The organism is Microbacterium proteolyticum (assembly GCF_029639405.1).
GTDB lineage: Bacteria > Actinomycetota > Actinomycetes > Actinomycetales > Microbacteriaceae > Microbacterium.
The window spans coordinates 2,450,349-2,563,191 of record NZ_CP121274.1 but is presented as its reverse complement, the minus strand read 5'-3'; the positions used below and the strand labels follow the sequence as shown (position 1 = coordinate 2,563,191).

Annotated in this window: 108 protein-coding genes, 1 tRNA gene and 3 rRNA genes (2 of these 112 only partly in view); 47 read left to right on the top strand and 65 right to left on the bottom strand. The window is 69.9% G+C overall.

What is annotated here, in order from left to right; all coding sequences use genetic code 11:
- From P8R59_RS12860 to P8R59_RS12850, 3 genes are all read right to left on the bottom strand, one after another.
- Positions 1-1,196, bottom strand: partial view of an ArnT family glycosyltransferase gene (locus P8R59_RS12860; protein ID WP_278101391.1) — the 5' portion only. It extends 874 nt beyond the left edge of the window; only the first 1,196 of its 2,070 coding nucleotides appear in the window; its start codon is at positions 1,194-1,196; its stop codon lies off the left edge, out of view.
- 80 nt (positions 1,197-1,276) lie between these two features.
- Complete coding sequence (locus tag P8R59_RS12855; RefSeq protein ID WP_278101390.1) at positions 1,277-2,989, bottom strand: cellulase family glycosylhydrolase; 1,713 nt, start codon at positions 2,987-2,989, stop codon at positions 1,277-1,279.
- Between the two features lie 51 nt (positions 2,990-3,040).
- Positions 3,041-4,696, bottom strand: coding sequence for a helix-turn-helix domain-containing protein (locus P8R59_RS12850; RefSeq protein ID WP_278101389.1), 1,656 nt, complete (start codon positions 4,694-4,696; stop codon positions 3,041-3,043).
- 98 nt (positions 4,697-4,794) lie between these two features.
- On the opposite strand from P8R59_RS12850, the gene P8R59_RS12845 reads away from it, so the two are divergent.
- Genes P8R59_RS12845 through P8R59_RS12835 form a run of 3 tightly spaced genes read left to right on the top strand, consistent with a single transcriptional unit; the run spans position 4,795 to position 9,091 of the window.
- Positions 4,795-6,282, top strand: a complete 1,488-nt coding sequence (locus P8R59_RS12845; protein ID WP_278101388.1) for a CoA-acylating methylmalonate-semialdehyde dehydrogenase — start codon at positions 4,795-4,797, stop codon at positions 6,280-6,282.
- A gap of 26 nt (positions 6,283-6,308) precedes the next feature.
- A complete protein-coding gene (locus tag P8R59_RS12840) occupies positions 6,309-7,670 on the top strand; it encodes an aspartate aminotransferase family protein (RefSeq protein ID WP_278101387.1) in 1,362 nt (453 codons plus the stop codon).
- Positions 7,671-7,675: 5 nt separating this feature from the next.
- Positions 7,676-9,091: an aminobutyraldehyde dehydrogenase gene (locus P8R59_RS12835; protein ID WP_431606895.1), complete on the top strand. Its 1,416-nt coding sequence runs from the start codon at positions 7,676-7,678 to the stop codon at positions 9,089-9,091.
- 6 nt (positions 9,092-9,097) lie between these two features.
- On the opposite strand, the gene P8R59_RS12830 is transcribed toward P8R59_RS12835, so the two are convergent.
- The gene (locus P8R59_RS12830; protein WP_278101385.1) at positions 9,098-9,820 is read right to left on the bottom strand and encodes a HEAT repeat domain-containing protein; all 723 of its coding nucleotides are present in this window, start codon (positions 9,818-9,820) and stop codon (positions 9,098-9,100) included.
- 167 nt (positions 9,821-9,987) lie between these two features.
- Here P8R59_RS12830 and P8R59_RS12825 point away from each other — a divergent pair, with 167 nt between their 5' ends.
- From P8R59_RS12825 to P8R59_RS12810, 4 genes are all read left to right on the top strand, one after another.
- A complete protein-coding gene (locus P8R59_RS12825; protein WP_022878024.1) occupies positions 9,988-10,458 on the top strand; it encodes an Lrp/AsnC family transcriptional regulator in 471 nt (156 codons plus the stop codon).
- Positions 10,455-11,849 (top strand): aspartate aminotransferase family protein, encoded by a 1,395-nt coding sequence (locus tag P8R59_RS12820; protein ID WP_077052544.1) that lies wholly within the window; start codon positions 10,455-10,457, stop codon positions 11,847-11,849. The genes P8R59_RS12825 and P8R59_RS12820 overlap by 4 nt, the downstream gene beginning before the upstream one ends.
- 217 nt (positions 11,850-12,066) lie before the next feature.
- Positions 12,067-13,422, top strand: coding sequence for an APC family permease (locus tag P8R59_RS12815; protein ID WP_278103827.1), 1,356 nt, complete (start codon positions 12,067-12,069; stop codon positions 13,420-13,422).
- An 80-nt stretch (positions 13,423-13,502) separates the two neighbouring features.
- The gene (locus tag P8R59_RS12810) at positions 13,503-14,027 is read left to right on the top strand and encodes a hypothetical protein (protein ID WP_278101384.1); all 525 of its coding nucleotides are present in this window, start codon (positions 13,503-13,505) and stop codon (positions 14,025-14,027) included.
- On the opposite strand, the gene P8R59_RS12805 is transcribed toward P8R59_RS12810, so the two are convergent.
- From P8R59_RS12805 to P8R59_RS12785, 5 genes are all read right to left on the bottom strand, one after another.
- Positions 14,008-14,601 (bottom strand): helix-turn-helix domain-containing protein, encoded by a 594-nt coding sequence (locus P8R59_RS12805; protein WP_077052547.1) that lies wholly within the window; start codon positions 14,599-14,601, stop codon positions 14,008-14,010. The two genes, P8R59_RS12810 and P8R59_RS12805, sit on opposite strands and share 20 nt — an antisense overlap.
- 133 nt (positions 14,602-14,734) lie before the next feature.
- Positions 14,735-16,369, bottom strand: coding sequence for a dipeptide ABC transporter ATP-binding protein (locus P8R59_RS12800; protein WP_278101383.1), 1,635 nt, complete (start codon positions 16,367-16,369; stop codon positions 14,735-14,737).
- Positions 16,366-17,337 carry an ABC transporter permease gene (locus P8R59_RS12795; RefSeq protein WP_278101382.1) on the bottom strand — a complete coding sequence of 324 codons (972 nt, stop codon included), beginning with the start codon at positions 17,335-17,337 and terminating at the stop codon, positions 16,366-16,368. The genes P8R59_RS12800 and P8R59_RS12795 overlap by 4 nt, the downstream gene beginning before the upstream one ends.
- Positions 17,334-18,299 carry an ABC transporter permease gene (locus tag P8R59_RS12790; protein ID WP_278101381.1) on the bottom strand — a complete coding sequence of 322 codons (966 nt, stop codon included), beginning with the start codon at positions 18,297-18,299 and terminating at the stop codon, positions 17,334-17,336. The genes P8R59_RS12795 and P8R59_RS12790 overlap by 4 nt, the downstream gene beginning before the upstream one ends.
- Before the next feature lie 106 nt (positions 18,300-18,405).
- A complete protein-coding gene (locus P8R59_RS12785; protein ID WP_278101380.1) occupies positions 18,406-19,935 on the bottom strand; it encodes an ABC transporter substrate-binding protein in 1,530 nt (509 codons plus the stop codon).
- A gap of 160 nt (positions 19,936-20,095) precedes the next feature.
- On the opposite strand from P8R59_RS12785, the gene P8R59_RS12780 reads away from it, so the two are divergent.
- Positions 20,096-20,752 (top strand): DUF1028 domain-containing protein, encoded by a 657-nt coding sequence (locus P8R59_RS12780; RefSeq protein WP_278101379.1) that lies wholly within the window; start codon positions 20,096-20,098, stop codon positions 20,750-20,752.
- Here P8R59_RS12780 and P8R59_RS12775 read toward each other — a convergent pair.
- The gene (locus tag P8R59_RS12775; protein WP_278101378.1) at positions 20,724-21,380 is read right to left on the bottom strand and encodes a hypothetical protein; all 657 of its coding nucleotides are present in this window, start codon (positions 21,378-21,380) and stop codon (positions 20,724-20,726) included. The genes P8R59_RS12780 and P8R59_RS12775 overlap by 29 nt on opposite strands.
- Before the next feature lie 139 nt (positions 21,381-21,519).
- Here P8R59_RS12775 and P8R59_RS12770 point away from each other — a divergent pair, with 139 nt between their 5' ends.
- Positions 21,520-23,082, top strand: coding sequence for a helix-turn-helix domain-containing protein (locus P8R59_RS12770; RefSeq protein WP_278101377.1), 1,563 nt, complete (start codon positions 21,520-21,522; stop codon positions 23,080-23,082).
- Here P8R59_RS12770 and P8R59_RS12765 read toward each other — a convergent pair.
- Entirely contained in the window at positions 23,067-23,618 is a 552-nt protein-coding gene (locus tag P8R59_RS12765) for a hypothetical protein (protein ID WP_278101376.1), read from the bottom strand. The two genes, P8R59_RS12770 and P8R59_RS12765, sit on opposite strands and share 16 nt — an antisense overlap.
- A gap of 180 nt (positions 23,619-23,798) precedes the next feature.
- Between P8R59_RS12765 and P8R59_RS12760 the strand changes: the two genes are divergently transcribed.
- The 3 genes from P8R59_RS12760 to P8R59_RS12750 are packed head-to-tail and all read left to right on the top strand — an operon-like array spanning position 23,799 to position 29,345.
- Complete coding sequence (locus tag P8R59_RS12760) at positions 23,799-25,274, top strand: DUF3375 domain-containing protein (RefSeq protein ID WP_278101375.1); 1,476 nt, start codon at positions 23,799-23,801, stop codon at positions 25,272-25,274.
- Complete coding sequence (locus P8R59_RS12755; RefSeq protein WP_278101374.1) at positions 25,267-26,001, top strand: DUF4194 domain-containing protein; 735 nt, start codon at positions 25,267-25,269, stop codon at positions 25,999-26,001. The genes P8R59_RS12760 and P8R59_RS12755 overlap by 8 nt, the downstream gene beginning before the upstream one ends.
- Entirely contained in the window at positions 25,998-29,345 is a 3,348-nt protein-coding gene (locus tag P8R59_RS12750) for an ATP-binding protein (RefSeq protein ID WP_278101373.1), read from the top strand. Before P8R59_RS12755 ends, P8R59_RS12750 begins: the two co-directional genes overlap by 4 nt.
- 130 nt (positions 29,346-29,475) lie before the next feature.
- Here P8R59_RS12750 and P8R59_RS12745 read toward each other — a convergent pair whose 3' ends face one another.
- Together P8R59_RS12745 and P8R59_RS12740 are read right to left on the bottom strand one after the other, a co-directional pair.
- Entirely contained in the window at positions 29,476-29,790 is a 315-nt protein-coding gene (locus tag P8R59_RS12745) for a hypothetical protein (protein ID WP_278101372.1), read from the bottom strand.
- A 79-nt stretch (positions 29,791-29,869) separates the two neighbouring features.
- Positions 29,870-30,541 (bottom strand): TetR/AcrR family transcriptional regulator, encoded by a 672-nt coding sequence (locus P8R59_RS12740; RefSeq protein ID WP_278101371.1) that lies wholly within the window; start codon positions 30,539-30,541, stop codon positions 29,870-29,872.
- A gap of 58 nt (positions 30,542-30,599) precedes the next feature.
- Between P8R59_RS12740 and P8R59_RS12735 the strand changes: the two genes are divergently transcribed.
- Entirely contained in the window at positions 30,600-31,391 is a 792-nt protein-coding gene (locus tag P8R59_RS12735) for an SDR family NAD(P)-dependent oxidoreductase (RefSeq protein WP_278101370.1), read from the top strand.
- A 96-nt stretch (positions 31,392-31,487) separates the two neighbouring features.
- Here the strand turns inward: P8R59_RS12735 and P8R59_RS12730 are convergent, their stop codons facing one another.
- Complete coding sequence (locus tag P8R59_RS12730; RefSeq protein WP_278101369.1) at positions 31,488-31,937, bottom strand: hypothetical protein; 450 nt, start codon at positions 31,935-31,937, stop codon at positions 31,488-31,490.
- Positions 31,938-32,345: 408 nt separating this feature from the next.
- On the opposite strand from P8R59_RS12730, the gene P8R59_RS12725 reads away from it, so the two are divergent.
- On the top strand, positions 32,346-34,097 hold the full coding sequence (locus tag P8R59_RS12725) for a Na+/H+ antiporter (RefSeq protein ID WP_278101368.1): 1,752 nt from the start codon (positions 32,346-32,348) through the stop codon (positions 34,095-34,097).
- 28 nt (positions 34,098-34,125) lie between these two features.
- Positions 34,126-34,353, top strand: a complete 228-nt coding sequence (locus P8R59_RS12720) for a hypothetical protein (protein ID WP_278101367.1) — start codon at positions 34,126-34,128, stop codon at positions 34,351-34,353.
- Positions 34,354-34,378: 25 nt separating this feature from the next.
- On the opposite strand, the gene P8R59_RS12715 is transcribed toward P8R59_RS12720, so the two are convergent.
- Positions 34,379-34,825, bottom strand: a complete 447-nt coding sequence (locus P8R59_RS12715) for a MarR family winged helix-turn-helix transcriptional regulator (RefSeq protein ID WP_077052559.1) — start codon at positions 34,823-34,825, stop codon at positions 34,379-34,381.
- A 115-nt stretch (positions 34,826-34,940) separates the two neighbouring features.
- Between P8R59_RS12715 and P8R59_RS12710 the strand changes: the two genes are divergently transcribed.
- Positions 34,941-36,143: an MFS transporter gene (locus P8R59_RS12710; RefSeq protein WP_278101366.1), complete on the top strand. Its 1,203-nt coding sequence runs from the start codon at positions 34,941-34,943 to the stop codon at positions 36,141-36,143.
- A 33-nt stretch (positions 36,144-36,176) separates the two neighbouring features.
- On the opposite strand, the gene P8R59_RS12705 is transcribed toward P8R59_RS12710, so the two are convergent.
- On the bottom strand, positions 36,177-36,842 hold the full coding sequence (locus tag P8R59_RS12705; RefSeq protein WP_278101365.1) for a response regulator transcription factor: 666 nt from the start codon (positions 36,840-36,842) through the stop codon (positions 36,177-36,179).
- Positions 36,839-38,047, bottom strand: coding sequence for a sensor histidine kinase (locus tag P8R59_RS12700; protein WP_278101364.1), 1,209 nt, complete (start codon positions 38,045-38,047; stop codon positions 36,839-36,841). Before P8R59_RS12700 ends, P8R59_RS12705 begins: the two co-directional genes overlap by 4 nt.
- 131 nt (positions 38,048-38,178) lie before the next feature.
- Between P8R59_RS12700 and P8R59_RS12695 the strand changes: the two genes are divergently transcribed.
- Both P8R59_RS12695 and P8R59_RS12690 read left to right on the top strand, forming a co-directional pair.
- On the top strand, positions 38,179-38,886 hold the full coding sequence (locus P8R59_RS12695) for an ABC transporter ATP-binding protein (RefSeq protein WP_278101363.1): 708 nt from the start codon (positions 38,179-38,181) through the stop codon (positions 38,884-38,886).
- Positions 38,883-40,187, top strand: a complete 1,305-nt coding sequence (locus P8R59_RS12690; protein WP_278101362.1) for an ABC transporter permease — start codon at positions 38,883-38,885, stop codon at positions 40,185-40,187. Before P8R59_RS12695 ends, P8R59_RS12690 begins: the two co-directional genes overlap by 4 nt.
- A 49-nt stretch (positions 40,188-40,236) precedes the next feature.
- Here P8R59_RS12690 and P8R59_RS12685 read toward each other — a convergent pair whose 3' ends face one another.
- Both P8R59_RS12685 and P8R59_RS12680 read right to left on the bottom strand, forming a co-directional pair.
- Positions 40,237-41,049: a shikimate 5-dehydrogenase gene (locus tag P8R59_RS12685; protein ID WP_278101361.1), complete on the bottom strand. Its 813-nt coding sequence runs from the start codon at positions 41,047-41,049 to the stop codon at positions 40,237-40,239.
- 66 nt (positions 41,050-41,115) lie between these two features.
- Complete coding sequence (locus P8R59_RS12680; protein WP_278101360.1) at positions 41,116-41,892, bottom strand: helix-turn-helix transcriptional regulator; 777 nt, start codon at positions 41,890-41,892, stop codon at positions 41,116-41,118.
- 48 nt (positions 41,893-41,940) lie between these two features.
- Between P8R59_RS12680 and P8R59_RS12675 the strand changes: the two genes are divergently transcribed.
- The 8 genes from P8R59_RS12675 to P8R59_RS12640 all read left to right on the top strand — a co-directional run bounded on the left by P8R59_RS12675 (position 41,941) and on the right by P8R59_RS12640 (position 47,573).
- Positions 41,941-42,381: a DUF2000 family protein gene (locus tag P8R59_RS12675; RefSeq protein ID WP_278101359.1), complete on the top strand. Its 441-nt coding sequence runs from the start codon at positions 41,941-41,943 to the stop codon at positions 42,379-42,381.
- Positions 42,382-42,409: 28 nt separating this feature from the next.
- Positions 42,410-42,889: a hypothetical protein gene (locus P8R59_RS12670; RefSeq protein ID WP_278101358.1), complete on the top strand. Its 480-nt coding sequence runs from the start codon at positions 42,410-42,412 to the stop codon at positions 42,887-42,889.
- Between the two features lie 173 nt (positions 42,890-43,062).
- Positions 43,063-43,434 carry a DUF1622 domain-containing protein gene (locus P8R59_RS12665; protein ID WP_278103826.1) on the top strand — a complete coding sequence of 124 codons (372 nt, stop codon included), beginning with the start codon at positions 43,063-43,065 and terminating at the stop codon, positions 43,432-43,434.
- Positions 43,435-43,526: 92 nt separating this feature from the next.
- Positions 43,527-44,516, top strand: coding sequence for a zinc-binding metallopeptidase family protein (locus tag P8R59_RS12660; protein WP_278101357.1), 990 nt, complete (start codon positions 43,527-43,529; stop codon positions 44,514-44,516).
- 44 nt (positions 44,517-44,560) lie between these two features.
- Positions 44,561-45,019, top strand: a complete 459-nt coding sequence (locus P8R59_RS12655; protein ID WP_077052572.1) for an acyl-CoA thioesterase — start codon at positions 44,561-44,563, stop codon at positions 45,017-45,019.
- 47 nt (positions 45,020-45,066) lie between these two features.
- Entirely contained in the window at positions 45,067-45,855 is a 789-nt protein-coding gene (locus tag P8R59_RS12650; protein WP_278101356.1) for a dienelactone hydrolase family protein, read from the top strand.
- 163 nt (positions 45,856-46,018) lie between these two features.
- Positions 46,019-46,366 carry an aldehyde dehydrogenase gene (locus tag P8R59_RS12645; protein ID WP_278101355.1) on the top strand — a complete coding sequence of 116 codons (348 nt, stop codon included), beginning with the start codon at positions 46,019-46,021 and terminating at the stop codon, positions 46,364-46,366.
- Between the two features lie 172 nt (positions 46,367-46,538).
- Positions 46,539-47,573 carry a helix-turn-helix domain-containing protein gene (locus P8R59_RS12640; RefSeq protein ID WP_278101354.1) on the top strand — a complete coding sequence of 345 codons (1,035 nt, stop codon included), beginning with the start codon at positions 46,539-46,541 and terminating at the stop codon, positions 47,571-47,573.
- A gap of 106 nt (positions 47,574-47,679) precedes the next feature.
- Here the strand turns inward: P8R59_RS12640 and P8R59_RS12635 are convergent, their stop codons facing one another.
- From P8R59_RS12635 to P8R59_RS12625, 3 genes are all read right to left on the bottom strand, one after another.
- Positions 47,680-49,242 carry a GMC family oxidoreductase gene (locus P8R59_RS12635; RefSeq protein WP_278101353.1) on the bottom strand — a complete coding sequence of 521 codons (1,563 nt, stop codon included), beginning with the start codon at positions 49,240-49,242 and terminating at the stop codon, positions 47,680-47,682.
- Between the two features lie 129 nt (positions 49,243-49,371).
- On the bottom strand, positions 49,372-49,800 hold the full coding sequence (locus P8R59_RS12630) for a PaaI family thioesterase (RefSeq protein ID WP_278101352.1): 429 nt from the start codon (positions 49,798-49,800) through the stop codon (positions 49,372-49,374).
- Positions 49,797-50,420: a TetR/AcrR family transcriptional regulator gene (locus P8R59_RS12625; RefSeq protein WP_077052577.1), complete on the bottom strand. Its 624-nt coding sequence runs from the start codon at positions 50,418-50,420 to the stop codon at positions 49,797-49,799. The genes P8R59_RS12630 and P8R59_RS12625 overlap by 4 nt, the downstream gene beginning before the upstream one ends.
- Positions 50,421-50,615: 195 nt before the next feature.
- On the opposite strand from P8R59_RS12625, the gene P8R59_RS12620 reads away from it, so the two are divergent.
- From P8R59_RS12620 to paaI, 5 genes are read left to right on the top strand one after another with little or no spacing between them, the layout of a single operon-like run.
- The gene (locus P8R59_RS12620; RefSeq protein WP_278101351.1) at positions 50,616-51,818 is read left to right on the top strand and encodes a thiolase family protein; all 1,203 of its coding nucleotides are present in this window, start codon (positions 50,616-50,618) and stop codon (positions 51,816-51,818) included.
- A complete protein-coding gene (locus P8R59_RS12615) occupies positions 51,811-52,563 on the top strand; it encodes an enoyl-CoA hydratase/isomerase family protein (RefSeq protein WP_278101350.1) in 753 nt (250 codons plus the stop codon). Before P8R59_RS12620 ends, P8R59_RS12615 begins: the two co-directional genes overlap by 8 nt.
- A complete protein-coding gene (locus P8R59_RS12610; RefSeq protein ID WP_278101349.1) occupies positions 52,560-53,441 on the top strand; it encodes a 3-hydroxyacyl-CoA dehydrogenase family protein in 882 nt (293 codons plus the stop codon). Before P8R59_RS12615 ends, P8R59_RS12610 begins: the two co-directional genes overlap by 4 nt.
- On the top strand, positions 53,441-55,531 hold the full coding sequence (paaZ, locus tag P8R59_RS12605; protein ID WP_278101348.1) for a phenylacetic acid degradation bifunctional protein PaaZ: 2,091 nt from the start codon (positions 53,441-53,443) through the stop codon (positions 55,529-55,531). Before P8R59_RS12610 ends, paaZ begins: the two co-directional genes overlap by 1 nt.
- The gene (gene paaI, locus P8R59_RS12600) at positions 55,528-55,929 is read left to right on the top strand and encodes a hydroxyphenylacetyl-CoA thioesterase PaaI (protein WP_341210598.1); all 402 of its coding nucleotides are present in this window, start codon (positions 55,528-55,530) and stop codon (positions 55,927-55,929) included. The genes paaZ and paaI overlap by 4 nt, the downstream gene beginning before the upstream one ends.
- A 72-nt stretch (positions 55,930-56,001) precedes the next feature.
- Here paaI and P8R59_RS12595 read toward each other — a convergent pair whose 3' ends face one another.
- A complete protein-coding gene (locus tag P8R59_RS12595; RefSeq protein WP_278101347.1) occupies positions 56,002-57,411 on the bottom strand; it encodes an aldehyde dehydrogenase family protein in 1,410 nt (469 codons plus the stop codon).
- Between the two features lie 181 nt (positions 57,412-57,592).
- Between P8R59_RS12595 and paaK the strand changes: the two genes are divergently transcribed.
- From paaK to P8R59_RS12560, 7 genes are read left to right on the top strand one after another with little or no spacing between them, the layout of a single operon-like run.
- On the top strand, positions 57,593-58,885 hold the full coding sequence (gene paaK / locus P8R59_RS12590) for a phenylacetate--CoA ligase PaaK (RefSeq protein WP_278101346.1): 1,293 nt from the start codon (positions 57,593-57,595) through the stop codon (positions 58,883-58,885).
- A gap of 53 nt (positions 58,886-58,938) precedes the next feature.
- Positions 58,939-59,895, top strand: coding sequence for a 1,2-phenylacetyl-CoA epoxidase subunit PaaA (gene paaA / locus P8R59_RS12585; RefSeq protein WP_341210597.1), 957 nt, complete (start codon positions 58,939-58,941; stop codon positions 59,893-59,895).
- Positions 59,895-60,200: a 1,2-phenylacetyl-CoA epoxidase subunit PaaB gene (gene paaB, locus P8R59_RS12580; RefSeq protein WP_077052584.1), complete on the top strand. Its 306-nt coding sequence runs from the start codon at positions 59,895-59,897 to the stop codon at positions 60,198-60,200. Before paaA ends, paaB begins: the two co-directional genes overlap by 1 nt.
- Positions 60,197-61,039 (top strand): 1,2-phenylacetyl-CoA epoxidase subunit PaaC, encoded by an 843-nt coding sequence (gene paaC, locus P8R59_RS12575; RefSeq protein WP_278101344.1) that lies wholly within the window; start codon positions 60,197-60,199, stop codon positions 61,037-61,039. The genes paaB and paaC overlap by 4 nt, the downstream gene beginning before the upstream one ends.
- A complete protein-coding gene (gene paaD, locus P8R59_RS12570; protein WP_278101343.1) occupies positions 61,036-61,524 on the top strand; it encodes a 1,2-phenylacetyl-CoA epoxidase subunit PaaD in 489 nt (162 codons plus the stop codon). The genes paaC and paaD overlap by 4 nt, the downstream gene beginning before the upstream one ends.
- Positions 61,525-61,532: 8 nt before the next feature.
- Positions 61,533-62,642 carry a 1,2-phenylacetyl-CoA epoxidase subunit PaaE gene (gene paaE / locus P8R59_RS12565; protein ID WP_278103824.1) on the top strand — a complete coding sequence of 370 codons (1,110 nt, stop codon included), beginning with the start codon at positions 61,533-61,535 and terminating at the stop codon, positions 62,640-62,642.
- Positions 62,643-62,649: 7 nt separating this feature from the next.
- The gene (locus P8R59_RS12560; protein WP_278101342.1) at positions 62,650-63,435 is read left to right on the top strand and encodes an enoyl-CoA hydratase/isomerase family protein; all 786 of its coding nucleotides are present in this window, start codon (positions 62,650-62,652) and stop codon (positions 63,433-63,435) included.
- Positions 63,436-63,460: 25 nt separating this feature from the next.
- On the opposite strand, the gene P8R59_RS12555 is transcribed toward P8R59_RS12560, so the two are convergent.
- Entirely contained in the window at positions 63,461-63,718 is a 258-nt protein-coding gene (locus tag P8R59_RS12555) for a nuclease (protein ID WP_278101341.1), read from the bottom strand.
- Positions 63,719-63,833: 115 nt separating this feature from the next.
- Positions 63,834-64,295: a MarR family winged helix-turn-helix transcriptional regulator gene (locus P8R59_RS12550; protein ID WP_278101340.1), complete on the bottom strand. Its 462-nt coding sequence runs from the start codon at positions 64,293-64,295 to the stop codon at positions 63,834-63,836.
- A gap of 46 nt (positions 64,296-64,341) precedes the next feature.
- Between P8R59_RS12550 and P8R59_RS12545 the strand changes: the two genes are divergently transcribed.
- Positions 64,342-65,595 (top strand): multidrug effflux MFS transporter, encoded by a 1,254-nt coding sequence (locus P8R59_RS12545; protein ID WP_278101339.1) that lies wholly within the window; start codon positions 64,342-64,344, stop codon positions 65,593-65,595.
- An 18-nt stretch (positions 65,596-65,613) separates the two neighbouring features.
- On the opposite strand, the gene P8R59_RS12540 is transcribed toward P8R59_RS12545, so the two are convergent.
- Positions 65,614-66,447, bottom strand: coding sequence for a VOC family protein (locus P8R59_RS12540; RefSeq protein ID WP_278101338.1), 834 nt, complete (start codon positions 66,445-66,447; stop codon positions 65,614-65,616).
- A gap of 181 nt (positions 66,448-66,628) precedes the next feature.
- On the opposite strand from P8R59_RS12540, the gene P8R59_RS12535 reads away from it, so the two are divergent.
- Positions 66,629-67,093 (top strand): MarR family winged helix-turn-helix transcriptional regulator, encoded by a 465-nt coding sequence (locus P8R59_RS12535; RefSeq protein WP_278101337.1) that lies wholly within the window; start codon positions 66,629-66,631, stop codon positions 67,091-67,093.
- A gap of 12 nt (positions 67,094-67,105) precedes the next feature.
- Here the strand turns inward: P8R59_RS12535 and P8R59_RS12530 are convergent, their stop codons facing one another.
- The gene (locus P8R59_RS12530; protein WP_278101336.1) at positions 67,106-67,495 is read right to left on the bottom strand and encodes a DUF6855 family protein; all 390 of its coding nucleotides are present in this window, start codon (positions 67,493-67,495) and stop codon (positions 67,106-67,108) included.
- A gap of 105 nt (positions 67,496-67,600) precedes the next feature.
- Here P8R59_RS12530 and P8R59_RS12525 point away from each other — a divergent pair, with 105 nt between their 5' ends.
- On the top strand, positions 67,601-68,149 hold the full coding sequence (locus P8R59_RS12525) for an AAA family ATPase (RefSeq protein ID WP_278101335.1): 549 nt from the start codon (positions 67,601-67,603) through the stop codon (positions 68,147-68,149).
- A 124-nt stretch (positions 68,150-68,273) separates the two neighbouring features.
- On the opposite strand, the gene P8R59_RS12520 is transcribed toward P8R59_RS12525, so the two are convergent.
- The 11 genes from P8R59_RS12520 to P8R59_RS12470 all read right to left on the bottom strand — a co-directional run bounded on the left by P8R59_RS12520 (position 68,274) and on the right by P8R59_RS12470 (position 78,270).
- Positions 68,274-69,719, bottom strand: a complete 1,446-nt coding sequence (locus P8R59_RS12520; RefSeq protein WP_278101334.1) for an AMP-binding protein — start codon at positions 69,717-69,719, stop codon at positions 68,274-68,276.
- A complete protein-coding gene (locus P8R59_RS12515) occupies positions 69,719-70,825 on the bottom strand; it encodes an MSMEG_0565 family glycosyltransferase (RefSeq protein ID WP_278101333.1) in 1,107 nt (368 codons plus the stop codon). The genes P8R59_RS12520 and P8R59_RS12515 overlap by 1 nt, the downstream gene beginning before the upstream one ends.
- 28 nt (positions 70,826-70,853) lie before the next feature.
- Positions 70,854-71,711 (bottom strand): carbon-nitrogen hydrolase family protein, encoded by an 858-nt coding sequence (locus P8R59_RS12510; protein WP_278101332.1) that lies wholly within the window; start codon positions 71,709-71,711, stop codon positions 70,854-70,856.
- 24 nt (positions 71,712-71,735) lie between these two features.
- Positions 71,736-72,992: an MSMEG_0569 family flavin-dependent oxidoreductase gene (locus P8R59_RS12505; protein WP_278101331.1), complete on the bottom strand. Its 1,257-nt coding sequence runs from the start codon at positions 72,990-72,992 to the stop codon at positions 71,736-71,738.
- Positions 72,989-73,279 (bottom strand): MSMEG_0570 family nitrogen starvation response protein, encoded by a 291-nt coding sequence (locus P8R59_RS12500; RefSeq protein WP_278103823.1) that lies wholly within the window; start codon positions 73,277-73,279, stop codon positions 72,989-72,991. Before P8R59_RS12500 ends, P8R59_RS12505 begins: the two co-directional genes overlap by 4 nt.
- A gap of 1 nt (position 73,280) precedes the next feature.
- Complete coding sequence (locus P8R59_RS12495) at positions 73,281-74,183, bottom strand: carbon-nitrogen hydrolase family protein (protein ID WP_278101330.1); 903 nt, start codon at positions 74,181-74,183, stop codon at positions 73,281-73,283.
- Positions 74,184-74,191: 8 nt separating this feature from the next.
- Positions 74,192-74,719 (bottom strand): MSMEG_0572/Sll0783 family nitrogen starvation response protein, encoded by a 528-nt coding sequence (locus P8R59_RS12490; protein ID WP_077052596.1) that lies wholly within the window; start codon positions 74,717-74,719, stop codon positions 74,192-74,194.
- A gap of 101 nt (positions 74,720-74,820) precedes the next feature.
- Positions 74,821-76,242, bottom strand: a complete 1,422-nt coding sequence (locus tag P8R59_RS12485; RefSeq protein WP_278101329.1) for an MSMEG_0567/sll0787 family protein — start codon at positions 76,240-76,242, stop codon at positions 74,821-74,823.
- Complete coding sequence (locus P8R59_RS12480) at positions 76,212-77,306, bottom strand: MSMEG_0568 family radical SAM protein (RefSeq protein WP_278101328.1); 1,095 nt, start codon at positions 77,304-77,306, stop codon at positions 76,212-76,214. The genes P8R59_RS12485 and P8R59_RS12480 overlap by 31 nt, the downstream gene beginning before the upstream one ends.
- 278 nt (positions 77,307-77,584) lie before the next feature.
- A complete protein-coding gene (locus tag P8R59_RS12475) occupies positions 77,585-77,851 on the bottom strand; it encodes a hypothetical protein (RefSeq protein WP_278101327.1) in 267 nt (88 codons plus the stop codon).
- Positions 77,851-78,270: an RHS repeat-associated core domain-containing protein gene (locus P8R59_RS12470; protein ID WP_278101326.1), complete on the bottom strand. Its 420-nt coding sequence runs from the start codon at positions 78,268-78,270 to the stop codon at positions 77,851-77,853. The genes P8R59_RS12475 and P8R59_RS12470 overlap by 1 nt, the downstream gene beginning before the upstream one ends.
- Positions 78,271-78,480: 210 nt before the next feature.
- On the opposite strand from P8R59_RS12470, the gene P8R59_RS12465 reads away from it, so the two are divergent.
- Complete coding sequence (locus P8R59_RS12465; RefSeq protein WP_278101325.1) at positions 78,481-79,128, top strand: hypothetical protein; 648 nt, start codon at positions 78,481-78,483, stop codon at positions 79,126-79,128.
- Positions 79,129-79,529: 401 nt separating this feature from the next.
- Positions 79,530-79,778: a helix-turn-helix domain-containing protein gene (locus P8R59_RS12460; RefSeq protein WP_278101324.1), complete on the top strand. Its 249-nt coding sequence runs from the start codon at positions 79,530-79,532 to the stop codon at positions 79,776-79,778.
- A gap of 160 nt (positions 79,779-79,938) precedes the next feature.
- Here the strand turns inward: P8R59_RS12460 and P8R59_RS12455 are convergent, their stop codons facing one another.
- The gene (locus P8R59_RS12455; protein ID WP_278101323.1) at positions 79,939-81,423 is read right to left on the bottom strand and encodes a DUF5677 domain-containing protein; all 1,485 of its coding nucleotides are present in this window, start codon (positions 81,421-81,423) and stop codon (positions 79,939-79,941) included.
- Between the two features lie 618 nt (positions 81,424-82,041).
- Positions 82,042-84,606, bottom strand: coding sequence for a DEAD/DEAH box helicase (locus P8R59_RS12450; protein WP_278101322.1), 2,565 nt, complete (start codon positions 84,604-84,606; stop codon positions 82,042-82,044).
- Positions 84,607-85,079: 473 nt separating this feature from the next.
- Between P8R59_RS12450 and P8R59_RS12445 the strand changes: the two genes are divergently transcribed.
- Entirely contained in the window at positions 85,080-85,961 is an 882-nt protein-coding gene (locus tag P8R59_RS12445; protein ID WP_278101321.1) for a DUF6615 family protein, read from the top strand.
- A 131-nt stretch (positions 85,962-86,092) separates the two neighbouring features.
- Here P8R59_RS12445 and P8R59_RS12440 read toward each other — a convergent pair whose 3' ends face one another.
- Positions 86,093-86,863 (bottom strand): hypothetical protein, encoded by a 771-nt coding sequence (locus P8R59_RS12440; RefSeq protein WP_278101320.1) that lies wholly within the window; start codon positions 86,861-86,863, stop codon positions 86,093-86,095.
- Positions 86,864-86,996: 133 nt separating this feature from the next.
- Positions 86,997-87,998 (bottom strand): hypothetical protein, encoded by a 1,002-nt coding sequence (locus P8R59_RS12435; protein ID WP_278101319.1) that lies wholly within the window; start codon positions 87,996-87,998, stop codon positions 86,997-86,999.
- A 136-nt stretch (positions 87,999-88,134) separates the two neighbouring features.
- On the opposite strand from P8R59_RS12435, the gene P8R59_RS12430 reads away from it, so the two are divergent.
- A complete protein-coding gene (locus P8R59_RS12430; protein ID WP_063256884.1) occupies positions 88,135-88,368 on the top strand; it encodes a DUF2188 domain-containing protein in 234 nt (77 codons plus the stop codon).
- Positions 88,369-88,494: 126 nt separating this feature from the next.
- Here the strand turns inward: P8R59_RS12430 and P8R59_RS12425 are convergent, their stop codons facing one another.
- Positions 88,495-89,316, bottom strand: coding sequence for a hypothetical protein (locus P8R59_RS12425; protein WP_278101318.1), 822 nt, complete (start codon positions 89,314-89,316; stop codon positions 88,495-88,497).
- A 118-nt stretch (positions 89,317-89,434) separates the two neighbouring features.
- Positions 89,435-89,511 (bottom strand) — tRNA-Pro (locus tag P8R59_RS12420).
- Positions 89,512-89,655: 144 nt separating this feature from the next.
- Here P8R59_RS12420 and P8R59_RS12415 point away from each other — a divergent pair.
- Both P8R59_RS12415 and P8R59_RS12410 read left to right on the top strand, forming a co-directional pair.
- Complete coding sequence (locus P8R59_RS12415) at positions 89,656-90,234, top strand: GNAT family N-acetyltransferase (RefSeq protein ID WP_278101317.1); 579 nt, start codon at positions 89,656-89,658, stop codon at positions 90,232-90,234.
- 39 nt (positions 90,235-90,273) lie between these two features.
- Positions 90,274-90,657 (top strand): RNA-binding S4 domain-containing protein, encoded by a 384-nt coding sequence (locus P8R59_RS12410; protein WP_278101316.1) that lies wholly within the window; start codon positions 90,274-90,276, stop codon positions 90,655-90,657.
- Positions 90,658-90,856: 199 nt separating this feature from the next.
- Here P8R59_RS12410 and P8R59_RS12405 read toward each other — a convergent pair whose 3' ends face one another.
- The 21 genes from P8R59_RS12405 to P8R59_RS12305 all read right to left on the bottom strand — a co-directional run.
- A complete protein-coding gene (locus tag P8R59_RS12405) occupies positions 90,857-91,759 on the bottom strand; it encodes an NUDIX hydrolase (protein WP_278101315.1) in 903 nt (300 codons plus the stop codon).
- A 203-nt stretch (positions 91,760-91,962) separates the two neighbouring features.
- Positions 91,963-92,406 carry a DUF805 domain-containing protein gene (locus tag P8R59_RS12400; RefSeq protein ID WP_278101314.1) on the bottom strand — a complete coding sequence of 148 codons (444 nt, stop codon included), beginning with the start codon at positions 92,404-92,406 and terminating at the stop codon, positions 91,963-91,965.
- Between the two features lie 312 nt (positions 92,407-92,718).
- Positions 92,719-94,242, bottom strand: coding sequence for a ribosome biogenesis GTPase Der (der, locus tag P8R59_RS12395; RefSeq protein ID WP_077052605.1), 1,524 nt, complete (start codon positions 94,240-94,242; stop codon positions 92,719-92,721).
- Positions 94,232-94,972, bottom strand: coding sequence for a (d)CMP kinase (gene cmk, locus P8R59_RS12390; protein WP_278101313.1), 741 nt, complete (start codon positions 94,970-94,972; stop codon positions 94,232-94,234). Before cmk ends, der begins: the two co-directional genes overlap by 11 nt.
- Entirely contained in the window at positions 94,965-96,098 is a 1,134-nt protein-coding gene (locus P8R59_RS12385) for a prephenate dehydrogenase (protein ID WP_278101312.1), read from the bottom strand. The genes cmk and P8R59_RS12385 overlap by 8 nt, the downstream gene beginning before the upstream one ends.
- Positions 96,099-96,150: 52 nt before the next feature.
- Positions 96,151-96,912: a pseudouridine synthase gene (locus P8R59_RS12380; RefSeq protein ID WP_278101311.1), complete on the bottom strand. Its 762-nt coding sequence runs from the start codon at positions 96,910-96,912 to the stop codon at positions 96,151-96,153.
- Entirely contained in the window at positions 96,909-97,508 is a 600-nt protein-coding gene (scpB, locus tag P8R59_RS12375) for an SMC-Scp complex subunit ScpB (protein ID WP_278101310.1), read from the bottom strand. The genes P8R59_RS12380 and scpB overlap by 4 nt, the downstream gene beginning before the upstream one ends.
- Positions 97,498-98,334, bottom strand: a complete 837-nt coding sequence (locus P8R59_RS12370) for a segregation and condensation protein A (protein ID WP_278101309.1) — start codon at positions 98,332-98,334, stop codon at positions 97,498-97,500. The genes scpB and P8R59_RS12370 overlap by 11 nt, the downstream gene beginning before the upstream one ends.
- Positions 98,318-99,220: a ParA family protein gene (locus P8R59_RS12365; RefSeq protein ID WP_278101308.1), complete on the bottom strand. Its 903-nt coding sequence runs from the start codon at positions 99,218-99,220 to the stop codon at positions 98,318-98,320. The genes P8R59_RS12370 and P8R59_RS12365 overlap by 17 nt, the downstream gene beginning before the upstream one ends.
- Positions 99,221-99,519: 299 nt before the next feature.
- Positions 99,520-100,449, bottom strand: a complete 930-nt coding sequence (xerD, locus tag P8R59_RS12360; RefSeq protein WP_278101307.1) for a site-specific tyrosine recombinase XerD — start codon at positions 100,447-100,449, stop codon at positions 99,520-99,522.
- 1 nt (position 100,450) lies between these two features.
- Positions 100,451-101,029, bottom strand: a complete 579-nt coding sequence (locus P8R59_RS12355) for an NUDIX domain-containing protein (protein WP_077052611.1) — start codon at positions 101,027-101,029, stop codon at positions 100,451-100,453.
- Position 101,030: 1 nt separating this feature from the next.
- Positions 101,031-102,740 (bottom strand): CTP synthase, encoded by a 1,710-nt coding sequence (locus P8R59_RS12350; protein ID WP_278103822.1) that lies wholly within the window; start codon positions 102,738-102,740, stop codon positions 101,031-101,033.
- A gap of 132 nt (positions 102,741-102,872) precedes the next feature.
- Positions 102,873-104,573, bottom strand: coding sequence for a DNA repair protein RecN (recN, locus tag P8R59_RS12345; RefSeq protein ID WP_278101306.1), 1,701 nt, complete (start codon positions 104,571-104,573; stop codon positions 102,873-102,875).
- The gene (locus P8R59_RS12340; RefSeq protein WP_278101305.1) at positions 104,570-105,490 is read right to left on the bottom strand and encodes an NAD kinase; all 921 of its coding nucleotides are present in this window, start codon (positions 105,488-105,490) and stop codon (positions 104,570-104,572) included. The genes recN and P8R59_RS12340 overlap by 4 nt, the downstream gene beginning before the upstream one ends.
- Entirely contained in the window at positions 105,487-106,287 is an 801-nt protein-coding gene (locus P8R59_RS12335; RefSeq protein WP_278101304.1) for a TlyA family RNA methyltransferase, read from the bottom strand. The genes P8R59_RS12340 and P8R59_RS12335 overlap by 4 nt, the downstream gene beginning before the upstream one ends.
- Positions 106,284-106,445, bottom strand: coding sequence for a hypothetical protein (locus P8R59_RS12330; protein WP_278101303.1), 162 nt, complete (start codon positions 106,443-106,445; stop codon positions 106,284-106,286). Before P8R59_RS12330 ends, P8R59_RS12335 begins: the two co-directional genes overlap by 4 nt.
- 19 nt (positions 106,446-106,464) lie before the next feature.
- Positions 106,465-107,502 (bottom strand): HAD-IIA family hydrolase, encoded by a 1,038-nt coding sequence (locus P8R59_RS12325; RefSeq protein WP_278101302.1) that lies wholly within the window; start codon positions 107,500-107,502, stop codon positions 106,465-106,467.
- The gene (locus P8R59_RS12320; protein ID WP_278101301.1) at positions 107,499-108,146 is read right to left on the bottom strand and encodes a hypothetical protein; all 648 of its coding nucleotides are present in this window, start codon (positions 108,144-108,146) and stop codon (positions 107,499-107,501) included. The genes P8R59_RS12325 and P8R59_RS12320 overlap by 4 nt, the downstream gene beginning before the upstream one ends.
- Before the next feature lie 901 nt (positions 108,147-109,047).
- A 5S ribosomal RNA gene (gene rrf, locus P8R59_RS12315) occupies positions 109,048-109,164 on the bottom strand.
- Between the two features lie 101 nt (positions 109,165-109,265).
- Positions 109,266-112,377, bottom strand: a 23S ribosomal RNA gene (locus P8R59_RS12310).
- A gap of 414 nt (positions 112,378-112,791) precedes the next feature.
- Positions 112,792-112,843, bottom strand: a 16S ribosomal RNA gene (locus P8R59_RS12305) (it continues 1,470 nt past the right edge of the window).
- Together the 16S, 23S and 5S rRNA genes form the textbook arrangement of a ribosomal RNA operon.

Here is a 112,843-nt window from a genome sequence, read left to right as displayed (position 1 = left end):
ATGCCCACCGCAGTGACCGCCGCGGACGCGAGAATCGCCACCGCGGGCCAGGCTTTTCCTGCGCGGGCGCTCCACGCGAGCGCGGTCGCCACCGCGAGAGCGAGGGGGACGGCGAGGGCGGACGTATAGAACTGGTGCATGCCCGCGACGACGGAGAACATCGCGCCGAACGTGGCGAGCCACACCGTGAGAAGGAGGGCGAGCGGACGGGGGAAGCGGAGGAGCCACAGCACCACCAGCGCCACGATCGCCGCGGGGATCAGCCACGCGATCTGACCGGCCAGCTGCGCGTTGAACAGGCGGAACACCCCGGGATCCCCCGAGAACGGCGGGGTGAACGACTCGTAGGCGGAACTGTCGCTCGTGGCGCCGAAACGCCCCAGCCCGTTGTATCCGAAGACCATCTCCCACGGGTCGTCGCCGAGCGTGCTGCCGATGTACGGGCGGCTGCCCGCGGGGATCAGCGCCACGATCGCCACCCACCACAGCGACGCGACCACGCTGACGGCGCCCGCGACGAGGAGGTGCCCGATGCGACGCGCCCACGACTGCGCGGTGGCGAGGTAGGCGGCGGCCAGCGCCGGCCACACCGCCCACGCCTCCAGCATGTAGAACTGGAACGACAGACCGATCGCCGCGCCGGCCACGACGAGCCAGCCGAAACTGCGCTGCTGGATCGCGCGGATGGCCGCCCATGCCGTGATCGACAGTCCCAGGACGAAGAACGACTCGGGCTGGTTCGACCGCGAGACCGCCACGAAGATCGGGGTGACCGCCACGATCGCCCCCGCCAGCAGCCCCGCGCGCACCCCGGCCAGACGTCGGGCCGCGACGGCGGTGATCAGCGCCGCGCCGACGGCGGCGAGGGCATTGGGGAGGATCACCGCCCACGTCGAGTACCCGAAGACCCGGACGAAGAGCGCCGGCACCCAGAACGAGCCCGGGATCTTGTCGAGCGTGACCGTGCCGGAGGGGTCCATGGCGCCGAAGAAGAAGTTCGACCACGACTGGCTCATCGACAGGGCGATCGAGGCGTAGTACGCGGACGGCGCGCCGTCCCACACCTGCCACGCGGTGAGGACCAGCGCCACGAGGCCGACCGCCGCGAGCCCCCACGGCCACGCGCGGCCACGCGGACGAGACGTCGCGGCGGGCCGAGCGAGCGGGGTCTGCGGAATGCTCAGGGTGGCGGTCACCGCCGCATCGTAGGCACCGCACTCCTAACGGCCGCCCTGGGCGACCTATGGGCGAGATATGGATGCCGCCCGCGCGGCGATCAGTTCGCGGAGACGCTCAGCGGCGGAGCGGCCGGAGCCGCGGTCGCGGCCATCTGCAGCCCCACCCGGACCGTCTGCCCCGACGCGAGGGATCCCGCCCATCCCTCGCCCCGACACGTGACCGTCGAGGAGCGGAGGAGGCACGTCATGCCCCACGTGTTCGTCACGGCGGTGGCGCCGGGAGACTCCCACGACACCGTCCACCCGGCCACGGGCGTCGCCGCGGTCACCGTCAGTTCGCTGACGTACCCCTCGCCCCACGCGCTCTGGGGGATCCAGGTCGCCGTGACCGCGGCCGACGCGGTGCTCGCGGTCGGCTTCGGCGTCGCGGTGGGTTTCGGCGTCGCGGTGGCCGTCGGTTTCGGCGTCGCGGTCGCCGTGGGTTTGGGCGTCGCGGTGGCCGTCGGTTTCGGCGTCGCGGGCGCCGTGGGCTTCGGCGTCGCGGTCGCCGTGGGTTTGGGCGTCGCGGTGGCCGTCGGTTTCGGCGTCGCGGTCGCGGTGGGTTTCGGCGTCGCCGTGGCCGACGGTTTCGGCGTCGCGGTCGGAGTCGGCTGCGGCACGGGCGTGAGGATGGGCCTCAGCGCGGCGAGCTTCGCGGTCTGCGGGGTACGCCAGTCGTCGGCGACCAGGCCGCCGGTGTCGCCGCTGTTGGGGTTGAACGACCAGTATGCGTAGCTGATCTTCCGCTGCGCGAGGTAGTCGACGAGCGCGGTCAGCCACGCCTTGTCGCTCGCGGTCTCGAGCTTGGTGCCGAACTCGCCGAGAAGGACGGGCGCGATGTTCTCCTTCGCGAGGTACCCCCAGTTGGCATCCCACAGCGCCGGCAGGTTCGCGGGGTACCCGGGGGCGGTGAACCACTTCTGCGCGTACACCGAGGCCGGGTAGTCGTGGGGCGAGTAGACGACGCGGTTCTTCACCGACAGCGTGACCGGGGCGGAGCGGACATCCTTCAGACCGCCGCCCCACCAGGTGCTGGTGCCATCGTTCTGCCGCTCCACGCCCTCGACGATGATGAGCAGCCGGGGGTTCACCGCGAGCACGGCGTTGCCCGCGCGCGTCGCCGCGGCTCGCCAGTCGCGGGCGGGATCACCGCAGTTCCAGCACGCGGGGCCGTGGGGCTCGTTGTGCAGATCGACGCCGATGACGGTGGAGTCGCCCTTGTACCGCGCGGCGAGCATCGTCCAGTCGTCGATCCACCGCTTCTCCGAGTACTGCGCGGTGTACCAGAGCTCGCTCTGCGCCCCCGAGTCCGGGCGGTGACGGTCGAGGATCACCGAGAGCCCGTGGGCCTTGGCTCGGGCGATCACGGTGTCCAGGAGTCGCAGCGGCGTGAGACCGGCGAGCCCGGGGTTGGCGTTGGCGTTGATGGAGTTGGTCTGCTTCGCCGCGAGGCACTCGTTCGAGAACGGCAGGCGCAGGGTGGTGAACCCCATCGCGGCGATGCTCGTCAGCCCCTCGTCGAGCGAGATCGACCACAGACCGTGCGGCGCGCAGTTCGAGGTCTCCATGCCGAACCAGGCGACGGCCTTGATCGTGTACGGGGCGCCGGTCGAGGTGACGATCGTCGACCCGCTGGTCGACAGCCACCCCGGCAGCGTCGCCGCCGATGCGGCGGGCGCCGTGATCGCCCCCGCGATCAGAAGTCCCGCGGCCGCGGCGAACGCGGCCACCCGCATCCGCGCACGACGCAGACGCGTCGACCACTCCCTCATTCCCACTCCCCCGCCCGTTCCGGTCATCGTAGCGGGCGACTCGGGCGGCCGTCAGCGCGTTGCGGGGCCGTCCGGCGAGCGATGTGCGCGATGCACCACGAGAGCGAGGTGCAGCGCTGCCAGCACCTCGCCGTCGTCCAGATCCACGCCCAGCACGCGCTCGGCGAGATCGAGCCGCTGGTAGAACACCGACCTCGACACGTGCGCCGCGGCGGCCGCCGCCGTGCGGTTGCCCGGGTGGGCGACGATCGCCCCCAGCGCCGCGAGCAGATCGCGTCGACGGGCGGGTGGGGCGGCGAGGACGGGTGCCAGCAGGTCCTCGCTGTGTTCGAGGAGCCGGTGGTCGCCCCGCAGCGACGACACGAAGCGGAGGAGCGGATGCCGCACGACCCAGTGCACCGCCCCCTCGGGCAGGTCGCCCACGTCGGCGAGATCGAGCGCCTGCTCGAGCGAGTCCAGCAGCCGGGGCACCGCGGCAGCGCCCGCGCCGCCGTCGACGCGCGGACCGACGGCGAGGCGGGGATCCCGCTCCTCACCGCGCAGGCGCGCCCGGAAGCGTTCGGCCGCCCCGCCCGCGAAGGTCGTGGGAGCGGGCACGGCGAGGAGGACCGGCATCCATCCCTCCGCGCGCTCGCCCGCCCCGCGCGGGGTGCCGCACAGGGCGCGTCCGCCGAGCTCGATCGCCGCCGCCTCCACGTCGGCGGCGGTCGCGCCGTCGGCCGCGAGACCGAAGAGCGCCGCCCCGGGCAGATCGAGGCGCGCCGCACCGAGGAGCGCCGTCACCTCGTCGGCCGAGCCGTACCGGCCGCCCAGCAGCGCATCCATGAGCCGGCGACGGCCAAGGCGCGCCCAGTCCTCTCCTTCGGGGTCGGCCAGGCGCCCGAGGGCGAGGGCCGTGGCTCCCTGTTCGAGCACCGCCCGTCGTCCGGCGGGATGCCCGGGACCGGCGAGCGCCACCAGCGTCGCCCAGCGGATACCGCGCGCCTCCACCGGCACGACGGACCGGCCGTCGTCGCCGTCGTCGCCGAACCGACGCGACCGCTCCTGCCAGTCGTGGAGCACAGCGGGGTCGGCATCCGCGAGTTCGGCCACGATCACTTCGTGCGCGAGCGACTCCAGCACGACGGGAGCGCGGAGCGTGTGGGCGAGGCGTTCCACGACGTAGTCGGCGGGCGCGCCGCGCAGTGCGAGCGAGGTGAAGAGCGTCCGCACCTCGTCGCGCGCCCGCAGCGCCGCCGTCTGGTCGTCGATGATCCGCCGGTGCACCTCTTCGGTGACGCTGACGAACTTGATCTCGCGGTGCAGCGCGATCAGCGGGAGTCCCGCGCCGGCGGCCGCCTCGACCACCACGGCGGGGAGGTAGCGGTAGTGGGCGCCCAGCTCGATGACGATCCCGACGAGCCCCGCGCGCACGAACTCGTACACGAGGGCGCGGAGGTCCACGGGTTCCGAGGGCCAGGCGGACGCGGTCGTCAGCAGCAGTTCCCCGCCCTCCAGCAGGCGCGCGACTCCGGGACTGTCGGACACGTGCACCCACCGCACGGGCACCGACAGGGCGGCTCCGCCGACCAGCACCTCGGGGGCTCCGACGGCGAGCGCGGGCGAGTCGAGAACCTCGGCGAGTGTGGGGAGCCCCCGGTCGACGGTCACCTCGACGGCATCCGGACGATCTGTCCGGGAGCGCTCGTCTTCGCGACGATCAGCCATGGGCGCATTCCCCTCTTCGTGGCGCAGAATCGGCAGTGAACACCCTACGGCGCTCCCGGTCGATCTGTCCGGATGGCCGATGACACAGGAGGATCCGCATGACCGTCATCCACCACCACATCAACGGCGAAGCCCGCGGTGCCGCGGAGCGGACGGGCGACGTGTTCGACCCCGCCACCGGTCGCGTCCAGGCGCAGGTCGCGTTCGCCTCCACGGCCGAGGTCGACGAGGCGATCGCCGTCGCCAAGGCCGCCCTCCCCGCGTGGCGGGCGACGAGCCTCATCAAGCGCGCCGACGTGTTCTTCCGCCTGCGCCACCTGCTCGTCGAGCGCACCGACGAGCTCGCCGCCATCATCACGGCCGAGCACGGCAAGGTGCTCTCGGATGCCAAGGGCGAGATCAGCCGCGGCATCGAGAACGTCGAGTTCGCCGCCGGCCTCGTGCACCTCCTCAAGGGTGAGCACGCCGAACAGGTCAGCCGCGGCGTCGACGTGCACTCCGTCAAGCAGCCGGTCGGCGTGGTCGCGGCGATCACGCCGTTCAACTTCCCCGTCATGGTGCCGCTGTGGATGACCGCCTCGGCGATCGCGTGCGGCAACACCGTCGTGCTGAAGCCGAGCGAGAAGGACCCGTCGGCGTCGCTCTTCCTCGCGAAGCTGTTCGAGGAGGCCGGGCTCCCCGCCGGTGTGCTGAACGTCGTGCACGGTGACAAGGTCGCGGTCGACGCCCTGCTCGACTCCCCCGACGTCCGCGCGGTGAGCTTCGTCGGCTCGACGCCGATCGCGAAGTCCATCTACTCGCGTGCCGCCGAGAACGGCAAGCGCGTGCAGGCCCTCGGCGGCGCCAAGAACCACATGGTGGTCCTGCCCGACGCCGACCTCGACTCCGCCGCCGACGCCGCCGTCTCGGCCGCGTACGGCTCCGCCGGCGAGCGCTGCATGGCCGTGTCGGTGCTGGTGGCGGTGGGCGACGACGTCGCCGACGCGCTGGTAGAGAAGGTGGCATCCCGCATCGAGGGCCTGAAGATCGGCCCGGGCACGGATGCCGCGAGCGAGATGGGTCCGCTCATCACGCGCGAGCACCGCGACAAGGTCGCCTCCTACGTCACGGGAGCCGCAGCCGAAGGTGCCGAGGTCGTCGTCGACGGCACGACGCAGCAGTTCGAGGGCGACGGCTTCTTCGTCGGCGTCTCGCTCGTGGACCGCGTCGCCCCCGGCATGAAGGTGTACGACGACGAGATCTTCGGACCCGTGCTCTCGGTCGTCCGCGTGAAGACGTACGACGAGGCCGTGGAGCTGATCAACTCCAGCCCCTTCGCCAACGGCACGGCGGTGTTCACGCGCGACGGCGGCACCGCCCGCCAGTTCGAGTTCGACATCGAGGTCGGCATGGTCGGCGTGAACGTCCCGATCCCGGTCCCGGTCGGCGCGTTCTCGTTCGGCGGATGGCGCAACTCGCTCTTCGGCGACTCGCACATCTACGGCCCCGAATCGATCCACTTCTACACGCGCAGCAAGGTCGTCACGACCCGCTGGCCCGACCCGAGCGAGAGCCAGATCAGCCTCGGCTTCCCCAGCAACCACTGACCCGCGGCATCCGGAAAGGAACGATCATGACCCTCACCTCCCCCGACCTCGCCGCCGACGCGCAGGTCCGCGCGAACGACCGCGCCCACGTCTTCCACTCGTGGAGCGCCCAGGCGCTCATCGACCCGCTGCCGGTCGCCGGTGGCGAGGGCGCGACGTTCTGGGACTACGCCGGAAACAGCTACCTCGACTTCTCGTCGCAGCTGGTGAACCTGAACCTCGGGCACCAGCACCCCGACCTCGTCGAGGCCATCCAGCGCCAGGCCGGCGATCTCGCCACGATCCAGCCCGCGATGGCCAACGGCACGCGCGGCGAGCTCGCGCGGCTCATCGCCGAGGTCGCCCCCGAGGGCTTCTCGAAGGTGTTCTTCACCAACGGCGGAGCGGATGCCAACGAGAACGCGGTCCGCATGGCGCGCCTGGTCACGGGCAAGCGCAAGGTGCTCGCGATGTACCGCAGCTACCACGGCAACACCTCCACGGCCATCACGCTGACCGGCGACCCGCGGCGCTGGGCGAACGAGCCCGCCGACGCGTCGGTCGTGCACTTCTTCGGCCCGTACGCGTACCGCTCCGCGTTCCACTCGGCATCCGAGGAGGAGGAGACCGCCCGCGCGCTCGAGCACCTCGAGCAGACGATCATCCTGGAGGGCGCCTCGACCATCGGCGCCATCATCCTCGAGACGGTCGTCGGGACGAACGGCGTGCTCGTGCCGCCGCCGGGGTACCTCCCCGGTGTCCGTGCGCTGTGCGACAAGTACGGCATCGTCTACATCGCCGACGAGGTCATGGTCGGCTTCGGCCGCATCGGCGAGTGGTTCGCCGTCGACGCGTTCGACGTCACGCCCGACCTCATCACCTTCGCCAAGGGCGTGAACTCGGGCTACGTGCCGCTGGGCGGAGTGGTGATCTCGGATGCCATCGCGAGCCACTTCGACACCGTGACCTTCCCCGGCGGACTGACGTATTCGGGCCACCCGCTCGCGTGCGCCCCCGGCATCGCGACGTTCGAGGTGTTCCGCCGGGACGGGATCCTCGAGCGGGTGCGCGACCTCGGCGAACGCGTCGTCGAACCGCGCCTGCGCGAGATGGCCGAGAAGCACCCGTCGATCGGCGAGATCCGCGGTCGCGGCCTGTTCTGGGCAATCGAGCTCGTCCGTGACCGCGAGACCCGCGAACCGCTGGTGCCGTTCAACGCCGCGGGTCCTGCCGCCGCTCCGATGGCGGCCTTCGCCGCGGCGTGCAAGAAGGCCGGCCTGTGGCCGTTCACGCACTTCAACCGCGTGCACGTCGCCCCGCCGCTGGTGATCTCGGAGGAGGACCTCGTCCGCGGCCTCGACATCATCGACGCGGCCCTCTCCGTCGCCGACGAGGCGGCCGCGGCGTGAAGACGTTGACGAACCTGGTCGACGGCGTCTCCTCGCCGTCGACCGGGCGGCTCCTCGACCTCGTGAGTCCCGTCACCGGCGAGGTGTACGCCCAGGCCCCGTGCTCGACCGAGGAGGAGGTGGATGCCGCTTTCCAGGCGGCATCCCGAGCCTTCGCGTCGTGGCGGCTGACGACCCCGGCCGCGCGCCAGCTCGCGCTCTTCCGGCTCGCCGACGCCCTCGCCGACCACGCCGAGGAGTTCGCCGACCTGGAGTCCGAGGACACCGGGAAGCCTCGAGCGACTCTCGTGGCGGACGAGATCGATCAGTCGGTCGACCAGCTGCGCTTCTTCGCCGGCGCCGCGCGCGACCTCGACGGCCGCGCGGCCGCGGAGTACGCCGAGGGGTTCACGTCCTACGTGCGCCGCGAGCCCATCGGTGTCGTGGCGCAGGTGACGCCGTGGAACTACCCGCTGAACATGGCGATCTGGAAGATCGCCCCGGCGATCGCGGCGGGGAACACCGTCGTGCTGAAGCCCAGCGAGACGACGCCGCAGACCACCGTGCGGTTGGCCGAGCTCGCCGCGGAGATCCTCCCGGCGGGCGTGCTCAACGTCGTCCTCGGCGACCGCGAGACCGGGCGGGCGCTCGTGGAGCACCCCACCCCGCAGCTCGTCGCGATCACCGGGTCGGTCCGCGCGGGCATGCAGGTCGCCGAGTCGGCGGCGCGGCAGGTCAAGCGCGTGCACCTCGAGCTCGGTGGCAAGGCCCCCGCGATCGTCTTCCCGGACGCCGACCTGGATGCCGCGACGGCGGGGATCGCGCAGGCGGCGTTCTTCAACGCCGGGCAGGACTGCACGGCCGCGACCCGCGTGCTCGTGCACGCGTCGGTGCACGACGAGCTCGTCGCGCGCCTGGTCGCCTACGTCGGGGAGAGCGTGAAGGTCGGCGCACCGGACGACCCCGACGCGTTCTTCGGCCCCGTGAACAACCCCGATCAGCTGACGCGCGTGCAGGGATTCGTCGACCGTCTCCCGGCGCACGCGCGTGTGGCGACCGGCGGACACCGCGTGGGCGACACCGGCTTCTTCTTCGCTCCCACGATCGTGACGGGTCTCCGGCAGGACGACGAGCTCGTCCAGCAGGAGGTCTTCGGTCCGATCCTCGCGGTGCAGGCGTTCGATGAGGACGCCGAAGCGCTGCACATGGCCAACGACGTCCCCTACGCGCTCGCGGCATCCGTCTGGACCCGCGAACACGGCCGCGCGCTGCGCTTCAGCCGCGACCTGGACTTCGGGTGCGTGTGGATCAACGCCCACATCCCGTTCGTCTCAGACATGCCCCATGGCGGGTTCAAGCACTCGGGCTACGGCAAGGATCTCTCGGTCTACGGCTTCGAGGACTACACGCGCCTCAAGCACGTGATGTCGAGCCTCGCCTGACGCGGCTCAGGCGTCGGGTGTCCCCGCCTCGGGGGCGTCCGGCGCCGGCTGCTCCGCGTCCGGGTCGGCGGCCGGTCCCGCCGGCGCGTGGCGCTGGGCGTTGACGCGCCGCGCGTGGTCGACGGCGCCCTCGAACCCGGCATCCGGGTCGTCCATCAGGGCGCGCGTCGCGAGGGCGTGGACGCGCACGGCCTCGTCGTCCGCCTCCGTCGCGGCGTCGACCGCGGGCCCGGACTCCTCGCCGATCATCACGAACGCGCGGCTCAGGCTGCGGCGCGTCTCGATGTCGCCCCGGCCGAGGTGCCGCGCCAGCGCGGCGGCGAGTGCCGCCCGCTCGGTGTCCGGGACGAGTCCGGCCGCGGCCCGCCACGCCGCCCGGGCGACGCTCGATTCCTCGTCGTCCAGGAGCGCGGGGGTGATGGCGTTCCACGTGCGGGGGTCGCCGATCTTCGACAGCGTGTGCAGCCCCTGACTGCGCGCCTGGGGGAAGGGCGAGCCGAGCTCGGGCAGGATCGCGTCGACGACGAGCGACGCGTCGTGACGGGTGAGCGCCCAGGTGAGCATGTCGCGGACGAAGAAGTCGGGCTCGACGGCGCAGCGATCGACCAGCACGGCGATGAACGCGTCGTTCGGTCGGGTGCCGGCATCCATGGCCGCGCGCAGACGCAGCGACGCGTCGTCGCGCTCCAGGGCGGCCCGAAGCCCCGCCGTGATGTCGCCCTCCGCCATGCTCGGCCTCCCGTTCGTCGCCCCGCCCAGCTTGACACGCGTCGGGACGAGGAGACCCGTTCTGCACCGGCAGTCCTCGAAACGACGGTTTCCGCGTTGTTACGGCGCAATAAGTCTCGATTTCACCATTGAGCAATGTGTGTGAGCGCTGATACCGTCGCCCCATCATGAGCATCTCAGCGGAGCGACGCCCGGTCCTCGACAGCGTGTCGAAGGCCATCGTCGAACAGCTGCAGGAGGACGGCCGCCGCTCGTACGCCGAGATCGGCAAGGCCGTCGGCCTCAGCGAGACCGCCACACGGCAACGGGTGCAGAAACTGCAGGACGCCGGAGTCCTGCAGATCGTCGCCGTCACCGACCCGCTCCAGCTCGGTTTCGCCCGCCAGGCGATGATCGGGGTGCGCGTGTCGGGAGACACCCGGGTGATCGCGGCCGAGATGGCCGAGCTCCCGGGCGTCATCTACGTCGTCTCCACGGCGGGATCCTTCGACCTCCTCGTCGAGGTCGTCTGCGAGAGCGACGACGACCTCATCGACCTGCTCAACGACCGCATCCGGTCGCTGCCCGATGTCGTGGCGACCGAGACGTTCGTGTACTTGAAACTCCACCGACAGCTCTACAACTGGGGAACGCGATGACGCTTCACGAAATCGACCTGCAGACCGACCTCCAGGCGAAAGCCCGCGACCACCTCTGGATGCACTTCGCCCGCCAGTCCGTGATGACCGAAGGACCCGGCGTCCCGATCATCGTCAAGGGCGAGGGGCACCACATCTGGGATGCCGCGGGCAAGCGCTACATCGACGGCCTCTCAGGCCTCTTCGTCGTCAACGCCGGCCACGGACGCCGCCGCATCGCGCAGGCCGCCGCGAAGCAGGCCGAGGAGCTGGCGTTCTTCCCGCTGTGGTCCTACGCCCACCCGGCCGCGATCGAGCTCGCCGACCGCATCGCCCACCTCGCCCCCGGCGACCTCAATCACGTCTTCTTCTCCACCGGCGGCGGCGAGGCGGTCGAGACGGCGTTCAAGCTCGCCAAGCAGTACTGGAAGACCCAGGGGAAGCCCACCAAGCACAAGGTGATCTCGCGCGCGATCGCCTACCACGGCACCACGCAGGGCGCCCTCGCCATCACCGGTCTCCCCGTGATGAAGCACATGTTCGAGCCGGTCACCCCGGGCGGCTTCCGGGTGCCCAACACGAACTACTACCGCGCGGCGGAGTCCGGCTTCGGCGGCGGGACGCCCGAGGAGTTCGGCCTGTGGGCGGCGGACCGCATCGAGCAGATGATCCAGTTCGAGGGTCCCGAGACCGTCGCCGCGGTGTTCCTCGAGCCCGTGCAGAACGCCGGCGGCTGCTTCCCGGCTCCTGCCGGGTACTTCCAGCGCGTGCGCGAGATCTGCGACAAGTACGACGTGCTGCTCGTCAGCGACGAGGTCATCTGCGCGTTCGGCCGGCTCGGCTACTACTTCGGCGCCGAGGCCTATGACTACCAGCCCGACATGATCACGTTCGCCAAGGCTGTGACGAGCGGCTACTCGCCGCTGGGCGGCACGATCGTCAGCGATCGCGTGTACGAGCCGTTCGCGCACGGCGACGCGTCGTTCCCGCACGGCTACACCTTCGGCGGCCACCCCGTGTCCTCCGCCGTCGCGATGGAGAACCTCGACGTGTTCGAGGAGGAGGGGCTGCTGGAGAACGTCCGCGCCAACTCCCCCGTCTTCCGCTCGACGCTGGAGAAGCTGCTCGATCTGCCCATCGTCGGCGACGTCCGCGGCGACGGCTACTTCTTCGGCATCGAGCTGGTCAAGGACAAGACCACCAAGGAGACCTTCGACGACGACGAATCCGAGCGCCTGCTGCGCGGCTTCCTGTCGAAGGCGCTGTACGACGCAGGTCTCTACTGCCGCGCGGACGACCGGGGCGACCCCGTCATCCAGCTCGCTCCGCCGCTCACGATCGGCCCGTCCGAGTTCGACGAGATCGAGCAGATCCTGCGCTCGACGCTCACCGAGGCCTGGACCCGCCTCTGACCCGCGAAGCGGATGCCGCCCCACCCCGGCGGCATCCGCTTCTTCCTCCTCCGCCCCCACCCGGAGCGGTGCACCCGAAGCTCCACCCGACATCATCCGCTCGGTCGGATCCGCCCGATCCCGACCCGCCCCTCTAGGAGAAGCCACGAACGAGAAGATCGGCGCCACGCAGGCGCCCGCGTCCAGCTCGGGAGCCAAGCTCGCCCGCACCCTCGGCCTGTGGTCGATCGTGGGCCTCGGCTTGGGCTACATGACCCCGACCGTCGTTTTCGACACCTTCGGCCTCGTCGCCGAGGAGACCAACAACGTCGTCCCCGCGGCTTACGCCGTGGCGCTCGTCGTGCTGGTGTTCACCGCCATCAGCTACGGCAAGATGGTCCGCGTCATCCCGAGTGCAGGATCCGCCTACACCTACGCCCGCGAGTCGATCCACCCCGGCGTCGGGTTCGTCGTCGGGTGGACGGCCCTCATCGACTACATGCTGCTGCCGATGGTGAACGCCCTCATCCTGCGCAGCTACATGGAGGCGCTCTTCCCCGACATCCCGGGCTGGATCTGGGTCGTCGTCTTCACCGCCGGCGTCACGGGCGTCATCTACCTCACGATGCGCGGCACCTCGAACGTCAACATGATCCTGCTGGTGTTCTCGATCCTCGTGATGACCGTGTTCGTCGTGATGGTCGCGGTGCAGCTCGTCGGCGGCGCGGGGGCCGGCACGGTCGTGTCCCTCGCCCCCTTCGCCCACAGCGAGGTGCAGTTCGGCGCGGTGCTGGCCGGAGCCACCATCGTGTGCTTCTCCTTCATCGGGTTCGACGCGGTGTCGATGTACTCGGAAGAGGCGAAGACGCCGAAGATCATGCCCCGCGCGATCCTGCTGACCCTCGTGGCCGGCGGCGCGATCTTCCTCGTGGCGTCCTACTTCACGCAGCTGCGCTTCCCCGACTCCGCCGCCTTCCCGCCGGAGGCGATCGAGAACAGCACGCTGCCCGAGATCGGCGTCCAGGTCGGCGGCCCGGTGCTGCAGGCCGTGCTCACCGCGGCCGGCTTCGCCGCGACGCTCGCGTCCTGGCTGGCCTCGCACGCCTCGGTCTCGCGCATGCTGATGGTGATGGGCCGCAACAACGTGCTCCCCCGTCGGATCTTCGGTTTCATCGACCCGAAGACGCACACCCCGACGCTGTCGATCATCATCGTGGGCGTGGTGAGCCTCCTGGCCATCGCGTTCACGCTCGAGCAGATCGCGGCCTACATCAACTACGGCGCGCTCATCGCGTTCACCTTCGTCAACATCTCGGTGATCGCCTGGTTCGCCATCCGCCAGGGCCTGCGCAAGACGCCGGGAGACATCTTCCGGTACATCGTGATGCCCGCGATCGGCATGCTGCTCACCGGTCTGCTGTGGGTGAACCTCGACATGCACGCGCTGATCGGCGGTCTCATCTGGACCAGCATCGGCGTCGTGTACCTGATCGTCCTGACGCGCGGCTTCAAGCGACCGATCGCCTCGTTCGACGAGAACCAGCCGGTCACCGGGGTGAACAAGACCGTCCCCGGTCCGCGCTCGGAGATCTGACCCGCATCGCCTGGGCCGCGGCATCCGTTCCTTCGGGAGGGATGCCGCGGCCTTCGCGTTGCGCGACGTAGCCTGCTGCGGTGAGTGCGCGCACCTGGACCCTGGACGTCGGCGGGATCGCCCGTGAAGAGCTGGTCCGGCAGCTCGATGCCGCCGGCATCCGACGCAATCCGTATGCCGAGGTACTGCTGGCCGACCCCGTGTTCGACACCCGCTCCGCGGAGACCGTCGACATCGTCGAGCGTTCGGTCGCAGACCTCGGTCTCGCGGACGGGGGCACGCTCGCACAGGTGCACGCGGCGGCGGAGACGAACGGCCTCGCCCTGTGCCCGCCCGACACCGCCCCGTACCTGCGCTTGGTGCGGCTCGACCAGGAGATCGCTCCCGACAGCATCCCCAGCACCGGTCGCGCGCCCACCGCGTCGCTGCAGGTCGCCACCCCCGCGCTGCGCGCGGACCACGACTATCCGAAGGGCTTCTACCTGCGCGTCATCGACGGTGAGCCGTGGCTGCGCGGCTTCCGGTGCGACGACGAGTACGTCGCGGGGCCGGGCGAGCGACTGGCGTTCCGGGTGCCCGGGTGCCTCAACGCTCGAACGGGGTGACCGCGCCCAGCACCACCGTTTCGCCGTCGTGTCCGTTCGCCCACCAGTGCGGGGCCGAGCAGCCGTAGGTGACGGTGTCGCCGGCGTGCAATTCGACCCGCCGATCCGACTGGCACACGACCAGCACGCCGGACTCGACGGTCACCGTCTCGGTGCCGATGTGGCGGAACGGGCTGGCCTCGTTCGTGAAGCCGGGCGGCAGCGTCGAGCGGATCAGCTGCAGCATCGACTCCCCACGCGGTGTCAGCAGCTCGCGCTCGGCGCGCTGGTGCGGCGGGGCGTCCGCGGCCACCGGCATGATGTGCCGCTTCGCGCGTGTCACGACCGCCAGAGGCACCGCCGGCTCGTCGAGCAATTGGGTGACCGGGATGCCGAGAGCCCCGGCGAGCCGTTGGAGCGACTGCAGCGACGGGTTGCCGAGGCCGCGCTCCAACTGGCTGACGAGGCCGAAGCTCACCCCGGCCTTCTCCGACAGCGCCTGCACGCTCAGGCCGAGCCGCTTGCGGGCGTCGCGCACCGCGGCGCCGAGGGTCTCGACGGTGCGCTGCTCGTCGGCATCCGTGGCTCGTGTCATGACCGTGTCAGCGTAGCGCCGTGGACGTGTGGCGCGCGCTCACGCGCGTGTGGCGCCCTCCCCCGCTCCACCGTACCGTTGACTTCGGGCGAATGCGCGTCAGCGGGGGCGGCCGACGTACGTTCGGCCGAAGTCAGCGGGAACACGAGCGCACCCGCGGTCCCTCGGGCGGCACCGCGGCCAGCAGATCGCGCGTGTACTCCTGCCGCGGGTGCGCGAACAGCTCGGCCGCAGGAGCAGCCTCGACCACCTTCCCGTCGCGAAGCACCGCGACGTCATGGCTCATCTGCTGCACGATCGCGAGATCGTGCGCGATGAAGAGGTACGTCAGCCCCTGCTCGACCTGCAGACGCCGGAGCAGGGCGAGCACGCGGGCCTGCACAGAGACGTCGAGAGAGGCCGTCGCCTCGTCGAGGATGACCAGCTCGGGCTCGAGCGCGAGCGCGCGCGCGATCGACACTCGCTGACGCTGCCCGCCCGACAACTCGTGCGGGTAGCGCTGGGCGAACGCGGGGTCGAGGTCGACGAGGTCCAGGAGCTCCCGCACGCGGGCGGCACGGGCGGCGGGGGTCGAACCGCCGAGGCGGTGCACGCGCAGCGGTTCGGTGATCGCGTCGGCGACGGTGCGACGCGGATCGATGGAGGCGAACGGGTCCTGGAACACCATGGCGATGCGCCGACGGTCACGACGCTTCGCGCGAAGCGCGTCGCGGACGCCCGCGCCCTCGGCATCCGCCAGGGTCGCGGTCCCGGCGTGCGGGGCCACGAGCCCGGTCAAGGCGTTCGCGATCGTCGATTTCCCCGACCCCGACTCCCCCACCAGGGCGAGAGTGGTCCCGCGGCGCACCGTGAACGACACGTCGTCGACGGCGTGCACGGTACGCCGACCGGCGGGTGTCTGCACGACGAAGCGCACGTCCAGACCGGAGACGGCGAGGAGCGCAGCCGCGCCGGGCTCGGGCGTCGGACCGGATCCGGCGACCACGCGCGGACGCGCCGCGAGCAGCTCCTTCGTGTAGGCGTGCTGCGGATCGGCGTACACGTCGAGGAGCGGTCGCTGCTCGACGGCCTCGCCGTGGCGCAGCACCAGAACATCGTCGGCGACCTGACCGATCACCCCGAGGTCGTGACTGATCCAGACCACCGCGGTCCCGCGGTCGTGCTGCAACTGCTGCACGAGGTCGATGATCTGCGCCTGGGTGGTGACGTCGAGCGCGGTGGTCGGCTCATCGGCGACGAGAAGGGCGGGGTCGCACGCGAGGGCGATCGCGATCATGACGCGCTGGCGTTGACCGCCCGAGAACTGGTGCGGGTACGCGTCGACGCGGACCGCCGGGTCCGGGATGCCGACGGCCTCCAGCAGCGCGACCGCCCGGGCGTGCGCGGCCCGACGCGACAGGCCGCGGTGCGCCTCCAGCGACTCGGCGATCTGTCGCCCGACCGTCAGATAGGGGTTCAGGGAGGTCGACGGGTCCTGGAAGACGAACCCGACCGCGTCGCCGTGCACCGAGCGCAGCACACGGTCCGACGCTCCCACGAGCTCGACGCCCCGGGCATCCGGGTCCGTGCGCAGAACGCTGGAGCCCTCGACCCGTCGCCCGGGGGCATCGATGAGGCCGGTCGCCGCGAGCACCGTCAACGACTTGCCCGAGCCCGACTCGCCCACGATGCCGAGGGTCTGACCCCGGTCCACCGAGAAGTCGAGCCCTCGGACGATCGACGTCTCGCCGATCGCGACGCGGAGATCCCGCACCTCCAGGACGCTCATGGCCGCACCTCCGTGCTGATCGTGTCCCGCCGGAGGCGCGGCGGCCCGTTACGGCGACGCTCCCCCCGCCGTGCCTCGATGATCGTGCGCTGGCGCGGATCGAGGCCGTCGCGCAGACCGTCGCCGAGCAGGTTGAACGCCAGCGCCGTGACGAAGATCGCCGCCCCGGGGAACACGCTCATCCACCACGCCTGGGCGAGGAAGCCCTGAGCGGTGAAGAGCATGCCTCCCCATGACGGGGACGGTGGCTGGATGCCGAGCCCGAGGAACGACAGGGCGGCCTCCGAGAGGATCGCGAACGCGAGCGACAGCGAGGTCTGGACGACGATCGGACCGCCGATGTTCGGCAGCACGTGCCGGAGCAGGATGGATGCCGGCGGCGTGCCCATCGTGCGCGACACTTGCACGAACGGCGAGGAGCGGAGCGCCAGCGTGCTGGCCCGGGCGACGCGGGCGAAGATCGGCGTGTAGACGACGCCGATCGCGATCGTCGTGGTGAGTGCCCCCGGCTCGAAGATCGCGATGATCGCCAGGGCCAGAAGCAGCACCGGGAAAGCGAACATGACGTCGACGACGCGCATGAGCACCGCGTCGGCCCACCCGCCCGCGTAGCCTGCGACGACGCCGAGCACGAGCCCCAGGACGAGCGCGATCGTCACGGCGGAGACGGCGATCGTGAGCGAGGTGGAGCCGGCGAGCAGCACGCGCGAGAACACGTCGCGGCCGAGTTCGTCGGTCCCGAACCAGTGCGCGGGGCTCGGCGGCGTCAGCGCGTTGGCGACGTCGATCTGGTTGACCCCGTACGGCGCGATCCACGGCGCCAGCACGGCCGCGAGGACGATGATCGCCAGGACGACCGCTGCGGCCACCGTCAGCGGATTGCTCGCGAGCAGACGCCAGGACGCCACGCGCCCGGGGGCGGGGGCGGAGGCGACCGCGGCGCCGGGGGTGGGTTCGATGGAGCTCATGCGGCACGGATCCTCGGGTCGACGGCGGCGTACAGCACGTCCACGATCAGGTTGACGACGATGAACATCACGGCCACGAGCAGCACCGCGCCCTGGATGAGCGGGTAGTCCCGCGCGGCGACGGCGTCGAACACGAGACGACCGAGGCCCGGCCAGGCGAAGACCACCTCGACGACGATGACGCCGCCGAGGATCGTGGCCAACTGGATGCCGGCGATCGTCAGCACCGGGACAAGGGCTCCGCGCACGATATGGCGGGACACCACGACGCGGCGGGGCAGTCCCTTCGACACCGCGGTGCGGATGTACCCCGACGAGGCCACGTCGATGACGGCGGCACGGATGTAGCGCGTCATGATCGCCCCGGCGACGAGACCGACGGTGAGCCCCGGCAAGGTCACCTGACGTGCCCACCCCGCGGGATCCTCGGCGAAGGCGACGTACCCGCTGGCCGGGAACAGACCCAGCGTGACGGAGAAGAGCGAGATGAGGAGCAGACCCAGCCAGAAGTCCGGCACGGAGACTCCGAACTGGCTCGTCAGCCGCACGATCACATCGCTCACGCGCCCCTCGCGCAGCGCCGAGTACACCCCCGCGGGCACCGAGATCACGAGGGCGACCGCCAGTCCCACGAGCGCGAGCGAGATCGTGGCGGGCAGGCGCTGCAGCAGGGTGGTCGTCACCGGCTGACCGTTGCGGAAGCTGACGCCGAGGTCCCCGGTCACCGCGTGGGCCAGGTAGGAGAAGAACTGCTCGGGCACCGAGCGGTCGAGACCGGACGCCGAGCGGAGCGCCTCGTACGCTTCGGGCGTGTACCGGGTGCCGAGCGCGAGGCGCACGGGGTCACCGGGCACGAGGTGCACGAGGGCGAACACGACGATCAGCACACCGAGCAGCACGACGGCCGACGACAGCAGCCGGAGGCCCAGGAAGCGCAGCATCTGCGCGGGGGCGATCCTCACGGATCCTCCTTGTTCGAAGCGGACGGGAGGGGCGGGACAGACCGGACCGGACAGCCCGGCGCAGGACCGCGGGGGCACCGGCACGCCGGACCCCCGCGGCCTCGGATCACTCGCTCAGCGAGACGCCGGCGAACCGGATCGCGCGGTCGGCGCGCGTGTCGTAGCCCGACACCTTGGGCGAATACACCTGCAGCACCGACGGGTTGTAGAGATAGATGTAGCTGGCCTTGTCGGCGATGATCGTCGCCGCCTGGGCGTAGAGATCCTTGCGCGCCGCCGTGTCGGTTTCGACGCGACCGGCGTCGAGCAGGCGGTCGACCTCGGCATCCGAGAACTTCTGCGCGTTGCTGGCGCCGTCGGTGTGGTGCTGCGAGTAGTAGAAGTCGTCGGGGTCGATGTTGCCGAGCCAGCCCATCATGAGCATGTCGAAGTTGCCGGAGTTCTGCTCGTCGAGCCACGTCGAGAAGTCGGGCTGGCGAATGGACACCTGGATGCCGAGCGGTTCGAGTTCGGCGGCGATGATCTGCGCGGCCGTGACCGTCTCGGGGTAGTCGCTGGTGGCCAGGAGGTCCAGCGTGCCGCCGGTGTACCCGGCTTCGGCCAACAGCGACTTCGCCTTGTCGAGGTCGGTGGAGTACTGGTCGTACTCGGTGTACCAGACGCTCTGCTTCGGGATGGCGAGCTGGTTGACCTCGGCCGTGCCGTAGCTGACGGCCTGCACGATGGCATCCCGGTCGATCGCGTACGCGATGGCCTGGCGGACCCGCACGTCGTTCCACGGGGCTTTCGCCTCGTTCAGAGCGAGGTACCAGTAGTCGCTCGACGGCGTCTGGCCGAGTGTGACCGAGCTGTCGCTCTTCAGCTGCTCGACCTGCTGGGGCGGGACCACGTCGGTCCAGTCGATGTCGCCGGCCTTGAGGGATGCCAGCGCGGTGGCGGGCTCGGAGATGAAGCGGTACTCCACTCCCCCGAGCTGGGGCGCGCCGCCCCAGTAGTCGGGGTTGGCCGTCAGCGTGATGTGGTCGCCGGCGACGTAGTCGCTGACGGAGAACGGTCCCGTTCCGACCGGCGCAGTCGTGATCTCGCCCGACTCGACGTTGCTCTTCTCCACGATCGCCATGCCCTTGAATCCACCGAGGTTCGACAGCAGATTGGGCGTGGGCTGCGAGACCGTGATGACGACGGTCGCGTCATCGGGGGCGGTGACGTCGGTGACCGTGGAGAACTTCCACGCGTTCGCGAGCTTCTCGTCGATGATGCGACGGTACGAGTAGACGACGTCTTCACTCGTGAAGTCCGAGCCGTCCTGGAATTTCACCCCGTCGCGCAGCGTGAAGGTCCAGGTGAGCTGGTCGTCGCTGGTGGTCCAGCTCTCAGCGAGAGCGGGCTGCATCTCGAGGTTCTCGTCGGGCTGCACGAGCGTGTCGTAGACGTTCTCGAGCACCTCGAACGCGAAGTACGACGTCGTCTTCTGCGGGTCGAGCTGATCGGGCTCGCCGCCGATGGCGGCGACGAGGGTCTGACCTGAACTGTCGCCGGAGCCGTCGATGTCGACGCTCTGACCGGCGGAGCAACCGGCGAGGGCGAGCGTCGCGGCGAGCGCGCCGGCGATGCCGAGGGTGATGCGCTGTTTCATGTGATGCCAATCGGGTGAGGTGTCCATCATTTAGATGATGTTTCGATCAGTATGTGCAAGCATGGGGGTCGGCACAAGCCCCACCTCGGCGGTGAAACACGATCTTCACAAACCCGCCCGCGGCGCCGCGCCGCGCCTCGCCGACCCCTCAGGAGCGCCCATGACCTTCACCGTGCTGGCCCGCGACCCCCGCGACGGCCTGATCGGCGCGGCCACCGCGAGCCGATCCCTCGCCGTCGGCGCCGGGGTGACCGCGGTCGACCCCGGCGTCGGGGTCGTCGCCAGCCAGGCGTGGACGAATCGCGCGCTGCGCGGGCTGTTGCTCGCAGCGATGCGCGAGGGACGCTCGGCCGCCGACGCCGTGGCCGCCACGCCGGGATGGGATGATGGGCATGCGCTCCGTCAGGTCGCCGCGCTCGGGTGGTCGGGTGCGGGCGCCGCACGCTCGGGTGCGGACATCACGGCGTGGGCGGGGGACCTCGTGACCCCGGACGCCGTCTTCATCGGCAACTTCCTCGCCGGACCCGACGTGCTCGCGGCGATGGCCGCGGCGTGGAGGACGGACGGGCGGGATCTCGCCGATCGGCTGATCGACGTCCTGGCCGCGGGCGAACGGGCCGGAGGCGACGCCCGCGGCCGGCAGAGCGCGGCATTGGTGCTCGCCTCGCGGGCTGACATCGTGCTCGATCTGAGGGTCGACGACCACCCCGATCCGATCTCGGAACTGGCCCGTCTCCGTCGCCTGGCCGCGGGCGCCGGCATCCCCGCAGAGATGCCGACATCTCCGATCAGCGCACAAGCTCCCACTGCGTCGTGAACGGGCTCCCCGCGGGCCTGGTCAACAAGCCCGTCGCGCAGCTGATCTCCACGGCTCCGGGACCGGGGGCGGCCGCGATGACGGCGTCGAAGGCGCTCGGATCACCCAGGGTCGTCCCGTTCACCGTGACGATGGGCGTCGTGGAGTGCCGGCTCGTGTCGACGTCGAAGAGCTCGATGCTCGCGTCGGACGGGTCCGCGTAGCGCCAACGCCCCGTGACGGTGCCCCCCATCTCGACCTTCACCACGAACTCCGTGCCGTCCTTGTCGGCGAGGTAGGTCGTGTAGGTCGTCGGGCCACCCCACGAGAACGTGTGATCCGCTTCGAACACCCAGAGCGTCTCTCCGTCGATCGTGACGTCGGCGGACAAGACGGGCAGTTGCGCGTCGCTGAAGAAATCATCCTCCATCTGCGCGGCGAGGTTCGGCAGGTCTGCGCTCCACGTACCGAGGATGCACGTGTCGGCCGTACCCGGAGCAGGAAGGTCGATCGATGGATCCACGGTCGCTTCCGCGGTGGCCACGGACCCCGAGGTGGATCCGCCGCCCGCGCAGGCCCCCAGCATGCCCGTCGGCACGAGCAGCACGGCCACCGCCCCCGACAGCATCCACCTCTTCCGTTCGCGCATCGTGATCTCGCTCCTCTCGCCTCGCATGCGAGGGTGCCCACTCGCCGCGCACGGCGGGCCAGCAGAGCCGGAGAGTGCGCGCCGACCCTCCCCGAATCGCGTAGAGACCCGACCGTGCCGCGCGTGCGAGGATCGTGGCATGGCCGCCAAGGACGACGACGCCCGTGCCGTCGCGTTCGTCGAGATGATGGAGCTCGGCGCAGCCGCGCCTCGCATCGCGGGTCTCGTCACGCAGTCGACGCCGCCACGGGACTGGGTGGACGCCTACGCGCTGCTGTTCCTCGGCCGCTACGCCGAAGCACTGACCGCGATCGCTCTGGTCGACGACGGCTCCCCCGGCGCGCGAGCGACACGCGCCCAGGTCGAGGCTCTGTGCGTGGGCAGGGTCAGCGTCCCGCTCACCCCGGCCGTCGAACCCGACACCCTGGCCGGCGCGATGGCCCTGTTCCAGCTGAGCGAGGCGGCGCACCTCGTCGGTCGCATCGACCGGTGCTCGGCGATGCTCGACGACGCCCTCAGCGGCCGCGTGCCTCGCCGTGCCCGCGTGTGGCTCCGGCTCGCCGCCGTGCGGGCGCTCCTCTTCCGCGGTCACGTGGCGAAGGCGGGCGAGCTCCTGGCGCTCGCGGGAGCGGACGCGCGCTCACCGCAGGCGCGCCGTTCGCTCACCTGTCTGCACGCCGTCGTCGCCGGCTTCTCGAGACGGGTCGAGGTCGTCGTGGCCGAGGCGTCCGTGATCCGCCGCGAGGTCCTCCCCCCGAGCAACTACGCCGATTCCGGCATCGCCCTCATGTGCGCCCTGGGACTCGCCGGCGCTGGCATGGTGGCCGCCGCCGGCGAGCTGCTGCGGGAGGGCGGCGGCGGGCCGGGTCTCCCCCTTCTGCCGCCGACCCTCCGCGGCTACGCGTACGACGTCCTCATCGAAGCCGCCCTGGCAGCCGACAAGCCCGAGCTCGCGGCGTGGATCATGGTCGATTTCGACCGCATCGACTTCGGAGCGAACGCGCAGTTCCACGCGGCGCGGGAAGCGGCGCGTGCGCGTATCGAGATCGCGTCCGGCGAGCGGGGCGTCGGCGAACAGCGCGCCGAACGCGCGGCCCGCGATGCCCTCGGGGCGGGCGTCGGCCTCGTCGGCGCACGCGCCGCCGCCGTGGCGACGCATGCCGCGGACGCGTCGGGCCACGGCCGAGCCACGCGCGACCTGCTCGACGCGTCATCCGTCGACCTCCGTCGGTGGCTGGACGGCGCCGCCCAGATACACGCCACGGACATCGGTGATCGACGTATCGAGACCGAGCTCGCATGGGAACGCCTCACGCAGGCGCAGCGGGCGGTCGCCCGGCTCGCCGCGCAGGGCCTGCGCAATCAGGAGATCGCCGACCGGCTGGTGCTGTCGCGGCGGACCGTCGAGGGACACCTGACCGCGATCTTCGACCGGCTTCGTATCGACGACCGTGTGGACATCGTCCGCGGTTCCGGCAACCGATCCCTCGACCCGGCCGCCCTCAGCCTGCTGACCCCTCGGCAGATCGACATCGCGCGCGAAGTCGTCGCCGGAGCCGGCAACGGTGCGATCGCCGAGCGCCTGGGCATCCACGTGAAGACGGTGGAGAAGCACGTGCGCGGCCTGTACCGCGCGCTGGGTGTGACCGGTCGTGCCGCCGCCGTGGGGCGTCTGCTCGGACCCGATCAGCGCCGGGCCTGAACCGCCTGCGCGAGAGTCTGCGCCGCGGCCTCGCGGGCGGGGTCGGCGCTTCCGGTGACGGCGAGACGGAACGAGTGCGTCGCGTCGGCGAAGTACGCACCGCCGGGCGTGGTGACGAAGCCGCCGCTGCCCGGGGCGGGAGCCTCGGCCGGTGCGGGGTTGATGCTGCCGGCCGGCCAGGCCGCGAGCTCGAGATAGGTGCCGGGTGTGGCCGTCGAGGCCCACACGCACTGCCCCCCGGTCGCCTCGTCGAGCGAGCCAAAGGTCAGGCCCGTGTCGACGGTGGCGATGCCGACGACGCCGGCCACCTCGTCGTCGCTCACCACCGCGCAGAGGTCGCTCGCGATCGGGGCTCCGGCATCGGGCGCGGCGGCATCGGGCGCGGCGGCGGAGGTCGACGCGTCCTCCGTCGACTCCGTCGCCACGGGCGCTATGGCCTCGGGGGTCGCCGCGGACGAGCACGCGGCCAGCGGAGCGCACAGGACTGCGAGCATCACGGTGGCTGCGGCGAGAGGGAAACGGGTCTCGGTGGTCATTCGGGGCCTTCCGGTCAGGTGCGACCACGTTGGGGTCACGGCCGGGCCGGGTCCGATCGTCTGGGCGGTCTCGCGAGGTCGCCCCACCTCGAGCGCGTGCAAACCCCCGCTGCCGCCCGTTCGCGCGCGAGAGCCTGAGCTGCACGGTCACCACGGGTGCCCGCCGGTAGACTCGAGCCAGTGACCACCACCCGCGCCGAAGCCGCTTACCTGCGCTCGGTCACGGCGTTCAAGAACCCGATGCTCGACCTGCTGCACGGGCGGTTCGCACCGTTCGTCGTGGCCGTGCTGTCGAACGTGTTCTCGCCCGACCGGCCCGCGGTCGCGGTCGCCGACGCGCACGTCGAGGTCGCCGAGGCGATGGACGAACTGCGCGCCGCGGGGTACGACACCGAGGACGACCGCCGCCTCCCCGCCGGGTCGGCGCGCGACATCTGCCGCGGGTGGGTGCGCGTGGGCTGGTTGAGCCTGCAGATCGAGGACGACGTCGAGGTGTACCGCCTCTCCGCCCACGCCGTCGGAGCGCTCGAGATCGCCGGGCGCGCGGGCGGCGGGCGCGCACGCGTGTCACGGTCCCGGGTGCGGACGCTGCTCGACGCCGTCGAGCGGCTCGCGCGCGACGCCGAGACCGATCCCGAACGGCGCCGCGAGGCCCTGCTCGCCGAGCGGGCAGCCCTGGATGCCGAGATCGCGGCGCTCGACGAGGGCGTCATCGAGCCCCTCGACGACGAGCATCTCCTCGAGGAGGCGGAGAACGTCATCCACCTCGCGCGCGAGCTTCCCGCGGACTTCTCCCGCGTCGCCGAGTCGATCGCGGCCATGCAGCGCGACGTCGTCGCCGAGCTCCGCCGCGACGCCCGCCCGACCGGCGACGTGCTGCGCGAGTACCTCGAGCGCGGTCGCCACGTCATGCAGGCCACGCCCGAGGGACGCGCGTTCCAGGGCGCACTGCGCCTGATCGGCGATCCCGAGCACATCGACGACCTCACCGATCAACTCCACGCCGTGCTCACGCAGCCCTTCGCGCGCCTCTTGACGATCGAGCAGCGCAGAGAACTGGATGCCATCGCCCGCCGCGTCGAAGCGGGGGTGCTCGAGGTGCTCACCGCGCAGCGGCGCGCGTCGCACGTCATCACCGTCCAGGTGAAGACGCACGACCCGATCCGTGATCGCCAGGTCGACGACCTGCTCCGCTCCGTCATGGCGGGGCTGCACCGGTGGAGTCAGACGAAGACCCCGGGACGCGTCGAGCCCGTGCGCACCCTGCCTCTCGCCGACATCGGTCACCTGCGACGGTCCCTCAGCGACGTTCGCCCGCCCGGAGCCCCCGAGCCGCTGGCATCCGACGAGTCCGACGTCGAGTTCGTCGACGCGGACACGCGCGCGTGGGGCGGCCCGCACTACGCCGAGCTGGAGGCCTACGTCGAAACCCTGGGCGAGAGCTTCGACCTCGCCGAGGCCTTCGCTCGCGCCGACGAGTACACCCGCCGCCCCGTCGACCTCGTCGGTCTCCTCGAGATCGCCCACCGCCGCGGACTCGCCGAGGGCGACGAGGTCTCGGTCGTCGAGGCCGTCCGCCCCGACGGCACGACCCGCCGCTTCGCTTTCACGGCGGTCACCGCCGTCCGCACGACAGAAACGGATGCCGATGACTGACGTCGACACGTCCGCCCCCACCGTCGCCCCGTCCGGCGACGACACCCCCGCCTTCATCGCCCCCGTCGCGATGGAGAACGATCCCGACGCGCTGTTCGCCGGGGATCGCGGCATCCTGGATGCCGATGTGCGACGCGTCCTCGTGCGGATCCTGCAGCGCCGGTTCCTGCTCGCCGAGAACTCCCCCGCCGAGTGGAAACTGCTGCTGGAGCACCAGCAGATGATCGAGTCGCGCCTCAACGACCTGTTCGTGCGGCTCGTCGTCGACCACGACCGGGGCGTGGCGTACAAGGAGCAGGTCCGCAGCGACGAGGTGGACGTGCCGATCCTGCTGAAGGACGAGGCGTACTCGCGCGCCGAGACGCTCGTGCTCGTGTACCTGCGCACGGTGTTCCAGCGCGAGACGACCGCGGGTGCGCCGTCGGCCCGCGTCGACGTCGAAGAGGTCGAGCAGACGGTCCTGACGTACTTCGCCGAGTCCGACGGCACCCGCGCGAGCCAGCAGCGGGCGGTGCGGACCGCGATCGCGCGGCTCGACCGCGAGGGCATCATCGAGGAGGAGTCCGAGGGCCGGTACCGCATCGGACCGCTCATCGAGATCGTCCTCAGCGCCGAGGTGCTGCGCGAGCTGCAGCGCTGGCTCGAGGAGCAGACGACGGATGCCGAGCCCGCGCCCTCCGACGAGATCGAGGCCGTGGCATCCCTTCCCGAGGAGCAGACCGCATGACGATGCTCGAGACCCTGTTCGGCCTGATCCCCGCCGCGTCGCGCGGGCAGCAGTGGGTCGCCGACGAGCTCCAGCTCATCAACTGGGGCGGCTACGACGGCGAGCACCGCGTGCGCTTCGCCCCCACCGCGACGCTCCTGTGCGGCGGGTCGGGCTCGGGCAAGTCGACGCTCATGGACGCGTACGTCGCGCTGATGATGCCGCACACGACCCCGTTCAACGGCGCGTCCAACGGCGCGGTGGTCGGCCGCCCGCGCGGGCAGGAGCAGCGCAACATCCTGTCGTACGGCCGCGGCAAGCTCGACGAGTCGCGCACCGACGAGGGCACGAAGGTCCGGGTGCTGCGCGGCGACGGCACCGACACGTGGACTGCGATCGCCATGACGTGGGTCGACCACGACGGCGCCCGCTTCACCGCCGTGCGCGCGTGGTACATCCCCGCCTCCGCCCGCGTGCTCGACGACGCCGTGAAGGTGCGCGGCACGATCCACGGCGCCTTCGACCTGCGCGGGCTCGAACGGGCGGCGGCGCAGCACCTCTCCGACTCCGCGGTCCACGCGACCGGGCTCGACACCCTCGCGACCGACCGCGAGTTCTCGGCTCGGCTGCACGCGGTGCTGGGCATCGGCGCCGCCGGGTCGGGCGCGAAGGCCATGAGCCTGCTCGCCCGCATCCAGGCGGGCCAGCAGATCACCACCGTCGACGACCTGTACAAGCGCATGGTCCTCGAGGAGCCCGAGACCCTCGCGACCGCCGAAGCCGTCGTCGCCCACTTCGACGGCCTCGAGTCGACCCGCACGCGCATGCTCGAAGCGCGCCAGCAGGTGCGGGCGCTGCAGCCGATCCGCACCATCAGGACCCGCATCGACGACGCCGCCGAACGCGTCCGCATCATCGACGCGCTCGGACGCTTCGGCGACCCCTCCTCCCGCGCGTCGCTCTGGCGCGCGCAGCGCCGCATCGATCTGCTCGGTGCCGTCGAGGACGAACTGCGCGAGCGGACGCACGCCACCGACGCGCTCGTGCGCGAGCGACAGGCGCTCGCCGATGCCGCTGAAGCCGAGCGCGACGGCCTCGGCGACGTGCTGCGCGCCGCGGGCGGCGACCGGCTCGACGCCGCCCAGCGCGAGCTCCGCGGGCTTGAACGCCGCCGCGCCGGGATGCAGCGCGACCGCGACCGGTTCGACGCCGCGCTCGCAACGCTCGGCACCGAGGTCGCCGACGCGAGAGGCTTCGCGGCGCTCACCGGCGAGGCACGCCGGACCCTCGGCGACACGGATGCCAAGTCCGCCGTCCGCGACGCGTTCGTCGCCGCGAGCAGCCGGCACACGGCCCTGCGCCAGCAGCTCGCGACTCTCGAGGCGGAGCACCGCCGCACGCAGACCCGCGACGACAACATCCCGCCGCGCCTGCACGAGGCGCGCGAGGCCCTGGCGGAGGCGGCGGGTCTCACCGCGGCCGAGTTGCCGTTCGTCGCCGAGCTCGTCGACGTCCGCACCGAGTTCGAGCCGTGGCGCGGGGCGTTCACGCTCGCCCTCGGCGGTTTCGCGACGACGATCCTCGTCGACACCGCGCACCTGGCATCCTTCCGCGCCGCGATCGACGGCGTGCGCCTGTCGGAGCGTCTGCGGTTCGAGGGCGTGACGACCGCTCTCCCCGAGCGCACGGGCCTCGACCCCGCGACCCTCCCCGGCCGTCTCGATTACCGCCCCTCCCCCTTCACCGGCTGGCTGCAGGACCGGCTCGAGCAGCAGTTCGCGTTCGTCTGTGTGGATGCCGCCCGCGAGCTGTCGCAGCACCGCCTCGCGCTCACGATCGCCGGCCAGACGAGCCAGGGCTCCCGCGGCGCGCACGGCGGTTCGATCCGCCAGAGCATCCTCGGGTTCTCCAGCCGGGTGCGGCTCACCGAGCTCGGGGACGAGATCGCGAGCGTCCGCCGTGACCTCGACCGGGCAAAGACCGCCGTCGACGAGGCGGCCGCCGCGCTCGACGCGTTCGACGACCGCCGCAGCGCCCTCGAGAAGATCGCCGATCTCACGTGGGAGCAGGTCGACACGGCATCCGTGGATCGTGAGATCGAGCGCTGGAACGAAACCCTCACGGAGATCACGGCCGGCAACCCGCGCATCGCCGAACTGCAGGAGCAGATCTCGGGCACGCGCGCCCGGGCGGCGAGGCTCCGCGAGGAGATCGGCAGCGCCAAGGCGGAGCAGCAGCGCCTCTCCGCCCGGTGGGCCGAAGTGACCGACGAGGTGGATGCCGCCCATGTGCGTCTCGAGGAGGCCGAGGACGCCGGGCTCACGCTCACCGACGACGAAGCCGCATACCTCGACGCGCTGTTCGTCGCGCCCACGGACGACGCGGCGTCGCCGTCGCAGCGTCTCGCGCGCTTCGACGCCGCGCTCGAGTCGGCATCCAAGCGTCTCCTGGAAGACCAGCGGGCCGCGCAGGAGACCTGGGGCGAGCAGCGCGAGAGCCTGCGTCGCACCCTCACCGCGTTCATCGACCGGTGGCCGAGCCCGAACCTGCTCGCCGACCCCGACGAATCGCTCGGCGACTTCGAGCGGATGCTCGCCGACCTCGAGGCCAGCGGGCTGCACGAGCTGGAGGCGGAATGGCGCGACAGCCTGCTGCGCCTCTCGGGCAACGACCTCACCAACCTCGACGCGTCCCTCACCCGGGCGCTGCGCGAGATCCGCGACCGCATCGCACCGATCAACGACATCATGCGCGACCTGCCGTTCTACGACGACGAGCACCGCCTGCAGATCGTGCCCCGCGAGAGCCAGTCCGAGGTGCGGCGGCGGTTCCGCCGCGAGCTGCGCGACGTCCGCGCCGCCATCGACGCGGCCTCCACCGACGAGGAGCGCGAGGCCGTGTACGGCCGGATGGCGCGGCTCATCGGCCGCATCCGACCCACCGCGCCCGACTTCGCCGACCTCGTCGACGTCCGCAACCACGTGCGGGTCAGCGCCGAGCGCTTCCGCGCCGCGACCGGCGAGCACGTCGCCCTGTACGACCACATCGGCGAGAAGTCCGGCGGCGAGTCGCAGGAGCTCATCGCGTTCATCGTCGGCGCGGCGCTGCGTTATCAGCTCGGGGATGCCGGCGCGGAGCGTCCTCGCTACGCCCCGGTGTTCCTCGACGAGGCGCTCATCAAGGCCGACGCGCACTTCACCAAGCGCGCGATCGGCGCCTGGCGCGGCCTCGGGTTCCAGCTGGTCATCGGGGCGCCGAACGACAAGTACAGCGCGATCGAGCCGCACGTGGACGTCGAGTACGACATCCTCAAGGACACCCGCGGGCGGTCGTGGGCGAAGGCGAAGGTGGCGCTGCCGGACTGACCGCGCGGGTGCGCGGAGCTTCCGGGCGGGAGTTCAGCGCCCGCGCAGCCTCCGCGATCCGCACAACCTCAGCCCGGGTCGGGGTACCTCGACTGAGGTTGCGCGGATGACGGACGGTGCGTCGGTGCCCTCACACCGCCACGAGCGCCCGCGCACTCTCGGCGGGGGCCGGTGCGGGCTGCCCGATGACATCCCCGAGCCGCCGACGCCCCAGCGACGGGTCCGCGGCGACGCGCAGGGCCAGCGCTCGCACCAGGACGACCGCGGGCGGCGTCGGCGCGGTCGTGGGAGCGAGCGCGCGGTCGATGGCATCCAACGCCCCGAGGAGTCGCTCGTCGTGGCACCGCGCGTCGGCGGCCGCGATCCAATCCAGCAGTTCGGTAAGGGTCCAATCAAAGGAGACTGGACTCTCAGGATCGACAATGTGGCGGGTTTCGCGGCTCATTGGACCAGAATGACCCTCGAACGCAGGCGCCGAAAGAGCCACTCTCCACCCCGTGGCCTCAACCGACGGGCGCGCCGAATCAGTCGCCCTGCGCCCCCAGGACGAGATCGAAGACCATGCGCTCCCACACGCGCCCGGCCGCGACGAGGGCGTCGTGGGCCGCGGCGGGATCGTCGGAGTGCAGCACGGCGGCCGTCGTCTTGAGTCCGTCGAACCCCCCGACCACCACCGTCGCTACCGCTTCGGCGTCGACACCCTGCCGACCCGCCGCGGCGTCCCGCACGACCTCGGCGACGACGTCGATCCACCGCCGCGTGAGCGAGGCCGCGAACGCGCGCGTCTCGTCCTGATCGGCGAGGGCCCAGGTCAGACGGGAGATGACCCAGGCATCCGGGTCGCCGTCGTGCAGCGCCAGCACAGCCGGCAACAGGGCGCGCAGTCGGGGCTCGCCGGGCTCGACCGAGTCCAGCGCGACCCGCACGTCGGTGACCCACCGCTCGTGGCGCGCGGCGAGGACCGCGACCGCGAGCGCCTCCTTGCTGTCGAAGTGGAAGTAGACCGATCCCTTCGACAGCCCGCTCGCCTCGACGATGTCGGCCATGCGGGCGCGGTCGTAGCCCAGGCGGGCGAAGACCGTTGCGGCGGCGTCGATGATCCCGTCCCGGGATGCCGCCCCCTGAGACGTGCGCCCTCGGGGGCGCCCGACGCGACGCGGAGGCGCGTCGGGGGCTTCGTCTGGACGCGAGGACATTCGGTCAGTATAGTTCCAAGTTATATAGACCGACTGGTTTGTTTAATTAGGAGACAGTATGCGCAGCATCGGCCGCGGAACCACCACCCTCGTCACGGGCGCCTCCTCGGGCATCGGACGCGCCTTCGCCGAACGGATCGCCGCGGACGGCGGAGACCTCGTCCTGGTCGCGCGCAGCGCGGACGCCCTGACGGCCCTGGCGGACGATCTCGCGCAGACGCACGGCATCCGGGCCGTCGCGATCGCCCACGATCTGGACGCGCCGGGAGCTGCCGCGGCCCTCGCCGAGCGACTGCACGCCGAGGGCCTGCGGATCGACGCCCTGATCAACAACGCCGGCCTCGGCATCCACGGGGATCTCGTCACCCAGCCGCTCGCCTCGATCACGACGCAGGTCACCGTCAACGTCACGAGCCTCACCGAGCTCACCGCCTTCCTGCTCCCGGGCATGCTCGACCGCCGCCGGGGCGCTGTCGTCAACGTCGCCAGCACGGCCGCGTTCCAACCCCTGCCCCACATGTCGGTCTACGGCGCGACGAAGGCCTACGTCCTGTCGTTCTCGCGCGCGCTGTGGCGCGAGACGCGCGGCACCGGGGTCGACGTCGTGGCCATCTGCCCCGGCGCGACCGCGACGCCGTTCTTCGCGACCGCGGGCGACGACGCCTCCTTCGGTCCGCGGCGCACACCCGACGGCGTCGTGGACAGCGCGCTGCGCGGCCTCCGACGCGGGACGCCCACCGTCATCGACGGCGCAGCGAACGCGTTCTCGTCGCGCCTGGCCGCCGTGCTCCCCGAACGCGTCGCGATCGCCGTCGCCGAGCGGGCGATGCGCCCGTCGCGTCGCGCCTGACCGCGGCGCTCGCTCGGCCTCGCGGGCGTCCGGTGCTGTGATTTTGCATGCGGAATGGCGGGGGTCTGTCTGCGACAGTGGCGGGGCGAGGTCGATCTAGTCTCCCAGCCACATAGCTACGTTCAGCTGGAACGTGTCCACCCACGCGTCGTTCTCGTTCAGGATCAGCTGAACCACACGATCCACCTCGTACCACTGGCGTCCTGCGCCCGCACTAGGGAAGCTGTCGCCATACTGCCGCCACCCCGCATCGGCGCGCGCAGCGACCAATGCATTACCGAAGAACAGCGCAGCTGCATGTCGCACTTCGGTCGAGGAGCCGATATCAGGGGCAAGTTGACGGATCACTCCCACCAGACGGAGCGGGTCACCAGACAGCTCCATCGCGTCGATCTGCCGTCGATTCAACAAAGCAATGAAGGGTTCATACCCCGCCAGATGCCTCACCGGTCGATCCGACGGTTCGACCAGCTCGTACTCCGCTACGCCCCGCGCGATGGGTGGAGCGCTTGCGTGTTGTCGGCCGTCGAAGAATGGGGCACCCATGACGCGAGCGTACCCATCACATCTCTTCGGTTCGGGAGGTCTCACGGCGGTCCAGCCACCTCCGCTAGACGGTCCTTCACCGTGCCCTGGATAACGGGCTGACGGCTGACCGGAAAGCGGCCTCCGACGCGGCCGACCCACCGTCATCGACGGCGCAGCGAACGCGTTCTCGTCGCGCCTGGCCGCCGTGCTCCCCGAACGCGTCGCGATCGCCGCCGCCGAGCGGGCCATGCGCCCGTCGCGCCGCGCCTGACCGCGGCGCTCGCTCGGCCTCGGCGTCCCGTGCCGCCACGCGGAGGGCGCCCGGACCGCACCCGCTCGCCGCACGCCGACAGCGAACGCGGCCTCGGGAATTCTGTGACCGCTCTCTACGCTGTGTGCTGAGGGCACGGTGGAAGGCGGCTGGGGATGCAAGGACTCGAAGTCACGGTTCTGCTCGGGCTCGCGATGCTCGTGGGCACGGTGCTGGCCCCACGCCTGCGCGTCGCGACGCCGCTGGTCCTGCTGGTGATCGGGCTCGCCCTCGGATTCATACCGGAACTGCGGCAGATCGAGCTGCCGCCCGAGACGGTCCTGCTGCTGTTCCTCCCCGTCCTGCTGTTCCGCGAGGCGTGGACGACGTCGCTGCGGTCCGTGCGCCGTTCGCTGCGGTACATCGTGCCGATGAGCACGCTCCTGGTCGTGGCATCCGCCTTCGCCGTCGCCGGCGTCGCGACGTGGATGGGCGTGCCGTGGGAAGCCGCGCTCGTGCTGGGCGCGGCGGTCGCTCCTCCGGATGCCACCGCCGTCGCGGCCCTCGGACGCCTGCTCCCCGAGCGCACGTTCATGAAGCTGAAGGCCGAGAGCCTCACCAACGACGGAACCGCGCTCGTGCTGTACTCGATCGCGGTGTCGCTCCTCATCGGCGACCAGATCACGCCGTGGCAGATCACGGGCATGGTGCTGCTGTCGTACGTCGGCGGTGCCGCTGCGGGTGTCGCCGTCGCCGCGCTCGCGTATCTCGCGCTGCGCCGCATGGAGTCGACGCTCACGATCAACCTCACGTTGACGCTCGTGCCGTTCGTCGCGTTCCTCCTCGCCGAGATCGTCCACGCGTCGGGCGTCCTGGCCGTCGTGTTCGCGGGCCTCATCGTCGCGTGGATCGCCCCGCGAATCACCACCGCCATGTCTCGACGAGCCGCGGATGCCACGTGGCCCTTCGGCGTGTACCTGCTCAACGGCGCCCTGTTCGTGCTGATCGGGCTCGAGATCCAACTCGTGCTGCACGAGATCTCCCCCTCCGAGATCGGCATGCTGCTGCTCATCACAGTGGCGGCCTGGATCGTGCTGGCGCTCGTGCGGTATCTGTTCCAGTGGTTCTTCTCCCCGTTCTCGCGCCCGGGGCCGTCCTCGTCGCGGTCGCTGCGACATCGTTCGCGGGTGGTCAGCACGGTGGCCGGATTCCGCGGGGCGGTGTCTCTCGCGATCGCGCTGTCGGTGCCGCTCACGACGGCCGACGGCTCCCCCGTCGCCGGGCGCGACGCGGTCGTCTTCGTCACCGCCGGAGTGATCGTCCTGACGCTGCTCGTGCAGGGCCCGCTGCTGCCGGCCGTCATCAAGTGGGCGAAACTCCCGACCGACGACGCGGCGGTCGAGGAGTTCGAGCTCGCGCAGCGCGCGATCTCGGGGGCCGCGCTTCTCGCGCTCGACGACCTCGCCGTCGAGCACGGCATCAGCGACGTCGTGAAGGACCGGGCCCGCCAGGAGGGTTACGAGCGTCTCGAACTCGCCAACGCGCGCGCGGTGGCCCGTCAGCGGGCCGCCGAGGAGCGCGACCGCTCGGACGACGACGGGGATGCCGACGGCGACGACACTGCGTCCCGGATGGGCCCGATCCCGCCCGGGGTGGACGGCGAGGACGGCGAGGACGACGGACGCCGACCCGCGGGTCAGCTGGAGATGATCGCCGTCAGCGACGACATCGACGTGACGCAGCGCTCGCCCCTGCTCCGGCACCGCGAGGCCACGCGACTGCGCCTGGCGATCCTGGACCGGAAGCGCGAGGTGCTGCTGCGCCTGCGCCGCGAGGGCACCATCGACGATCTGGTCGCGCGCCGGATCCTCGCAGATCTCGACATCGAGGAGATCCGTGCGCGCGGCATGGAGAAAGCCACGGACTGAGGATGCCGCACGCCCCTAGGCTGGCGCCATGAGCGAGCCCACGCAGGACCAGCTGGAAGCGTCGGACAAGGTCGAGAAGCGCACGATCGGCGGCGAGATCCGCTATTACCTCAAGGACATCAAGGCCCACTGGCCGGCGGTCGTCGAGCAGCATCCCGATGCCGCCGGGCACGAGGCGTGGTGGACCCCCGACGGGAAGTTCCACGCCACGCACGCGCAGCTGCGACGGGATGCCATGATCGGCGGCATCGTCTGACGGCGGACGGTGACGGCCGGGCGACTCACGCCGGAAGCGCGACCCCGTGGAGAGCGTCGACGACCGGGGCGAGCTCCGGCTGCGTCCCGGCGTCCGCCAGCACGCGCTCCAGCGCCTCGTCGTGGACGGGTCGCGCGCGCTCGTACAGTGAGCGGCCGGCCGGGGTGAGCTCGGTGTAGATCCCGCGTCGGTCGTCGGCGCACAGCACGCGGGTCAGGAGTCCTCGGTCTTCGAGGCGGTTCACCAGTCGCGTGGTCGCGCTGGGGCTGAGTGCCGCCGCCCGCGCGAGCTGCTGCATGCGCATGTGCCAGCCGTCTTGCCGGTCGAGCGCGTCCAGCACCGTGTACTCGACGACCGACAGCTCGACGACGCCGAGCGCGCGCTCGAGTTCGGCCTCGATGAGTCCGTGGAGGGCCGCCAGCGTGCGCCAGCCGCGCGCACGGATCTCGACGGCGTCATCAGCGATGCCCATGGGCGCACTCCTCCTCGATACTTGCTTGCGCGCTTTACTTGCGTGTGCAATCATTTTGCCCAGCGCTGCAAAAGAGCGCGTCTGCAACTACTTCGAGTGTATCAGGAGACCCCTCATGCCCCTAGGACTCATCGCCCTCGCCGTCGGCGCGTTCGGTATCGGACTCACGGAGTTCGTCATCATGGGTCTGCTCCCGGAGGTCGCGACGGACTTCGCCGTGTCCGAGTCGGCCGCCGGGTGGCTCATCTCCGGCTACGCCCTGAGCGTCGTGGTGGGCGCGCTCGGACTCACCGCGGCGACCACCCGCCTCCCCCGCAAGCCCGTGCTCCTGGGGCTGATCGTGCTGTTCATCCTGGGCAACGCGCTCACGGCGCTCGCTCCCGACTACGGCATCGCGATGATCGGTCGCGTCATCGCGGCGCTCTGCCACGGGGCGTTCTTCGGTATCGGCGCCGTCGTGGCCGCCGGCCTCGTCGCGCCCGAGAAGAAGGCGGGTGCGATCGCCCTGATGTTCACCGGCCTCACCGCGGCCAACGTCTTCGGCGTGCCCTTCGGCACCTTCCTCGGTCAGCAGTTCGGGTGGCGTTCGACGTTCTGGGTCATCGCCGGGATCGGCATCCTGGCGTTCATCGGCATCCTGACGCTCGTCCCGAAGCTCCCCCGGCCGGATGCCGCGGTGCGCCTCCGCCACGAGCTGCGGGCGTTCCGCTCGGGGCAGGTGTGGGTGTCGCTGGTGGTGACCGTTCTGGCGTACGGCGGGATGTTCGGCGGATTCACCTACATCGCCTACACGCTGACGGAGGTCAGCGGCTTCGACAGCGGGGCGGTGCCGTGGCTGCTCGTGCTGTTCGGGATCGGTCTCGTCATCGGCAACGCCGTCGGCGGTCGCCTCGCGGACCGCTCGATCGACGGCACGCTGCTCGTCGCGGTGTCGGTGCTCTTCATAGTCCTCGTGGCCTTCGCGGCGCTCGCGACCTCGGGCATCGCCACGATCGTCGCCCTGTTCCTCATGGGCGGGTTCGGCTTCGCGACGGTCCCCGCGCTGCAGAGCCGCACGATGGTCTACGCCGGCTCGGCGCCGACGCTCGCCTCGGGCGCCAACATCGGCGCCTTCAACGTCGGCAACGCGCTGGGAGCCTGGGCCGGCGGCATCGGGATCGCGGCGGGTCTCGGGTACACGTCCCCGCTGTGGATCGGTGCGGGCATCACCGCGGCCGCCATCGTCGTGCTCGGCGCCGCCGTCGTGCGGCTGCGGCGCTCCACGACCGAGGCGTCCGACCCGCTCGCCGTCGCCGCGGCTCAGCCGGTTCACCGCTGAGCCGCGGGGCGGCCCGGGGCGGTGGCCGCAGGCTCACCGCCCCGGCTGCACCAGTCCGCTCTCGTAGGCCGCGATCACGAGCTGCGCCCGGTCGTGCGCGCCGAGCTTGATCATGGTGTTCTTCACGTGCGTCTTCGCGGTGTGCGGGGAGATGAACAGATCCCCCGCGATCTCGTCGTTGGAGCGCCCGCGGCCGACGAGCCGGAGCACCTCGCGCTCCCGGTCGGTGAGGACGTCGAGGGCCGGCGACGGACGCGGAGGATCGGATGCCGCTCCCCGCACGTACTTCTCAATCATCGCGCGTGTGGCCGCCGGCGACAGGAGCGCGCCGCCGTCGTGCACGGCGCGCACGGCCTGCACGATGTCGTCGGGCTCGGCGCCCTTGCCGATGAAGCCGCTCGCCCCCGCGCGGAGCGCCGCGACGACGTAGTCGTCCTCCTCGAACGTCGTGAGGATGAGCACACGGGTGTCGCCCAGTGCCGGGTCGCCGCAGATGAGCCCGGTCGCCTCGATGCCGTCCATCCGTGGCATCCGGATGTCGCACACGACGACGTCGGGGCGGAGGGTGCGGGCGAGGTCGACGGCCGCCTCGCCGTCCGCGGCTTCCCCGACGACCTCGACGCCGGGCGCCGCGTCGAGGAGGTCGCGCACCGCCGACCGGATGAGGGCCTGGTCGTCGACGACGAGCACCGTGGTCACGCGACACCTCCGGAGGCGGGGCGGGCACCGGCCGCCGGGGGCGCGAGCGGAAGCCGCGCGGCGAGCCGGAAGCCGCCCGGGGCGGGACCGGCCTCGAGGACACCGCCCACGGAATCCACCCGCTCGCGCAGGCCGACCAGACCGAAGCCCGACGGCGGCAGCTCGGGGTCGGCGGGCACGTGATCGAGGGGGTTGGTGACGACCACCTCGAGCGCGTCACCGTCGCGCCTCAGCAGCACATGGACGCGCCGGGAGGTCCCGTGCTTGAGGGCGTTGGTCAGCCCCTCCTGCACCACGCGGTATGCCACGATGTCGACGCCGAGCGGCACCGGCTCCGCGTCCCTCTCGTCCCGGACGACGACGTCCCATCCGGCGACGCGGACCGACTCCACGACGTCCGCCAGACGCGCCAGCCCGGGCTGCTCGCGGATCCCTCCCTCGTCGGGCGTGCGCAGGATCGTCAGCATCGAACCGATCTCCCCCAGGACCTCGCGCGACGCGGTGCGGATCGTGGCGAGCGCCTCGCGGGCCCGGTCGGGCCGCGTCTCGAGAGCCGACGAGGCGACCCCCGCGTTGAGGCTGATGACCGAGATCTGATGCGCCACCGCGTCGTGGAGGTCGCGGGCGATGCGCAGCCGCTCCTCGGTGACCCGGCGACTCGCCTCGGCCTCCCGCGTCTGTTCCGCACGGCGGGCGCGCTCGATCACGGCGAGGACGTAGGCGCGGCGCGAGCGGGTGGCATCCCCCAGCGCCCCGGCGAGCGCGACGGAGAGCCCGATCTGGAGGAACCGGGTGTCCATGCCCGTCGTGAGTTCGACGACGATGCTCGCGCCGACGACGAATGCGACCGCGGCGATGCTCACGGGCGCCGCCGCGCGGCGGTCCAGCCGGTCGGGAACGCCGTACGCGGCGATGACGACGGCGAGGGCGGCCCCGGGCGCGAGCGTGCCGAGGGCGAGGGCCGCGATGTAGAGCCCGATGCACACCACGAGCGCCGAACGCGGCCAGCGCCGACGGAACGGAAGGACCACCGCGGGCAGGATCGCGAGGACGTACACGAGCGGACTCGACGGGCGCAGCTCGGGGAACGGCACGGGAGCGAAGACCGGCACGATCACGAGCACCGCGGCGACCACGTCGCGAACCCACCGCGGGACCGACGGCAGCAGGCGCGGCGCCGCGTCGATCGTCGGGACGGGTGGCATCGTCCCAGTCTGGCGGTCCGGGCGCCGCGGGGCCATCGCCGTTCCGGGGCAGACGCGGATCCCCCTGTGGGGGTAGCCATCCACCCCGGGAGCGGGACGTGCCCGCCGACGCCCGCGGCGAGAGTGGGGGCATGACACCCGACACCCCACCTCCCCTCCTCTCGGTCGTCGACCTGCACAAGTCGTACGGCCGTGGATCCGCCCGTTTCGACGCCCTGCGCGGCGTCTCCCTCGACATCCGGCGCGGGGAGAGCGTCGCCATCGTCGGCAAGAGCGGGTCGGGCAAGTCGACCCTCATGCACCTGCTCGCCCTGATGGACGCCCCCACGACCGGCACCGTCGCCCTCGACGGAACGGATGCCGCCTCCCTCCGCGGCCGTCGCCTCAACCGCACGCGCAACAAGACGTTCGGCTTCGTCTTCCAGCAGTTCTTCCTCACCCCGAACGCCTCGGTGCTGGAGAACGTCGTCCTGCCCCTCAAGATCGCCGGGGTCGGACGCGCCGAGCGCAAGCGCCGCGGGCTCGCCGCCCTCACCGAGCTCGACATGCAGGACAAGGCGAAGAACAAGGCGACAGCACTCTCGGGCGGCCAGAAGCAGCGCGCGGTGATCGCCCGCGCGCTCGTCAACGACCCCCAGGTGATCTTCGCCGACGAGCCCACCGGAAACCTCGACTCCCAGACCGGCGCGGTGGTCGAGGACATCCTGTTCCGCCTGAACCGCGAACACGGCATCACGTTGATCGTCGTGACGCACGATGACGACCTGGCGGCCCGGTGCGACCGCCGCATTCTGATCCGCGACGGTGTGATCGTCGCCGAGCAGGGGCGTGCCGCATGAAGACCACCGACCTGATCTCGACCGCGTTCTCGAACACGTTCCGCTCGAAGACGCGCACGATCCTCACCGTGCTGGCGATCTTCGTCGGTGCGTTCACGCTCACGCTGACGAACGGTCTGGGCACCGGCATCAACGGCTTCATCGACAGCACGGTGTCGTCGATCGGCGCCTCGAACGTGCTGACGGTGTCGAAGACGTCCACGAGCGACGCGACGTCCACGGACCCCCAGAAGTACGATCCGGATGCCATCGCGTCGGCGCAGACGAGCCCCGGTCGCCCCGGGGCGTCGAGCTCCGTGTCGGCGCTGACCGACGACGACATCACCGCGATCGGGCAGATCGACGGGGTGGAGAGCGTGACCCCGGTCCGCTCCGCGACCATCGACTACGTGCAGTACGACGGCGGCGACCGGTACGTCGCGTCGGCGGGCGGCATCATCGGCGGCCAGACGCCGCAGCTGTCGGTCGGCGTCGCTCCCGACAACACCGCCGATGCGCTCGAGGTGGCGCTGCCCTCCGCGCTGGTCGCGCCCCTGGGCTTCTCGGACGACGGCGACGCCGTGGGCAAGACCGTCACGATCGCCGTGACGGATCCGCTGCGGACGCAGCACCTCGTCGAGGCCACCGTCACGGGCGTCACCGAGGGGGCGTTCACCACGACGACGGCCCTCACGACGAACACCGCCCTGCAGGACGCGCTGTTCACCGCGCAGAACACCGGCGTGCCGCAGGACGAGCTCGACCGCTACGCCACCGCCAGCGTGACCGTGTCGTCGTCGGCGACTCCGGCCGAGATCGACGCCGTCAAGTCGTCGCTGTCGGATGCCGGCTACACCGGCCGCACCGTCGCCGATCAGCTCGGCACGTTCCAGGCCGTCATCAACGGCATCGTGCTGGTGCTGAACGCGTTCGCGGTGATCGCGCTGCTGGCGGCGAGCTTCGGCATCGTCAACACCCTGCTGATGTCGGTGCAGGAGCGGACGCGGGAGATCGGCCTCATGAAGGCCATGGGGATGGGCAGCGGGCGCGTGTTCTCGCTGTTCAGCCTGGAGGCGGTCGTGCTCGGGCTCCTGGGCAGCGTGCTGGGCGCCGTCGTGGCCATCGCCGTGGGCGTGCCGGTGAGCGCCGCCCTCACGCGGACGTTGTTCAGCGACCTCCCGGGGCTGCAGCTGATCGCCTTCGACCCCGTGTCGATCGTCGTGACGTCCCTGGTGATCATGGGGATCGCGTTCCTCGCTGGGAGCCTCCCCGCCGCGCGCGCCGCGCGGGCCGACCCGGTGGAGTCGCTGCGGTACGAGTGACCGTCACGACGACAGGGCCCCGCGGTTCCGACCGCGGGGCCCTGTCGTGTCAGGCGCGCGAGTGCGCCGAGGCCCGAGCGACCTGATCGGGCGTCGGCGTCACACCGGTGTAGCGCGCGAACTGGCCCGCCGCTTGGAGGGCGATGACCTCGGCGCCCGTGATGACGTCCCGCCCGGCCTCGCGCGCCGCGCGGATCAGCGGGGTCTCGGCGGGAAAGGCGACCACGTCGAACACGGTGGCCGCCGCGGCGATGTGCTCCGGCGAGAACGCCAGGGAGTCGGCATCCGCCCCGTTCATGCCGAGCGGAGTGACGTTGACGATGATGTCGGCCCCGGGCGCCGGGTCGTCGGGCACCCAACGGAAGCCGTAGGCGGCGGCGAGCGCGGGGCCCGCGTCGAGATTACGGGCCACGACGGTGAGATCCCTGAACCCTGCGCCGTGGAAGGCCGCGACGACGGCCTTGGCCATCCCGCCCGATCCCCTCACGAGCACGGATGCCGCGGGGTCGAGCCGATGGCTCTCGATGAGGCTCGCGATCGCCTCGTAGTCGGTGTTCGAGGCCGTCAGCACTCCCCCGTCGTTCACGATCGTGTTGATCGACCCGATCGCGGCGGCGGAGTGCTCGATGTGGTCGACCAGCGGGATCACGGCCTCTTTGAACGGCATCGACACCGAGCAGCCGCGGATGCCGAGGGCGCGCACGCCGGCGATCGCTCCCGCGATGTCGGTGGTCGTGAACGCCTTGTAGACGAAATCGATCCCGAGCTCGGCGTAGAGGAAGTTGTGGAATCGGGTTCCGATGTTCGACGGGCGACCCGCCAGGGAGATGCAGAGCGTGGTGTCCTTGCTCAGTTCGGGCATGGTGGCCTCCGGGGTGCGCGGGCGATCCTTCGATCGTACGAGGCGGCGGACGCGCACCGTGCGGGCCTACCCGCGCGCGAACGCCCCCGGCGTCACTCCCCACACGCGGCGGAAGTGCCGCGTCAGGTGCGCCTGGTCGTGGAAGCCCGTCCGGACAGCGACCTCGGCCGGGCGGCATCCGTCGACCAGCAGCCGTCGCGCCGCGTCCACCCGGCGAGCGACGAGGTAGCGATGGGGCGCCATGCCGTACGCGCGCGAGAACTCGCGCACGAGGTGGCTGGGGTGCGCGCCCAGGTGCGCGGCCGCCGAGGCGATCGTGAACGACTCGGTGAAGCGGTCGTCGAGCATCCCCCGCAGGCGCCGGGCGAGCGGCGCATCGCGGACGGCCGCGACCTCCGTGCCGGTGTGGGCGAGGATCGCATCGCGGACGACCAGCAGCGCGTGCTCGGCGGCCATCTCCTCCCCCGGGTATCGCAGGGCGGCGTGCACGCGCCGAGCGGCGGATTCCGCGGATCCTCGCCCCAGGGTGGGATGCCGGGACACGCGGTCGGCGGTGTCGTCGGGGAGCCAGTCGCGGCGCAGGTACAGCACCTGCTTGCGGTAGCCGGTGCCGGCGACGGCCGACCGCCCGTCGTGCGGGATACCCGGCGGCAGCAGCGTCAGGGCGCCGGGCGCGGCCCGGTGTGAGACCCGGTCGAGGTCGTACGTCACGGCGCCGCGGTCGACGAGCATCACGGCCCAGTCGTCGTGGGTGTGGAGCGGGTAGGCGTGGTCGAAGCTCGCGTGATAGACCTCGCGCAGGAACGGCACGTCCGGATGCCACGCGCGCACCCGTTCGATCATGCAAGAAACGTACAAGACCGCGGGACGCCGTGAGCGGACGCTGGAGGAATGACCGACACGACCCCCTCCACCGCCCCGACGTTCGACACGAAGATCGTCGTGATCCTCGGCGACGACCTCGTCGCCTGGCAGGAGCTCAACGTCACCGCCTTCCTCACCGCCGGCATCGCGACGAGCGCCCCGGGCCTCGTGGGCGAGCCGTACCGCGACGCCGACGGCACCGAGTACCTCCCGATGCTGCGGCAGCCCGTCATCGTGCTCACCGGTGACGCCGCTCTGCTGGCGCGCGCCCGCGCGAAGGCCGCCGCCCGAGACGACGTCGCGCTGGCGATCTACACCCGCGACCTTTTCGCCACGATGCACGACGATGCCAACCGCGCGGCCGTCGCCGCGGTCGCCGCCGCCGACCTCGACCTCGTCGGCCTGGCGCTGCGCGGTCCGAAGAACGTCATCGACCGCATCGCCAAGGGTGCGGTGTTCCACGCCTGACGCGGGCTCACCCGACAGGATGGATGCCGTGCGCACGATGACCTTCACGACCCCCGAGTTGCTGCCGACCGTGGAGACGGCAAAGCACGAGATGTGGGAGTCGGGGAGGGAGGCGTTCACGATCGACGTGCCGCTGGATGCCCACGTGTCCGACGGCGCGGGAGGCGACGATCCGTTGCTGACCGTGCGGTGGCGGGACGCCGTCCTCCGCGTCATCGCCCACCGCGAGGTGGGCGTCATGACCGCCCGCGACTACGGCGCGGAGATGTTCGGGGTGGTCCGCGCGTTCGAACCCACCGGTGGCGACTTCGTCGGGGGATACGGTGAGTTCGCCGGGGAGAGCGCTCCGGTTATGCGCGGCACGACCGGCGATCGCGCGCTCGTCGCGACGTGCGCGGCCCCCGGGGTGAACCGCCTCATCGTGATCGGCTCCTCGCCTACCGGAGATGAGGCCTCGGCAGCCGAGGTGGAGACCGTGATCGCGTCCATCGCGCTCGTGTCGGCATAGTCGCGCGGCGGGGGCTGTCGCGCACGGCGGCCGTCGACGACGCGGATCGGGGCGACCCCGTCGTGCCGTGACTCCACGGTGCGCGGGCGATCGCTCGATCGAACGAGGCGGCGGACGACGGCGAGATTTCAACGCCCGTGACGGGGCGCGATCGGCTGAGCTACAACTGCACCATGGGCTTTTCGGAGATCATCGAAGGCATCGGCAAGGTTCTCGACGCGGTCGGGGTCGTCGCGATCGTCGGGGGCACGGTCGCCGCCGTCGTCCTGGCGTCCCGGGGGCTGCTCCGCCGAGAGGCCGACGTTTACCGTCGCTTCCGCCGTTTCCTGGGTCGCTCGATCCTGCTGGGGCTGGAGCTCCTGGTCGCCGCGGACATCATCCGCACGGTCGCCGTGACACCCACGCTCGACAGCGTCGCGGTGCTCGCGGCGATCGTCGTCATCCGGACCTTCCTGAGCTGGTCGCTGGAGGTGGAGATCACCGGCCGTTGGCCGTGGCAGAAGGCCCCTGCCGCACCGACGGCAGCCGACGAGCCGGCGGGGTGAGCTGGACGCACCACGCGGCGCATCCGTCCATGCCGGTATCCCCCACGCGCAACCCCCCTTCGAGCCTCGCCCCGACCTGACAGGCTGGGCCTGTGAAGTCGTTCCGATGCCGCGTGTGCGCTGCTCCCCTCCACTTCGAGAACTCGGTGTGCGTGTCGTGCGGGACGCCGCTCGGTTTCTCCCGCGGCGAAGCCGAGATCGTCCCGGTCGACCAGAGCGGTCGGTACGTCGACTCGGCCGGGCTCGTCTGGCACGTCTGCCGCAACCTCGATCTGTCGGGGTGCACGTGGCTGGCGGCACTCGAGGGCGGACAGTGCACGGCGTGCGACCTCACCCGGGTGCGCCCGAACGACGCCGATCTCGAGGGCCTCTCGCAGTACCCGGTGGCCGAGCGCGCCAAGCGCTGGCTGCTGTTCGAACTCGACCGGCTCGGGTTCGAGATCGTCGGGAAAGCCGACGACCCGGAGCGGGGACTGTGCTTCGACCTGCTGTCGAGCGTGGCCGAAGACGTCGTGATCGGACACGACGAGGGCGTCATCACGATCGATCTGGCCGAGAGCGACGACACCTACCGCGTGAAGATGCAGAAGCAGCTCGGCGAGCCTTACCGCACGATGCTCGGCCACTTCCGCCACGAGGTCGGGCACTACATCGAGTGGGTGCTCGTCGAGGGGACCGACCGCATCACGCGCGCCCGCGAGCTCTTCGGCGACGAGACCGCCGACTATCAGGCCGAGATCGACCGGCATTATTCGGAGGGGCCGCCGAAGGACTGGCCCGAGCGCTACATCTCCACGTACGCCACGATGCACCCCTACGAAGACTTCGCCGAGACGTGGGCGCACTACCTCCACATCACGGACACGCTCGAGACGGCGACGGCCTACGGACTGATCACGGTCGCCGGCGTCGACGCCTTCTCCCTCTTCCGCGACGTCGTCAGCGGAGTGTGGATGCCACTGGCCACCTCCCTCAACACGATCAACCGTTCGATGGGGAAGGACGACCTCTACCCCTTCGTCATCCCGGGGCCGGTGCTGGACAAGCTGGAGTTCGTCGCGTCGCTCCGTCCGGCGCGCTGACGGCGGCGACGGAGCCGGACGAGACTCGGGAGTAGCGTGGAGGGGTGACCGAACCCCAGTGGCATCCCTCGGACGACGGCATCAACTTCCACACGCGCAAGTGGGTCAAGCCCGAAGACCTCAACGCCAACGGCACGCTGTTCGGCGGCAGCCTGCTGCGCTGGATCGATGAAGAGGCCGCGATCTACGCGATCATCCAGCTCGGCAACTACCGCGTGGTCACCAAGCTGATCTCGGAGATCAACTTCGAGGCATCCGCTCTGCAGGGCGATCTGATCGAGATGGGGCTCACCGCGACGCACTTCGGTCGCACGTCGCTGACGATGCGCGCGGTCGTGCGGAACATGATCACGCGCAAGAGGATCCTCACGATCGAGCGGCTCGTGTTCGTGAGCGTCGACGAAGACGGCAAGCCCAAGCCGCACGGCTACACCGCCATCACGTACGACCGCGATCGCATGCCGCACGAGCACCCCGCGACCGGGAGCATCCGGCTCGATTAGACGCTCGTACCGCCCCTAGCCCGGCGCGGGGGTGATCTACTGAGCCCATGACCACGGAGCTCCTGGCCGGATGGAACGTCTCGCCGTTCACGCACGACGGCATCACCCACGACGTCTACCGCCGCGGGGACGGCCCCGGCGTCATCCTGATCCCCGAGATCCCCGGCGCGACGCCCGCGGTGATCGCGCTCGGCGAGCGATTGGTCGCGGCGGGATTCCACGTCGTCCTCCCGTCGATCATCGGGACGCCGGGGCGACCGCCGAGCGGGGGCTACCTCGCCGGTTCTGCTCTGCGCATGTGCGTCTCGCGGGAGTTCGCGGCGTTCGCCCGCCGCGCCGACCGCCCGATCGCGGGATTCCTCCGCGCCCTGGCCCGAGACGTGCACGCCCAGCGCGGCGGCCCCGGCGTCGGCGTCATCGGGATGTGCTTCTCCGGCGGCTTCGCGCTGGCGACGGCGGCCGATGCCAGCGTGCTCGCACCGGTCGTCTCCCAGCCCGCGGTGCCCCCGGCGATCGGGGCCGGGCGCTCGGCGACCGGTCTGAGCCCCACCGAAGAGGCGGCGGTCCGCCGCCGCGCGGGCGACGGACTCTGCGCGCTGGGCCTGCGGTTCACCGACGACCGGAGCGTTCCGGCGGAGCGTTTCGCGGCGTTCGAGCGGCTGCTCGGCGAGGGGTGGCGGGCGTTCGAGATCGACTCCTCCCCCGGCAATGCCGACGGCATCCCCGCGAACGCCCACTCCGTCCTCACGGACGCGTCGGCCACCGTGCAGGGACACCCCACCCACCGCGCGAACGAGCTGGTCGTCGAGTTCCTCCGCGAGCGGCTCGCCGGCTGATCACTCTCCTGAGAGTGCTGTCGCCGCCGGAGCCCCGCGCGTAATATTCCGTCACAGAAGCACCCGACGGCGAGACCTCGCCATTCACGCGACGATACGGGAGACCCAGATGGACACCATGATGATGATGAAGTCGATGCCCATGGGCGAGATGACCATGGACATGGATGCCATGCAGGAATGCCTGCAGTCGATGAACGCCTGTGCGATGGCTGCGGCCATGTGCGCCGGCAGCGACATGATGCACGGCGCCGAGATGGCGAAGTGCTGCGCCATGTGCTCGAACATGGTCGAGATGGCCCAGGCGACGATGCACATGATGATGCGTCCCGCCGGCATGGACATGGACGTGATGAAGGCCATGATGATGGCCTGCATGACCATGGGCAAGGCGTGCGCCGACGAGTGCCGCATGCACGCCGACATGGACGAGATGTGCCGCTATTGCGCCATGGCGTGCGACGACATGGTCATGAAGTGCGAGGCCATGATGGCCTCGATGACTGCCTGACGACCCTCGGCGGCGCGGCCCCGCCCCGGGGTCGCGCCCCGACGACCCGCGTCGCGGCGACGCCCGAGTATTTCCTGACCGATGCTTCATTAATTCGATCGGTCGACGTAAAATCGTTGAACGCCGCACCCGAGCGGCGCAGACGTGACCACGCAATGACGCGAGGAGTGCCGTGTCCGCCGATGCCGTTGAGCCCGACTCCCCCCTCTCCCCCGCATCCGGGCGCACCCTCGTCGAGTGCTCCCGCTCCAGCCTGGCCCCCACGTCGCCCACCTCCGCTTTCGACCTGTGGACGGATGCCGTGAGCCGGAGCTTCGTGCCGCTGCGCGCCCACGCCGCCGGACCCGAGGAACGCGCACGCTTCGAGGGTCGACTCATCGCCCAACCCCTCGGCCCCACGTACACGAGCACCGTCTCGGGGCGCGCGGTGCGGGTGAGTCGGGGGCGGGGCGAGATCGCCCGCGACGACCCCGGACACATCAAGCTCGGGCTGCAGCTCCACGGCCGCAGCACCATCAGTCAGGACGGCCGGGACGCGGTGCTCACGCCCGGCGACTTCGCGCTGTACGACACCACTCGGCCGTACGCCCTCGACTTCGGATCCACGTTCCGCATGTTCGTGGTGATGTTCCCCATCGAAGCCCTGCGATTCGATCGGGGGCACCTGGGCAGCGTCACCGCGTCGCGCTTCTCCGGCCGGGACGGCCTCGGCGGCATCGTCTCGACGTTCCTGCACTCGCTGAGCGAAGCACTCGACCAGGACGCCCTCAGCAACCGTCTGCCTCTCGCCGACGCCGTCTTCGATCTGCTCACCGCCGCGCTCGGCGAACGCCTCGACCTCGCGCACGGCACGCCCGAGGATGTGCGCCGGCGCGCGATGTTCCTGCGCATCGAATCCTTCATCGCCGATCATCTGGGCGATCCCGATCTCACCGTCGCGAGCATCGCGACGGCGCACCACATCTCGGTGCGCGCGCTGCAGACGCTCTTCGAGGAGCGCGACGCGACCGTCAGCGGGTGGATCCGCCGGGCGCGGCTGGACGCCATCCGCCGTGACCTGGGGAATCCCGCCCTCGCCCAGAAGCCGATCGCGAGCATCGGCGCCCGATGGGGCTTCGCGGATGCCGCGGCCTTCGCCCGCTCGTTCCGCCAGGAGTTCGGCTCGACCCCCAGCGACTACCGTTCGCAGTCGACCCGCGCCTCCTGACCCGCCGCGGACGAACCGGACCTCTGCGCCTCGCCCGGACGCGACGAGACCGCGTCCCCCGAACTCGCACACGTGCGGTCCGGGGGACGCGGTCGTCGAGGCCGGCTCAGGCCAGGACGGCCGCCTCGTGCTTCGGAGCGGGGACCCCGAGCAGCAGATCGGCGGCTTTCTCGCCGATCATGATCGACGGCGCGTTCGTGTTCGCACTCGGCACGAAGGGCATGACCGAGGCGTCCGCGACGCGCAGGCCCTGGATGCCGCGCACCCGCAGGTCCGGATCGACGACGGCCCCGGCATCCTGGCCCATTCGGCACGTGCCGACCTGGTGGTGATAGGTGCCCACCATCCGCCGGGCGTAGTCGCGCAGTTCATCCCGCGTCGTGACGTCGGCACCCGGCGCGAACTCCGCCTTGCGGAACGGAGCCAGGGCGTCCTGCGCCCCCACGGTGCGGGAGAGCTCGATCGCGTCGACCATCGCCTCGAGGTCGCGCTCGTCGGCGAAGATGTTCGGGTCCACGAGCGGGGCGACCGTGGCATCCGCGGATGCCAGCCGGATCGTGCCGCGCGAGTACGGCCGCACCGTTCCGGCGACGATCGTGTACCCCTGCTCGGGGGCGGCGCCACCGTCGGTCGGGTACGGGAGGTGGATGAACAGGGGCTGCAGGTCGGGCGCGGGACCGTCCCACGCCGAGGAACGCGCGTAGAACTGGCTCTCCAGCAGGTTCCACTGGCCCGCGGGGACGGGCTCGGTCGATTCGTACAGCACGCTGACCAGCAGGTGGTCGTGCAGGTTCTCCCCCACGCCGGGGACGTCGGCGACGACGTCCACGCCGACCTCCTGGAGGTGCTCGCGCGGTCCGATGCCCGAGCGCAGGAGGATCGCGGGCGATCCGATCGCACCGGCCGAGACGATGACCTCGGATCGCGCGGAGGCGCGAGCGATCGCGCCGTCGACCGTGTACTCGACGCCGACGGCACGGCCGTCCTCGACGATGACGCGGTGGACCAGTGCTCCCGCGGTGACCGTCAGGAGAGCGCTGTCCGCGATCGGGGCGACGTAGGCCTGCCACGCGCTGTGGCGCTGACCGTCCTTGGTCGTGGTGTGGTTGAAGCCCGCACCGTCCAGGCGTTCGCGGTTGAAGTCGTCGGTGCGTTCGAGGCCCGCCTGGACCGCGGCCTCGACGAACGCGGCCGCCACGGGGTTGCGCTTGTCCTCGGGGATCCGTTCGACGTGGAGAGGTCCGCCGCTGCCGTGGTACTCGTCGGCCCCGTCCGCGTGGTCCTCGGACCGGAGGAAGTAGGGCAGGACGTCGCTCCAGGACCACCCGTCGGCGCCGGCCGCGGCCCAGCCGTCGTAGTCGCTGCGGTCTCCCCGCATGTAGATCATGCCGTTGAGCGAGCTGGATCCGCCGAGGGTCTTCCCCCGTGGCCAGTACACGACGCGCCCGCCGAGGTGCTCCTGCGGCGTCGTCATCACCGCCCAGTCGTTCTCGGACATGAGCAGGGCCGGCCACCCCTGCGGGGAGTGGATGTGGGGGCTGCTGTCGACGCCGCCCGCCTCGATGACGTGGACGCTGTGGCCCGCGTCGACGAGCCGGCGCACGATCGCACTTCCCGCCGAGCCGGCTCCGACGACGACGTAGTCGGCGGTGTCGGTGAGATCTGCCATTGTCGTTCCTCCTTGAACAGAGGGCGCTGTCGCCCTGTGCCTAGAAGAATGCGCGCGGCCGGTCCCCCCGGGTACGCCTCGCGCGCACGATGGTGTGCCCCACGCGCATCGGACCCGTCGGCGCGGCGATCAGTGCGGATCGAGCAGAAAGTTGGTGATCCGGGCGGTCGCGAGGTGAGCGCCGTCCTCGTGCTCGATGACGATCTGGTGACTCGTGGAGCGCGCGCCGAGATGCAGCGGCGTCGCGGTGGCGCGGATGGTCCCCTCCCGTGCGCCGCGGTGGTGCGTGATGTTCAGGTCCACCCCCACGCAGACCTTGCCGTGGGTGGAGGCGTAGACCAGTGCCGCCCAGGATCCGACTGCTTCGGCGAGCGCGGCACTCCCCCCGCCGTGCAGACGGCCGAGGGACTGGGTGTTGCCCGTGACGGGCATCGTGGCCACGACCGCCGCGACGGACTGTTCCACGACGGTGATCCCGAGCTTCTCGTCGAGGGCGCCGAGGGCGATCCGCCACGGCTCCCGCGGGCCCGCTTTCGCTTCGGCATCCACGGCGCTCACGATTCCCCTCGCGGCGCCCGGTCGAGCCCGTCCAGCGCGATACGCAGGACGTCGTCGGCGAGGCGGTCCGGTGTGACGGGTCCACCGGGTCGGTACCACTCGGTGAGGGAGTTGACCATCCCGAAGATGAGGCGCGTGGCGACGGAGGCCTCGATGTCGTCGGCGAGAGCGCCCTCCGCCTGGGCGTCGCGGACGATCGCGGTGACACGGTGGTCGAACGAGCGGCGTCGCTCGAGCGCCGCGCGCTCGATGTCGCTGTTCCCCCGGACCCGCAGCAGGAGGGTGACCTGGGGAAGCTTCGCGGCGAGGACCGCGACCGCGCCGGCGACGATGTGCCGCAACCGGTCGATGGCGACGTCGTGGGCGGCGAGGGCTTCGTCGAGGGCCCCCTCCAGGGCGGAGAGCGCATCGTCGAGGGCGACGCGCAGGATTGCTTCCTTCGACTCGACGTGGTGATAGAGCGCGGACTTCGTCAGTCCGAGCTTCGTGGCGAGGTCCGCGACGCTCGTCGCGTCGTAGCCCTGGTCGTTGAACAGCTGAACGGCGATCGTGATCACCTGCTCGCGGTCGTACCCGGGGCGGCCGCGGCGTACCGCGGCCTGCGTCGCATCCACCGTCATGCCTCCAGTCTGGCCCCTCGTCGGGCGAGGCCCGACGGTCGCGGCATCCCGACTGTGCCGGGTACGCCCGATCGTGTGCCCCGCGCGCACCCCGTCAGGTCGACCGAGCGGCCGTCCTTGCCGCGGAGCGGGACTCTTGACACTATTACTGAACGCTCGTTCTGCAAAGCGTCGAGGGCGACGGAGAGGATGACGATGTCCGAGGCTTACCTGATCGGCGGCGTACGCACGCCGGTCGGCCGCTACGGCGGCGCGCTGTCGGGGGTCCGCCCCGACGATCTCGCCGCCCTCGTCGTGCGCGCGGCGGTCGATCGCGCCGGGGTCCCGGCGGACGCGATCGACGAGGTGATCCTCGGCGCGGCGAACCAGGCGGGTGAGGACAACCGCAACGTCGCGCGCATGGCGGTGCTGCTGGCGGGTCTGCCCGACGAGATCCCCGGACTCACCGTCAACCGGCTGTGCGCCTCGGGAATGTCCGCGATCACCCTCGCCGCGAACGCCGTCCGCGCCGGCGACGCCGACATCGTGGTCGCCGGCGGTGTCGAATCCATGACGCGCGCGCCCTGGGTGCAGGCCAAGCCCGCCCGCGCGTGGGCCAAGCCGGGCGAGGCGTACGACACGTCCATCGGCTGGCGCTTCACCAATCCGCAGCTCACGGCGCGCGACAAGGCCACATACTCCATGCCCGAGACCGCTGAAGAGGTGGCGCGCCTCGACGGCGTGACCCGCGCGGACGCCGATGCGTTCGCCCTGCGCAGCCACGTCCGCGCCATCGCGGCGATCGACGCGGGCCGCTTCGCCGCCGAGATCGTGCCCGTGCCGACCGCGAGCGGAACCGTCGACACCGACGAGGGCCCCCGCCGCGACACGTCCGCGGAGGTCCTCGCGAAGCTCCGCCCCGTCGTCGCGGGCGGGGACGTCGTGACCGCGGGCAACTCCAGTTCGCTCAACGACGGCGCGTCCGCCCTCGTCGTGGCCAGCGCCGCGGCCGTGCAGCGCTACGGGCTCGTCCCCCGGGCCCGGGTCGTCTCCCACGCCGCCGCCGCGCTGGCACCCGAGATCATGGGGCTCGGCCCCGTCCCCTCCACCGAGAAGGCGCTCGCCAAGGCGGGGCTCGGCGTGGGCGATCTCGGCGCGGTCGAGCTGAACGAGGCCTTCGCGAGCCAGTCGCTCGCCTCCATCCGGCGGCTCGGTCTCGACGCCGACATCGTCAACGCCGACGGCGGCGCGATCGCCCTCGGCCACCCCCTCGGGTCGAGCGGTTCGCGACTCGTCGTCACCCTCATGGGCCGCCTCGAACGCGAAGACGCCCGCTACGGACTCGCGACCATGTGCGTCGGCGTGGGCCAGGGGCAGGCGATCATCATCGAGCGCGTGACGGAGGCCCGGGATGCCTGACCCCTCCGTGCGCCTCGAGGAGCGCGCCGATCGGGTCGTCGCGACCCTCGACCGACCCGCCACCCGCAACGCGATCGACCAGCGGATGGTGGACGAGCTGCACGACCTGTGCGCGCACCTCGAGACGACTCCGAAGACGCTCATCCTCACCGGGGCGGACGGCGTGTTCGCCTCCGGCGCCGACATCGCGCAGCTCCGCGAGCGCACCGCCGCCGACGCGCGGCGCGGCATCAACTCCACCGTCTTCCGGCGGATCCGCGCCCTGCCGATGCCGGTCATCGCCGCCGTGGACGGGTACGCGCTCGGGGGTGGCGCCGAGCTCGCCTACGCGGCCGACATCCGGATCGCGACGCCCCGCGCCCGATTCGGCAACCCCGAGACGGGCCTCGGGATCATCGCGGCCGCCGGTGCCACGTGGCGCCTGCCCGAGATCGTCGGTCACGCCCGCGCGAGCGACCTCCTCCTCACCGGACGCACCGTCGACGCGGACACCGCCCTCGAGTGGGGTCTCGTGTCGGCCCTGCACGAGCCCGCCGCGCTGCTGACCGCCGCGCACGAGCTCGCCGACCGGATCGCCCGCAACAGCCCCCGCGCGACGGAACTCACCAAACGCGCCCTGCTGGCGCCGCCGGAAGCTCATCCGGCGATCGAGCTCGAGCTGCAGGCCGAACTCTTCGACAGCGACGACAAGCGCGCCCGCATGACCGCGTTCCTGGAGCGGCGCGCACGGAAGGACCAGCGATGAGCGACCAGACCACCACGGACACGCCCGCCCTCGTCCCCGCCCGCGTCGGCGTGCTCGGGGGCGGACGGATGGGAGCGGGAATCGCGCACGCCTTCCTCCTCGCCGGCAGCCGCGTCGACGTCGTCGAGCGCGACCGCGCGTCCGCCGAGGCCGCGGCCGACCGCATCCGCCAGAGCGTCGTCCGCTCCGTCGAGCGCGGCGCCACGTCGAGATCCGCGGCCGAGGTGGATGCCGCTCTCACCGTCGGCACGGACCTCGACGTCTTCGCCGCGGCCGAGCTCGTCATCGAGGCCGTGCCCGAGGACCGCGCCCTCAAGGAGGACGCGCTCGCCCGGATCGAGCGCACCCTGCCCGCGGCATCCGCTCTGGCCAGCAACACCTCGTCGATCTCGATCGACGCGCTGGGAGCCGCCCTCCGCCGCCCCGACCGGCTGCTCGGGCTGCACTTCTTCAACCCCGTGCCCACCTCGGCGCTCGTCGAGGTGGTCCTGGGCACCGCCACCGCCCCCGCCCTCGCCGACGCGGCGCGCGGGTGGGTCGCGGCGATCGGCAAGACCGCCGTCACGGTGCGCGACTCTCCCGGTTTCGCCTCCAGCCGCTTGGGCGTGATGCTCGGCCTCGAGGCGATCCGCATGCTCGAGGAGGGCGTCGCCTCGGCCGCCGACATCGACACCGCGATGGAGCTCGGATACCGGCATCCGATGGGCCCGCTGCGCACGACCGACATCGTGGGCCTCGACGTGCGCCTGGGTATCGCCGAAGAACTCGAGGCGGCGTTCGGCGAACGCTTCGCCCCTCCCGCACTGCTGCGACGTCTCGTCGCCGAAGGGCACCTGGGCCGCAAGAGCGGCTCGGGCTTCTACGAATGGAGTGAGTGATGACCCGGCTGTTGGAGAGCTACGTGCAGGATGCCTGGTGGTCGCCCGCCGACACGGACGACGCCGACGCGACGAGCGTGCGCGACGCGTCGACGGGTGAGGAGGTCTGCCGGGTGAGCACCGCCGGCCTCGACCTGCCCGCGGCCCTGACCCACGCGCGCACGGTCGGTCAGGACAGTCTCGGCGCCCTGACCTTCCACCAGCGCGCGCTGCTGCTGAAGCAGTTCGCGATCGCGCTCACCGAGCGCAAGGCGGAGCTCTACGCGCTCTCGGCACACACGGGGTCCACCGCGCGCGACAACCTCAGCGACGTCGACGGCGGCATCGGCGTGCTGTTCACGTACTCGTCGAAGGGTCGGCGCGAGCTGCCGAACTCCCGGATCATCGTCGACGGACCGCCCGAGCCGCTGTCGAAGGACGGGTCGTTCCTCGGGCGGCACGTGTACACGCGCCTGTCCGGGGTCGCGGTGCAGATCAACGCGTTCAACTTCCCCGTCTGGGGAGCACTGGAGAAGTTCGCCCCCGCCTTCCTGGCCGGCGTTCCCACGATCGTGAAGCCGGCGACCCCGACCGGCTACGTGGCCGAGGCGTGGGTGCGGATCCTCGTCGAGTCGGGGCTACTGCCCACCGGCTCCCTGCAGCTGGTCAGCGGCAGCGTGCCGGGGCTCCTCGAAGCGCTCGACCTCGGTGACACCGTCGGCTTCACCGGCAGTGCGGCCACGGCGGAGCGTCTGCGTTCCCGCGTGCGGCACGGGGTACGGTTCACCAGCGAGACCGACTCGATCAACGCGTCCGTCCTCGGACCCGACGCGACCCCCGGAACCCCAGAGTTCGACGCGTACGTGCGGCAGCTGTTCGCCGAGATGGTGACCAAGGCCGGGCAGAAATGCACCGCGATCCGCCGGGCGATCGTGCCGGAAGAGGTCCGTCCCGCGATCGTGGAGGCGCTGACGCAGACGATCTCCGCGCGCGTGGTGATCGGCGATCCCCGAGCGGAGGGGGTGACGATGGGTCCCCTCGTCTCGACGGAGCAGCGCGACGAGGTGCGCCGGAGCGTCCGCGCCCTGATGGATGCCGGCGGCCACCTCGTCGTCGGATCGCTCGAGGACCCACCGGTGCGCCGTGCCGACGGGACGACCGGTCCCGCGGACGGGGGCGCGTTCCTCGAGCCGCTCGTGGTGTCCTTCGACGCCGCCGACGCCGAGGCGGGGAGCGCCGTGCACGAGATCGAGGCGTTCGGGCCGGTGACGAGCCTGCTCGGCTACCGGAGCATCGATGAGGCCATCACCCTCGTGCGCCGCGGCGGCGGATCGCTCGTCACGAGCGTCGCGACCCACGACCCGGAGGTCGCCGTCGCGCTCGTCTCGGGCATCGGCGCCTACAACGGGCGCGTGCTCGTGCTCGATCGCGATGACGCGCGCACCTCGACCGGGCACGGCTCCCCCGTGCCGCACCTGGTCCACGGCGGCCCCGGCCGCGCGGGCGGCGGCGAGGAGCTGGGCGGCATCCGCGCCGTCCTCCACTACATGCAGCGCACCGCGATCCAGGGGACGCCGCGCATGCTGACCGCCCTCACGGGGGTGTGGCACACCGGAGCCGAGGCCGACGCGACCGGAACGCACCCGTTCCGCAAGCCGCTGACAGACCTCCGCATCGGCGACCGCGTCGACTCGACCGAGCGGGAGGTGACGCTCGCGGACATCGAGACGTTCGCGCGCTTCACGGGTGACACCTTCTACGCCCACATGGACGAGGACGCGGCCGCCGCGAACCCGTTCTTCCCGGGGCGTGTCGCCCACGGGTACCTGCTCGTGTCGTGGGCGGCGGGCCTGTTCGTCGATCCCGACCCGGGCCCCGTCCTGGCCAACTCGGGCCTGGAGAACCTCCGCTTCGTCACCCCCGTCGTGCCCGGCGACCGCATCCGCGTGACGCTCACCGCGAAGCAGATCACGCCGCGCGAGACCGACGAGTACGGCGAGGTCCGGTGGGATGCCGTCATCCGCAACGATCGCGACGAGCTCGTGGCCGAGTACGACGTCCTGACCCTCGTGGCGAAGGAGTGGCCGGCCGCGGCGGAGGCCGTGGCGTGAGCGGTGCCGCCGACATGATGGCTCGGGATGCGGCATCCGCCCTGCTCGGGATGGTCGTCGAGCGCGCCGAGCCGGGGGACGCGCTCGTGACGATGACCGTCCGCCCCGACATGCTGAACGGGTTCGCGATCACCCACGGCGGGTTCGTCTTCGCCCTCGCCGACACCGCCTTCGCGATCGCGTGCAACGAGGACGATCGGGTGACGGTCGCCGCGGGGGCCGACATCGCGTTCCTCCGCTCCACCACGGCGGGCCAGACCCTGACCGCGCACGCCGTCCGGCGCGCGCGGTCGGGGCGCACCGGCCTCTACGACGTGCGCGTCTCGGACGAATCCGGCGCGATCATCGCGGAGGTGCGCGGGCGGTCGGTCACGACGAACCGCACGCCTCCGGACTGAGCGGGCCCCGCCCTCCGCACGGAGCGAGCCCCCGTCCGATGCGGACGGGGGCTCGCGACGGTGCGGCGTCCCTCAGCGCTGGATCACCTTGGGCGCTGCGACCGCCTTGAGTCCTGCGACGCCGAACTCCTGGCCGTAGCCGGATGCCTTGATGCCGCCGAACGGAACGTGCGGGTTGATCGCGCCGTGCTGGTTGATCCAGACGGTGCCGGCCTGAACGCGCGCGGCGACGGCGATCGCGTCCTCCGGGTCGTTCGCCCACACCGAGGCGCCGAGTCCCTGCGAGGAGGCGTTGGCGCGGGCGAGGGCGTCGTCGATGTCCGTGTACTTGATCACGGGCACGACGGGCCCGAACTGCTCCTCGTCGACGAGCGGGGCGCCGTCCTCGATGTCGGCGACGATGGTGGTCTCGTAGAACAGCGGGCCGAGCTCGGTGGCCGGCCGACCGCCCGTGACGATCCGCGCGCCGCGCGCACGGGCGTCGTCGACGAGGTCGCGGACGATGTCGAACTGCTTCTCGTTCTGCAGGGGCCCGAGGACGTTGTCCTCGCTCAGGCCGTTGCCCATCGGCATCGCCGCGGCCAGGCCCGCGAGCGCCTGGACGACGTCCTCGTACTGCGACTCGTGGACGTACAGCCGCTTGAGCGCGGCGCAGGTCTGGCCCGTGTTGATGAAGATGCCCCAGAACAGACCCTCCGCGATCGCGGCGACGTCCGTGCCCGGGAGGACGATCCCGGCGTCGTTGCCGCCGAGCTCGAGGGTCAGACGGGCCAGGTTGTGCGCCGACGACTCCACGATCTTGCGTCCGGTCGCGGTCGATCCGGTGAACATGATCTTGGCGAATCCCGGGTGGCCCGCGATCGCGGCGCCCACCTCGCGATCGCCGGAGATGCCCGTCAGCACGCCCTCGGGCAGGTGCCGGTTGAAGACCTCGATGAGGGCGAGGACCGAGAGCGGCGTGTACTCGCTGGGCTTGGCGACGACGGTGTTCCCCATCCGCAGCGACGGGCCGATCTGCCACACGCTGATCATCATCGGCCAGTTCCAGGGACCGATCGCTCCGACGACGCCGAGCGGGTCGTAGTGCACCTCGGCGCGAGATCCCTCGTGCTCGAAGACCACCTCGGGCTCGAGCGGGGTGTCGGCGGCGGTGCGCAGCCACAGGGCGCACGCCCCGACCTCGAATCGGGCGTTCGGGCCGTTGAGCGGCTTGCCCTGTTCCCGCGAGAGGAGCCGGGCGAGTTCTTCGGCGTGGGCTTCGATGTCGTCGGCGATCTCGTTCAGGATGCGGCTGCGCTCCGCGTGCCCGAGGGCGGCCCAGGCCGGCTGCGCCGCCTCCGCCGCCGACACGGCGCGATCCAGGTCGGCGAGCGTGTGCACCGGCGCGTAGCCGATGATCTCTCGCGTGGCGGCGTCCGGAATCGGGCGGCCCTCGCCCTCGGGCACCGAGACGGACTCGGTGATCGTGACTGCGGTGCTCACAGTGGTCCTCCTTGTCGGGCGGACGACGGCGTCCGCTGTGTCCGACGGTAGGAATCGTGCGCGGGCGTGCACAGGCTCGAGCGCCCATCGTGCACGCCGTGCACACTCCCGTGCACCCATCGCCCACTCGATTTCCTGACCGATCGTTTGGATAATGGCATCCGTGATGAAGGAGTCACCCATGCCGACGACCGCCGCCCCCGCCGACGCGCTCACGCTGACCTCCCCCGAGCTGCGGGCGACACAGCTCGCACGCCTGCAGTGGACCGTGCGTCACGCCTACGAGAACGTCCCGCTGTACCGCGCGAAGTTCGACGACGCCGGGGTCTCCCCCGCCGACATCCGCAGCCTCGACGACGTGCGGCTACTCCCCTTCACGACGAAGGAGGATCTTCGAGCCACCTACCCGTTCGGCATGTTCGCCGTGCCGATGGCGGACGTGCGCCGCATCCACGCCTCGTCCGGGACGACGGGCCGCCCCACCGTCGTGGGCTACACCGCCGGCGACCTCGACCGCTGGGCGGACCTCATCGCCCGCTCCCTGGCCGCAGCCGGCATCCGCCCCGGCGACCGGGTGCACAACGCCTACGGCTACGGCCTGTTCACCGGCGGCCTCGGCGCGCACGCGGGCATCGAGCGCCTCGGCGCCACCGTGATCCCGATGTCCGGGGGCCAGACGGCGCGGCAGGTGCAGCTGATCACCGACTTCCAGCCGACGGCGATCCTGTGCACGCCGAGCTACCTGCTCACGATCGCGGATGCCATCGAAGAGGCGGGCCTCGACCCCCACCAGACGTCGCTCCGCGTGGCCGTGCTCGGTGCGGAGCCGTGGACCAATCAGATGCGGCAGGAGATCGAACGCCGCCTGAACATCGACGCCGTGGACATCTACGGGCTCAGCGAAGTGATGGGGCCGGGCGTCGCGAGCGAGAGCGCGCTCACCAAGGACGGCCCGCACGTCTGGGAGGACCACTTCCTCCCGGAGACGATCGACGGCGACACGGGAACGCCCCTCCCTGACGGGGAGATCGGCGAGCTCGTGTTCACCTCGCTCACGAAGGAGGCGTTCCCGGTCATCCGCTACCGGACGCGCGACCTCACGCGCCTCCTCCCGGGCACGGCCTACCCGACCATGCGCCGGATCGAGAAGATCACGGGCCGCAACGACGACATGATCATCCTGCGGGGCGTGAACCTCTTCCCGACGCAGATCGAGGAGCTGGTCATCGGCATCGAGTCCCTCACCCCGCATTTCGTGCTCGAGCTCACGCGCGAGGGGCGGATGGATGCCATGACCGTCCGCATCGAGCGGCATCCCGACCTCGAACGGGAGGTGTGCGAGCAAGCCGCCCAGGTCCTGCGCCAGCGCATCAAGGTGCACATCGGCACGACCGTGGCCGTGCGGGTGGAGGAGCCCGGAACCCTCCCCCGCAGCGAGGGGAAGTACAAGCGCGTCTACGACCTGCGCGCTTGATAACTGAACGATCGTTCTGTAAATTGTCGAACACCGCCACCGAGGAGCAGACAATGACCGCACCCACTCCGACCGAACTCCAAGATGAGTTCGATGCGCTCATCGCCGCCGATCAGCGCATCGAGCCCCGGGACTGGATGCCCGAGGCGTATCGGAAGACGCTCATCCGCCAGATCTCCCAGCACGCGCACTCCGAGATCATCGGGATGCAGCCCGAGGGGAACTGGATCACCCGCGCGCCGAGCCTCGCGCGCAAGGCGATCCTGATGGCGAAGGTCCAGGACGAGGCGGGCCACGGCCTGTACCTCTACTCCGCCGCGCAGACGCTCGGCATCACCCGCGACGAGATGACCCGCCAGCTCATCGAGGGCCGAGCCAAGTACTCCTCGATCTTCAACTACCCGACCCCCACCTGGGCCGACATGGGCGCGATCGGCTGGCTCGTCGACGGCGCCGCGATCTGCAACCAGGTGCCGCTGTGCCGGGCGTCCTACGGGCCGTACGGACGCGCAATGGTCCGCATCTGCAAGGAGGAGTCGTTCCACCAGCGGCAGGGCTTCGAGATCCTGCTGACACTGATGCGCGGCACCGAGGCCCAGCGGGCGATGGCGCAGGAGAGCGTGGACCGCTGGTACTGGCCCTCGCTCATGATGTTCGGCCCGCCCGACGACCAGTCGCCGAACTCGGCGCAGTCCACGGCGTGGAAGATCAAGCGGTTCTCCAACGACGAACTGCGTCAGCGGTTCATCGGCATGCTCGTCCCGCAGGCCGAGGTCCTGGGCGTCACCCTCCCCGACCCCGAACTGCGCTGGGATGAGAAGGAGGAGCGCTGGCACACGAGCGAGATCGATTGGACCGAGTTCCACGAGGTCATCGCCGGTCGCGGGCCGATGAACGCGGTGCGCATCCAGAATCGTCGCGACGCGCACGAGCAGGGCGCCTGGGTGCGCGAAGCGGCCGCCGCGTACGCCGCGAAGAAGTCCGCGGTCACGACCGAGGCGGCGGCCTGATGCCCACGCCCGGCGGTGACCCCACCGAGACCTGGCCGCTGTGGGAGGTCTTCGTCCGCGCGAACCGCGGCCTGAGCCACGTGCACGTCGGTTCGCTCCACGCGCCCGATGCCGATCTCGCCGTCCGCAACGCCCGCGATCTCTACACGCGGCGTAGCGAAGGCGTCTCGATCTGGGTCGTCCCCTCGGATGCCGTCACGACCAGCGATCCCGGATCCAAGGGCGCGTTCTTCGAGTCGCCCGCGGGCAAGAACTACCGTCACGCCGTCCACTACACGGCGTCGGAGGGGGTGCCCCACCTATGACCGCCCACGACACGACCGACATCGACGATCCGCACGGCGACGTGTCGGTCGACGTGCACACGCTGTCCGACGAACTGCAGGGCGCGGCCGAGCGGGCGCGGACCGCAGAGGTCGCGGAGTACGCCCTGCGCCTCGGCGACGACGCGTTGATCCTCTCGCAGCAGCTCTCGCGCTGGATCGCGAACGCCCCCGAACTCGAGGAGGACGTGGCACTGGGCAACATCGCCCTCGACCTGCTCGGACACGCCCGATCGCTCCTGCGTTTCGCCGGGTCGTACGACGGACGCAGCGAGGACGATCTCGCCTACTTCCGCGACGAGCCCGAGTTCCGGTGCGCGTGGCTGTTCGAGCAGGACAACGGCGATTTCGCGCACACCATCGCACGTCAGCTGATCGCCTCGGTGTACCAGTACGAGCTGTACAGCGAGCTCGCGGCATCCGCCGATCCCGGGCTCGCCGCCATCGCCGGCAAGGCCGTGAAGGAAGTCGACTACCACCGCGATCACGCCGTGCAGTGGACCCTGCGCCTCGCCGGCGGCACCGCCTTCTCCCGCGAGCGCATGATCGCAGGCCTGACGGACATGTGGCCGTACGTCGACGAGCTGTTCCGCGACGACGCGCTCATCGACGACCTCGAGGGGGTGGCGGTGCGCCCGTCGCGTCTGCGGAGCCGGTTCGACGGCGTCATCGACGCGGTGCTGGCCGAGGAGGGGCTCGACGTCCCCCGGTCACCGATCGCCTCGGGCGGGGGGCGCGAGGGAAGGCACTTCCCGACCCTCGGCTTCCTCCTCGCCGAGATGCAGGTCCTCGCACGGCAGCACCCGGGGGCGACGTGGTGAGCGCCGACACCGACCTCGACCGGGCGCGCCGGGTCTCGGCATCCGTCTGCGATCCCGAGGTTCCCGTGCTGACCATCGACGACCTCGGGGTGCTGCGCGACGTCGAGATGCGCGAAGGAGCCGTCGTCGTCACGATCACGCCGACGTATTCGGGGTGCCCCGCGATGGACACCATCCGCGCCGACCTCGTCCTCGCCCTGACCGACGCCGGCTTCGACGACGTGCGCGTGCGCACCGTGCTCGCCCCCGCGTGGACGACCGACTGGATGACCGACGCCGGCAAGCGCAAGCTCGTCGAGTACGGCATCGCCCCGCCGACGGGTCGCGCCGCCGTGGGGCCCATCCGCCTGCGCATCGGCGTCCGGTGCCCGCGCTGCGGATCACTCGACACCCGCGAGATCTCCCGCTTCGCCTCGACCTCGTGCAAAGCGCTCTACGAGTGCGTCGAGTGCCGGGAACCCTTCGACCACTTCAAGGTGCACTGAGCATGACGATGACCGAGGTCCGCACGACCGGGCGCCGCCGGGCGCGATTCCACACTCTGCGCGTCGCCGACGTCCGACCCCTGACGGCGGATGCCGTGGAGGTGACGTTCACCGTGCCCGAGGCCCTCACCGACGCCTTCGACTACGCCCCCGGGCAGTACGTCGCCCTCCGCGCGACGATCGACGGTCAGGAGGTCCGGCGGTCCTACTCGATCTGCCGCCCCCCGACCCCGGGGATGCTGGCCGTGGGTATCAAACGCGACCCCGGCGGACGCTTCTCGTCCTGGGCGCAGACGCAGCTGCGCCCCGGAGACGAGATCGACGTGATGAGCCCGCAGGGCACGTTCGTCTCGATGCGGCCCGACGTGTCGACGGGAAACATCGTCGGCATCGCCGCGGGTTCCGGGATCACGCCGATCATGGCGCTCGCGGCATCCTTCCTCGCCGCGTCGGACACATCGACGTTCACCCTCCTGTACACGAACCGCTCGTCGACAGACGTGATGTTCGTCGACGAACTGGCCGACCTGAAGGACCGCTACCCGACGCGGTTCGCGATCCACCACGTGCTCTCCCGCGAGCAGCGAACCGCGCCCGTGCTCTCGGGGCGGATCGACGAGGACCGGCTCCGCCTGATCCTGTCGTCGCTGGTGCGTCCCGAGACCGTCGACGAGTGGTTCCTGTGCGGCCCGCTCGACCTCGTCCAGCTGTGTCGCGAGGTGCTCGCGAGCGTCGGCGTCGCCGCCGCGGACGTGCGTTTCGAACTGTTCACGACCGGAGAGGCTCCGTCGGGCGGCTCGGGCGGCACACCCGTCGTGGTGCGCGACGACGAACCCGTGCGGTCGATCGAGGTCACCCTGGACGGGACCTCGGCCACCGTGACATCCCCCGTCAGCGCGCACGAGTCGATCCTCACGGCGGCCCTGCGGGCGCGTCCGGACGTTCCGTTCGCGTGCGCGGGCGGGGTGTGCGGCACGTGCCGTGCACGGGTGGTGTCCGGGAGCGTCCACATGACCGAGAACTACGCGCTCGAACCCGACGAACTCGAGCGCGGGTACGTCTTGACCTGTCAGTCCCACCCGACGAGCGATCGCGTCGTCGTCGACTACGACGTGTGAGGCTCCCGTGATCGACTACGCCCTCGAAGAAGCCGGGACGGATGCCACGCTCGCCGTGATCACCCTGAACAGTCCCGGGAAGCTCAACGCCCTGAACGAGCAGGCCCTGCGCGATCTCGACGCGGCCTACGCGCGGGCCGAAGCCGACGGCGTGCGGGCGCTGCTCCTGCGCGGCGAGGGCCGCGCGTTCTGCGCCGGCCGCGACATCTCGGAGGTCGACCCGCGGAGCGATGACGTCCGGGGGTATCTCGACGGCCTCCTCACCCCGCTCCTGCGGCGCATGGCGGAGTTCCCCGCACCGACGTTCGCGGCGGCGCAGGGGGCGAGCCTCGGCGTCGGACTGGGGCTGCTCATCGCGACGGATGTCGTGTACGTCTCCGCCGACGCCAAGATCGGCTCGCCGTTCGCCGCCCTCGGCGCCACGCTCGACTCGGGCGGACACGCGCTGTTCTTCGACCGGCTCGGCACGCACCGGACGCTGGATCTCATCTACTCGGGGCAGCTCATGTCGGGCGAGGAAGCGGTGCGCTCCGGACTGTTCTCGCGCGCACTGCCCCCGGAAGACCTGCAGGCGGTCGCGCACGGTGCCGCGACGACGGCGGCATCCGGCCCCACCCGCGCGTTCCTCGAGAGCAAGCGGCTCGTCGCCCGCCTGCGCGACCCGCGGGTCGGGTTCTGGGAGGCGCTGGAGCGGGAGAACCGCGCTCAGGCCGAGCTGTGCGACACCGACGACTATCGCGAGGGGTTCGCGGCGTTCCAGGCAAAGCGGAAGCCGACATTCCGCGGGCGCTGACGCGGCGGCCGACGGACGTCCGGGCTCAGACCACGCGAGCCGTGGTCACGACCGCCGACGCGCTGAGCAGCTCCGCGACCGGGTGGTAGGCCACGGGCTCCCCCACCGCGATGTCGACGGACGGGCCGACGACCCGCAGGCGCACCGTCGATCCATCGAGCAGGGCGAGGGACACGCCGGCGCCGTCGGCGGCGACGACCAGACCGTCCCACCAGGCGCTCGGGTTGGCGGACGCCATGCAGCGCTGGATCGGGTGGACTGTCGACGAGATCGTGCGGGACATGGCTTCACCTGCCTTCGAGGGATTCGGTGAGATGAAGCTACGGGATGCCGTGGGTGCGGGCGATCCGCGGCGTAGCCGGACGTAACACCCGCGCGAGGCGCGCCGAGGAACCGGTTCAGTCCGAGACGGGTGCCGCGGGGTGGCGGCGCAGCCCGTCCTCGACGCGGATCAGGAGCTCGGCGGCATCCGCGAACCCCTTCTGGTCGTCGTCGAGAGCGGAGCGCAGCCGCTCGGCCCAGTAGGCGTGCAGCTTCTCCACGCTCCGGTCGGCGAGGGGGGTGGGCAGCAGGCGGACCGCCCGCGCGTCATCCGGCGCCGTCTGGCGTTCGATCATGCCTTTCGCCACCAGCGAGCGGAGCGCGACGCTGCAGTTGCTGCGCTGCAGCGCGGTGGCCTCGGCCACGGCGCTCGGCGAGGTGCCCGGATTGTGGTGCACCCACCGCATCACGAGCGCCTCGGTCCCGGTGAGCGGAACGATGTCGAGTCCGTGGGGACCGTTCGGATCGATCTCACGCGCGATACGCATGACGACGTCGGCGAACGCGGCGAGGACACCATCGGAGACCACGGGCTGCACCGGGCCACTGTACCATCGGAGAGAAATCAGTTATGCTTTCATAACTATGACGACGAACACCGCCTCCCTCCGCGTCCCCGCGGCCGACTCCTCCTCGCCGTCGAGAGACATCACGACGCCTCTCCTGCTCGTCCTCGGCCTCCTGAGCGCCGTCGCCCCGTTCGCGACCGACCTCTACCTCCCGGCCTTCCCGCAGATGACGACCGACCTGACCGCGTCCGCGACGGCCGTTCAGCTCACGCTGACCGCCTTCCTCGTCGGCGTGACCGCCGGCCAGCTCGTCTTCGGTCCGCTGTCCGACCGATTCGGTCGCGTGCCGCCCCTCGTGTTCGGAGCCGCCCTCTGCGTCGTCGCGAGCGTGGTCGCCGTCTTCGCACCGAATGTCGGCGTCCTCATCGCCGCGCGCTTGTTCCAAGGTCTCGGCGGCGCGGCCGGCATGGTCATCGGCCGTGCCGTCATCTCCGACCTCGCCACCGGGAAGTCCGCCGCCCGCGCGTTCTCGCTCATGATGCTCGTCGGCGGCGTCGCCCCGGTCGTGGCCCCGCTCCTGGGCGGACTGCTCACCGGGCCGCTCGGCTGGCGAGGCCTGTTGATGATCGTCCTCGGCCTGTCGGTCGCGATGTTCGTCTCCGTGCTCGTGGTCGTGCGCGAGACGCACCTGCGGACGCGCCGCGACGCGCTGCGCGCCGAGCGCGCCGCCTCCGGGTCACCCCTGCGCGCGCTGCGATCGCGGGCGTTCCTGGGCTACACGATGGTGTTCGCCTTCGGGTTCGCGGTGATGATGGCGTACATCTCGGCATCCCCGTTCGTGTACCAGAACATGCTCGGACTCGACACCGTCGGCTACGGCCTCCTGTTCGGCCTGAACGCGCTCGCGCTCATGGCCGTGAGCGTGCTGTCGTCCAAGCTCACCGCGACCCGGTCGGTCGAAAGCGTCCTGACGCTCGGGCTCGGGCTCGTGACGGCCTCGACGATCGCGTTCGCCGTCCTCGTCTTCTCGGGCGCGCCCGCGTTGTGGCTCGCGGTGCCGCTGCTCACGGCGATCGGGTCGCTCGGCTTGGTGTTCGGCAACGCGACCGCGTTGGCTCTCGGCGCGGTCCCCCAGGTCGCCGGCAGCGCCTCGGCGGTGCTCGGCGCCCTGCAGTTCGGACTCGCCGCCCTGGTCTCCCCGCTCGTGGGCGTCGGCGGCGAGGGCACCGCGGCGCCCTTGGCGATCGTCATGCTCGCGGCAGCCGTCGTGGCCGTCGTCGCCCTCGCAATCACCCGGGGACGCTCGACCCGCGTCGCGCGCGCGCACTAGCCGCGGCGCGGCGGGTCGTCACCCGAGTTCGGGGGCGATCGCGAGGCGCGTCCCCCACGGGTCGCTGAGCCGAAGGGTGCGACCGTCGTCGGCCGCGGCGATGCCGTGGTCGCGCACGCGTTCGGCGAACGCCTCGACGTCGTCGCGGGTGGGCACGAGGATGCGCACGTCGCCGAGCCCCAGGGTCGCGGCGCGGGGCCCGGCGCCGGCGCTGTGCCACGTGTTCATGCCGAGGTGGTGGTGATACCCGCCGGCGGAGAGGAACAGCGCCGACCCCAGGTCCGCGGTCACGTCGAACCCGAGGATGCCCTGGTAGAAGCGGCGCGCCGTCGGGATATCCCCCACCTGGAGGTGCACGTGTCCGATGGCGGCCGTGGCATCCGTGCCATCCTCTCCGGCCTCGGGGTCGTACCAGCGCTGGAGGAACTGGTTCGGGTCGAGGAACTCCGCCCCCATCTGCACCCTGCCGTCGGCGTGGACCGTCCACTCGTCGCGCGGGCGATCGCGGTAGAGCTCGAGTCCGTTGCCCTCGAGGTCGTGGAAGTAGAACGCCTCACTGACGAGGTGGTCGGCGGAGCCTTCGTACAACTGCCCGGCGTGCTGGGCCATGGATGCCAGGGCGGAAGCGAGCCGCGCCTGATCCTGGAACACGATGGCGGTGTGGTAGAGCCCGGCGCCGCGACTGTCGCGGCCCGGCAGGTCCTTCTCCTGCCGCAGCACGATCGACGCGAGACCGCCGCGCCCGAGGGTCGCGGTGGCTCCGGTCTGGTCGAGGACGTCGAGCGTCACCGCGCGCCGGTAGAAGTCGGTCATCGCGTCGAGGTCGCTGACGAGCAGCTCGACGGTGTCCATGCGCGTCCCGTCCGGCGCCGCGCCGGGAGTCGGCACGGCCGGCGCGCTCCACGACGGGGCTGAGTGTGTCGATGCCTGATCCACGAGGTGCTCCCTGCGTCCGTGTCGTCTCAACCGCTCGGGTGATTGGTTGTCGCTACAACTAACTTAGGATGGACGCGTGGTATTCCAGGCGCCTCGAATGACCCCCGAAGAGTCGGCGGCGTGGGTGGGGCTGGTCACCGTCAGCCAGCTCCTGCCTGCCGCGCTCGACGCACAGCTCCAGCGCGACTCGCGACTGACCCACTTCGAGTTCACCGTGCTCACGGTGCTGCGATTCACTCCCGAGCAGACGCTCCGCATGTCCGCGCTCGCCGCGGAGACGGCATCCACCCTCCCTCGCCTCTCGCACGTGTGCGCGCGGTTAGAGAAGCGCGGGCTGGTCGAGCGGTTCGCCTCCGCGGAGGATCGGCGCGCGACCGAGGTCCGACTCACCGCGGACGGCCGTCGCGACCTCATCCGCGCGACTCCGCGGCACATCGAGACGGCGCGACGACTCGTCGTCGACGCCCTTACTCCGGCGCAGCTCGACGCCCTCGCCGAGATCACGGCGGTCATCCGCGGGCGGCTCGAGGGCGGCTCCGAGTCGGCCACGGAGGCTCACTGACGCGCCGGGCACTCAGATCGCGCGCATGCGGTTGTTCCGCGCGTCGTGGGTCAGCTCCGCGAGCCCCAGCTCCTCGAGCAGGGGCGGCAGATACATCCCGAAGCGCCCGCGGTAGCCCTTGCGTGTGCCGTACCAGCCGCCGACGGGGTTGCTCTCGGAGCGCCCCCACTCCTCGACCGTTCCCGCGGCCGAGGGCTTCTGCTCATCCGCGGCTCCCAGCGGAACCCAGTCGCGCTGGGAGACGAGCCACGCGTGAAGATCCTCGATCGCACGCGCCTGGTACGTCAGCTTCGTCGAGCCGACCTGGCAGATCAGCTCGTCGCCGTCGCGATACAGGGTGTATTCCGAGCTGCCCGGCGGGGTCCGCAGCACCCACGGGTCATCCCTGGTTCCCTCGGCCATCCCCGGCTCCCTTCGTCGCTCGTCCGCGCTGCGAACGAGGTGATGAGCACATCCTGGCCCGCCGCGACGGCAGCCGCCAGGGACGCGGCTCAGTAGTCTCGCGCCATGCGCATCGTCGTCTCGGGAACCCACGCCAGTGGCAAGAGCACCCTCATCTCCGATTTCCACCTTCGGCATCCCGATTTCGTCGTCCTGCCGGATGCCTTCGAGGAGGCTGAGGACGCGGGCGACACCCCGTCGGCAGCGCTCTTCGCCGCCCAGTTGCGGATCGCGGCGGATCGCCTGATCACCGACGGCGCCCCGAACCTCATTGCGGAACGCGGCCCGCTGGACTTCCTCGCCTATCTCGTCGCCCTTGCCGAGCTGACGGGAACGGACCTGGACGCGCGCGTTCGCGAACGAGCCTCCGCCCTCGTGATCTCGGCGATGCAGTCCGTCGATGCCCTGGTCGTGCTGCCGTTGTCGGCCCGGGACGGCATCCCGCTCCCCTCCGACGAGTACCCCGAGCTCCGCGAGGCAATGAACGACGCGCTCCTGGATCTGATCGACGACGCCGAGGTGGTCGGCGAGCACGTGCGGATCGCGGAGATCTCCGGGTCGCCCAAGGAGCGACTGGACGCGTTGGAGGTGTTCCTCCGCCACCTCGCCACATGACGACGCGCGTCGCGCCGGTCGTGCTGGACGCTCATCGGAGAGTAGGAACGAGACATGGATGCCGCGATCGCCACCCGGGGGACGCGCACGAGCACGCGCGTCGCGCCCCCTCAGCGGTCGCTCGTCAGCGCGTCGTCCCCGCCTCACCGATGCGCGCGGCGAGCGCCGACCGCCGCACCTTCCCCGCGGCGTTCCGTAGCGGCGTCGGCCAGAGGTGGAGGGCGACGGGCGCCCGGCGACCGAGCCCGGACCGAGCCTCCGCCAGAACGAGCGGAAGGGCTCCGGGGTCGGAGAGGCGGACCGCGGCGTGCACGACCTGCCCCAGGTCGTCGTCGGGAACGCCGAACGCCACGGCTTCCTCCACCGCGGGGTGGGACTCCAGCGCAGCCTCGACCAGGGCGGGAGCGATCTTGTCGCCGCCGCGGTTGATGATGTCGTCCGCTCGGTCGTGCAGGAACAGATAGCCGTCGGCATCCACGTGTCCGATGTCGCCCAGCGTGTCCCACCCGTCGTCGTCACGGCGCGATGACGCGCCCACGTACGAGTACGCCGCCACGTCGCCCCGTCGCATCCACACCAGACCGCTCTCGCCGGCGGAGACGTCTGTGCCGTCTTCGGTGCGGACGCGGATCTCCGTTCCTGCGATGGGTCGCCCCACGCTCCCCGGGCGCTCCCGCCATTCCTTGCCGGTGATGCGGGTGAGGCCGTTGGACTCGCTGCCGGCGTACACCTCGTCGACGCGCTCGGGCCCGATCCAGTCGAGGAACGCGCTCTTGAGGGCCGGGGCGCACGGCGCGCCCATGTGCAGCACGCTCACCATACTCGCGACCCGCTCGACCGCGCGCACCTCGGGTGGGAGTCGCAACAACCGCGCCATCATCGACGGCACGAGCAGTCCCCACGTTGCTCGATTCGCCTCGACCGCGTCGATCCAGCGAGCCGCGTCGAAGCGGTCCAGGATCACCAGGCGATGCTGCGTGAGCAGACCGCGGAACGCGTACGTGAAGACCGCGGAATGCCAGAGCGGCCCGGCGACGATCTGCGTCGCCTTCCGGGGCAGGAACTCGGCGACCGGTCGCGACGGGTCGAGGGTCGCGGGTGCTGCCGCGCGCACGATCTTCGGTCGCCCCGTCGATCCCGAGCTCGCCGGCGCCTTCCAACACGACGCCGCCAGGTCGGGAAGCGGGCCGGTCCGCGCGGGCAGGCGCACATCGGGCAGCCAGGCGACGCGATCCGACGAGGGCTGCCCGCCGATCGCGGCGGCCGGGTGAGCGAGCGCCTCGAGATCGGCCCGCTCCGACGGAGTGAGGTCGCTCGACAGCGGCTGCGGGGTGCCCCCCGCCCGCCAGATCCCGAAGCACGCCGTGACCATGTCGCGGCCGTTCGGGAGCGACACCGACACGAGGTCGTCCTGCCGGACACCGCGGTCGACGAGTGCGTGCGCGAGCGTCGACGCAGCGGCATCCAACTCCCCCGCCGTCATCGTTCCCTCCGCATCGACGACGATCGGCTCGTCGGGGTCGGCCGCGGCCCGGGCGGCGAGGATCGCCGAGAAGGTTCGCGTCGCCATCAGGGGCTGCCGATCGGCAGGCGCGCGTAGAACTCCTCGTGCGCTCGCGCGGCGCGGTCCCACGTGTGCGCGCGGGCGAGGGCGACCCCCGCCGGGGTGTCCGTCGCCGCGCCACCGCCGAGGAGCGCGTCGAACCGCTCGGCGATCTCCGTCGGGGTCGAGGCGTAGAGCACTGTGTCGCCGAACACCTCGCGGATCACCGGCAGATCGCGCGCCACGACGGGCACGGATGCCGCGAGAGCCTCCATCGCGGCGAGACCGAAGCCCTCCTTCGTCGAGACGAACGCCAGGGCGCGGGCCGCGGCGACGAGGGAGGGCAGGGCGTCGTCGTCGACGGGTCCCAGGACCGTGGGCTCGATGCCGAGCTCCGCTGCCCGCGCTTCGAACCGAACGCGGTAGTCGCGGTAGTCGAAGAGCGTCTCGCCGCCCCCGAACACCAGCCGGACGTCGGGGCGCGTGGTCCGCACCGCGGCGTAGGCCTCGAGCAGATCGATCGAGCCCTTGCGCGGTTCGATCCCCCCGAGCGCCAGGATGTAGTCGCCGAGCTGCGATGCCCACCGGGCGCGTCCCGCCTCCCCGTCGCCGCCGGCCGCGGCTCCGAAGCGCTCGGCATCCACCCCGTTCGCGATGACCGCGGGACGCACGCCGTAGTCGCGCTCCACCTCCCGCGCGACCGCGTGCGAGACGCACAGGCGAGCCACCGGCTCGATCACGGCGCGGTCGTGGCAGGCGACGAGTTGGGGGGTCGTGAACGCGTCGAGGTGATGGATCGTCCGGACGACCGGGATGCCACGGCGCAGCGCCGCGTTCGCCGAGATGCAGTCCTGCGCGTGCACGACGTCCGCCTCGGTGTCGAGCGCGGCGGCCAGGAGCTCGATCGACCGCTCGATGCGCTCGCCCACGCCCTCGCCGTCACGCGGAGGAAACGGCACCACGCGAACGCGCACCCGCGGGTCGACCGGACGGAAGAACGCCGCGTCGTCGCCGCGCCCGAGCGTCCACACCTCGACGTCGTGGCCACGCGCGGCGAGCGCCTCGGCGAGCGCCAGGGTGTGCACGACCCCGCCGCGGGGTTTGGTGGAGTAGGTCAGTTGCGCGATGCGCATGATCGTCCTTTCCGCGGCTGCGGGCGGTCTACGCCGGTGCGGTCAGCCGGTAGGCGTGCTCGGCACGCTGGGCGAGGTGGTTGAGCGAGCGTCGCGCCCGGGCGACGTCGGCGGAGACGTCGGCCTCGGCGACGGCGAGGCCGCCTTTCGCCCAGGTCTTGGCGACGATCTCGCCCGCGGGGTCGACGACCTTCGCCTGGCCGAGGAACCGCAGTCCGCCGAGGACGCCCGTCTGATTCGACGACACCAGGTAGACCTGGTTCTCGGCGGCGCGCGCGCAGTCGTACAGGTCGAACAGGTGCGCCTGGCGGTCGTTGCGGATGCGGTCGGAGCGATCGGTGACGCTGGCCGGCCACGCACTCAGGCACGCGATGATCTCCGCGCCGTCCAGCGCCACCGACCTCGCCGCCTCGGGGAACGTCTTGTCGAAGTCTATGAGCATGCCGATCCGTCCGACCGGGGTGTCGAATGCGCGGAACTCCTCGCCCGCGGCGTACACGTCGGATTCCCCCAGCGGCAGGTGCACCTTGCGATGTACACCGAGCACGCCGTCGCCGGTGACGCACACCGCCGTGTTGTAGCGCCGCTTCCGACCGTTCTCGACCGCGCGTTCGGCGATCCCGAAGCACACCGTCATGTCGCCGGCGAGGGCGATGATCGCCGCCGTCTCGGGCCCGTCGATCTCGACCGAGTGCGGGATGCCGTCGCCTTCCTCCACCGGGTGGTGGAGGTCGAGCAGGTAGCCGCCGATCGTGGCATCCGGCAGCACGAGCAGATCGACCCCGCGCCCGCGGGCGTCCTCGACGATGCCGGGGAGTTTGGCGAGCGTGCGTTCGACGTCGCGACCGAAATGGGCCGCCACCGCAGCCATCGTGACGGATGCCATTCCCCGAGAGTACGCGGTAGTCGCTCAGCGCACCGCGAGGACGTCCCGCGACGCCGCGACGATCGAGGCGGCGACATGTTCGGCATCCCGGGCGATCGCGTGGAAGCGCCCCGACCCCCACGTGTGCAGCCACGGCAGCCCCACGAACGAGAATCCCGGCACCGTGGTGATCCCCCGCTCGTGCTGGGGGTGGCCGCTCACGTCGAGCACGCCGAGGTCGCCGAGCCACGACCAGTCCGCGCGGAAGCCGATCGCCCAGACCACCGCGTCGATGTCGTCGAGGTCGAGCGTCGTCGGACCCCCGTCGGGCGCCCACACCGGTCGGTAGCGCTCCTCGGTCGGGGCCTCGATCCCCTCGCGGGCGATATAGGCGTCGATGTCGTTCTTGATCGACTCGGCCACCGAGTCGGCGTGGTCGAGATCAGCCGCGAGCGTGTCGTCGAAGGCGAGAGTGCCGTCGGTGATGCCGATCGCCCGCCCGTGCAGGCCCATTCCCTGCGCCGCGAACAGACGCAGGTCGATGTCGCGCCCCCCGTCGCGGCCGGTGACGTAGTGATTGGTCGCGGCGCGTTTCGCCGCGGCCTGCGCACCGGCCGGTACGTCGTAGACGCCCATGTCGGCGAGCCACGTCATGCAGTCGCGGCCTCGGTAGAACCGCGCCACGCGCGGGGCGCGCCCCACGGCGAGGTGCACTCGGCGTCCCTCGAGGTGGAGGTCCTCGGCGATCTGCGTCCCCGACTGCCCGGTGCCCACCACGAGCACCGTGCCCGGCAGTTGACCGGCGTTGCGGTAGTGGTGGGAGTGCATCTGCACGATCCGATCGGGCAGGGCGCCGGCCCACGACGGGGTGATCGGCCGGTGGTATCCCCCGGTCGCCGAGGTCACGGTGTCGGCGGTGATCTCCCCCACGCTGGTCTGCACGACGAAGACCCCGTCGTCGCGGCGGTCGACCCGCCGCACCTCCACTCCTTCGGCGACGGGCGTGTCGAAGCCGTCGGCGTAGCCGCGGACCCAGGCGTAGACCTCGTCGCGGGTCATGAACCCGTCGGGGTCGGGGCCGTCGTACGCGTAGCCGGGGAGGCGGCAGTGCCAGTTCGGGGTCACGAGGGTGAAGTTGTCCCAGCGGCCGTCGCGCCATTCGTGCGCCGCCGACTCCCGTTCGATGACCACGTGCTCCACGCCCGCCTGCACGAGATGCCAACTGACCGAGAGGCCCGCCTGCCCGCCGCCGACGATGACGGCGGGATAGTGGTCGCCCGCCCGGAGCTCGACGGGGATCACGACGCCACCGCCGGAAGGGGCGGCTCCATGCGGAGCACCGTGACCTCGCCGGCGCCGTAGGCGGCCGCCGTCCGGGCGATCTCGTCGCGAGACGCCATCGCCGACGTGCACGCGAAGCCGTACGCGGCGCGCACGCGCTCGCCCGCGGCATCCAGAGCTTCGCTCGAGCGCGCGACGAAGTCGGCGACGCCGTAGCTCTCCCCCGTCGAGAGGTAGTCGTGCATCACCAGGCTCGGCGAGTAGTGCGACGACTCGGCACCGTCGGGCCAGCGGACGGCGAAGCGCATCTCAGGCACGGGCCAGCCCCTTCCATCCTTCGACGTGCGCGCCGGTGGTCTCGGCGACCGGGCCGTAGACGTCGGGGCGACGGTCGCGCAGGTGGAACATCCCCCCGCGCATCGCCCGGAAGGTGTCCTCGATGTCGATCTCGGCGATCGCGAGCCCGGTCCCGAGCAGGGTCGTGGCGAGGATGTTGCCGCCCGGGTCGACGACCTTGGCGTTGCCGACGTACCGCAGCGACCCGAAGGTGCCCGACTGATTGGATGCCATCCAGAACACCTGGTTGTCGAGGGCGCGCGCGATGTCGAACTGGTTGAACCGGTAGGTCCACCGGTCGTCCTGCAGGTTCTCCGCGGTCGCGGTGCGGGCCGCCGGCCAGGCCGACATGCTGACGACGATCTCGGCACCGTCGAGGGCGAGCATGCGGGCAGCCTCGGGGAATGCCTTGTCGTAGCAGATCTGCATCCCCACGCGTCCGACGGGGGTGTCGAACGCCTGGTAGGTGTCACCGGCCGAGTACGACATGTTCTCGCCCAGCGGCTGATGCACCTTGCGGTACGAGCCGTAGATGTTCTCGCCGTCCAGGCACACCGCGGCGTTGTACCGCGTCTCGCCGTCGTCGGCCAGCTCGCAGAACCCGATCGTGACGATCATGTCGCCGACGAGTTCCTGCACGCGGGCGATCTCGGGGCCGTCGAGCCGGATGGCGGGCGGCATCGACTTCGTCGTGGTCTTGATCGTGTCGCCGTGGTTGCCGAGCGACGAGAGGTACCCGCCGATCGCGGCCTCGGGGAACGCCAGGAACGACACTCCCGCGGCCCGCGCCTCGGCCATCAGATCGGCGATGAGCGCGTAGTTCTGCTCCAGATCCCGGGTGAAGTTCGCCGAGACGGAGGCGACGGTGATCGACATGGCGCGCCTCAGAGGTTGTAGGTCGAGTTGATGATCGCGCCCTTGCGCGCGTAGTAGATGAGCGCGTCCTGCACGTCGAGCGGGTGCGCGGGGATGACGCCCTCGATGAGGTCCTCTTCCCGGATGCCGTGGAGCGCGAGACCGAAGCGGCAGCAGTAGACCGTGCCGCCCTCCTTGATGAACGTCTCGAGCGAGTTGTTCATGTTCAGTTCGCCGGGGAAGCCCGCGTCGCCCGTGGTCGGGAAGCCGCGGTTGGCGGTCGCGGCCAGGGTGCCGGGGCCGTACAGGTAGATCGCCGACTCGAAGCCCTTCCGCAAAGCCCGCGTCGCCTGGAGGATCGCGACGAAGCTGACCGAGGACTCGTGCGGGATGCCGTGGATGAGCGTGAAGTAGGTCTCGCCGTCCTCGGCCTGGAAGTCGGGGAAGAGTTTGGTCGAGCCGTAGATGTTGCTGCCCTTCGGGAGGGCCGGGTGGGGCACCTCGCCGAGCGACTTGGCGATGTTCTCGGCGATCTGAGCGTCGATGTCGGTGGTCATGGTCGTGTCCTTCACGTCGGTGGAGCCGGGGATGGAGCGCGTTCTGATATCAGAATCGCGGTGGGATGTTTCGGATTGGTTTCTGCCGGAATGAGGTTGCGTTACGCCTCGCCAAGGCCGGTGGCACCGGCGTCGACGGCGACGGTCTCGACGCCGTCGGGCCACCGCAGCACCACCCCGGGAGCAGCGGTGAGCGCGCCGATCGTCGACGACGTCGCGAGCGGCGACGAGATCGGCGGGGCGTCCGCGGTGAGCATGCCGAAGCCCGGGAAGCAGGTGAGCCAGTCGCCGAACGCGGCGGCGTCGGGGGCGGGGACCTCGGCGACGTCGATGCGCGCGCCGGTCCCGGATGCCTCGGCGAGCATCGCCGCGGTCCCGATGATCCCGGCCATGCTGACGTCTTTCGCCGCCGCGGGGCGGTGCTCCGGAATGACGCCCGCGAGATGGCGGAGCTCGGCGCCGGTGCGGGTGGAGGTCGAATCCCACTGGCGGCCCTCGAACCCGCGCCGCCAACGTCCGTGCAGGTCGACCGTGAGGCCCAGCCGCTGACCGGGCCGCCCTCCTCCCCCGGGGACGGGGTGGGCGGTCCGACCGATCGCCGTGACCGCGAGCGACGACGCCCCACCCCACTGGGTGTGTCCGCCGAGGATCGGGACGCCCCACGCCACCGCGGCACTCCGGAGTCCCGAGACGATGCGACGGACCGCGGATGCCGTGGGCGCCGACACGGCATCCATGAGTCCCACCGCGTGCGCGCCCATCGCCGAGAGATCGTTGACGTTGACCAGGACCCCGCACCAGCCGGCCCACTCCGGGTCCTTGTCGATGAGGGCGGGGAGGATCGCGTCGGTGGCCACGACGACGTCGGTTCCCGAGACGAGGGCCCCGTCGTCACCGATCCAGCCGGCGCCGCCGAGACCGTCGGGGTGATCGTCGCGGATGCCCGACAGCACCTCGCCGAGGGGGTTCTTGGTGGCCCGCACGAGGGCTGCGAACCGGTCGATGGGCCAGCGCATCCGCACGTGCGGCGCGCCCGCGACCGTGGCCTTGCCCCAGCGCTCCCACCCGAGGTGCCGGAAGAGCGGCTCGTTGCGCTCCTGCACGGTCGCTTCGAATCTCACGACCCCGCGGGCCACGGCCTCGCGGCACGCCGCGCGCACCAGGGCGGATCCGATGCCCCCGGCGTGGCGCGCGCCGCGCCGCACCGCGAGACGGCTTCCCGTCCACCATCCGATGTCGCGCGTCGTCGCGGGGGCGAGACGCACCCCGCCCAGGACGTCTCCCGCCGGAGTCACCGCGACCAGCACCACGGTGCGCGGATCGTCGTCGATGTCGTCGTGGTCGTTCGCGTCGAAGAGCCCCTGCTCGTCGACGAAGACGTCACGCCGGAGTGCGCGGTAGGCGCGCGTCCGGGCGTCGTCCGCGACGTGGATCTCCCACGCCGGCACCTCGAGCCGCGCGCGCGAACCGGTGAGCACCGGCACGTCGAACATCACGCGCCCGCCGTCTTGAGGATGCTGCACGCCCCGCACGCGGCGCAGCCCGCGCGCTGGTCCTCGCCGCGCATCCCAGCGGCATGCAGCAGGCCTGCCACGCGGGAGGTGATGTCGTCGACGACCGCGCGATGCGGAGCCGGGACCTTGTCGATGTCGGTCGCGAGCGTGCCCTTCAGCGGACGGAAGGGGACGACGAAGGGGTACACGCCCATCTCGATGAGCTCGCGGGCGCCCTCCACGGCTTCGTCGGGGTCCTCCCCCATGCCGACGATCAGGTACGTCGACACCTGGTTCCAGCCGAACACCCGCACCGCTTCACGCCACGCGGCGCGGTACTCGTCCATGCTGAGGCGGGATTTCCCCGGCATCCATCGCCGACGCACGTCGTCGTCCATGGATTCGACATGGATGCCGATGGACCGGGCGCCCGCGTCGTAGAGGTCGGTGATGGCCTGGAGATCGGCGGGCGGCTCACACTGCACCTGGATCTCGAGCTGCGGCACGGCGGCTTTCACCGCACGCACGCAGCGGGCGAGATGCTTGGCGCCGCGGTCCCAGCCGTTGGAGGTACCGGTCGTCATGACCATGTGCGTCACTCCGTCCAGACGCACCGCGGCCTCGGCCACCTCGGCGAGCATCGCCGGCGTCTTGACCGCGATGGTCGTGCCGGCATCCAGGGATGCTTCGATCGCGCAGAAGCGACAGCGCTCGCTCTCGTCGTAGCGGACGCACGTCTGCACGACGGTCGTGGCGAGGACGTTCTTCCCGTGCAGCTTCGCGATCTTGTCGTAGGCCACCCCCTCGGCCGTCTCGAGATCGTAGAACCGGGGCCGCACGACCGGCGCGACGTCGAACCCGAGGTCGGCGCCGTCGCGTGTCAGCCGGCCGGCCGCCGTGACGACGTACGGACTGTTCGGGTTGAGGGGGATCGCCGCCCCCTCCCCGTCGACGACGAAGTGACCGTCATCGCTCGGGCCCGCCCCACCCGTGCGGCGCACGGGGGCGTCGCTGCGGACGCCGAGGAGAGCTAGGCTGACACGGGTCGAGACCCGGTCACGATCCACCGGTGCAAGGGCTGACGCGTTGTCCATGCAGTCCAGTAGAACCGCGCGGTGTTTCCATACGACGACGGTCGGATAGCGATCGCGTTTCGCGGTTCTCGTGGGTGATGGACTTCCGGGTCCGGTTCGCGTGGTGCCTCACGCTGTCGCCCTGTGCTCACGCCAGTTCGCCTACACCGCCCTTCTCGCTCACGGGCCCGCGCCTTCGTCGAGACGAACCCGGGAGCCGCGGTTTGCTGCGGACGCCAGGGGCGATACGCCGTGTGGCGCGCTGCTCGCGGAGTCGAGATCGTGGGCCGTCCGACAAATCACTCCGGTTCCTCGTCTCGCGCTACACCTGCCATCATTTCGCGGTACTGCTTACGGTCGTTCCGAATCACCACCACAGCAGTGGCGACTGCGATGAGCAGGAGAGCCGAGCCACCAAGAACGGGAGCTAGGACCGTTTGCATGTCTCCAGCCGCGCTCACGGTCTTGATGCCGACCACGAGGAAGATGAAACCCGTTACCGCCATAGCCACCGGCAACATCAGCAGTGCGGTGTACAAGAGAATCCGTCGCTTATCCATGGGCATCACCGCTCACCGTAGAACACACCTCCCGCGGTTCTCCCGACGAGCTCCCCGAATCCAGCGCATCCAAGCCCGAGAAGCGCCGTCCCGCCTGCTGTGAGGGGGGCCGAAGCGGTCACGCCAGCAAAACAAGCTGCACGGGTGAGGCCTCCGACGATGCTCGGGCCGACATCGTTCCAGCCCAAGCTGCCGGACGATGCCTCTCCGATTATGGTGCCGTTCACCCAGGCATCGACGGCGGCGGCTCCGTACTCGAGGGCTGCGGACACCCACCTAGTCCCACTGGGATCGGATCCGTTCATCGGGTTGGGGCTCCCGTAGATGTACGGGTTGGCCTCCTGACCGGTGGGATCCATCTGCGTGAACCGACCGAGGCTGGTGTCGTAGTTACGCCGGTCGCTCCTCGCGGCCGGCTCTCCCACCGCTGGAGGAGTGGGTCGAGGCCAGGCCGCTGGTGCGGGTGTCGTTCCCCTGAGGCGGACCCACGCCCCGACGGATCGCGACGGACGGACGGCGAGCCTGCACACGCGTCACGGTTCGGTATCGCGTTCCGCAGGATCGAAACGATGTCGCTATCGTGAGGCGACGCCCGCCCATTGGGGGACGCGGGCACCATCGAAAAGAGAACGACAATGAGCGCGCCCACGATCAGCACCGAGCCCGCCGTCGTTCCACCGAAGCCCGGGGTGAAGCGCATGTGGCACCTGGCGCCGCTCAGAGTGCGCGCCGGGGTGGTCACTGTCGCTGTGATCGCCATCCTGGGCATCGTCGGAACCGTTGTCGCAACCAGCATCGCGGCGCAGAACGCAGCGAACTGGGAGGTGCTGCGCCAGCGAGGAATTCAGCAGTCGGAGACGATCTCGAAGCTCGAATCGAGCCTCGCCCGGGCCGAGTCCGATCGCGACCGCGCCGTAAAGAACCTTGTGCCGCAGACGGAGCTCACGCAGCGTGAGCAGACCGTAGCCGCAGCAGAGAAATCTGTCGGTGACCGCGAGGCGGCGGTGAAGGGGCGCGAAGACGCGATCACCGCGAAGGAGAACTTCGTGAAGCAGACGTCGCTGACCGGTGGCAAGTACACGGTCGGCGTCTCGATGGAGGCTGGCACTTACCGCACGGAGAACACGAACTCCCGCTGCTACTGGGCGGTGTACACGTCGGGCACCAACTACGACGACATCGTGCAGAACGACCTCGGGGCAACAGGCGTGCTCACGGTGACGATCAACCAGGGACAGGACTTCGAGACGAACAGGTGCGGTACCTGGGTGAAGATCGGCTGACTCCCGCCCCTCTGACTAGCTGCGGACGAGCGCGGTGGCGGCCGCGGTCAGGCAACGAGCGCGGATACAGTGGTGCATCGCCCGACAGCCGCGCGAGACTCGCGGACGAAAACTTCGAATGACTCCGGATCGCTCCAGCCGCCCACTTGGTCTGCCGAGGGAATCCACGAACGACAGGAGGCCCGGACCCCCACATTTCTGCGGGAATCCGGGCCTCGACTGTCGACATTGTCTACCTCTGTTCCAAGAAATCGACGGCCTCTGTTACGGCGGCTCAACTTCGCAAGGTTTCCACCTCTATCGGGGGTTTTGCGCGAAGTCTCCAGCCTCGCGTGAAGCGCGGGTGGAACCGACTGAGTGGCGAAGATCGGGCGGTTGTTGTCCCGCGCCGCAAGGATGGCGTGACCTCCACTGCGCTGGCGGCCGACTTTGGTGTCGCCAAGTCCACCATCCTCCGGATACTTCGCGATGCTCGGATCGTGGTTCGCCGCCAGTCGGTGACTCCCGATCAGGTGAGCGATGCGGCGCGTCTCTACGAATCCGGCCTCTCGCTCTCCCAGGTCGCCAAGCGCCTCAACGTGAACCAAGAAACAATGCGTGTCGCGATCATCGCCACGGGAGTTACGCTTCGTCCGCCGACCGGCCGCTAGGGGCAGGCAAGGCCGAGCCCGCGAATTGGATCAAGTTTGCCGCGGAGCTTTCGCAGAGTCGGAGCCCCCGTGCGCAAAGGATCGCGGGGCCCCTGCACCGTTCGGATGGCGGCGGGCGCTTGCCTGCCGAAGGCGCTAGCTCACGCTTGCCTGCTGAAGCTTACGCTTGTTCAGCCCCGTGGCTTCCTCCGGTCGGATGGTTCGCACCCACCGCCGTGAAATACTCCTCGGTGAGCGTCCTCGCATAGTCCACGAGGTCATACAGAAAAATCGGTCCGACGATTGTGCGATCGCTGTCCGCGAGGACTCGATGATCACGGTGTAGCGGGTTGAGGCAGGTTTCGAACACGTTCATGTCGATCGCGCCCCACTCCCCATGGACGTTGCTGCTCGCAGGTTGGAACAGCAATCGGTAGTCGTCACCGAGGTCGGTCTCATCAGCCATCCTCCGCATGTCGATACCGGCGAAGTTGCCGCCGACATCGATGCTGACGAACTCCTCGTACTGGTCGCGGTTCACGTAGGCCGAGATCAGCTTGAGGTAGTTCTTCATGCCGTCGCCGGCCTCTCCCGCGGCGTCGATGAAATCCTCCATGTGGAGCTTGAGGAGCTTGAGGTGTCCCACTCCGTAGGCTCGGAACTTTTCGTACAGTTCGGGATCGTCGTGGGCAACGAGGTAGCGGATGATGATTCGAGACTCGACGAGCGCTCGCAGAACCGGTGCTCCGTGCTCCATGGTCCACATGAGCGGGTACCCCGCAATCGTTCGAACTAGCCGGAGCGCGCGTCCAACGAGACCTGTGAGAACCTCAAAGCGATGAGGGGAATAGAGGTCGGGGTCGGTCGTCTTCGCAGCCTCGGCAAAGCCGGTCCAGAGCGCCTCCACCATCTCGCGAAGCTCTCGCAGCGAGTCACGCGCCTCATCCGACCGGCCGTCGAGGACCTCAGGGGCTGGCTCAGTCTTCGATAGTTGGCAAGCGTAGAGATTCCAGTTGGCGCGCCAGAACCTCGCGGGCCATTCCAACTCGCCGTCTGACATTGACTCCATCGCGAGAAATGCCGCCCGCACATGGGATTCCACGCGGGCCTTCTGCTCGTCATCGGCGTCTCTCGGATACTTGCGGAAAGCTTCCATAAGCTCGTCCGTCATGACCTTGTCCGAGAAGGACACTCGACCGGCTTTCACCATCTGGCGGAACAGGAGTGCTTTAGCTCGAGTCGCGACGTTGCCTCGGCCGTCTAAAGCCTTACCGACGACATCGCGAAGCCCCCGCTCTGCGATCGCGGGATCTATGACCGATCCGGTGTCTAACCATGGTTGAACTAGCCAGCGCCCCGGTGCCTCCGGGTACATCGCGAGGGCCATCGCGAACTCTTCGGGGAAGATGATGTCGTAAGCGCCCACCGTGACCAGGTGTTCAAGCAGGCCCGACCGTGCGGCCTCCGGAATTGCTTCGAAGTCTGAGAGCTTGCCGGTGAGAAGCCAGTTGTCAGGAAAGTCCGTCCTGTCGCCCCCAAGCCCTGTCTCGATCTCGTCCAGATACTTCGAGGTGGCGAAAACATCGAAGTACTCCTCAGAGCTGACCTGCCAGCAGAGCCACAGGCAATTGGGTAGCGAATCTTTGGCCCAAGGCACGAGGGTCATGTTTGGGATCGTCATCATCGGCGGGGTAAGTACCTTGCCCCTGCGTTGATGATCAGTCAGTGACGAGGTTTGGCGCGCACGCTGTCTCGTGGTCCTGTTCCGCTTACCCTTCGACACTTAACCCCGTCCATTCCGCTTGCCGCGCTGACTCGTTCTGACGATCAGGCAACTTGTACCGTGAGCTCGAGTCCACCGTGCCCGCCGCGACGTAATACCAGGATCCGAGACTCCGATCGGCTAGTACTTGGGCCACTGAAATCGAAGCATGTCCGCTCCTCGCCGCGGTAACGATATCTGAGTACGTCATCGCTTCCGCTTCTTGTTGCCGGGGTTGAGCCGCTTCGTCGTTCGTCGCGCCGAAGGCGGGACTGGACGCCCCATGACCTCGACGGGGATGAGTCCTATCTCAGTCGCCAGTCGATCGAGCTCTGCATCGACAACGGGACGCCGGTTGTCGTACCGCGAAGAGTTTCGTGTCAATGGTCAGGTGAGGATCGAACCAGTCGCCCTCATCCGTCCGCTCAATTTCGAAGGCTCCTGAGAAGCGCATGCTTGTGGTCCCCCTTGTGTGCCCCTCATTATGACAACGAGCCTCACCGCGTCAAGCATCAGCGGTTTCTACTCCGCCCTGGCGTTGACCGGATCCCGCGTGAGCCTGTCGTGCACCTGGGAGGGGAGGATTCCGCGGCTGTTGAACGTGTCCGCGACAAGCTCCCTAAGCTGCGCTTCTGTGCGTCCTGAGGACTTCGCAAGGAGGTCAGACCAGGCAGAGTCGGCATCGTGCGCGATTTCGGCGATGCTCGACGGCGCGGCGAAATGTACGTGGCTCTCTGCTCCGGCGATTCCGTCCCCGTGGATTCCCGGCTTGGGTGAGACAACGATCGTGGCGCTCCCGAGAGGGGCCGCGTCGAGGCCAGCATCCGCGGCAAGGAGACGGAGCTGGTCGTTCGCCTGACGGATGTCCTTGTGCGGCACGACGCCCGTCGGCTCATGGTCGCTCTTCGCCTCGACCGCAAGCCACAGCTCGTTGCCCCACGGCCAGACCGAGTCGCAACGCCCGTTCGGCTTCGGCTTGAACGCGGCCGCACCGAGCATCTTCCCCAGGTCGGTAAGCGCCGGCTCGTACTTGCCGGGGTCTCTCTCGGCAAGACCCGCCTGAATCGCGCCGATCTGCCGGAGGATCGCCGCCTGGTTCACGCCGCCCGCGAGGCGACCAGCGATCTCGGCGACTGCCAACGCATCGACGGCTGCGAGAGGAGACCGCTCGGCCGCCGGGAACGGCGCCATCTGCCGAACCCACGAACCGAGCCCAAGCACCTGCTCTGCCTGTCGGACGAGCGCGAGCGCCGCCGCGCGTCCGGCCTGATCTCCCGCTTTGTCTGCGGCCTGATCCGACCACACAGCTTCGAGGTACAGCCAGAATGCCCGGTAGCCCGCGTTTGCTCGGCCGCCAGCTCCCACGAGGCGCGCGGCCTCGTGCGCATGCACGGCGGCCTCCGCCCAACCCTCCGCAGTTGCCGCAGCCCAGGCCTGGATTTCGTGCGAACTGCACGCTGCGAGCGACGCCGTGCCATCCGGCAAGTGTTGTGACATTTCCTTTCGGTAGTCAGTCAGAACTGGTTCGGCGCCGGCCCGCCAGGTGTCATCCGTCTCCTGCTCGAGGAACGCACGGACGTTCTCCATCACGTCTCCGACGCCGAACGCCTGCGAGTTCTCGCGTCCGAATCGCAGTTCCGCCTGGAGCTCTGGATCGAGGGCCTGCGTGACTTCGGGGCGAGTGAGATAGCGGGACAGCTCGCCGCCCAGCACCAGTACGATCGCGGTGTCGCGCGGGCCGCGCGTGCATCGCCCCGCGCCCTGAATCACGCGCGTCCGCACTCGTGCCGCGAGCGCTACGCTCGCGCGGGCCCGGTTCTGAAGGAATCGCTCCTGGAGATTGTCCTGGTTCGGGACGCCGTCCAGGGCGACGAGCCGGCAGCTGTCACCGGGCAGATCAAGCCCGTCGTACCGAGCGGCCAGCCCGCACACGCCGTTCTTGAGCGCCGCGAACGGTCCCATCCCGTCCGCGACATCGTCGACGCCCATGATGGTCCACCCGGGTTTGGCCAGCGCCGCCGCATCCTCCATCGCGACGTCCTTCTTTGGGGCGAGGACGAGCGCTTTGCCTGCCTTCTTCACGACGTCGCGCGCCAGGTCCGCGGGATCGGACTGCTCGACGAACTCCGGGAACACGAAGAAACGCCGTCCGTAGCGGGGCGGGGTGGTCGGCTGCCCAAGGCGATGGATGCCGCTGCGGCCGAATGCCCGCTCAATCTCCCCGCCCTCGCCTAGTGTCGCGGAAAGGTAGACGCGTTGCCTTGCCCCGGAGAACAACGCGTTCTGATGCGTCGGCGGAATGTACGGGCGCACTAGGATGCCCGAGTAGGCCACGTACACGAGGCTTGAGCTGAGGCCGGCCCGGATCATCGCGAATTGGTAGCTCTGTGATTCAGTGCATGTGCCCAGCGCCTCCGCGAGGCTCGCGACCATGCCGGGCTGCCGCAGCGGCACGACCATCCGCACGTCAGCGCCGATGTTGGGGTCGGGGTCGCCAGCACGCAAGCGCTCAAGGAAAACGCCGTCGAGCGCAGGCGCGACGGCATTGAGCACCGCGTGGTACTCGCCTGATTTCGCCCACCTGTTGATACTGACGCCGTACGCCTCGCCCACGTATTGTTCGCCGGCATGCGCGTCATCGAACAGGATCAGATCGGCGTCCGCCAGCCGGGGGTTCGTGTTGAAGATGCTGCTGTACGTACTGACTGCGATGGCGCTTGCCGACTCGTACGCGGCCTGCGCGCCACTCGGCCAGTCGCGGCTCCGCCCGATCAGGAGGGCCGTCTGGATGTCCTCCGGGCCTGCGGCAGCGACGACCTGGCGCGCGAGCTGCTTCGTCGGAACCGCGTAGATCACGCGAGCTTGGCGCTTGCGCCGCGTCCATTCAGCGATAAGCAGACCGGTGAGCGTTTTTCCGGTTCCCATGGGCAGTTCCAGGGCGACGTCCGGCTTGCCTTCGTGTTCGGCGAACGTCTTGAGCATCTCGGACTGGTGAGCCCAGAGCCCCGGCACTGCGCCCGGGCCAGGGTTCAAGTCGTCGCGATAGAGATCCGCCGGCGTCGCGGGGACGTTTCCGTCAGCGGTCATTCGGACAAAAGGCATCGTTTATCGGCTCCCCCGGGCGGCAACGGTTCGATCAGGATTAGGCGTTAGGAAGCTCGTCCGGTTCCACCGTCCGGAGACGCTTCCGTGCCTCCGGACGGTAGCTCTCCGGAGTCACCTCCAGCACCTGCCTCACCATCTTCGTGAAGAAGCTATTCGAATCGGTGTGCCGAGGCATCGCGACCCACCGAAGCGAGAGCGAGATTGTAGCGAGATCGTCAATGGTCAGCCTCTCCGGGAACGGCGTCGGTTTGTCGTATTCCATGAGGATCATGCACGCGGCGTCGAGGGCATCGTGCTCCCGCTCGACTTCGTAATCCTGTCGACTACTCCTCGCGCCTCCGACGGCGTCGCCGTTAGCACGTCGGAGCGCAAAGCGAAGATGAATCCGAACGCCGCAAGCGGATAGAGCAACCTGTCAGGATGTGGACGTGGACCTTACTCCGGTAACCGATCTCATGGACGAGCTGGCACGCAGCACCTGGGCATCGCTCGTTGACGCGTATGACCTTGACGTCGACTGGGGTGAGGTCACGATCACCCATACGGTTCTGCTCGCGCTGAAGCGATTGCTTCGCGAACAATCACTGCCGCTTCTCGTGGAACGCGTGCGTGCGCACGACGAGAAGGCGAGCGGGGCAGACTTCGAGTTGTGGGTTCAATCGGCGTCCGGCAACGTGGTCGGCTTCAGCATTCAGGCGAAGCGGGTATATCTCGGCCGGAAGAAACCCGAGTACCAAGCTCTCGGCCACAAGGGCGCGTTGCCCAAAGAGAAGCAGTACGACACACTCCTCCGGCACGCTGCCAAGAACGGCACCGTGCCATTCCACCTCTTCTACAACGGCTGGGCTCTCCCCCGCACTGACATCGCTTTTCCATCCGGCCGGGACACGGAGTTGTTCGGATGCGCGGTCGTTCGCACGTCCGAAGTACGACGGATTCGGAACGCCAACGTTAGGCGCGGAATGAACGAAGTCTCGCGCTTTGCCAAGATATCGATGCCGTGGTCCGACTTGCTCCGATTGCCATCTGGCGGGTCAGCAGGTGGAGGTGGCGGCTCTAGTGATGGTGGAACCTCCGGCGGGGGCAATCCGACAAGTGGCATTCCTGATCCGTCACAGTCGCCGGCGGCCCCCGCTCCGCTTCGGGTGTCCGACGAAGATCTCCGCAAACTGCTTGAGCTCCATTCGGCCGAGCCCGTTGACGACAAGGTGAGAATCAGGGAGGGGCTCCCCGACTACGTGACCGCCGCTCTGTCCAGTACCGCCGCCGCGGGACACGAGGATCTCCAGGACGACCCAACGCTGCCGGAAGTGGTGGCGGTGATCAAGGGCGCCTGACGGCAGAGGCCGACGAAATCGCCGGAGTGGCTGCGGCCGACTCGCTGCGCGGTGCTCTCGGGACAGGCGCGCTCGACTCGTCGGCACGAGCCTGAACCTCAACTGGACACGACGGACGATCAGTCGCCCGATCAGGGTTCTCCCTCTTCTTCAGTGGCTTTTGTGAGCTTCGCGAGCTCCGCCCGGCGGCGCGTCTCACGGTCTTGCTGCGCAGCAAAACGACGGTGGAGATGGGACCTCTTGCGTGCGCGACTGTCAATCACCCGCTCGGTCGCTTCGAGGTATTCGTGTAGGGAGTTGGCAGCCTTGGCGAGTTCCGCGTCGGCACTCTTTTGATTGCTGGCCGCATCGGCAAGCTTCTTCAAGCTACTTGCGACCTTCTCGATAGAAGCCTCCTGGACCATCGTCTCGGCCCACTGCGCGAGATCCAACAGAGACTGACTGGTCCACGTGCGAGCATCGCCACTGCCTTCACAGGTCGCGGTTACGATCAAGCGCCGCTGCATGGTCTCCTCGTAGTCATCTCTGAAGACTCCGAACCAGAAGAACATCGAGCGACCCGGAGCCAAGAACGGGATTCCGTCTCGGACAAGAGTCCGATCGATCGCGGCCTGCGCAACCTCATCGTCCGCGACAGGTAGAGGGGACCACTCGAACCGAATGTTCCGCGCAGCAGTGAGCCCCACGTTCTTCACTTCTAGAAGGATGGCGGCGCTGCCCTCGAACGAGAAGTCGACGATCACGTAGGGTCTGGCCTGCTCGAGTTGCGACCCGACGGAGGACCGGTACTGGCGAAGGGCGAGCCATGCCGCGACCACGGCGACGACCAATGTTGCGAATGCCCAGAGCGCCTGCCACTCGTCTGCCGTCGGCCAGCCGTCGACGCGCCACCACTCGTTCATGGTCGGGACTGTAACGGGAACGTACGACACCCGGCTCCTGACCAGCTCGCTCGGCCCCACACGCTGACGGAGTCTCCTCGACAGGCATCTCGCGGACGCGACACCCGTACCCGCGTCGCCCGATCCATCAAGATCACGCGGAGGCGGCACGCTGAAGGACTGCCGTCAGATCCGCCACACTTCGAAGGATGGTGGTGCCGTAACGAGACTCGATCTTCGCCTGCGTGAACCGGTGCACCCATTGCTTCTCGGTGACGACCACGTCGCAGTACGCCGCTGCTACGGGGAGCCCAAGGATGTCGTTGAGGTCGTGTAGCTCCCACTTTTGCTCTGTCTGACGGAGCTTTGCTCCTCGCATCACGTTCGTGACATGCCGCGTCGGCAGATCGTCCATGAACTCGACCACTCCTGCTGGACCGAGGTCCTCCACGAAGCGGTCCCAGGTGAGACCGATACCTTCGACCGCCCGGGTGACCGCGGGCCTGATATCACCGAGGTCCGATGCGCGCACGGCGAGGTCGAGCATGGGTCCCGACAGCCCCCTTGCCCTGATCTCCGAGGCGATCTCGTTCTCGTGATCGATATATTGCTGATCGAGATGACGGGTGTCCGTAACCACTCCCGCCAAACGTGCCATCGCTGGACCGACCCGCAGCAGCTCCGCTTCAAAAAGCTTCGAGTAGATCTCCTGGATCTTGGGGTAGTCCGAAGCGTCAATATCGTTCTCGGAGCTACGGAGCAGACTGATGTCGAGTTCGGGCAACACGACCTGGTCGTTCGTCAGGTGCTGGATCCCGATTCCGAAAACCTCGGGGCTGCGCGGCTCCTCGGGGCGACCGTAGCGAGCGTTGAGCGCGTGGTCCAGTTCGGCGGGCAGCACGTATCGTCCGGGCGCCATTGTGTGTCGATTCGAGAGTTCGATCATGACGTTGGCAACGTCGTTCCGGGACCGGTCATCAGAGCGTTTGCCGGTCTCGGCGTAGCGAAACATGTCGAGCGGAAATGATGCCGTGCCCGCCGCGACGGCAGCGCGGGCAGCTTCCAAGACCTCTACATAGCGCGCACCGGCTGGGTGGCCCTTAGCCGCCCTCGCGAGGTCGATCCACTTGTTCTGGTCGAGATAGACGCGCAGCATGAGCTCATCATTTCGAGAGTCGGCTCATTCGAGGCGCGAAGCGACCTGGAGTTGTGCTCCGAGTCAGTCGAACCGCCAAAATGTCGGTGGCCTGTCCTACCATCGGCACTCCAGCAATTACCTGAAGGAGGCCACGATGGCTGATTATGACGTGCAGTACGACAAGGACAAAGGCGACTGGAGCGCCAAACGAGAGGGTGCCTCGCAAGCGGCCGGCCGCTACGGCACGCAGGCTGAAGCGCACGACGCTGCGGTGGGGTTCGCAACCCGTAGCGGCGGCGGTGAGGTCCGCGACCACCGTAAGGACAACAACCAAATCCGCAACACGGACACCGTCGGCAAGAAGGATCCGTACCCGCCGAAGGGTTGAGCCCCTGAGTCGAGCCCAACTCGAGCGTTAGGAGATAGGCTCGACTCGTTCGGCCATGGCCATCTCGCCGCCAGGAGAGCCGCGGGGAGGCGTCTCGCAATTCCGGGCTTAATACGTGCTGATCCCTCAGCTGGGATCGTGGTGCTGTACCTCGGTGGGCCATGCCCCCGCGCCGCCCCCACCTTTGAGGTACACGCGCCCGTTCGCGCCGATGCTGGACACGACGGCCAGCTCGTGACGTGCTTCCGCTATCCCGATCGATCGGTAGCTCCGGCTCACTCGAACGACGTCACCGCTCTTCAGCTTCAACTCCTCGTGCGCAGTGATAGTGCCAAGCGCGAGGTAGTGGTCGATCCAGGCAGAGATCTCGGCGCGGCTCTCGTTATGCACCTCCAAAGTAGGACAGAGCTTCCGGAGGAACTGTATCTGTCGCTCTGTCGGTGCCCCCGCGGCATGCTCGGTCCCCCTGATTTTCGGCTCGAGGAATGCCTCCAGTCGCGCCGCTGCCACGTTGAAAGGCAGGTAGGCATCGAGCGTGCATCCAACCAGCGTCGCGAGCGCCAGCTGATGCGCAGCGGCATGCCTAAGGCTGAGTCTGAGTAGGCGAACAGGTTCGCGCCAATCTGCGTGGGCCATTGGAGACATCGTCGACCACACCTCCGACATCGTCATCGATTTTTCGCACGCACGTCTGGGACGCAGATGCGGGGCGAGGCACGGCGGCTCAATAAGCGCGCGAACCGGGGTGGAGGTGCCGTCGTGCCTCGAAGCAACTTGCTGGTGTCCACCCTCGACCGCCTCGAAAACCCCGGGGACCTCTACACGAGCCTCGCAGGGGACACCCGACGGGACCTCCTCCACGCGTTCTTCCAGCGCCTCATCGTGCACGTTGAGGACGACGGCATTCGCATCCGACCTGTCCGCACCGACATCAACGAAGCGCTTCACGACTGGCAGGCGAACACCTCAGCCACAAACGAAAGAGCCTCCCGCGTTTCCGCGGAAGGCTCTCCGTTTTCGACCATCCAAAGGGACTCTTCGTCCAATGGTTTGAGTAACAGTCAATTGGTCGGGATGACAGGATTTGAACCTGCGACCCCTTGACCCCCAGTCAAGTGCGCTACCAAGCTGCGCCACATCCCGTCGCCCGCGAGCAGGCAACTCGATTATCTTACCCGCTCCGCGCACGTCCCGCGAACCAGCGGCGCCCCGGGCGTGTGCGCCCGCCGATCCGCAACCCCCGCGGCATCCCTTGCCCGTGTCCGACCCCCTCGCTACGGTCGCCGCATGGCTATCGAGATCCTCCCCGCGACCGGTGACCGCTTCGACGACGCCGAGACCGCGCTCGACAGCGGCGACGGTCCCGAATGCCAGTGCCAGTGGTGGCTGCTGCCGAACGGCCCGTGGAAGGACGCGTCGGTCGCCGACCGCACCGAGATGTTCCGCGCCGAGCTCAACGGCGACCTGCCACCCGGACTCATCGCCTACGTCGATGGCGAACCGGCCGGGTGGGTGCGGGTCGGCCCGCGGACGGCCCAGCCTCGACTGGCCCGCACCCGCAACGTCACCGGTTCCACGACCGAACCGCTCGACGACGAAGATGTCTGGGCGGTCACGTGCTTCGTCGTCCGCAAGGCGCACCGCGGTGGCGGACTGATGCGCGACCTGCTGGATGCCGCCGTCGACGCCGCCCGCGACGGCGGCGCGCGCGTCGTTGAGGGGTACCCGCGCGACCCGTCCGCGGCGAAGATCCCGGTGAACGACCTCTACCTCGGCACGGTGTCGATCTTCGAAGAGGCGGGGTTCACCGTGGTCGACCGCCCCAAGCCCGACCGCGCGCTCGTGTCCCTCACGCTCCGCGACTGATCGCCCCACCTACGATGGAGGTTCCTCGAAGGAGCCTCGATGACGGATGCCACGCCCACCGCGCGCGTCGACGCGTGGCTGTGGGCCATCCGCGTCTACAAGACCCGGTCGGCCGCGACCACGGCGTGCCGCGCGGGCCACGTGCGCGTCAACGGCGAGCGCGCGAAGGCCGCCCAGCCGGTCCGCCCGGGCGATGAGCTGCGCGTGCGGATCCAGGGTTTCGACCGCATCCTCGTGGTGAAGAAGACCATCGCGAAGCGTGTCGGCGCGGCGCTGGTCGCCGAGGCTGCCGACGACCGCACTCCCCCGCCGCCGCCCCGCGAGAGCACCCCCTTCGTGCCGGTCCGCGACCGCGGCGCCGGACGCCCCACGAAGCGCGACCGCCGCGAGATCGAGAAGCTTCGCGGGCGCGACGTCGACTGAGGCCGCACAACACCAGCGATCCGCACAACCTCACCCACGATCCCGGGCCTGCAACTCACGCCGCGCGAATCACTGACCTAACGCCGCACGCCCCGGCTGCCCGCACCCGCCGCACAACCTCGGCGATCCCCACAACCTCAGCCACGACCCCGCGCCCGCAACTCACCCCGCGCGAATCACCGAGCCGACGCCGCCGGCCTCAGCCCAGCTGCTCCCGCAGCCACCGAACCCCGCGCACCGACGCGCCGAGCTCCTCGACGCGCGCCGCGAGCCCGCGGTCGCTGGTCACGACGATCACGGGGTTCCACGACCCCACGAGCTTCCGCGCGACGGCGACGATCTCGTCATCGCCCGACCCCGCAGCCCGGAACACACCCACTTGGTCCGCGTCCACGTCCGCCGCCCGCGCGTCGCCCTCGAGCACTGCCGACACGAACGGGAACCAGCGCGTGGCCGCGAGACCGAGGTGCTCGGCATCCACCCCGTCGATCGCGAGCCGCGAGAGCTGCGCCAGCAACCGCGACGCGGCACCCGCGCGGTCTTTCCACCACCCGTCGGGCACCGACCCCACGACGTTCGCGACGTCGACGATCACCGCGGGTCGCGCCGACAGCGCGTCGCGCAGCACCGGCCATGCGGAAGCGAACCCGGGGTGGAGGGGGCGGGATGCCACATCGTCGACCGGCACCCACTCGAGCGCCACGCTCTCGGGGTCGCTGATCACCGGCTCGAACGGCGTGGTCACGTCGGCGACGAGCGTCGAGTACGACCAGATCCCGAGGTCGAGGACGCTCTCGAACCGGGGCTGCACGGCATCCACGGGGACCCCCGCTTCCTCCGCCGACTCGCGCAGCGCGCCGTCGCGGGCGGATTCGCCCTGGTGCCGCGCGCCGCCGGGGAGCGCCCACGTGTCGCCGAAGTGGCTCCACGAGACGCGGTGCTGTAGCAGCACTCCGCGCTGAGCGTCGACGGCGAGCAGTCCGGCGGCGCCGAAGCGTCCCCAGTAGCGCTCGCCCGTGGGCGCTTCGACCCAGGCGTCGCCGGGATCGCGGGGTCCGTGCGGACGCCGCGGCTCACCGGGGGCGGGGGGTTGGATCGTCATCCTCCCCAGCCTGGCACAGCCACAGCCCACGAGACGCCCCGCGTGTCACACGCCGCCGTCCGCCGCGAAAACCCCCGCCGGAACGGCGAGACTGCATCCCCCCGACGAATCCACTGCAGTATGCAATGGCGATGTCAGGCGGATGCAGTCTCGCGGCTCCATCGTCGGCGAACCGACCGCCGCACGGCACGACGCGCGACGGACTACCGGTCGAAGCGAGCACCCTCGGGGTTCGGTCCGAGCAGCGTGAAGATGAACAGGATGAGACCGCCGACGAGCGGCACCAGACCGATGAAGACCCAGAATCCGCTGTGGTTGGAGTCGTGCAGGCGCCGCACCAACAGCGCGATGCCGGGGACGATCGTCCCGAGCCCCCAGACGATGACCAGCACGAGGAAGACGATGCCGAGACCCGTGCCGACGACGACGGCGCCATCCGAGCCGGCCTTGAGGCCTCCCGTGACCAGCGCGAGGATCTGCAGCACGAAGTTGACGATGGCGGCCACGAGCCACCACCACCAGTACTCGCTGCGGCTCGCGCGACCGGTGAACGTGGCGTACTTCGCGAAGAACCGGCGGACGGCCGCGCTCAGCGGAGCCCCGTAGTACGGCTGATCGAGCGGCGGCGCGCTGACGGAACTGGACATGATGCTTCCCCCTTCGGCATCCCCCACGGATGCGCGTCTACGGGCCGGACGCCCGCCTCACGGACACTACCGACCGACCGCCTCCGCGCACAGCAATTTCTCAGACTGTGACGGCCCGGATGCTGCTCCCGCGCCCGCACCACTCACCGTCCCGCGGATCCCGGCCCGACACGCCGCCCCGGCGGCATCCCACCTCGGCGCGTCCGCCCCGAACTCCACCCGACGGAACGACCCGGCGCACGGCCAGGCTGGGATGCCGAACCCCCGGACAACACGAACGCCCCGGCCGTAACCGGGGCGTCGTGGGGCGACTCAGCGCTGGCGCTTCTCGCGGATGCGCATGTTCAGCACGATCGGGGTGCCCTCGAAGCCGTAGATCTCGCGCAGGCGCCGCTGGATGAACCGGCGGTAGCCCGGGTCGAGGAACCCGGTGGTGAAGAGCACGAAGGTCGGCGGACGCGTCGACGCCTGCGTCCCGAACAGGATGCGGGGCTGCTTTCCGCCGCGCAGCGGGTGCGGGTGCTCGGCGACGAGTTCGGCGAGGAACGCGTTGAACTTGCCCGTCGGGATTCGCTGGTCCCACGACTCCAGCGCCGTCTCGAGCGCCGGCACGAGCTTGTCGAGGTGACGACCGGTGCGGGCGGAGATGTTCACGCGCGGCGCCCACGTCACGTGCGCGAGGTCCTGCTCGATCTCGCGCTCGAGGTAGCGGCGACGGTCGGCGTTCTCCATGTCGTCGTCGTTCAGGCGGTCCCACTTGTTGAACGCCAGCACGAGCGCGCGCCCCGACTCGAGCACCAGGTCGATGATGTTGAGGTCCTGCACGCTGATCGACTGCGACACGTCGAGCACGACGACGGCGACCTCGGACTTCTCCAGGGCGGTCGAGGTGCGCAGCGACGCGTAGAAGTCGGCGCCCTGCTGCAGGTGCACGCGACGACGGATGCCGGCGGTGTCCACGAGCGTCCAGAGCTTGCCGCCGAGCTCGACGACCTCGTCCACGGGGTCACGGGTGGTACCCGCGAGCTCGTTCACGACGACGCGCTCTTCACCCGCGGCCTTATTCAACAGCGACGACTTGCCCACGTTCGGGCGGCCGAGGATCGCGACGCGGCGCGGGCCGCCGATCTCGTACTTGGCGACGGCCGAGATCTCGGGCAGCACCTTCATGAGCTCGTCGAGGAGGTCGGCGACGCCGCGGCCGTGGATGGCCGAGACGGGGTGCGGTTCGCCGAGACCGAGGTTCCACAGTGCCGCGGCCTCGGGCTCCTGGCGGGCGTCGTCAACCTTGTTCGCCACGAGGAACACGGGCTTCTTGGTCTTGCGCAGCAGCCGCACGACGTGCTCGTCGGTCGCGGTCGCGCCCACCGTGGCATCCACCACGAACAGGACGACGTCGGCGAGGTCGATTGCGACCTCGGCCTGCGCGGCAACCGAGCGGTCGATTCCGCGCGCGTCCGGCTCCCAACCGCCCGTGTCCACCAGCGAGAACCGGCGGTCGAGCCACTCGGCCTTGTAGGTCACGCGGTCGCGGGTGACGCCCGGGGTGTCCTCGACGACGGCCTCGCGGCGGCCGAGGATGCGGTTCACCAGCGCCGACTTGCCGACGTTCGGGCGACCCACGATCGCCACGACCGGCAGCGCCGGCAAGAACTCGATCCCGTCCTCTCCCCCGGCGAGACCCGCGAGCAGCGCCGCGTCGTCCTCGTCGAGGTCGAAGTCCTCGAGGCCCGCGCGCAGCGCTTGCGCGCGCTGTTCGGCCAGGACCTCGTCCAGCTCGGCCATCTTCTCGGCGAGCTGGTCGGGCCCGCCTTCGTACTCGTCGTCAACGCCCATCGCGGGCTCCCATCGTGGAGTCGACGACGTTCAGCACGGCGTCGACGGTCTGTTCGAAATCGAGGTGGGTCGAGTCGACGACCTGTACGCCGGGGGCGGCGGTGAGGAAGTCGACGACCGTGGAATCAGCCGCATCGCGCTTGTGCAGCGCTGCCGCGACCGCGGCGGCGTCCTGCGAGGTCAGCTCGGCGCTGCGGCGGGCGGCGCGCACCTCGGGCGCCGCGGTCAGAAGGATGCGCACGGGCGCATCGGGGTACACGACCGTGGTGATGTCGCGGCCCTCGACCACGACACCCCGCAGGCCCGAGGATGCCACGAGCCGACGGAACAGGTCGTTCACGGCCTGCCGCACGGCGGGGACGCGGGCCACGCCGCTCACGGCGTCCGTGACGCGCGGTTCGCGGATCGCGGCGGTGACGTCGGTTCCGCCGACGCGGACCCAGCGGTCGGCCGGGTCGAGCGAGATGGCGTAGTCGAAGTCGCCGAAGACCTCCAGCACCGCGGTGGCGTCGGAGGTGTCGCTGCCGTGCTCGAGCGCGTGCCACGCGAGGGCGCGGTAGGCGGCTCCCGTGTCGAGGAATCCGTAGCCGAGGCGCACGGCCGTGGCCTTCGAGACGCTCGACTTGCCGCTGCCGGCGGGACCGTCGATCGCGACGACGGCGGGAACTCCGGATGCCGATCCCTCGGCGGGGGCGACGACGCCGGGCCGGAAGATGGTGGGGTCAGTCATGGGTGGTGCTCGCAATCCGCCATCCGCGCTGCTGGAGCCCGTCGACGGCTCGGCGGACGGCGTCGGGGACGACACTGATCTCGGCCAGGCCGAAGGGGGCCCCCGGCGAGTGCTCGAGACGCAGGTCTTCGACGTTGACGTCGAGGTCGCCCAGCTCGCCGAAGAGGCGGCCGAGCTGGCCGGAGGTGTCGTCGACCATGACGACGAAGGTGTCGAACCGGCGGTTCTGCCCGTGCTTGCCCGGCAGACGCTCGACGCCCTCGTTGCCGCGGCGGATCGTGTCGGCCACGGTGCGGCGGGCGCCGGGGGCGTCCGGATCGCGCAGTGCGGCGGCCACGTCGCCGAGGTCGGAGGCGAGCTGGTCGAGCACTTCGACCACGGGAGCCGCGTTGGCGCCGAGGATCTGCACCCACAGTTCGGGGGCGGATGCCGCGATGCGGGTGGTGTCGCGCACGCCCTGTCCCGCGAGACGAAGGGACCCATCGGGCGCCTCGACGAACCGGCCGGCCAGGAGGCTCGCGACCAGCTGCGGAACGTGCGACATCAGCGCGACGGACTCATCGTGCTCTTCGGGCGTCATCTCGATGAGCGTGGCGCCCAGGTCGAGCGCGAGTCCCTCGACGAGGGACAGATCGTGCGCCGAGGTCTCGGCGTCGCGGCACACCACCCACGGGCGTCCGACGAAGATGTCGGCGCGCGCGGAGATCGCTCCCCCGCGTTCGCGTCCGGCCATCGGGTGCGACCCGATGTAGTGCGTGAGGTCGACGCCGCGCGCGCGGAGCGTCCGCAGCGGCTCGAGCTTGATGCTCGCGACGTCGGTGACCACGGCGCCCGGGTAGGCCGCGAGCTCGCGCTCCACGACGTCGGCGACGACGTCCGGCGGCACGGCGACGACGATCAGCGACGGCCGGTCGTCATCTCGCTCGGCGCGCCCGGCGCCGTAGTCGATCGCGAGGCGCAGCTGCGACGGCGACGTGTCGGAGAGCACGACGTCGACGCCGAGAGCGGTGAGGGCGTGGCCGACGCTCGCCCCGAGAAGGCCCGACCCGACGACGCGCACCGTGCCGCTGGTACGGGTCGCCAACGGCGCCTCCGCGCGCGCGGACGTTCCGTTCGGTTCGATCATCGGGTCTCCTGCTGCCCTGGCGGTGGCGTTCGCACCGCGCGGCGCCCGAGGGTCACTCGGCCGGAGCGGCCGGAGTGTCGCCGTCTCGACGAGACAGCGTGAGCAGTGCGCCACGTTCTACTGTAGTCAACTCGCGGGCCTTCCCCACCGGGAGAGTTCCCAGGTGAAGGGGGCCGAACTGACGCCGGACGAGTTCGACGACGGGGTGGCCGACCTCGGCCATCATGCGTCGCACGATCCGGTTCTTCCCCGAGTGCAGCGTCAACTCCACCAGACTCTCCCCGCGCGAGGAGTCCAGGAGCCGCGCCTTGTCGGCCGCGATCCGCCCGTCCTCGAGCTCGACGCCCCTGATCAGCCGCTGGATCGTCTGCGGCAGCACCTGCCCCTCGACCTTCGCGATGTACACCTTCGTCACGCCGAACGAGGGGTGCGCGAGCACGTGGGCGAGGTCGCCGTCGTTGGTGAGGACGAGGAGCCCCGAGGTGTCGGCATCCAGGCGTCCGACGTTGAACAGGCGCTCCTCCCAGTCCTTTGTGAAGCCGCGGAGGTCGGGGCGCCCGCGGTCGTCGCTCATCGAGCTGACCACGCCGGTCGGCTTGTTGAGGATGACGTAGCGCTTGGACGTGTCCAGCTGGATCGCCGTGCCATCGACGTCGACGAGGTCGGTCTCCGGGTCGATCCGCGAGCCGAGCTCGGTGACCACTTCGCCGTTGACCCGCACGCGGCCCGCGACGATCATCTCCTCCGAGACCCGGCGCGACGCCACCCCCGCGTTCGCGAGCACCTTCTGCAGGCGTATGCCCTCTTCGCTCATCTGAGCACCTCTCCGTCGAATCCGTCCGCGCCGTCGTCGAGCAACGGCGAGATGTGGGGCAGCTCGTCGAGCGAGTTGATGCCCAGGTTGACCAGCAGCTGGTCGGTCGTCCCGTAGTGGATCGCGCCCGTGTCCGGGTCGGTGAACACCTCGGTGATCAGTCCACGGGCGAGGAGCGTCCGGACGACCGAGTCCACGTTCACCGCCCGGATGGATGCCACCTGCCCCCGCGTCATGGGTTGCTTGTAGGCGATGACGGCGAGGGTCTCCAGCGCCGCCTGCGACAGGCGCGAGGGCGCCTGCGTGTTGACGAACTCCCCCACGACGTCGTCGTACTCTTCACGGACGTACAGCCGCCACCCGCCCCCGACCTCGCGCAATTCGAAGCCGCGGCGGGGGCCGCCGGTCTCGCCGTCGTAGTCGGCCACGAGGCCCTCGATGGCCTGACGCACGGCCGGGACCGGTGCGGCGACGGCCGCCGCCAGCGACACGAGGCTCTGCGGCTCGTCGAGGATCAGCAGGATCGCCTCGAGCCGACGGGCGACGGATGCCGTGTCGTTCGGGCGCGCGGCGGGCTCGGTCGGGTCATCGGTCATAGTCGGCTCCCAGGGCGGCGAGGTTCTCTTCCGACCACCTCTCGGCGGTCCAGCGCAGGGTCAGCTCCCCCAGCGGTTCGAGTTGCTCGAACGACAGCGCGGCGTGGCGGTACAGCTCGAGGATCGCGAGGAACCGCGCCACGACGACCCCGGTCTGCGTCACTCCGGCGACCAGGTCGCGGAAGTTCAGCGTCCCCGATCCGCGCAGCAGCGTCACGACGATCGCGGCCTGCTCGCGGATGCTCACCAGTGGCGCGTGCAGGTGATCGAGGCCGACGGTCGGCAGCTGCTTCGGCGCGAGCGCGACGACGGCGAGCGCCGCGAAGTCCTCGGCGCTGAGCGTCCACACGAGCTCCGGGACGGCGCTGCGGTACTTGGCATCCAGCCGCACGTTCCGCGTGTGCCGCCGGTCCTCGCGCTGCAGGCAGCGCGCGAACCATGCCGACACTTCCTTGAAGGCCCGGTACTGCAGCAGACGCGCGAAGAGCAGGTCGCGCGCTTCGAGCAACGCCACGGATTCGGCATCCACAAGCTCGCCCTGCGGCAGGAGACCGGCGATCTTCATGTCGAGCAGGGTCGCGGCCACGACGAGGAACTCGGATGCCTCGTCCAGATCGCCCTCGGGGCCGAGCGCGCGGAGGTGCGCGATGAACTCGTCCGTGACCCGGCTCAGCGCGACCTCGGTGATGTCGAGTTCGTGCGCCGAGATCAGGTTCAGCAGCAGGTCGAACGGTCCATCGAAGACGGGCAGCGAGACGCGGAACCCGGTGGAGTCGACGCCCTCCGGCGCCGTAGGGACGGTGCCGTCGTCAGGCGACGGCGCCACGGGCGACCAGCTCCCGCGCCAGCCGCAGGTAGGCCTGCGCGGCGGCGTGCTCGGGCGCGAACTCCGTGATCGGCATGCCCGAAACAGACGCATCCGGGAACTTCACCGTGCGTCCGATGACCGTTTCGAGGACGTCGTCGCCGAACGCCTCGACCACGCGCTCCAGCACCTCGCGCGAGTGCAGGGTGCGCGCGTCGTACATCGTGGCGAGGACCCCGTCGAGTTCGATGGCGGGGTTCAGTCGATCGCGCACCTTGTCGATGGTCTCGACCAGCAGGGCGACACCGCGCAGGGCGAAGAACTCGCACTCGAGCGGGATCAGCACGCCGTGGGCGGCCGTGAGCGCGTTGACGGTGAGGAGTCCGAGCGACGGCTGGCAGTCGATGAGGATGACGTCGTACTCCGCCGCGACCTTGCGGAGCACGCGGGCGAGGATCGTCTCACGCGCGACCTCGTTGACGAGGTGCACCTCGGCGGCCGACAGATCGATGTTGGCCGGGAGGATGTCGAGGCCCTCGACCCGCGTGGAGACGATGACCTCGTGCGGGTCGCGCTTGGTGTCGAGCAGCAGGTCGTAGATCGTGGGGACGTCGTGCGTCTGGATCCCGAGACCCGCCGACAGCGCGCCCTGCGGGTCGAAGTCGACCGCGAGCACGCGGCGGCCGTAACCGGCGAGCGAGGCGGCGAGGTTGATGGTCGTCGTCGTCTTGCCGACGCCGCCCTTCTGGTTGCAGAGGGCGATGATGCGGGCGGGACCGTGGCTGTCAAGCTTCGCGGGCGTCGGGAATCCGCGGTACGGCCGGCCTGTGGGGCCGAGGATGACCTCGTCCGCGCTCTTCGCCGTCCCCTTCGTGCTCGCCGACACCGAGTCTCCCGCCTTCGTCATAACGGTGTCGAGTCTACTCGCCGGCCCGTCGCCCGCCGGGAGACCACGCGGTGCGCGCTGCCGCGGCACGTACCCAAAACAGGCGGATGCCCCCGCGACAGGCCGAACGCAGTCGAAACGCCCTGTTTCCGCCGCATCGCCTGTTCTCGCGACGCGCGACCTCGCCTGTTGCGCAGCGCACCGCGTCGCGAAAACAGGCGCGGCCCCCGGAACAGGCCGATATCGGTCGGATTCCCCTGTCCTGGTCGCATCCCCTGTTCTCAGCACGACGAGAGGATGGCACTCCCCGCCGTCCCCCGTCACCGTGCCCGCGGGTGCGCGGTGGCGTACACGTCGCGGAGGGCGTCGACCGAGACGTGCGTGTAGATCTGCGTCGTGGCCACCGACGCGTGACCGAGGAGTTCCTGCACCACGCGCACGTCGGCGCCGCCCTGCAGCAGGTGCGTCGCGAAGGAGTGCCGGAGCGTGTGCGGCGAGACGTGCGCGGTGAGCCCCGCCCGCTCGGCGGCGGCCTGGATGATGAGCCACGCGCTCTGCCGCGACAGCGGCGCCCCGCGGACCCCGAGGAACAGCCGCGGGGTGGCCCTGCCCTTGGCCGCCCACGCGGGCCGGACCCGCGTGAGATACGCCTCCACGGCGGCGCGGGCGTAGGACCCGACCGGGACGATCCGTTCCTTCGCGCCCTTGCCGCGCACCCGCAGCACGTCGCCGTGCGCGGTGTCGTCCACGTCGAGCTGCACGATCTCCGACACGCGCGCGCCCGTGGCGTACAGCAGTTCCAGCAGAGCCCGGTCGCGGACGGCCGACGGGTCGGCCGCCGTGGCGTCCTCCGACCCGGGCGCGGGGCCAGCGGCATCCAGGAGCTGTTCGACCTGACCGATCGACAGCGCCTTCGGGAGCCGACGAGGCGCTTTCGGTGGGCGCAGCCGCCCGCTCGGGTCGTCGTCGGCGCGTCCTTCGCGCACGAGGAAGCGGTGCAGCCCCCGCACCGACGACTGCAGTCGCGCGAGGGACGAGGCGGCGGGCGGCGGCTCCGCCGAGGCGCGCTCGGCGGCGAACTCGGCCACCGTCGCCGGGGTCACGGCATCCGTGTCGCCGATCCCCCGCGAGACCAGCCATTCCGTGTAGACGGCGAGGTCACGGCGGTACGCGGCGACGGTGTGGTCGGACAGGCCCCGTTCGAGCGCGACGTGCCGGAGGTACGTCTCGACCGCGCGCCCGAGGTCCACGTCAGGCCGACGCGGCCTCGCGGCGCAGCACCTCGGCCGCCGCGAGCACACCCGTGGCCAGGATGCCGTTGCGCAGGCGCCCCTCGAGCACCCCGTCGATCACGTCGGCCAGCGGCACGCGCTCGACGCGCATGTCGGACTCCTCGTGCTCGCGCTCGTAGTCGGTGACGACCTCGGACAGGCCGCGGGCGAGGAAGAGGTGGACGATCTCGTCGTTGCCGCCCGGCGTCGTGTGCACCGACACCAGGTGCTGCCATCGCTCGGCGACGAGGTCGACCTCTTCGGTCAGCTCGCGCTTCGCCGTCTCGAGCGGGGGCTCCCCGGCCACGTCGAGGAGACCCGCCGGGATCTCCCAGTCGCGCTCCTTGATGGGCTGCCGGTACTGCTGGATGAGCACCACACGGCCGTCGTCGTCGAGGGCGACGACCGCCGCGGCGCCGGGGTGCTCGACGTACTGCCGGGTCATCTCCCCGTCGCCGTACTTCACGGTGTCGGAGCGGAGATCCCACACGGCCCCCTGGAAGACGAGGTCGCTGGCGACGACCTCCAGGTCGACGGGCTCGTCGCGCAGCGACTCCATGTCAGTCCTCCTCGACGTCGAACAGCTCGCTCGAACGGTGACGCTCGAGCGCCGCGCCGACCAGTCCGCGGAAGAGCGGGTGCGGCTCGGTGGGGCGCGACCGCAGCTCGGGGTGGGCCTGCGTGGCGATGTAGTACGGGTGGACATCGCGCGGCAGCTCGACGTACTCGACGAGGTCGAGGTCGGGGTTGAGCCCCGAGAACACCAGACCCGCGTCGCTCAGCTGCTGACGGTAGGCGTTGTTGACCTCGTAGCGGTGGCGGTGCCGCTCGGACACCCGGTTCCCGCCGTAGACCTCGGCCGCGAGCGACCCCTCGGCGAGGTCGGCCGGGTAGAGACCCAGGCGCATCGTGCCGCCGAGGTCGCCGCTCTGCAGGATGTCGATCTGCTCGGCCATCGTGGCGACGACGGGGTGCACGGTGTCGGGGTCGAACTCGCTCGACGAGGCTCCCTCGAGGCCGGCGACGGTGCGCGCGTACTCGATGACCATGCACTGCAGTCCCAGGCAGATGCCGAGCGTCGGGATCCCCTGCTCACGGGCGAAGCGCAGCGCACCGAGCTTGCCCTCGATCCCGCGGATGCCGAACCCGCCGGGGACGATGATCCCGTCCACCGCCGAGAGGGCCTTCGCCGCACCCTCGGGTGTCTCGCAGAGGTCGGAGGGGATCCACGTGATCTTGACGTGGGTCTCCTGCGCGAAGCCTCCGGCCTTGATGGCCTCGGTCACCGACAGGTAGGCGTCGGGGAGGTCGATGTACTTGCCGACGAGCCCGATGGTGACCTCGTGCTTGGGGTTGTGCACCGCCTGCAGCACCCGCTGCCAGCGCGACCAGTCGACGTCGGCGGCCTTGTCGATGTCGAGCGCGTCGACGATGTAGGAGTCGAGTCCCTGGTCGTGCAGCATCGTGGGGATGTCGTAGATGCTCGGCACGTCCACGGCGTTGACGACCGCGTCCTCGTCGACGTCGCACATGAGCGCGATCTTGCGCTTGTTCGACTCGGTGACGGGCCGGTCGCTGCGCAGGACCAGCGCATCGGGCTGGATGCCGATGGAGCGCAGGGCCGCGACGGAGTGCTGGGTGGGCTTGGTCTTCTGCTCGCCCGAGGCACCCATGAAGGGCACCAGCGAGACGTGCACGAAGAAGACGTTCTTGCGGCCGAGCTCGTGGCGGATCTGCCGCGCGGACTCGATGAACGGCTGCGACTCGATGTCGCCCACCGTGCCGCCGATCTCGGTGATGATCACGTCGGGCTGGGGCGACTCGGTGGACTGCAGGCGCATGCGGCGCTTGATCTCGTCGGTGATGTGCGGGATGACCTGCACGGTGTCGCCGAGGTATTCGCCGCGGCGCTCACGGGCGATGACCTGCGAGTAGATCTGGCCGGTCGTGACGTTGGCGGCCTGGCTGAGCTCGATGTCGAGGAAGCGCTCGTAGTGCCCGATGTCGAGGTCGGTCTCGGCCCCGTCGTCGGTGACGAACACCTCACCGTGCTGGAACGGGTTCATCGTGCCCGGGTCCACGTTGAGGTAGGGGTCGAGCTTCTGCATGACGACGCGCAGTCCACGCGCCGTGAGAAGGTTGCCGAGGCTTGCCGCCGTCAGGCCCTTGCCGAGTGACGAGACCACTCCTCCGGTGACGAAGATGTGCTTCGTCGTGAAGGTCGATGCCGTGGTGTTGTCGTCTGAATGTCCCGCGTCCGAAGTCTGCATCACGGGCTTCGATCCTATCAGTCGTCTCGGAGGGTGGTCGCGCGGAACGCTCCGCGCGTTGGGGGAAGTCTGGCATCCACCGCCGACACGCGTGTCACCCGGACGTGACGATCCCGTGTCGCCCGGGCGGGTTCAGTGCGCGCCGCGGCCCGTCTCCAGCAGCTCGCGCGCGTGGGTCAGCGCGGCGTCGGAGTCGCTGAGTCCCGAGAGCAGACGGGCCATCTCGGCCTCGCGTTCGGCGCCTTCCAGACGACGGACACTGGATGCCGTGACCGCGCCGTCGTTGCCCTTGACCACGGTGAGATGGTTGCCGGCGAAGGCCGCGACCTGGGCGAGGTGGGTCACCGCGATGACTTGCGACGACTCCGCCAGCCGGGCGAGTCGCCGTCCGACCTCGATCGCCGCGGCGCCACCGATTCCGGCATCCACCTCGTCGAAGACGAACGTCGGCACCGGATCGACGCCGGCGATGACGACCTCGATCGCGAGCATCACCCGGCTCAACTCACCACCGGACGCCCCGCGCGAGACCGGTCGCGGGTCGGCGCCGGGGTGGGGTGCGAGCAGGATCGCGACGTCGTCGCGCCCGTGCGCCCCCGGCGTCGACGATGGTGTGACCTCGACGGTGAGCTTCGCGTCGGGCAACGCGAGGGCGTGCAGTTCCTCCGTGACGGCGGCGCCGAGCCGCGCGGCCGCCTCGAGTCGCGCCGCGGTGAGGGCGTCGGCGGCGGCATCCAGTTCGGCGGCCGCCGCATCGCGCTGCACGCCGAGCCGTTCGACGCGATCGCCGTCGTCGTCGAGCTCGAGCAGCCGGGCCGATCCGGTCTCCAGCAGGGCGATGGCGGCATCCACCGAACCGTGTGCGCGAGCCAGCGCCGCCAGGACTCCGCGCCGCTCGTCGACCGCGGCGAGTTCGTGCGGGCCGGATTCGTCCAGGTCCGCGAGGTAGCCCGAGAGCGCGACCGCGATGTCGGTGGCACGGTAACCGAGGTCGGCGATCTGCTCTCCGATGGACGCGAGTTCCGCGTCGCTCGAGGCCACGCGTTCCAGGGCGCGGCGCGCCTCCGCCAGCAGCACGACCACGTCGGGGCCGTCGTCGTCGCTGGAGAGCACCGCATGGGCGCTCACCGCGGCGATCCGCAGCTCCTCGGCGTTCGCGAGGCGCTCCGCGCGACGGGCGAGATCCTCCTCCTCGCCGGCGATCGGCGCAGCCGCCTCGATCTCGGTGATCGCCGCGCGCAGTTCCTCCGCCTCGCGGGCGCGGCCGTCCCGGTCCGCCGTCAGGGTCGCCAGTTCGGCATCCAGCTCGCGCCAGGTGTCCCACGCACTCCGGTAGGCGGCACGCGCCGCGGTGACCGGATCTCCGCCGAAGCGGTCGAGCGCGTCACGCTGAGCGGATGCCGAGCGCAACCGCAGCTGATCGGATTGGCCATGGACCACCACGAGGTCGTCCGCGAGGTCGGCGAGCACGCCCGCGGGAGCGGTACGGCCCCCCACGGTCGCGCGCCCACGGCCTTCGCTCGAGACCGTGCGTCCGAGGTACAGCTCGGCGGCGCCGTCGCCGAGCGGTTCGACGTCTCCCCCGGCTTCGCGCACGCGCGCGGCCACCGGACCGTCTTCGGGGACGAGCCACACGCCCTCGACCGCGGCCTGCGCCGCGCCCGATCGCACGGCGCCCGAATCGGCACGCTGGCCGAGCAGCAGCCCGAGACCGGTGACGACCATGGTCTTGCCGGCGCCGGTCTCGCCGGTGATGGCGGTGAACCCGCGTCCGATCGGCAGGGTCGCGTCGGCGATCACGCCGAGGTCGCGCAGCCGCATCTCCTCGATCACGGCGTCCCTCCCAGCGCGCCGCGCCACCCGGTCACCGGCAGCCGGAACTTCCGCACCAGCCGGTCGGTGAAGGCCGCGGGGTGCAGACGCGCGAGGCGCACGGGCCGCGACGACCGGCGCGCCACGACACGGGCTCCGGGCGGCAGTTCGTGCGAGCGCCGTCCGTCGCACCACAGGATGCCGCTCCCGCTCGTGCGTTCGAGCACCTCCACGGCGACGGTGGCGTCGGGGCTCACCACGAGAGGACGGGCGAAGAGCGCGTGGGCCGACAGCGGCACCACGGCGATGGCCTCGACGGTGGGCCAGATGACGGGCCCGCCGGCGGAGAAGTTGTATGCGGTCGACCCGGTGGGGGTCGCCACGACGATGCCGTCGCATCCGAACGACGACAGCGGCCGCCCGTCGACCTCCATGACCACCTCGAGCATGCGCTCGCGGCTCGCCTTCTCGACCGTCGCCTCGTTCAGCGCCCAGGTCTCGAAGATGACGCGATCGTCGGCATCGAGCACCTTGACCGCGAGAGCCAGGCGCTCCTCGACGCGGTAGTCACGGGCGATCACGCGACGTACGGCGTCGTCCATGTCGTCGCGCTCGATCTCGGCGAGGAACCCGACGTGCCCCATGTTGATGCCCAGGATCGGCGCCGTGCCCCCGCGCACCGTCTCGGCGGCGCGCAGGATCGTGCCGTCACCCCCGAGGACGATCGCGAGCTCGAGGTCTTCCACTCCGACGTCGACGCCCAGGGTCTCGACCCCGTCGAGGGGCAGGCGTTGCGCGAGCTCCGGGCGGTCCTCGGCGGACACCACGGGTATCGCCCCGGCCGCGCGCACGGCGTTCAGGACGCGCTGCGCGGCCTCGACGGTGTCGTCGCGGCGCGCGTGGACGACGAGGAGGATACGGCGTTCGCTGGGGGTCATCGGCTTCCGGTCAGTCGGGTCACGGTGCTCTCCCATTCTGAGGGGTCGGTGCCGCGGGCGTCCGAGAACCACGCCATGTACTCGTGGTTGCCGTGGGTCCCGACGATCGGCGACGAGATGAGTCCCGCCGTCCTCAGGCCCGCGTCCCACGCCGCCCACAGCACGCCGTGCACGGCGTCGGCGCGCAGGGCGGGATCGGTCACGAGTCCGCCCTTCACCGCCGTGCGTCCGACTTCGAACTGCGGCTTGATCAGCAGGACGATGTCGGCGCCCGGCGCCGACGTCTCCGCGACAGCCGGCAGCACGTGGTGCAGGGAGATGAACGAGAGGTCGCCCGACACGATCGACGGACGCTCCTCGACCCCGGTCGCGGCGGCGAGGGTCGCGGCTGTCATGAACCGGACGTTGTACCCCTCGACCGACACGACCCCGGGGTCGCCGGCCACGGCGGAGGCCAACTGCCCGTGCCCGACGTCGACGGCCAGCACCGGGCGGGCGCCCCGCTCCCGCAGGACCTGCGTGAAGCCACCCGTGGACGCGCCGAGGTCGAGGGCGACACGTCCGGACGGGTCCAGCTCGAACGCGTCGAGGGCGGCCAACAGCTTGTGCGCGCCGCGACTGACGTAGTGGTCGGCGACGGCCACCTCGATGAGTGAATCGTCCTCGACGCGCACCGAGGATTTGACCACGCCACGCCCGTCGACGGTCACCAGACCGTCCGCGATCAGCTGTGCGGCGTGCGTGCGCGAGCGCGCCAGGCCGCGGGCGGCGAGCTCGGCATCCAGGCGCCCGGTCATCCGTCGGCCGACGGGGTGACGCCCGACTCGAGCCGACGAGCGAGTTCGTCGTGCAGCGCCGCGTACGCGTCGGCGCGCGCCTCCAGCGGCTGTTCCTCGATGATGCGGAGGCGGCCGATCAGTTCGGCGTCGGCATCGGTCTCACGGTCATCCGACATGGATGCCATCGTATCGGCGTCACCGCACGCGGAACGGGTCTGCGTACAACTGCTCCGGGACCCGGAAACCGAAGATCGCGCGACCGGAGTTCCAGATCGCGGCCGCTCCCGCTCGCAGGAGGTCGATCTGCCTGCTTCCTTCGGACACGATGCGCAGGTCGACGCCGTCGACCTCGATGATCGCGTCGCCGACGCGGGTGCGCTCGCCCTTCACGATCGTGGCGGGGTACGGTTCGAACAGCTGCCGCAGGTCCTCGACGATGTAGTCGGGGCGCTGGTTCGGCGCCGCGGCGAGGAGCTGCTTCGGCCGGTCGATTCCGGTGAGCACGTGCACGGACGCCATCTCCGCTCCGCGCGCGCCCTGCACGTCGGTGTCGAGACGGTCACCGATGAACAGCGGCGACGTGGCGCCGGTCCTCGCGACGGCGACGTCGAAGATCGGTCGCTCCGGCTTGCCTGCCACCGTCGCCAGTCGGCCGACGGCCGTGTGCACGGCCGAGACCAGGGTGCCGTTGCCCGGCGCGATGCCGCGCGCCTGCGGGATCGTCCAGTCGGTGTTCGTGGCGATCCAGGGGATGCCGCCGTCCTCGAGGGGCGTCGCGAGGGCGTACGCCGCCTCGGCGAGCTGCTTCCAGCCGACCTCCGGGGCGAAGCCCTGGACGACGGCCGCGGGTGAGTCGTCCGCGCTTCGGGTGACGACGAACCCCGCCTTCTCGACCTCGACGACGAGACCCTCTCCCCCGACCACGAGCAGGGTCGACCCGGCGGGGACGAGTTCCGCGAGCAGACGCATCGCCGCTTGCGGGCTCGTCACGACGTCCTCGGGTGCGACGTGCAACCCCAGCGAAGTGAGGTGCTCCGCGACCGAGGCGTCCGTGCGCGAGGCGTTGTTCGTGATGTAGCCGAGCCGACGGCCTTCGTCTGCGGCGCGGTTGAGACTGTCGACGGCGTGGGGCAAGGAGCCGGGGCCGGCGTAGACCACGCCGTCCAGGTCGGCGAGCACGACATCGACACCGTCGAGCGGTGTGCGTTCCGCCTTGCTTCGCCCGAAGATCATCGTTCTTCGCCTTCGTCCTCGTCGTCATCCTGCACGGGGATCACCCCGGACGCGACGTCCACTCTGCCCTCGTCATCGACGAGATCGATCTCTTCGACGACGATGACCTCGCGGTCCGCGACGCCCGCGGCCGCGTCGAGCGCCTCGGCTGCGATCTCCGCACGGCGGAACCACTCGGCAGCCTCGTCGTCGCGCCCCAGTTCTTCGAGGACCGCGGCACGCGCCGCGAAGAGGGCGGGGCTCCATTCGAACGCGCGATCGGGATCGGCCTCGGGGATGTCGAGTTCCTGGAGGGCACGCTCCGGCTCTCCGAGATCCAGACGCGCGCCCGACATCGCGATGGCGAGCTGCGCACGCACGGCCGTCGGCAGCGTCGACCGGTCGACGGCACGCCCCTCTTCGAGGGCGCGGTCCGGACGCCCGACACCACGCTCGCTGTCGACGATGAGCGGAAGCTGCTCGTCCGATCCGGAGATCCGGCGGTGGGTGCGGAGCTCGCGCAGCGCGAGCGCGAAGTCGCCGATGGCGTAGGCCGTGATCGCGACCGTCTCGCGCACGATCGCGATGCGTCCCGCGCTCCGCGATGCGGCCAACGCGTGCTGATGCGCCAGGGCCGGGTCGTCGTCGATGAGACGGGATGCCATCACGAGGTGACGAGCGACGTTCTCCGCGTTGTCCTTGCTCAGTGTCTTGAGCTCGTTGCGCGCCGCGCCGGGCAGGTCGCGGGCGGTGACGTCCTCGGGGATCTCCGGCCCACGCTCCCGCTGATCCTGCGGCGGACGCGTGGCGCGGCCTTCCGTGCGGTCGAAACGCCGCGGCGCTCCGGCGCCGGGCCGACGGTCACCGGACGGCCGGCGATCTCCCGCCTCCCCGCGCGGGCGGTACGGACGCGCGTCCCCACCCTCCGAACGCGGACGATACGGACGAGAATCCCCACCCTCCGAACGCGGACGATACGGACGAGAATCCCCACCCTCCGAACGCGGACGATACGGACGAGAATCCCCACCCTCCGAACGCGGACGATACGGACGAGGATCCCCACCCTCCGAACGCGGACGATACGGACGGGCGTCGCCATCGCGACGCGGCCGATCAGCGGAGCCGCCCTCGCGACGGTAGGGGCGAGAATCGCCGTCGCGACGCGGTCGGTCAGCACCGCCGGCGTTCGACGTGCGCCCCTGCCCGTCACGACGCGGGCGGCCATCGCCACTCGACGGACGTGCTCCGGCATCAGCGTCGCGGCGCGGACGATACGGCTGGTCACCCGCGCGACGCGGTGCGCGATCATCACCGTCTCGGCGTGGACGCGCGCTGCGGTCGCCCGCTCCACGGGCGGGGCGGGCGGAGGAATCACTAGCTGAACGGCCCCGATCGGCGCCGCCACCCGAAGATGATCGCGGTCGGGATCGGTCGTCGGAGCGACCTCCGTTGACGTTGCGCTCGTTCGCGTCGTCGTTCGACATGACGATCCTTCCCCCGGAAAAGTGTCCGTATATGCGAAATGGCCACCCAGCGTTGGGTGGCCATTTCGTCTTAGAAGAAGTCCGGCGGTGTCCTACTCTCCCACAGGGTCCCCCCTGCAGTACCATCGGCGCTGAGAGGCTTAGCTTCCGGGTTCGGAATGTAACCGGGCGTTTCCCTCTCGCTATGGCCGCCGAAACACTATTGATGTTTCAAAAACCAACAACGATCATGTCATTGTCGTGTTCCCGACCGTACATCGAGAACCACTCAGTGGACGCAAGCACCAAAAACGGTGTGTTATCAAGTCATCGGCTTATTAGTACCGGTCAGCTTCACGTATTACTACGCTTCCACATCCGGCCTATCAACCCAGTAGTCTGGCTGGGAGCCTCTCACCATAAATGGTATGGAAGTCTCATCTTGAGGCCGGCTTCCCGCTTAGATGCTTTCAGCGGTTATCCATCCCGAACGTAGCTAATCAGCGGTGCTCCTGGCGGAACAACTGACACACCAGAGGTTCGTCCAACCCGGTCCTCTCGTACTAGGGTCAGATCCTCTCAAACTTCCTACGCGCGCAGCGGATAGGGACCGAACTGTCTCACGACGTTCTAAACCCAGCTCGCGTACCGCTTTAATGGGCGAACAGCCCAACCCTTGGGACCTACTCCAGCCCCAGGATGCGACGAGCCGACATCGAGGTGCCAAACCATGCCGTCGATATGGACTCTTGGGCAAGATCAGCCTGTTATCCCCGAGGTACCTTTTATCCGTTGAGCGACAGCGCTTCCACAAGCCACTGCCGGATCACTAGTCCCGACTTTCGTCCCTGCTCGACCTGTCAGTCTCACAGTCAAGCTCCCTTGTGCACTTACACTCGCCACCTGATTGCCAACCAGGTTGAGGGAACCTTTGGGCGCCTCCGTTACATTTTGGGAGGCAACCGCCCCAGTTAAACTACCCACCAGGCACTGTCCCTGAACCGGATCACGGTCCTAAGTTAGATATCCAGAGTGACCAGAGTGGTATTTCAACAATGACTCCACGAACACTGGCGTGTCCGCTTCACAGTCTCCCACCTATCCTACACAAGCCACACCGAACACCAATACCAAGCTGTAGTAAAGGTCACGGGGTCTTTCCGTCCTGCTGCGCGTAACGAGCATCTTTACTCGTAATGCAATTTCGCCGAGTTCGCGGTTGAGACAGTTGGGAAGTCGTTACGCCATTCGTGCAGGTCGGAACTTACCCGACAAGGAATTTCGCTACCTTAGGATGGTTATAGTTACCACCGCCGTTTACTGGGGCTTAAATTCTCAGCTTCGCCTTGCGGCTAACCGGTCCTCTTAACCTTCCAGCACCGGGCAGGCGTCAGTCCGTATACATCGTCTTGCGACTTAGCACGGACCTGTGTTTTTAGTAAACAGTCGCTACCCACTAGTCTCTGCGGCCACCACACCCTTTCGGAGCAAGTCCTAATAAGTGGATGGCCCCCCTTCTCCCGAAGTTACGGGGGCATTTTGCCGAGTTCCTTAACCACGATTCTCTCGATCTCCTTGGTATTCTCTACCTGACCACCTGAGTCGGTTTGGGGTACGGGCGGCTAGAACCTCGCGTCGATGCTTTTCTCGGCAGCATAGGATCACCCACTTTTTATCCGCATCGTGTCTCAGCCTTAATGAGTGACGGATTTGCCTATCACTCGGCCTACGCACTTGCACCAGGACTACCATCGCCTGGCTTGGGCTACCTTCCTGCGTCACACCTGTTAATACGCTAGCCGCACCAGCATGGGGTCGAGCGTTCACACAGACAACCATCACCCCGAAGGGATCCGGAAAATTCCATGCTAGGACTCTTAGCACCACTGGATTAGCTTGGGCGGTTCTTCGCCGGTACGGGAATATCAACCCGTTGTCCATCGACTACGCCTGTCGGCCTCGCCTTAGGTCCCGACTTACCCAGGGAAGATTAGCTTGACCCTGGAACCCTTGGTCTTTCGGAGGACGTGTTTCTCACACGTCTTTCGCTACTCATGCCTGCATTCTCACTCGTGTCGCGTCCACGGCTGGGTCACCCCGCCGCTTCACTCGCGACACGACGCTCTCCTACCCATCAACACGGCTGGACCACGAAGGCCTACCAAAAATGTCAATGCCACAACTTCGGTGGCGTGCTTGAGCCCCGTTACATTGTCGGCGCGGAATCACTTGACCAGTGAGCTATTACGCACTCTTTCAAGGGTGGCTGCTTCTAAGCCAACCTCCTGGTTGTCTAAGCAACTCCACATCCTTTCCCACTTAGCACGCGCTTAGGGACCTTAGATGGTGGTCTGGGTTGTTTCCCTCTCGACTATGAAGCTTATCCCCCACAGTCTCACTGCTGCGCTCTCACTTACCGGCATTCGGAGTTTGGCTGACGTCAGTAACCTTGTAGGGCCCATCGGCCATCCAGTAGCTCTACCTCCGGCAAGAAACACGCAACGCTGCACCTAAATGCATTTCGGAGAGAACCAGCTATCACGAAGTTTGATTGGCCTTTCACCCCTATCCACAGCTCATCCCCTCAGTTTTCAACCTAAGTGGGTTCGGTCCTCCACGACGTCTTACCGTCGCTTCAACCTGGCCATGGATAGATCACTTCGCTTCGGGTCTAGGACACGCGACTGAATCGCCCTATTCAGACTCGCTTTCGCTACGGCTACCCCACACGGGTTAACCTCGCCACGTATCGCTAACTCGCAGGCTCATTCTTCAAAAGGCACGCTGTCACCCCTACTAAGGAGGCTCCAACGGTTTGTAAGCAAACGGTTTCAGGTACTATTTCACTCCCCTCCCGGGGTACTTTTCACCTTTCCCTCACGGTACTTGTCCGCTATCGGTCATCTGGGAGTATTTAGGCTTATCAGGTGGTCCTGACAGATTCACACGGGATTTCTCGGGCCCCGTGCTACTTGGGATACTCTTCACGCCAAGAACAGGCATTTCGACTACGGGGTTCGCACCCTCTATGACCGGCCATTCAAAACCGTTCGTCTATACCCTCTTGTCACGTCGACTGCTCGGCAGAACAATCAGAAAAGTCCCACAACCCCCAACATGCAACGCCTGCCGGCTATCACACACGCTAGGTTTAGCCTCTTCCGGTTTCGCTCGCCACTACTCACGGAATCGCTGTTGCTTTCTCTTCCTGTGGGTACTGAGATGTTTCACTTCCCCACGTTCCCTCTACCCGCCCTATATATTCAGGCGGGAGTCACCAGGTACGCACGCGCCCTGGCGGGGTTTCCCCATTCGGACACCCTCGGATCAAAACTCGCTTATCAGTTCCCCGAGGCTTATCGCAGATTGCTACGTCCTTCTTCGGCTCCAGATGCCAAGGCATCCACCGTTTGCTCTTAAAGACTTGAAATCACATGAGTTGAATCGTCAAAAAATTGACTAATGATCTTTAAGATCATCTACACCACACAACCCCGAAGAGTTGCATGGAAGATGCTCGCGTCCACTGTGTAGTTCTCAAAGTACGGGCGGTACCCTTCCCGCATGCCACAACCGTGACACCAGAAAAGGCCCTAGAGGAACAGCCACCAACCAGATCCGAAAACCCGATCAGCGCCCGGCCCCTCAGGACCCAACAGCGTGCATGTGCCAGACACTCCAACCCCGAACCGTTCCTGCAGCAAGCTGCGTACTAGACCCGGAACCATCGTCCCCGACACCTCGTCAAATGTTCCACCCATGAGCTAACCGGCAAGACACATTCGGTCTCGATCCGGCGCCTGGACACCACCAGGAAAACCCGACGGTGCCAGATGCTCCTTAGAAAGGAGGTGATCCAGCCGCACCTTCCGGTACGGCTACCTTGTTACGACTTA

What these genes read in the sequence shown, in the direction of transcription:
- P8R59_RS12855 (WP_278101390.1), bottom strand. Translation starts at nt 2,989, where the DNA reads ATGAGGGAGTGGTCGACGCGTCTGCGTCGTGCGCGGATGCGGGTGGCC.
- P8R59_RS12850 (WP_278101389.1), bottom strand. Translation starts at nt 4,696, where the DNA reads ATGGCTGATCGTCGCGAAGACGAGCGCTCCCGGACAGATCGTCCGGAT.
- P8R59_RS12845 (WP_278101388.1), top strand. Translation starts at nt 4,795, where the DNA reads ATGACCGTCATCCACCACCACATCAACGGCGAAGCCCGCGGTGCCGCG.
- P8R59_RS12840 (WP_278101387.1), top strand. Translation starts at nt 6,309, where the DNA reads ATGACCCTCACCTCCCCCGACCTCGCCGCCGACGCGCAGGTCCGCGCG.
- P8R59_RS12830 (WP_278101385.1), bottom strand. Translation starts at nt 9,820, where the DNA reads ATGGCGGAGGGCGACATCACGGCGGGGCTTCGGGCCGCCCTGGAGCGC.
- P8R59_RS12825 (WP_022878024.1), top strand. Translation starts at nt 9,988, where the DNA reads ATGAGCATCTCAGCGGAGCGACGCCCGGTCCTCGACAGCGTGTCGAAG.
- P8R59_RS12820 (WP_077052544.1), top strand. Translation starts at nt 10,455, where the DNA reads ATGACGCTTCACGAAATCGACCTGCAGACCGACCTCCAGGCGAAAGCC.
- P8R59_RS12805 (WP_077052547.1), bottom strand. Translation starts at nt 14,601, where the DNA reads ATGACACGAGCCACGGATGCCGACGAGCAGCGCACCGTCGAGACCCTC.
- P8R59_RS12800 (WP_278101383.1), bottom strand. Translation starts at nt 16,369, where the DNA reads ATGAGCGTCCTGGAGGTGCGGGATCTCCGCGTCGCGATCGGCGAGACG.
- P8R59_RS12795 (WP_278101382.1), bottom strand. Translation starts at nt 17,337, where the DNA reads ATGAGCTCCATCGAACCCACCCCCGGCGCCGCGGTCGCCTCCGCCCCC.
- P8R59_RS12785 (WP_278101380.1), bottom strand. Translation starts at nt 19,935, where the DNA reads ATGAAACAGCGCATCACCCTCGGCATCGCCGGCGCGCTCGCCGCGACG.
- P8R59_RS12780 (WP_278101379.1), top strand. Translation starts at nt 20,096, where the DNA reads ATGACCTTCACCGTGCTGGCCCGCGACCCCCGCGACGGCCTGATCGGC.
- P8R59_RS12775 (WP_278101378.1), bottom strand. Translation starts at nt 21,380, where the DNA reads ATGCGCGAACGGAAGAGGTGGATGCTGTCGGGGGCGGTGGCCGTGCTG.
- P8R59_RS12770 (WP_278101377.1), top strand. Translation starts at nt 21,520, where the DNA reads ATGGCCGCCAAGGACGACGACGCCCGTGCCGTCGCGTTCGTCGAGATG.
- P8R59_RS12765 (WP_278101376.1), bottom strand. Translation starts at nt 23,618, where the DNA reads ATGACCACCGAGACCCGTTTCCCTCTCGCCGCAGCCACCGTGATGCTC.
- P8R59_RS12755 (WP_278101374.1), top strand. Translation starts at nt 25,267, where the DNA reads ATGACTGACGTCGACACGTCCGCCCCCACCGTCGCCCCGTCCGGCGAC.
- P8R59_RS12750 (WP_278101373.1), top strand. Translation starts at nt 25,998, where the DNA reads ATGACGATGCTCGAGACCCTGTTCGGCCTGATCCCCGCCGCGTCGCGC.
- P8R59_RS12745 (WP_278101372.1), bottom strand. Translation starts at nt 29,790, where the DNA reads ATGAGCCGCGAAACCCGCCACATTGTCGATCCTGAGAGTCCAGTCTCC.
- P8R59_RS12740 (WP_278101371.1), bottom strand. Translation starts at nt 30,541, where the DNA reads ATGTCCTCGCGTCCAGACGAAGCCCCCGACGCGCCTCCGCGTCGCGTC.
- P8R59_RS12735 (WP_278101370.1), top strand. Translation starts at nt 30,600, where the DNA reads ATGCGCAGCATCGGCCGCGGAACCACCACCCTCGTCACGGGCGCCTCC.
- P8R59_RS12730 (WP_278101369.1), bottom strand. Translation starts at nt 31,937, where the DNA reads ATGGGTGCCCCATTCTTCGACGGCCGACAACACGCAAGCGCTCCACCC.
- P8R59_RS12725 (WP_278101368.1), top strand. Translation starts at nt 32,346, where the DNA reads ATGCAAGGACTCGAAGTCACGGTTCTGCTCGGGCTCGCGATGCTCGTG.
- P8R59_RS12720 (WP_278101367.1), top strand. Translation starts at nt 34,126, where the DNA reads ATGAGCGAGCCCACGCAGGACCAGCTGGAAGCGTCGGACAAGGTCGAG.
- P8R59_RS12715 (WP_077052559.1), bottom strand. Translation starts at nt 34,825, where the DNA reads ATGGGCATCGCTGATGACGCCGTCGAGATCCGTGCGCGCGGCTGGCGC.
- P8R59_RS12710 (WP_278101366.1), top strand. Translation starts at nt 34,941, where the DNA reads ATGCCCCTAGGACTCATCGCCCTCGCCGTCGGCGCGTTCGGTATCGGA.
- P8R59_RS12700 (WP_278101364.1), bottom strand. Translation starts at nt 38,047, where the DNA reads ATGCCACCCGTCCCGACGATCGACGCGGCGCCGCGCCTGCTGCCGTCG.
- P8R59_RS12695 (WP_278101363.1), top strand. Translation starts at nt 38,179, where the DNA reads ATGACACCCGACACCCCACCTCCCCTCCTCTCGGTCGTCGACCTGCAC.
- P8R59_RS12690 (WP_278101362.1), top strand. Translation starts at nt 38,883, where the DNA reads ATGAAGACCACCGACCTGATCTCGACCGCGTTCTCGAACACGTTCCGC.
- P8R59_RS12685 (WP_278101361.1), bottom strand. Translation starts at nt 41,049, where the DNA reads ATGCCCGAACTGAGCAAGGACACCACGCTCTGCATCTCCCTGGCGGGT.
- P8R59_RS12680 (WP_278101360.1), bottom strand. Translation starts at nt 41,892, where the DNA reads ATGATCGAACGGGTGCGCGCGTGGCATCCGGACGTGCCGTTCCTGCGC.
- P8R59_RS12675 (WP_278101359.1), top strand. Translation starts at nt 41,941, where the DNA reads ATGACCGACACGACCCCCTCCACCGCCCCGACGTTCGACACGAAGATC.
- P8R59_RS12665 (WP_278103826.1), top strand. Translation starts at nt 43,063, where the DNA reads ATGGGCTTTTCGGAGATCATCGAAGGCATCGGCAAGGTTCTCGACGCG.
- P8R59_RS12650 (WP_278101356.1), top strand. Translation starts at nt 45,067, where the DNA reads ATGACCACGGAGCTCCTGGCCGGATGGAACGTCTCGCCGTTCACGCAC.
- P8R59_RS12645 (WP_278101355.1), top strand. Translation starts at nt 46,019, where the DNA reads ATGGATGCCATGCAGGAATGCCTGCAGTCGATGAACGCCTGTGCGATG.
- P8R59_RS12635 (WP_278101353.1), bottom strand. Translation starts at nt 49,242, where the DNA reads ATGGCAGATCTCACCGACACCGCCGACTACGTCGTCGTCGGAGCCGGC.
- P8R59_RS12625 (WP_077052577.1), bottom strand. Translation starts at nt 50,420, where the DNA reads ATGACGGTGGATGCGACGCAGGCCGCGGTACGCCGCGGCCGCCCCGGG.
- P8R59_RS12620 (WP_278101351.1), top strand. Translation starts at nt 50,616, where the DNA reads ATGTCCGAGGCTTACCTGATCGGCGGCGTACGCACGCCGGTCGGCCGC.
- P8R59_RS12615 (WP_278101350.1), top strand. Translation starts at nt 51,811, where the DNA reads ATGCCTGACCCCTCCGTGCGCCTCGAGGAGCGCGCCGATCGGGTCGTC.
- P8R59_RS12610 (WP_278101349.1), top strand. Translation starts at nt 52,560, where the DNA reads ATGAGCGACCAGACCACCACGGACACGCCCGCCCTCGTCCCCGCCCGC.
- paaZ (WP_278101348.1), top strand. Translation starts at nt 53,441, where the DNA reads ATGACCCGGCTGTTGGAGAGCTACGTGCAGGATGCCTGGTGGTCGCCC.
- paaK (WP_278101346.1), top strand. Translation starts at nt 57,593, where the DNA reads ATGCCGACGACCGCCGCCCCCGCCGACGCGCTCACGCTGACCTCCCCC.
- paaA (WP_341210597.1), top strand. Translation starts at nt 58,939, where the DNA reads ATGACCGCACCCACTCCGACCGAACTCCAAGATGAGTTCGATGCGCTC.
- paaB (WP_077052584.1), top strand. Translation starts at nt 59,895, where the DNA reads ATGCCCACGCCCGGCGGTGACCCCACCGAGACCTGGCCGCTGTGGGAG.
- paaC (WP_278101344.1), top strand. Translation starts at nt 60,197, where the DNA reads ATGACCGCCCACGACACGACCGACATCGACGATCCGCACGGCGACGTG.
- paaE (WP_278103824.1), top strand. Translation starts at nt 61,533, where the DNA reads ATGACCGAGGTCCGCACGACCGGGCGCCGCCGGGCGCGATTCCACACT.
- P8R59_RS12555 (WP_278101341.1), bottom strand. Translation starts at nt 63,718, where the DNA reads ATGTCCCGCACGATCTCGTCGACAGTCCACCCGATCCAGCGCTGCATG.
- P8R59_RS12545 (WP_278101339.1), top strand. Translation starts at nt 64,342, where the DNA reads ATGACGACGAACACCGCCTCCCTCCGCGTCCCCGCGGCCGACTCCTCC.
- P8R59_RS12540 (WP_278101338.1), bottom strand. Translation starts at nt 66,447, where the DNA reads ATGGACACCGTCGAGCTGCTCGTCAGCGACCTCGACGCGATGACCGAC.
- P8R59_RS12535 (WP_278101337.1), top strand. Translation starts at nt 66,629, where the DNA reads ATGACCCCCGAAGAGTCGGCGGCGTGGGTGGGGCTGGTCACCGTCAGC.
- P8R59_RS12530 (WP_278101336.1), bottom strand. Translation starts at nt 67,495, where the DNA reads ATGGCCGAGGGAACCAGGGATGACCCGTGGGTGCTGCGGACCCCGCCG.
- P8R59_RS12525 (WP_278101335.1), top strand. Translation starts at nt 67,601, where the DNA reads ATGCGCATCGTCGTCTCGGGAACCCACGCCAGTGGCAAGAGCACCCTC.
- P8R59_RS12520 (WP_278101334.1), bottom strand. Translation starts at nt 69,719, where the DNA reads ATGGCGACGCGAACCTTCTCGGCGATCCTCGCCGCCCGGGCCGCGGCC.
- P8R59_RS12515 (WP_278101333.1), bottom strand. Translation starts at nt 70,825, where the DNA reads ATGCGCATCGCGCAACTGACCTACTCCACCAAACCCCGCGGCGGGGTC.
- P8R59_RS12510 (WP_278101332.1), bottom strand. Translation starts at nt 71,711, where the DNA reads ATGGCATCCGTCACGATGGCTGCGGTGGCGGCCCATTTCGGTCGCGAC.
- P8R59_RS12500 (WP_278103823.1), bottom strand. Translation starts at nt 73,279, where the DNA reads ATGCGCTTCGCCGTCCGCTGGCCCGACGGTGCCGAGTCGTCGCACTAC.
- P8R59_RS12495 (WP_278101330.1), bottom strand. Translation starts at nt 74,183, where the DNA reads ATGTCGATCACCGTCGCCTCCGTCTCGGCGAACTTCACCCGGGATCTG.
- P8R59_RS12490 (WP_077052596.1), bottom strand. Translation starts at nt 74,719, where the DNA reads ATGACCACCGACATCGACGCTCAGATCGCCGAGAACATCGCCAAGTCG.
- P8R59_RS12480 (WP_278101328.1), bottom strand. Translation starts at nt 77,306, where the DNA reads ATGGACAACGCGTCAGCCCTTGCACCGGTGGATCGTGACCGGGTCTCG.
- P8R59_RS12475 (WP_278101327.1), bottom strand. Translation starts at nt 77,851, where the DNA reads ATGCCCATGGATAAGCGACGGATTCTCTTGTACACCGCACTGCTGATG.
- P8R59_RS12465 (WP_278101325.1), top strand. Translation starts at nt 78,481, where the DNA reads ATGAGCGCGCCCACGATCAGCACCGAGCCCGCCGTCGTTCCACCGAAG.
- P8R59_RS12455 (WP_278101323.1), bottom strand. Translation starts at nt 81,423, where the DNA reads ATGACCCTCGTGCCTTGGGCCAAAGATTCGCTACCCAATTGCCTGTGG.
- P8R59_RS12450 (WP_278101322.1), bottom strand. Translation starts at nt 84,606, where the DNA reads ATGACCGCTGACGGAAACGTCCCCGCGACGCCGGCGGATCTCTATCGC.
- P8R59_RS12445 (WP_278101321.1), top strand. Translation starts at nt 85,080, where the DNA reads ATGGACGAGCTGGCACGCAGCACCTGGGCATCGCTCGTTGACGCGTAT.
- P8R59_RS12440 (WP_278101320.1), bottom strand. Translation starts at nt 86,863, where the DNA reads ATGAACGAGTGGTGGCGCGTCGACGGCTGGCCGACGGCAGACGAGTGG.
- P8R59_RS12435 (WP_278101319.1), bottom strand. Translation starts at nt 87,998, where the DNA reads ATGCTGCGCGTCTATCTCGACCAGAACAAGTGGATCGACCTCGCGAGG.
- P8R59_RS12430 (WP_063256884.1), top strand. Translation starts at nt 88,135, where the DNA reads ATGGCTGATTATGACGTGCAGTACGACAAGGACAAAGGCGACTGGAGC.
- P8R59_RS12415 (WP_278101317.1), top strand. Translation starts at nt 89,656, where the DNA reads ATGGCTATCGAGATCCTCCCCGCGACCGGTGACCGCTTCGACGACGCC.
- P8R59_RS12410 (WP_278101316.1), top strand. Translation starts at nt 90,274, where the DNA reads ATGACGGATGCCACGCCCACCGCGCGCGTCGACGCGTGGCTGTGGGCC.
- P8R59_RS12405 (WP_278101315.1), bottom strand. Translation starts at nt 91,759, where the DNA reads ATGACGATCCAACCCCCCGCCCCCGGTGAGCCGCGGCGTCCGCACGGA.
- P8R59_RS12400 (WP_278101314.1), bottom strand. Translation starts at nt 92,406, where the DNA reads ATGTCCAGTTCCGTCAGCGCGCCGCCGCTCGATCAGCCGTACTACGGG.
- der (WP_077052605.1), bottom strand. Translation starts at nt 94,242, where the DNA reads ATGGGCGTTGACGACGAGTACGAAGGCGGGCCCGACCAGCTCGCCGAG.
- cmk (WP_278101313.1), bottom strand. Translation starts at nt 94,972, where the DNA reads ATGACTGACCCCACCATCTTCCGGCCCGGCGTCGTCGCCCCCGCCGAG.
- P8R59_RS12385 (WP_278101312.1), bottom strand. Translation starts at nt 96,098, where the DNA reads ATGATCGAACCGAACGGAACGTCCGCGCGCGCGGAGGCGCCGTTGGCG.
- P8R59_RS12380 (WP_278101311.1), bottom strand. Translation starts at nt 96,912, where the DNA reads ATGAGCGAAGAGGGCATACGCCTGCAGAAGGTGCTCGCGAACGCGGGG.
- scpB (WP_278101310.1), bottom strand. Translation starts at nt 97,508, where the DNA reads ATGACCGATGACCCGACCGAGCCCGCCGCGCGCCCGAACGACACGGCA.
- P8R59_RS12365 (WP_278101308.1), bottom strand. Translation starts at nt 99,220, where the DNA reads ATGACGAAGGCGGGAGACTCGGTGTCGGCGAGCACGAAGGGGACGGCG.
- P8R59_RS12355 (WP_077052611.1), bottom strand. Translation starts at nt 101,029, where the DNA reads ATGGAGTCGCTGCGCGACGAGCCCGTCGACCTGGAGGTCGTCGCCAGC.
- P8R59_RS12350 (WP_278103822.1), bottom strand. Translation starts at nt 102,740, where the DNA reads ATGCAGACTTCGGACGCGGGACATTCAGACGACAACACCACGGCATCG.
- P8R59_RS12340 (WP_278101305.1), bottom strand. Translation starts at nt 105,490, where the DNA reads ATGACCCCCAGCGAACGCCGTATCCTCCTCGTCGTCCACGCGCGCCGC.
- P8R59_RS12335 (WP_278101304.1), bottom strand. Translation starts at nt 106,287, where the DNA reads ATGACCGGGCGCCTGGATGCCGAGCTCGCCGCCCGCGGCCTGGCGCGC.
- P8R59_RS12330 (WP_278101303.1), bottom strand. Translation starts at nt 106,445, where the DNA reads ATGTCGGATGACCGTGAGACCGATGCCGACGCCGAACTGATCGGCCGC.
- P8R59_RS12325 (WP_278101302.1), bottom strand. Translation starts at nt 107,502, where the DNA reads ATGATCTTCGGGCGAAGCAAGGCGGAACGCACACCGCTCGACGGTGTC.
- P8R59_RS12320 (WP_278101301.1), bottom strand. Translation starts at nt 108,146, where the DNA reads ATGGCATCCCGTCTCATCGACGACGACCCGGCCCTGGCGCATCAGCAC.